Source organism: Neobacillus sp. K501, assembly GCF_053749995.1.
The window spans coordinates 115344-230686 of sequence record NZ_JBSLYA010000008.1 but is presented as its reverse complement, the minus strand read 5'-3'; the positions used below and the strand labels follow the sequence as shown (position 1 = coordinate 230686).

118 protein-coding genes and 2 riboswitches (1 of these 120 only partly in view) are annotated in these 115343 nt (G+C 38.1%); of the genes, 28 read left to right on the top strand and 90 right to left on the bottom strand.

Translation table 11 applies throughout. The annotated features are described in order from the left end of the window. The 4 genes from ACWM35_RS18480 to ACWM35_RS18465 form a co-directional block, all read right to left on the bottom strand. Positions 1 to 835, bottom strand: partial view of a ring-cleaving dioxygenase gene (locus tag ACWM35_RS18480; protein WP_454820320.1) — the 5' portion only. It extends 104 nt beyond the left edge of the window; only the first 835 of its 939 coding nucleotides appear in the window; it begins with the start codon at positions 833 to 835; the stop codon falls past the left edge of the window. A gap of 222 nt (positions 836 to 1057) precedes the next feature. Next, the gene (locus ACWM35_RS18475) at positions 1058 to 1489 is read right to left on the bottom strand and encodes a MarR family winged helix-turn-helix transcriptional regulator (protein ID WP_454820319.1); all 432 of its coding nucleotides are present in this window, start codon (positions 1487 to 1489) and stop codon (positions 1058 to 1060) included. A 144-nt stretch (positions 1490 to 1633) separates the two neighbouring features. Next, positions 1634 to 2017 (bottom strand): VOC family protein, encoded by a 384-nt coding sequence (locus tag ACWM35_RS18470; RefSeq protein WP_454820318.1) that lies wholly within the window; start codon positions 2015 to 2017, stop codon positions 1634 to 1636. A 95-nt stretch (positions 2018 to 2112) separates the two neighbouring features. Further along, positions 2113 to 2388, bottom strand: coding sequence for an ArsR/SmtB family transcription factor (locus tag ACWM35_RS18465; protein ID WP_454820375.1), 276 nt, complete (start codon positions 2386 to 2388; stop codon positions 2113 to 2115). A gap of 272 nt (positions 2389 to 2660) precedes the next feature. Between ACWM35_RS18465 and ACWM35_RS18460 the strand changes: the two genes are divergently transcribed. Further along, on the top strand, positions 2661 to 3911 hold the full coding sequence (locus ACWM35_RS18460) for an erythromycin esterase family protein (RefSeq protein WP_454820317.1): 1251 nt from the start codon (positions 2661 to 2663) through the stop codon (positions 3909 to 3911). 185 nt (positions 3912 to 4096) lie between these two features. On the opposite strand, the gene ACWM35_RS18455 is transcribed toward ACWM35_RS18460, so the two are convergent. From ACWM35_RS18455 to ACWM35_RS18425, 7 genes are all read right to left on the bottom strand, one after another. Further along, the gene (locus tag ACWM35_RS18455; RefSeq protein ID WP_454820374.1) at positions 4097 to 4672 is read right to left on the bottom strand and encodes a hypothetical protein; all 576 of its coding nucleotides are present in this window, start codon (positions 4670 to 4672) and stop codon (positions 4097 to 4099) included. 330 nt (positions 4673 to 5002) lie between these two features. Then, positions 5003 to 5635 carry an FMN-binding negative transcriptional regulator gene (locus ACWM35_RS18450; protein WP_454820316.1) on the bottom strand — a complete coding sequence of 211 codons (633 nt, stop codon included), beginning with the start codon at positions 5633 to 5635 and terminating at the stop codon, positions 5003 to 5005. Positions 5636 to 5656: 21 nt separating this feature from the next. Next, complete coding sequence (locus ACWM35_RS18445) at positions 5657 to 6175, bottom strand: GNAT family N-acetyltransferase (RefSeq protein ID WP_454820315.1); 519 nt, start codon at positions 6173 to 6175, stop codon at positions 5657 to 5659. A 27-nt stretch (positions 6176 to 6202) separates the two neighbouring features. Beyond that, positions 6203 to 6655, bottom strand: coding sequence for a MarR family winged helix-turn-helix transcriptional regulator (locus ACWM35_RS18440; protein WP_454820314.1), 453 nt, complete (start codon positions 6653 to 6655; stop codon positions 6203 to 6205). Between the two features lie 160 nt (positions 6656 to 6815). After that, positions 6816 to 7460 (bottom strand): response regulator transcription factor, encoded by a 645-nt coding sequence (locus tag ACWM35_RS18435; RefSeq protein WP_454820313.1) that lies wholly within the window; start codon positions 7458 to 7460, stop codon positions 6816 to 6818. A gap of 10 nt (positions 7461 to 7470) precedes the next feature. Beyond that, positions 7471 to 9624 (bottom strand): sensor histidine kinase, encoded by a 2154-nt coding sequence (locus tag ACWM35_RS18430; RefSeq protein ID WP_454820312.1) that lies wholly within the window; start codon positions 9622 to 9624, stop codon positions 7471 to 7473. A gap of 52 nt (positions 9625 to 9676) precedes the next feature. Further along, positions 9677 to 10237 carry a hypothetical protein gene (locus tag ACWM35_RS18425; RefSeq protein WP_454820311.1) on the bottom strand — a complete coding sequence of 187 codons (561 nt, stop codon included), beginning with the start codon at positions 10235 to 10237 and terminating at the stop codon, positions 9677 to 9679. A gap of 451 nt (positions 10238 to 10688) precedes the next feature. On the opposite strand from ACWM35_RS18425, the gene ACWM35_RS18420 reads away from it, so the two are divergent. Beyond that, a complete protein-coding gene (locus tag ACWM35_RS18420; RefSeq protein ID WP_454820310.1) occupies positions 10689 to 11507 on the top strand; it encodes a mechanosensitive ion channel family protein in 819 nt (272 codons plus the stop codon). A gap of 194 nt (positions 11508 to 11701) precedes the next feature. Here the strand turns inward: ACWM35_RS18420 and ACWM35_RS18415 are convergent, their stop codons facing one another. After that, positions 11702 to 12823: a DUF418 domain-containing protein gene (locus ACWM35_RS18415; RefSeq protein WP_454820309.1), complete on the bottom strand. Its 1122-nt coding sequence runs from the start codon at positions 12821 to 12823 to the stop codon at positions 11702 to 11704. Positions 12824 to 12986: 163 nt separating this feature from the next. Between ACWM35_RS18415 and ACWM35_RS18410 the strand changes: the two genes are divergently transcribed. Next, complete coding sequence (locus tag ACWM35_RS18410; protein ID WP_454820308.1) at positions 12987 to 13976, top strand: DUF3231 family protein; 990 nt, start codon at positions 12987 to 12989, stop codon at positions 13974 to 13976. Positions 13977 to 14163: 187 nt separating this feature from the next. On the opposite strand, the gene ACWM35_RS18405 is transcribed toward ACWM35_RS18410, so the two are convergent. The 3 genes from ACWM35_RS18405 to norA all read right to left on the bottom strand — a co-directional run bounded on the left by ACWM35_RS18405 (position 14164) and on the right by norA (position 16731). Beyond that, entirely contained in the window at positions 14164 to 14667 is a 504-nt protein-coding gene (locus tag ACWM35_RS18405; RefSeq protein ID WP_454820307.1) for a hypothetical protein, read from the bottom strand. Next, a complete protein-coding gene (locus tag ACWM35_RS18400; RefSeq protein WP_454820306.1) occupies positions 14660 to 15097 on the bottom strand; it encodes a hypothetical protein in 438 nt (145 codons plus the stop codon). The genes ACWM35_RS18405 and ACWM35_RS18400 overlap by 8 nt, the downstream gene beginning before the upstream one ends. Positions 15098 to 15540: 443 nt before the next feature. Further along, positions 15541 to 16731: a multidrug efflux MFS transporter NorA gene (gene norA / locus ACWM35_RS18395; protein WP_454820305.1), complete on the bottom strand. Its 1191-nt coding sequence runs from the start codon at positions 16729 to 16731 to the stop codon at positions 15541 to 15543. Positions 16732 to 16850: 119 nt separating this feature from the next. On the opposite strand from norA, the gene ACWM35_RS18390 reads away from it, so the two are divergent. The 3 genes from ACWM35_RS18390 to ACWM35_RS18380 all read left to right on the top strand — a co-directional run bounded on the left by ACWM35_RS18390 (position 16851) and on the right by ACWM35_RS18380 (position 19469). Then, on the top strand, positions 16851 to 17684 hold the full coding sequence (locus ACWM35_RS18390) for a MerR family transcriptional regulator (RefSeq protein WP_454820304.1): 834 nt from the start codon (positions 16851 to 16853) through the stop codon (positions 17682 to 17684). Between the two features lie 278 nt (positions 17685 to 17962). After that, positions 17963 to 18823 carry a sulfite exporter TauE/SafE family protein gene (locus ACWM35_RS18385; protein WP_454820303.1) on the top strand — a complete coding sequence of 287 codons (861 nt, stop codon included), beginning with the start codon at positions 17963 to 17965 and terminating at the stop codon, positions 18821 to 18823. Positions 18824 to 19070: 247 nt separating this feature from the next. Next, positions 19071 to 19469, top strand: coding sequence for a cytidine deaminase (locus ACWM35_RS18380; RefSeq protein ID WP_454820302.1), 399 nt, complete (start codon positions 19071 to 19073; stop codon positions 19467 to 19469). Between the two features lie 98 nt (positions 19470 to 19567). Here ACWM35_RS18380 and ACWM35_RS18375 read toward each other — a convergent pair whose 3' ends face one another. From ACWM35_RS18375 to ACWM35_RS18365, 3 genes are all read right to left on the bottom strand, one after another. Beyond that, positions 19568 to 20602, bottom strand: coding sequence for a DUF3231 family protein (locus tag ACWM35_RS18375; protein WP_454820301.1), 1035 nt, complete (start codon positions 20600 to 20602; stop codon positions 19568 to 19570). Positions 20603 to 20645: 43 nt separating this feature from the next. Continuing rightward, positions 20646 to 21638: a DUF3231 family protein gene (locus ACWM35_RS18370; protein ID WP_454820300.1), complete on the bottom strand. Its 993-nt coding sequence runs from the start codon at positions 21636 to 21638 to the stop codon at positions 20646 to 20648. A 290-nt stretch (positions 21639 to 21928) separates the two neighbouring features. Continuing rightward, positions 21929 to 22846, bottom strand: coding sequence for a VOC family protein (locus tag ACWM35_RS18365; protein WP_454820299.1), 918 nt, complete (start codon positions 22844 to 22846; stop codon positions 21929 to 21931). 211 nt (positions 22847 to 23057) lie between these two features. Here ACWM35_RS18365 and ACWM35_RS18360 point away from each other — a divergent pair, with 211 nt between their 5' ends. Beyond that, positions 23058 to 23744, top strand: coding sequence for a Dph6-related ATP pyrophosphatase (locus tag ACWM35_RS18360; RefSeq protein ID WP_454820298.1), 687 nt, complete (start codon positions 23058 to 23060; stop codon positions 23742 to 23744). 84 nt (positions 23745 to 23828) lie between these two features. Here ACWM35_RS18360 and ACWM35_RS18355 read toward each other — a convergent pair whose 3' ends face one another. The 26 genes from ACWM35_RS18355 to ACWM35_RS18230 form a co-directional block, all read right to left on the bottom strand. Continuing rightward, a complete protein-coding gene (locus tag ACWM35_RS18355) occupies positions 23829 to 24536 on the bottom strand; it encodes a DNA alkylation repair protein (RefSeq protein ID WP_454820297.1) in 708 nt (235 codons plus the stop codon). Positions 24537 to 24766: 230 nt separating this feature from the next. Then, positions 24767 to 25315 (bottom strand): GbsR/MarR family transcriptional regulator, encoded by a 549-nt coding sequence (locus ACWM35_RS18350; protein ID WP_454820296.1) that lies wholly within the window; start codon positions 25313 to 25315, stop codon positions 24767 to 24769. A gap of 80 nt (positions 25316 to 25395) precedes the next feature. Next, entirely contained in the window at positions 25396 to 26562 is a 1167-nt protein-coding gene (locus tag ACWM35_RS18345; RefSeq protein ID WP_454820373.1) for a M20 family metallopeptidase, read from the bottom strand. 173 nt (positions 26563 to 26735) lie between these two features. Beyond that, the gene (locus ACWM35_RS18340; RefSeq protein ID WP_454820295.1) at positions 26736 to 28349 is read right to left on the bottom strand and encodes an ABC transporter substrate-binding protein; all 1614 of its coding nucleotides are present in this window, start codon (positions 28347 to 28349) and stop codon (positions 26736 to 26738) included. A gap of 72 nt (positions 28350 to 28421) precedes the next feature. Beyond that, the gene (locus tag ACWM35_RS18335; protein WP_454820294.1) at positions 28422 to 29588 is read right to left on the bottom strand and encodes a M24 family metallopeptidase; all 1167 of its coding nucleotides are present in this window, start codon (positions 29586 to 29588) and stop codon (positions 28422 to 28424) included. A gap of 274 nt (positions 29589 to 29862) precedes the next feature. Next, entirely contained in the window at positions 29863 to 31149 is a 1287-nt protein-coding gene (locus tag ACWM35_RS18330) for an MFS transporter (protein ID WP_454820293.1), read from the bottom strand. A 33-nt stretch (positions 31150 to 31182) separates the two neighbouring features. Continuing rightward, positions 31183 to 32358, bottom strand: a complete 1176-nt coding sequence (locus ACWM35_RS18325; protein WP_454820292.1) for a M24 family metallopeptidase — start codon at positions 32356 to 32358, stop codon at positions 31183 to 31185. Between the two features lie 36 nt (positions 32359 to 32394). Beyond that, positions 32395 to 33831 (bottom strand): aldehyde dehydrogenase family protein, encoded by a 1437-nt coding sequence (locus ACWM35_RS18320; protein WP_454820291.1) that lies wholly within the window; start codon positions 33829 to 33831, stop codon positions 32395 to 32397. A gap of 25 nt (positions 33832 to 33856) precedes the next feature. Then, complete coding sequence (locus ACWM35_RS18315) at positions 33857 to 34912, bottom strand: homoserine dehydrogenase (protein ID WP_454820290.1); 1056 nt, start codon at positions 34910 to 34912, stop codon at positions 33857 to 33859. Further along, positions 34909 to 36144 carry a M20 metallopeptidase family protein gene (locus ACWM35_RS18310; protein WP_454820289.1) on the bottom strand — a complete coding sequence of 412 codons (1236 nt, stop codon included), beginning with the start codon at positions 36142 to 36144 and terminating at the stop codon, positions 34909 to 34911. The genes ACWM35_RS18315 and ACWM35_RS18310 overlap by 4 nt, the downstream gene beginning before the upstream one ends. A 32-nt stretch (positions 36145 to 36176) precedes the next feature. Then, on the bottom strand, positions 36177 to 37379 hold the full coding sequence (locus ACWM35_RS18305; protein ID WP_454820288.1) for a cystathionine gamma-synthase family protein: 1203 nt from the start codon (positions 37377 to 37379) through the stop codon (positions 36177 to 36179). A 15-nt stretch (positions 37380 to 37394) separates the two neighbouring features. Next, a complete protein-coding gene (locus ACWM35_RS18300) occupies positions 37395 to 38399 on the bottom strand; it encodes a cyclodeaminase (RefSeq protein ID WP_454820287.1) in 1005 nt (334 codons plus the stop codon). A 23-nt stretch (positions 38400 to 38422) separates the two neighbouring features. Continuing rightward, positions 38423 to 39607, bottom strand: a complete 1185-nt coding sequence (locus ACWM35_RS18295; protein ID WP_454820286.1) for a M24 family metallopeptidase — start codon at positions 39605 to 39607, stop codon at positions 38423 to 38425. Positions 39608 to 39830: 223 nt separating this feature from the next. Beyond that, positions 39831 to 40829 (bottom strand): hydroxyectoine utilization dehydratase EutB, encoded by a 999-nt coding sequence (eutB, locus tag ACWM35_RS18290; RefSeq protein ID WP_454820285.1) that lies wholly within the window; start codon positions 40827 to 40829, stop codon positions 39831 to 39833. Between the two features lie 155 nt (positions 40830 to 40984). Continuing rightward, positions 40985 to 42676 carry a PucR family transcriptional regulator gene (locus ACWM35_RS18285; protein WP_454820284.1) on the bottom strand — a complete coding sequence of 564 codons (1692 nt, stop codon included), beginning with the start codon at positions 42674 to 42676 and terminating at the stop codon, positions 40985 to 40987. A gap of 295 nt (positions 42677 to 42971) precedes the next feature. Beyond that, positions 42972 to 43808: a KPN_02809 family neutral zinc metallopeptidase gene (gene ypfJ / locus ACWM35_RS18280; RefSeq protein ID WP_454820283.1), complete on the bottom strand. Its 837-nt coding sequence runs from the start codon at positions 43806 to 43808 to the stop codon at positions 42972 to 42974. A 155-nt stretch (positions 43809 to 43963) separates the two neighbouring features. After that, positions 43964 to 44293, bottom strand: a complete 330-nt coding sequence (locus ACWM35_RS18275) for a hypothetical protein (protein WP_454820282.1) — start codon at positions 44291 to 44293, stop codon at positions 43964 to 43966. A gap of 127 nt (positions 44294 to 44420) precedes the next feature. After that, complete coding sequence (locus tag ACWM35_RS18270; RefSeq protein WP_454820281.1) at positions 44421 to 45428, bottom strand: DUF3231 family protein; 1008 nt, start codon at positions 45426 to 45428, stop codon at positions 44421 to 44423. Positions 45429 to 45900: 472 nt separating this feature from the next. Then, positions 45901 to 46860, bottom strand: coding sequence for an NAD(P)-dependent alcohol dehydrogenase (locus ACWM35_RS18265; RefSeq protein WP_454820280.1), 960 nt, complete (start codon positions 46858 to 46860; stop codon positions 45901 to 45903). A 47-nt stretch (positions 46861 to 46907) separates the two neighbouring features. Continuing rightward, entirely contained in the window at positions 46908 to 47597 is a 690-nt protein-coding gene (locus ACWM35_RS18260; RefSeq protein ID WP_454820279.1) for a DUF4386 domain-containing protein, read from the bottom strand. A 40-nt stretch (positions 47598 to 47637) separates the two neighbouring features. Continuing rightward, complete coding sequence (locus ACWM35_RS18255) at positions 47638 to 47859, bottom strand: helix-turn-helix transcriptional regulator (protein ID WP_454820278.1); 222 nt, start codon at positions 47857 to 47859, stop codon at positions 47638 to 47640. 2 nt (positions 47860 to 47861) lie between these two features. Next, a complete protein-coding gene (locus ACWM35_RS18250) occupies positions 47862 to 48308 on the bottom strand; it encodes a hypothetical protein (RefSeq protein WP_454820277.1) in 447 nt (148 codons plus the stop codon). A 265-nt stretch (positions 48309 to 48573) separates the two neighbouring features. Continuing rightward, positions 48574 to 49149 carry a DUF4256 domain-containing protein gene (locus ACWM35_RS18245; RefSeq protein ID WP_454820276.1) on the bottom strand — a complete coding sequence of 192 codons (576 nt, stop codon included), beginning with the start codon at positions 49147 to 49149 and terminating at the stop codon, positions 48574 to 48576. Between the two features lie 169 nt (positions 49150 to 49318). After that, on the bottom strand, positions 49319 to 49471 hold the full coding sequence (locus ACWM35_RS18240; RefSeq protein WP_454820275.1) for a DUF3934 domain-containing protein: 153 nt from the start codon (positions 49469 to 49471) through the stop codon (positions 49319 to 49321). A 96-nt stretch (positions 49472 to 49567) separates the two neighbouring features. After that, positions 49568 to 49858 carry a hypothetical protein gene (locus ACWM35_RS18235; RefSeq protein WP_454820372.1) on the bottom strand — a complete coding sequence of 97 codons (291 nt, stop codon included), beginning with the start codon at positions 49856 to 49858 and terminating at the stop codon, positions 49568 to 49570. 94 nt (positions 49859 to 49952) lie between these two features. Further along, positions 49953 to 50552, bottom strand: coding sequence for a YitT family protein (locus ACWM35_RS18230; RefSeq protein ID WP_454820274.1), 600 nt, complete (start codon positions 50550 to 50552; stop codon positions 49953 to 49955). Positions 50553 to 50882: 330 nt separating this feature from the next. Between ACWM35_RS18230 and ACWM35_RS18225 the strand changes: the two genes are divergently transcribed. Together ACWM35_RS18225 and ACWM35_RS18220 are read left to right on the top strand one after the other, a co-directional pair. Beyond that, positions 50883 to 52268 (top strand): S8 family peptidase, encoded by a 1386-nt coding sequence (locus tag ACWM35_RS18225; RefSeq protein WP_454820273.1) that lies wholly within the window; start codon positions 50883 to 50885, stop codon positions 52266 to 52268. A 321-nt stretch (positions 52269 to 52589) separates the two neighbouring features. Next, entirely contained in the window at positions 52590 to 53348 is a 759-nt protein-coding gene (locus ACWM35_RS18220) for an AAA family ATPase (RefSeq protein ID WP_454820272.1), read from the top strand. 85 nt (positions 53349 to 53433) lie between these two features. On the opposite strand, the gene ACWM35_RS18215 is transcribed toward ACWM35_RS18220, so the two are convergent. The 4 genes from ACWM35_RS18215 to ACWM35_RS18200 form a co-directional block, all read right to left on the bottom strand. Further along, the gene (locus ACWM35_RS18215; protein WP_454820271.1) at positions 53434 to 54666 is read right to left on the bottom strand and encodes an MFS transporter; all 1233 of its coding nucleotides are present in this window, start codon (positions 54664 to 54666) and stop codon (positions 53434 to 53436) included. Between the two features lie 102 nt (positions 54667 to 54768). Next, positions 54769 to 55149, bottom strand: coding sequence for a VOC family protein (locus ACWM35_RS18210; protein WP_454820270.1), 381 nt, complete (start codon positions 55147 to 55149; stop codon positions 54769 to 54771). A 40-nt stretch (positions 55150 to 55189) separates the two neighbouring features. After that, positions 55190 to 56185, bottom strand: coding sequence for an ROK family protein (locus ACWM35_RS18205; RefSeq protein WP_454820371.1), 996 nt, complete (start codon positions 56183 to 56185; stop codon positions 55190 to 55192). Positions 56186 to 56349: 164 nt separating this feature from the next. Continuing rightward, positions 56350 to 57786 (bottom strand): aminotransferase-like domain-containing protein, encoded by a 1437-nt coding sequence (locus ACWM35_RS18200; RefSeq protein WP_454820269.1) that lies wholly within the window; start codon positions 57784 to 57786, stop codon positions 56350 to 56352. A 100-nt stretch (positions 57787 to 57886) separates the two neighbouring features. Between ACWM35_RS18200 and ACWM35_RS18195 the strand changes: the two genes are divergently transcribed. Beyond that, positions 57887 to 58489 (top strand): LysE/ArgO family amino acid transporter, encoded by a 603-nt coding sequence (locus tag ACWM35_RS18195; protein WP_454820268.1) that lies wholly within the window; start codon positions 57887 to 57889, stop codon positions 58487 to 58489. A gap of 124 nt (positions 58490 to 58613) precedes the next feature. Here the strand turns inward: ACWM35_RS18195 and ACWM35_RS18190 are convergent, their stop codons facing one another. After that, a complete protein-coding gene (locus ACWM35_RS18190) occupies positions 58614 to 59603 on the bottom strand; it encodes an NADPH:quinone oxidoreductase family protein (protein WP_454820267.1) in 990 nt (329 codons plus the stop codon). Between the two features lie 104 nt (positions 59604 to 59707). After that, on the bottom strand, positions 59708 to 59905 hold the full coding sequence (locus ACWM35_RS18185) for a hypothetical protein (protein ID WP_454820266.1): 198 nt from the start codon (positions 59903 to 59905) through the stop codon (positions 59708 to 59710). Positions 59906 to 60080: 175 nt separating this feature from the next. Between ACWM35_RS18185 and ACWM35_RS18180 the strand changes: the two genes are divergently transcribed. Then, on the top strand, positions 60081 to 60659 hold the full coding sequence (locus ACWM35_RS18180; RefSeq protein ID WP_454820265.1) for a hypothetical protein: 579 nt from the start codon (positions 60081 to 60083) through the stop codon (positions 60657 to 60659). A gap of 51 nt (positions 60660 to 60710) precedes the next feature. After that, positions 60711 to 61265: a GNAT family N-acetyltransferase gene (locus ACWM35_RS18175; RefSeq protein WP_454820264.1), complete on the top strand. Its 555-nt coding sequence runs from the start codon at positions 60711 to 60713 to the stop codon at positions 61263 to 61265. 100 nt (positions 61266 to 61365) lie between these two features. On the opposite strand, the gene ACWM35_RS18170 is transcribed toward ACWM35_RS18175, so the two are convergent. The 8 genes from ACWM35_RS18170 to ACWM35_RS18135 all read right to left on the bottom strand — a co-directional run bounded on the left by ACWM35_RS18170 (position 61366) and on the right by ACWM35_RS18135 (position 70852). After that, the gene (locus ACWM35_RS18170; protein WP_454820263.1) at positions 61366 to 63015 is read right to left on the bottom strand and encodes a DUF4127 family protein; all 1650 of its coding nucleotides are present in this window, start codon (positions 63013 to 63015) and stop codon (positions 61366 to 61368) included. A 46-nt stretch (positions 63016 to 63061) separates the two neighbouring features. After that, a complete protein-coding gene (locus ACWM35_RS18165; RefSeq protein WP_454820262.1) occupies positions 63062 to 64402 on the bottom strand; it encodes an FAD-dependent oxidoreductase in 1341 nt (446 codons plus the stop codon). Between the two features lie 27 nt (positions 64403 to 64429). Continuing rightward, positions 64430 to 65266 carry a carbohydrate ABC transporter permease gene (locus tag ACWM35_RS18160; protein WP_454820261.1) on the bottom strand — a complete coding sequence of 279 codons (837 nt, stop codon included), beginning with the start codon at positions 65264 to 65266 and terminating at the stop codon, positions 64430 to 64432. After that, positions 65256 to 66191, bottom strand: a complete 936-nt coding sequence (locus ACWM35_RS18155) for a carbohydrate ABC transporter permease (RefSeq protein ID WP_454820260.1) — start codon at positions 66189 to 66191, stop codon at positions 65256 to 65258. The genes ACWM35_RS18160 and ACWM35_RS18155 overlap by 11 nt, the downstream gene beginning before the upstream one ends. A 14-nt stretch (positions 66192 to 66205) precedes the next feature. Next, positions 66206 to 66898 carry a hypothetical protein gene (locus ACWM35_RS18150; RefSeq protein WP_454820259.1) on the bottom strand — a complete coding sequence of 231 codons (693 nt, stop codon included), beginning with the start codon at positions 66896 to 66898 and terminating at the stop codon, positions 66206 to 66208. Between the two features lie 61 nt (positions 66899 to 66959). Further along, positions 66960 to 68246, bottom strand: a complete 1287-nt coding sequence (locus ACWM35_RS18145; RefSeq protein WP_454820258.1) for an ABC transporter substrate-binding protein — start codon at positions 68244 to 68246, stop codon at positions 66960 to 66962. 100 nt (positions 68247 to 68346) lie between these two features. Continuing rightward, the gene (locus ACWM35_RS18140) at positions 68347 to 69048 is read right to left on the bottom strand and encodes a response regulator transcription factor (protein ID WP_454820257.1); all 702 of its coding nucleotides are present in this window, start codon (positions 69046 to 69048) and stop codon (positions 68347 to 68349) included. Further along, the gene (locus tag ACWM35_RS18135) at positions 69020 to 70852 is read right to left on the bottom strand and encodes a sensor histidine kinase (RefSeq protein ID WP_454820256.1); all 1833 of its coding nucleotides are present in this window, start codon (positions 70850 to 70852) and stop codon (positions 69020 to 69022) included. Before ACWM35_RS18135 ends, ACWM35_RS18140 begins: the two co-directional genes overlap by 29 nt. 231 nt (positions 70853 to 71083) lie before the next feature. On the opposite strand from ACWM35_RS18135, the gene ACWM35_RS18130 reads away from it, so the two are divergent. The 8 genes from ACWM35_RS18130 to ACWM35_RS18095 all read left to right on the top strand — a co-directional run bounded on the left by ACWM35_RS18130 (position 71084) and on the right by ACWM35_RS18095 (position 77866). Further along, complete coding sequence (locus tag ACWM35_RS18130; RefSeq protein WP_454820370.1) at positions 71084 to 72430, top strand: MFS transporter; 1347 nt, start codon at positions 71084 to 71086, stop codon at positions 72428 to 72430. Between the two features lie 66 nt (positions 72431 to 72496). Further along, positions 72497 to 72605: riboswitch (TPP riboswitch) on the top strand. Between the two features lie 111 nt (positions 72606 to 72716). Continuing rightward, positions 72717 to 73361, top strand: a complete 645-nt coding sequence (locus tag ACWM35_RS18125; RefSeq protein WP_454820255.1) for a thiamine phosphate synthase — start codon at positions 72717 to 72719, stop codon at positions 73359 to 73361. Then, on the top strand, positions 73345 to 74475 hold the full coding sequence (thiO, locus tag ACWM35_RS18120) for a glycine oxidase ThiO (RefSeq protein WP_454820254.1): 1131 nt from the start codon (positions 73345 to 73347) through the stop codon (positions 74473 to 74475). Before ACWM35_RS18125 ends, thiO begins: the two co-directional genes overlap by 17 nt. A gap of 11 nt (positions 74476 to 74486) precedes the next feature. Further along, positions 74487 to 74690: a sulfur carrier protein ThiS gene (gene thiS / locus ACWM35_RS18115; protein WP_454820253.1), complete on the top strand. Its 204-nt coding sequence runs from the start codon at positions 74487 to 74489 to the stop codon at positions 74688 to 74690. A gap of 1 nt (position 74691) precedes the next feature. Next, complete coding sequence (locus ACWM35_RS18110; RefSeq protein ID WP_454820252.1) at positions 74692 to 75459, top strand: thiazole synthase; 768 nt, start codon at positions 74692 to 74694, stop codon at positions 75457 to 75459. After that, a complete protein-coding gene (locus tag ACWM35_RS18105) occupies positions 75456 to 76475 on the top strand; it encodes a thiazole biosynthesis adenylyltransferase ThiF (RefSeq protein WP_454820251.1) in 1020 nt (339 codons plus the stop codon). Before ACWM35_RS18110 ends, ACWM35_RS18105 begins: the two co-directional genes overlap by 4 nt. Before the next feature lie 610 nt (positions 76476 to 77085). Further along, a complete protein-coding gene (locus tag ACWM35_RS18100) occupies positions 77086 to 77223 on the top strand; it encodes a YvrJ family protein (RefSeq protein WP_454820250.1) in 138 nt (45 codons plus the stop codon). Positions 77224 to 77440: 217 nt separating this feature from the next. Next, complete coding sequence (locus tag ACWM35_RS18095) at positions 77441 to 77866, top strand: SRPBCC family protein (protein WP_454820249.1); 426 nt, start codon at positions 77441 to 77443, stop codon at positions 77864 to 77866. A gap of 170 nt (positions 77867 to 78036) precedes the next feature. Here ACWM35_RS18095 and ACWM35_RS18090 read toward each other — a convergent pair whose 3' ends face one another. Further along, the gene (locus ACWM35_RS18090) at positions 78037 to 78480 is read right to left on the bottom strand and encodes a cell wall hydrolase (RefSeq protein ID WP_454820248.1); all 444 of its coding nucleotides are present in this window, start codon (positions 78478 to 78480) and stop codon (positions 78037 to 78039) included. Positions 78481 to 78796: 316 nt separating this feature from the next. Between ACWM35_RS18090 and ACWM35_RS18085 the strand changes: the two genes are divergently transcribed. Then, on the top strand, positions 78797 to 79690 hold the full coding sequence (locus ACWM35_RS18085) for a DMT family transporter (protein WP_454820247.1): 894 nt from the start codon (positions 78797 to 78799) through the stop codon (positions 79688 to 79690). A 62-nt stretch (positions 79691 to 79752) separates the two neighbouring features. Here the strand turns inward: ACWM35_RS18085 and fosM are convergent, their stop codons facing one another. Further along, positions 79753 to 80175 carry a FosM family fosfomycin resistance protein gene (gene fosM, locus ACWM35_RS18080; protein ID WP_454820246.1) on the bottom strand — a complete coding sequence of 141 codons (423 nt, stop codon included), beginning with the start codon at positions 80173 to 80175 and terminating at the stop codon, positions 79753 to 79755. Positions 80176 to 80416: 241 nt separating this feature from the next. Here fosM and ACWM35_RS18075 point away from each other — a divergent pair, with 241 nt between their 5' ends. Beyond that, on the top strand, positions 80417 to 80758 hold the full coding sequence (locus tag ACWM35_RS18075) for a YqzG/YhdC family protein (RefSeq protein ID WP_454820245.1): 342 nt from the start codon (positions 80417 to 80419) through the stop codon (positions 80756 to 80758). Positions 80759 to 80839: 81 nt separating this feature from the next. Here ACWM35_RS18075 and ACWM35_RS18070 read toward each other — a convergent pair whose 3' ends face one another. The 6 genes from ACWM35_RS18070 to ACWM35_RS18045 form a co-directional block, all read right to left on the bottom strand. Continuing rightward, positions 80840 to 81133, bottom strand: coding sequence for an RNA polymerase alpha subunit C-terminal domain-containing protein (locus tag ACWM35_RS18070; RefSeq protein ID WP_454820244.1), 294 nt, complete (start codon positions 81131 to 81133; stop codon positions 80840 to 80842). Between the two features lie 25 nt (positions 81134 to 81158). After that, on the bottom strand, positions 81159 to 81605 hold the full coding sequence (locus ACWM35_RS18065) for an SgcJ/EcaC family oxidoreductase (RefSeq protein ID WP_454820243.1): 447 nt from the start codon (positions 81603 to 81605) through the stop codon (positions 81159 to 81161). 43 nt (positions 81606 to 81648) lie between these two features. Further along, the gene (locus ACWM35_RS18060) at positions 81649 to 82899 is read right to left on the bottom strand and encodes an ATP-binding protein (RefSeq protein WP_454820242.1); all 1251 of its coding nucleotides are present in this window, start codon (positions 82897 to 82899) and stop codon (positions 81649 to 81651) included. Positions 82900 to 83110: 211 nt separating this feature from the next. Then, a complete protein-coding gene (locus ACWM35_RS18055; RefSeq protein WP_454820241.1) occupies positions 83111 to 83368 on the bottom strand; it encodes a hypothetical protein in 258 nt (85 codons plus the stop codon). A 98-nt stretch (positions 83369 to 83466) separates the two neighbouring features. Next, the gene (locus tag ACWM35_RS18050; protein ID WP_454820240.1) at positions 83467 to 84711 is read right to left on the bottom strand and encodes an aminopeptidase; all 1245 of its coding nucleotides are present in this window, start codon (positions 84709 to 84711) and stop codon (positions 83467 to 83469) included. A gap of 222 nt (positions 84712 to 84933) precedes the next feature. Beyond that, positions 84934 to 85809, bottom strand: coding sequence for a DUF1259 domain-containing protein (locus tag ACWM35_RS18045; RefSeq protein WP_454820239.1), 876 nt, complete (start codon positions 85807 to 85809; stop codon positions 84934 to 84936). A 261-nt stretch (positions 85810 to 86070) separates the two neighbouring features. On the opposite strand from ACWM35_RS18045, the gene ACWM35_RS18040 reads away from it, so the two are divergent. Both ACWM35_RS18040 and ACWM35_RS18035 read left to right on the top strand, forming a co-directional pair. Further along, positions 86071 to 86277: a hypothetical protein gene (locus ACWM35_RS18040; RefSeq protein WP_454820238.1), complete on the top strand. Its 207-nt coding sequence runs from the start codon at positions 86071 to 86073 to the stop codon at positions 86275 to 86277. A 143-nt stretch (positions 86278 to 86420) separates the two neighbouring features. Then, the gene (locus ACWM35_RS18035) at positions 86421 to 86561 is read left to right on the top strand and encodes a hypothetical protein (protein ID WP_454820237.1); all 141 of its coding nucleotides are present in this window, start codon (positions 86421 to 86423) and stop codon (positions 86559 to 86561) included. Between the two features lie 210 nt (positions 86562 to 86771). On the opposite strand, the gene ACWM35_RS18030 is transcribed toward ACWM35_RS18035, so the two are convergent. After that, complete coding sequence (locus ACWM35_RS18030) at positions 86772 to 87437, bottom strand: HAD hydrolase-like protein (protein WP_454820236.1); 666 nt, start codon at positions 87435 to 87437, stop codon at positions 86772 to 86774. A gap of 195 nt (positions 87438 to 87632) precedes the next feature. On the opposite strand from ACWM35_RS18030, the gene ACWM35_RS18025 reads away from it, so the two are divergent. Beyond that, positions 87633 to 87752, top strand: coding sequence for a YjcZ family sporulation protein (locus ACWM35_RS18025; protein WP_454820235.1), 120 nt, complete (start codon positions 87633 to 87635; stop codon positions 87750 to 87752). Positions 87753 to 87829: 77 nt separating this feature from the next. Here ACWM35_RS18025 and helD read toward each other — a convergent pair whose 3' ends face one another. The 8 genes from helD to ACWM35_RS17985 all read right to left on the bottom strand — a co-directional run bounded on the left by helD (position 87830) and on the right by ACWM35_RS17985 (position 96286). Then, positions 87830 to 90139: an RNA polymerase recycling motor HelD gene (gene helD / locus ACWM35_RS18020; RefSeq protein WP_454820234.1), complete on the bottom strand. Its 2310-nt coding sequence runs from the start codon at positions 90137 to 90139 to the stop codon at positions 87830 to 87832. Between the two features lie 129 nt (positions 90140 to 90268). After that, positions 90269 to 90967, bottom strand: a complete 699-nt coding sequence (locus tag ACWM35_RS18015) for a YwaF family protein (RefSeq protein WP_454820233.1) — start codon at positions 90965 to 90967, stop codon at positions 90269 to 90271. 202 nt (positions 90968 to 91169) lie between these two features. Next, positions 91170 to 92657, bottom strand: coding sequence for a carboxylesterase/lipase family protein (locus ACWM35_RS18010; protein ID WP_454820232.1), 1488 nt, complete (start codon positions 92655 to 92657; stop codon positions 91170 to 91172). 167 nt (positions 92658 to 92824) lie between these two features. Next, a complete protein-coding gene (locus tag ACWM35_RS18005) occupies positions 92825 to 93571 on the bottom strand; it encodes an MBL fold metallo-hydrolase (RefSeq protein WP_454820231.1) in 747 nt (248 codons plus the stop codon). Between the two features lie 17 nt (positions 93572 to 93588). After that, on the bottom strand, positions 93589 to 94137 hold the full coding sequence (locus ACWM35_RS18000) for a DUF4865 family protein (RefSeq protein ID WP_454820230.1): 549 nt from the start codon (positions 94135 to 94137) through the stop codon (positions 93589 to 93591). 64 nt (positions 94138 to 94201) lie between these two features. Next, entirely contained in the window at positions 94202 to 94972 is a 771-nt protein-coding gene (locus ACWM35_RS17995; protein ID WP_454820229.1) for an MBL fold metallo-hydrolase, read from the bottom strand. Between the two features lie 154 nt (positions 94973 to 95126). Next, positions 95127 to 95672, bottom strand: coding sequence for a cysteine hydrolase family protein (locus ACWM35_RS17990; RefSeq protein WP_454820369.1), 546 nt, complete (start codon positions 95670 to 95672; stop codon positions 95127 to 95129). A 20-nt stretch (positions 95673 to 95692) separates the two neighbouring features. After that, the gene (locus tag ACWM35_RS17985) at positions 95693 to 96286 is read right to left on the bottom strand and encodes a DJ-1/PfpI family protein (RefSeq protein WP_454820228.1); all 594 of its coding nucleotides are present in this window, start codon (positions 96284 to 96286) and stop codon (positions 95693 to 95695) included. Between the two features lie 112 nt (positions 96287 to 96398). Between ACWM35_RS17985 and ACWM35_RS17980 the strand changes: the two genes are divergently transcribed. Then, the gene (locus ACWM35_RS17980; RefSeq protein WP_454820227.1) at positions 96399 to 97277 is read left to right on the top strand and encodes a LysR family transcriptional regulator; all 879 of its coding nucleotides are present in this window, start codon (positions 96399 to 96401) and stop codon (positions 97275 to 97277) included. Positions 97278 to 97318: 41 nt separating this feature from the next. Then, positions 97319 to 97744 (top strand): winged helix-turn-helix transcriptional regulator, encoded by a 426-nt coding sequence (locus tag ACWM35_RS17975; RefSeq protein WP_454820226.1) that lies wholly within the window; start codon positions 97319 to 97321, stop codon positions 97742 to 97744. A gap of 66 nt (positions 97745 to 97810) precedes the next feature. Here ACWM35_RS17975 and ACWM35_RS17970 read toward each other — a convergent pair whose 3' ends face one another. Both ACWM35_RS17970 and ACWM35_RS17965 read right to left on the bottom strand, forming a co-directional pair. Next, complete coding sequence (locus tag ACWM35_RS17970; protein ID WP_454820225.1) at positions 97811 to 98113, bottom strand: MTH1187 family thiamine-binding protein; 303 nt, start codon at positions 98111 to 98113, stop codon at positions 97811 to 97813. 82 nt (positions 98114 to 98195) lie between these two features. Beyond that, positions 98196 to 98663, bottom strand: coding sequence for a hypothetical protein (locus tag ACWM35_RS17965; protein ID WP_454820224.1), 468 nt, complete (start codon positions 98661 to 98663; stop codon positions 98196 to 98198). A 194-nt stretch (positions 98664 to 98857) separates the two neighbouring features. On the opposite strand from ACWM35_RS17965, the gene ACWM35_RS17960 reads away from it, so the two are divergent. Then, positions 98858 to 99775, top strand: a complete 918-nt coding sequence (locus ACWM35_RS17960) for an LCP family protein (RefSeq protein ID WP_454820223.1) — start codon at positions 98858 to 98860, stop codon at positions 99773 to 99775. Positions 99776 to 99878: 103 nt separating this feature from the next. Here ACWM35_RS17960 and ACWM35_RS17955 read toward each other — a convergent pair whose 3' ends face one another. The 13 genes from ACWM35_RS17955 to ACWM35_RS17895 all read right to left on the bottom strand — a co-directional run bounded on the left by ACWM35_RS17955 (position 99879) and on the right by ACWM35_RS17895 (position 115159). Continuing rightward, positions 99879 to 100058, bottom strand: a complete 180-nt coding sequence (locus tag ACWM35_RS17955; protein WP_454820222.1) for a hypothetical protein — start codon at positions 100056 to 100058, stop codon at positions 99879 to 99881. A 221-nt stretch (positions 100059 to 100279) separates the two neighbouring features. After that, the gene (locus ACWM35_RS17950) at positions 100280 to 101389 is read right to left on the bottom strand and encodes a Ger(x)C family spore germination protein (protein WP_454820221.1); all 1110 of its coding nucleotides are present in this window, start codon (positions 101387 to 101389) and stop codon (positions 100280 to 100282) included. Beyond that, on the bottom strand, positions 101386 to 102486 hold the full coding sequence (locus tag ACWM35_RS17945) for a GerAB/ArcD/ProY family transporter (protein WP_454820220.1): 1101 nt from the start codon (positions 102484 to 102486) through the stop codon (positions 101386 to 101388). The genes ACWM35_RS17950 and ACWM35_RS17945 overlap by 4 nt, the downstream gene beginning before the upstream one ends. After that, positions 102483 to 104012 (bottom strand): spore germination protein, encoded by a 1530-nt coding sequence (locus ACWM35_RS17940; protein ID WP_454820219.1) that lies wholly within the window; start codon positions 104010 to 104012, stop codon positions 102483 to 102485. Before ACWM35_RS17940 ends, ACWM35_RS17945 begins: the two co-directional genes overlap by 4 nt. Before the next feature lie 181 nt (positions 104013 to 104193). Then, positions 104194 to 104646 carry a flavodoxin domain-containing protein gene (locus tag ACWM35_RS17935; RefSeq protein WP_454820218.1) on the bottom strand — a complete coding sequence of 151 codons (453 nt, stop codon included), beginning with the start codon at positions 104644 to 104646 and terminating at the stop codon, positions 104194 to 104196. 1 nt (position 104647) lies between these two features. Beyond that, on the bottom strand, positions 104648 to 105706 hold the full coding sequence (locus ACWM35_RS17930) for a ribonucleotide-diphosphate reductase subunit beta (RefSeq protein WP_454820217.1): 1059 nt from the start codon (positions 105704 to 105706) through the stop codon (positions 104648 to 104650). Positions 105707 to 105715: 9 nt separating this feature from the next. Then, positions 105716 to 108007: a ribonucleoside-diphosphate reductase subunit alpha gene (locus ACWM35_RS17925; RefSeq protein ID WP_454820216.1), complete on the bottom strand. Its 2292-nt coding sequence runs from the start codon at positions 108005 to 108007 to the stop codon at positions 105716 to 105718. 152 nt (positions 108008 to 108159) lie between these two features. Further along, positions 108160 to 108337: riboswitch (cobalamin riboswitch) on the bottom strand. 105 nt (positions 108338 to 108442) lie between these two features. Next, positions 108443 to 109471, bottom strand: coding sequence for a multifunctional transcriptional regulator/nicotinamide-nucleotide adenylyltransferase/ribosylnicotinamide kinase NadR (gene nadR, locus ACWM35_RS17920; protein WP_454820215.1), 1029 nt, complete (start codon positions 109469 to 109471; stop codon positions 108443 to 108445). Positions 109472 to 109483: 12 nt separating this feature from the next. Next, positions 109484 to 110167: a nicotinamide riboside transporter PnuC gene (gene pnuC, locus ACWM35_RS17915; RefSeq protein WP_454820214.1), complete on the bottom strand. Its 684-nt coding sequence runs from the start codon at positions 110165 to 110167 to the stop codon at positions 109484 to 109486. A gap of 29 nt (positions 110168 to 110196) precedes the next feature. Then, on the bottom strand, positions 110197 to 110967 hold the full coding sequence (locus ACWM35_RS17910) for an NUDIX domain-containing protein (protein ID WP_454820213.1): 771 nt from the start codon (positions 110965 to 110967) through the stop codon (positions 110197 to 110199). Positions 110968 to 111150: 183 nt separating this feature from the next. Next, the gene (locus tag ACWM35_RS17905; RefSeq protein ID WP_454820212.1) at positions 111151 to 113271 is read right to left on the bottom strand and encodes a histidine kinase dimerization/phospho-acceptor domain-containing protein; all 2121 of its coding nucleotides are present in this window, start codon (positions 113269 to 113271) and stop codon (positions 111151 to 111153) included. Then, on the bottom strand, positions 113246 to 113941 hold the full coding sequence (locus ACWM35_RS17900) for a response regulator transcription factor (protein ID WP_454820211.1): 696 nt from the start codon (positions 113939 to 113941) through the stop codon (positions 113246 to 113248). Before ACWM35_RS17900 ends, ACWM35_RS17905 begins: the two co-directional genes overlap by 26 nt. A gap of 243 nt (positions 113942 to 114184) precedes the next feature. Then, the gene (locus ACWM35_RS17895) at positions 114185 to 115159 is read right to left on the bottom strand and encodes an NAD(P)H-dependent flavin oxidoreductase (RefSeq protein WP_454820210.1); all 975 of its coding nucleotides are present in this window, start codon (positions 115157 to 115159) and stop codon (positions 114185 to 114187) included. Between the last annotated feature and the right edge of the window lie 184 nt (positions 115160 to 115343).

The following is a 115343-nucleotide window of genomic DNA, read 5'->3' as shown; positions in this document are numbered from 1 at the left end:
GTGATTCATCATGTGCGAATCCTGGAGGATCCGTTGCAATTTCAAACAATATTTCTCCATGTTCTCTGAAGTAAATAGCATTAAAGTAGTTTCTATCCCGTACAGAAGTAACTCCATATCCTTTGGTTGACACGAATTTTTGCCAATCCAACTGATCTTGATCATCAATCGCCCGCCAAGCAATGTGGTGAACGGTACCAACGCCCATTTGTCCTCGTCCAATTGAAGTTAATTTTAAATCGATGATATTGCCAATATCAGCAGTAGAACGATAGCGAGCGAAATCTCCTTCTTTCCCCACTAATTCAAGACCCATGACTTTTTCTAATAAGTCAGCCGTTTTATTTGGCTGGCTAGAGAATAGAGTGGCTCCGCCAAAACCTTTAATCGCCACTTCTGGTGTTACCTCTCCGAAAGTCCACGTATTGATTTCGCCTTCCTCTCTTTCTACTATTTCCAAGTGAAGACCATGTGGATCATCAAATGCTAAATATGGCTCTCCAAACCGTTCCATGCTTGTAAAGGGGATATTGAACTTTTCTAATCTGTTTTTCCAAAATACCATAGCCCCTTTTGGAACAACATAAGACGTGACTCCTACTTGCCCGTCACCAATGATTCCCTGACGAGCCCCAGCCCATGGGAAGAAGGTGATAATGGTTCCTGGTTTTCCACCATCATTACCAAAATAATGATGATAAGTACCTGGAGCATCGAAATTAACTGTTTGCTTGACTAATCGCAAACCCAAAACTCCTGCGTAAAAATCTACATTCTCCTGTGGATGACCGACAATTGCTGTAATATGATGGATCCCTAATGTTTTTTTACTCACTTTGAACTCCCCTTTTAAATGACATTTAAATTACAGTTACAAACTTGTTAATGGGATTACATTAGCCACTTTGTCTTCTACTTGCTACTTTTTCTTTGCCAATTATAATCATTTCGTTATACCTTATATTGCCCATTTGCTCTTCCTTAATTTGTCTTTCATTACACATATTGAGCAAGACTTTTTATCTCGAACTCGAGATATATACAAAAAAATAAATGTTTAAACGTTCATCCTTATTTTTTGCAAAAGTCTCACTAGTGTCTCTGCCTCATCAGAATTTAATGAATCAAATATATGATCAATCATTACATCATACGGTGGCATAATTTGATTCATTAATTCATTTCCCGTATTGGTTAAGGTAACATGAATGACTCGGCGATCGTCGGGACAGTCATTTCGTCTTAATAAACCTTTTTGTTCTAACTTATCTATTACATAGGTCATAGAACCACTTGAGATTAATATACGATTTCCTATTTGTTGAATCGTTTGTTTTCCTTTTTGATATAGTACCTCTAGAACTGAAAACTCTGTTATATTTAACTTGTTTTTTGTCATTTCTTCCTTTATTCTCTCATGAATTGCTTTAGATGTTTGCATTAACATTAGAAAGGGGAATTTCTTGCATTTTCTCTCCAATTCCTTCACCCTCCTTTTATTTATCTCGAATTTATTTATCTTGAATATGAGATAATATTAAATGTTATTCATTCTTTTGTCAATATTCTTCATTAAAGAAAAAAAATCTTCCGCCTAGGAAGATTTTTTTCATGTAGGGAGCTTAGTCCGAAGTTAGTTTTGCATGATCTGAATAAGGTTACCGCATGTGTCGTCGAAGACAGCGATTGTTAATTCTCCCATTTTTGTCGGTACCATCGTAAACTTAACGCCTTTTTCTATTAATCGATTGTACTCTGCCTGAATATCTGCTACCCCAAACATGGTTACTGGGATGCCTTCAGCAAACAATTTTGTTTGATAGTCTTTTGCGGCTGGATGGTTATTAGGTTCAAGTAAAAGCTCGGTACCCTTTTCATCCTCGGGAGAAACCAACGTTATCCACCTATATTCCCCTGTGGGTACGTCATGCTTTTTTATAAATCCCAGTGCTTCTGAATAAAATTCTAGTGCCTTATCTTGGTCTTCAACGAAAATACTGGTAACAATGATTTTCAACGTTATTGCCTCCTTTGATAGGTTGAGAGGTATGGCACTCTGTTAACAATCTGGCATTAAACAGAAAAAACCATACATTCTCAGAAATTATTTTACTAAATCCATCCTTTCAGCAAATTTTTAAGTGGTTCGTTATTGAATATCAGTACTCGATATTTTCCATTTCGTTTTGATGTTACGAGCCCTGCATCTTCCAATGCTGAAAGATGTTTAGCGATCGCCTGTCGCGAAATAGAAAGTTCATGCTTGGTAATAAGCCGTACCGTAAGTTCATATAACGTTTGCTCATTCCGATCGGATAATTCATCTAAAATAATCCTCCGAGTCGAGTCCCCAAGTGCTTTGAATATAGCGTCTTTGTCCCAATTCATAATTACATTATAAGCAACTATGTGGTTGCATGTCAACCATAAGCAACTCTATGATTGCATGATTAAGAAACCGCATCATGCAGATATATTCGAAGCTACTTATTAGCTAAAATAACTTCAATCTACCATCTCATTCGTTTTAAGAATTTTTTTCATGTCTCTTAAAAGTCATTCTTTATTCTTTACAAGTGAACTTCACCTAAATAGTGATTTATTAGTTACGATAAATGTTAGGTCTATCCTCAGTTCATACTAGTATTGAGGTGAAGAACATGATCAGAATGGAAGTATTAATCGACCAAATCAAACAATACGCTGTCCCATTTTCAACTGCAGCCGAGCTTGCTCCCTTGGTCAAAGAGGCTAGCAAGGCAAAATTTGTACTCCTTGGCGAAGCAAGCCATGGAACCAGTGAATTTTATACTATCCGCCGGGAAATCACAAAGCAATTGATTAAAAATCATCAGTCTTCTTTTGTTGCTATAGAGGGAGACTGGCCTGCATGCTATGAGGTAAACCGATATATTAAAGGGATGGCACCGGAGTATTCAAGTGCAGAAGAGGTTTTAAAGAGCTCCTTTCACAGGTGGCCAAGCTGGATGTGGGCCAATGAAGAAATGATCGATTTAATTGAATGGCTATATGTATATAACCAAACTCAAACTGATAAGAAAATCGGCTTCTACGGACTCGATGTCTATAGCTTATGGGAATCGATGGAGGCCATTGTCGACCATTTAAAAAAAATCAATTCGCCTGATTTGCAAAAAGCTCTAGAGGCCATTGCCTGCTTTGAGCCCTTTCACCCTAAGCCGGAACAATACGGGATTTCTGCGGCTTTTTATGGTGAAAATTGTATGAAGGAAGTCATGGACCTTTTGCTTATGATAAAAGATAAAAGAAAAATCGACCAGAATGATCCTGAATCTGCCCTTAACATGAAAATTAACGCCATAGTCGCCAAAAACGCTGAGTACTATTACCACACCATGGTCACCAACGACACTGAATCGTGGAATATCCGGGACAGCCATATGGTGGAGGCCCTTGATAATATTGGGGATTTTTATGGTCCGGACGCAAAAGGAATTGTGTGGGAGCATAACACCCATATTGGTGACGCACGGGCTACCGATATGGCAAGGGAAGGAATGGTAAATGTCGGGCAACTGACGCGTGAACGATATGGAGAAGATCAAATCTACAGTGTGGGTTTTGGAACGTACCAAGGCACCGTGATTGCTGCAGAGAAATGGGGAGTGAAACACGAGGTAATGCCAGTTCCTCCAGGAGCAGCAGGCAGCTGGGAAGAAGCGCTTCATTCCGCAAGAGAATGTAACCAATATGTAATGTTTACAAAAGAAAATAAAAATATTTTTAACGGAGAAATCGGTCATCGTGCCATCGGTGTAGTTTACCATCCCTTCTATGAGAAATTCGGCAACTACGTCCCCACCCGCCCATCTGAACGTTACGATGCGTTCATCCATATAGACAGAACAAAGGCATTGAAGCCTTTGTGATATTTATTCGCTATTCAATTTATGTCGGTTATTATGAAGAGTTGGAACATTTGAGGAAGGAATCTCCTGATTTCTTTCTCAAATGGTCAAACCACGTAAGAAAGCTTTGATTATTTTCTTTTATTTTTTAATTTTAAAATCTGAAAGTTCAAAGCATGGGATGTATCTGTTTTCACACCGGTATCTTAAGAATGTTCTTTGAGCAATTTGATTAGCTCAATGATTTTTTTATCATTACCTGTATCAACGTACACTTGTTTCTTATTTTCAATAATTTCTATGTAGAATTTTTCCCCTGCAGGATAACTGCCATCCCAACGTAAAGGAACGTTGTATACATTAATCGTACCATCCCCGTTACCACTATAGGTTACAGATCCATCTACTAATCGAGAACCTGCTAACTGGATGACATCCTCTGGATAATTAGCACTGGTGTCATCATCTGGATTAATTGGTGTACCAGCGGGGATTTGTCGAACATTCAGTTCATCTAACTCTTGATTTGGTCCAAGCTGCAACCAAACTCGAGCGTATTCAATTTGTTCACTAGAATATTGAGAAAGTATTTCTTTATCTTCCTTAACACCTTCAGTTAAAATACCATTTTCTGATGAGGTATTATCCGACTTTATATCAGCGGAATCTCCTGAGGTGGAATTACTTTCATTTAGATTAACTTCCTCTTCATTTGTAACCTGGGTGCTTTTTGATTTCTGAACACTTTCACTTGTAGAATTAGAACAAGCTCCCAGAATCATCAAAATTACGGTTAACAAAACAAAAATATATAACTTTTTCAACTATTACACTTCCTTATATGTATATTATTCTTTGTAAATTAAAGATTTGCGGCTGATTCATTATTGTTTATCTTTTGTATTCGTATTCTTGCTGCTCCGATGATCAATTCCTAAAAACGAACGCCTATACTAACTGTTTTATTTTAATACGAATTATTCAAGTAATTGTTTCATTAATTACCAGATATAAATTAATAATTACCAAATGATAATGAAACAAAAAAGCTGCATTTACATTTGCAGCCAGTCATTAGAAAATACCAATCTTGAAAAGACATTAACAAGATATTAGGAATTTCCTTCAATACTTTTTATCCTGTTTTCCATCACTTTTGCCATCTTGTTCGAATTTGGATCTTCTTCATTTTTCAATTTATCAATAATGTTATGGTAATCCGATTCATTTCGATTCTGACTTAATTTATAGGCGGCCTGAATTTCCTCCACTTTAATTTTAAATCCAACAATTGCCTTTAGTTGAGTTTCCAATAGATTAGGAGACAGTTTATCCCATAAAACAGGATTTTCACGATTTTGTTCATATTTTTCCAACATTTCTGTTAATCCCTCTACTAACTCATCTTTCTCTAAAGTACTGGCTTTTCCATACATATGGACAGCCTGATAATTCCAAGTCGGAACATTTTCGTGAGAATACCAGGAAGAGGAAACATAGGCATGCGGTCCCTGAAACATAACGAGTACATCTTCACAGGTTTCAAATGTTTTCCACTGAGGATTTCCATAAGCGATATGCCCTGTAATATAGTAGTTATCCCCTTTTTTACTTACCCCTAATGGCAAGTGAGTGGCAATTGGTTTCCCTTGCTCTGTTGTAATCATCGTGCCAAAGGAGTTTGCTTGAACGAAATCCCAAATTTCATCCATGTTCGTGACCTTAAACATTTTTGGAATATACATAAAAAACCACCTTCAAAAAAGTTATTTAAGTATTTTGACCATGATTAAATCCGTTTGTTCTTCATCGCCCATATAAAAAGAGTGGGCTCCCGTTTGAACAAACCCCATCTTCTTATAGAATGCAATCGCATTTTCATTTTTTTCCCATACGCCAAGCCAAATACTTTCTTTTCTCTGCTCCATCGCCATTTCAATCGCTGCATTTAACAGATATTTACCAAGCCCATGTTTTTGAAATGTATTCTTTATATAAATCCTCTCGATCTCAAGTGATTCATCACCCATTTCCTCTGACTGAGCATCATCCATATTGACCTTTAAATAACCAGCCACTTCATCATTAACATATACAAAAAAGAAATGAGAACAAACATTGGATAATTCTTTTTCTAATTGTATTAAGTTAAATGCCCTTTCCAAATAAGCATTCATATTTTCAGGTGAATTCTGATCCTTAAATGTTTCATTAAAAGTTTCATAACTAATTTCTTGAAGTTTGTGAACTTCTTCTCGGGTACAATTTTTTATTTTTATCGTCATTATATGAATGCCTCTCCTTTAAAATAATTAATAATTTCTCTTGTTTCCCTTTTTTACGTATTCCCAGTCTTTTTCTACATTTTTTCTAACTCTTTGAAGGAGATTGAAGATGGTTTCCCCTTCTTTTTCGGAAAATCCCTTTAATGCAACGTTATTGGAATAATCATTCTCTCTTTTGATAAAAGGATAAACCTTTTCCCCTTTCACAGTTGGAAAGAGCTTCTTTATTTTTCTGTTCTGTTGATCGTCTTTCTTTTCAATAAAGCCATTCATTTCGAGTTTTTTAATTGCCCGTGCTGCAGTTGTGCGGTCAACTTTTATCATCTCAGCTAACTTTTCCTGAATAATCCCTGGGTTTTCACAGATGCGCACAAGGTACAAATACTGTCCTTTTGTAAGTTCATATTCCTTGAATTCAATATTGCTTATTGAATCTAACGCCCTGGCAATCATACCAATTTCACGAAGAATTTCCTTCATCATTTACTCCTTATATTTGTTGTACTTTTGTATAACATAAATTTAATCTATTTTTGTTGTATTTGCAATAAAATTTTACGAAAAAGAGGTTCAGTTTCTATTTATTTATAGGAACTATATTTCTGAGTAAAAAAAGAGGCAGGAGCGTTGTATGAAACCATTACAACCTCCTCGCCTCTCTAGCCAATCGAATCGCTTCCTCGCGATCCTGAACCTGTAGCTTATTCATGATCACGGTTATATAATTTGCTACGGTCTTTTTACTTAAGTTTAAACTCTCGGCAATCGTCGCATTATTGGCCCCATCCGCAATCATATACAATACTTCACGCTCTCTGGCAGACAACTCGGGAAAGGCTTCGACACTTGTTGCGGGTTTAGCGGTTGAAAAATACTCAATCAGTCTTGAGGCGATTTCAGGGCTAAAAATCGCTTCTCCTTCCCCAACTGCTCGAATCGCTCTTAAGATTTCCTCACGATCGGCATCCTTTAAAATATATCCCCTGGCACCTACTCTCATCGCCGTAAAGACAGAAGCATCGTCTTCAAACATGGTGACGATTAAAACTTTTATGTTCTGTGATAAACTCGTAATCTGACGAGTAGCCTCAATCCCATTTAGTCCTGGCATTCGGATGTCCATTAACACCACATCCGGTTGAAGTATTTTCGCAAGTTCAACTGCTTCTTCCCCATTTGTCGCCAAGCCTACTACCTCAAAACCTTGTTTGCTTTCAAGTAATGTTTTGACACCGTGACTGAACAACGGGTGATCATCGACAATTAATATCCTTAAGTTTTTCATCTCTCACCATCTATCCTCCATAATCCGCCATTGGTAATGAGGCACATACCCGTGTCCCATTCTCTATTCTTTCGATTCTCCATTCTCCTCCTAGTTCATGGGCTCGTTCCTTCATGGAATGTAAGCTAATTCCCTTTTTTAAAAGGTCAGAAGAAAGGGGTATCCCTATGCCATTATCTGTTATCACTAGTTCAAGTGTTTGTTTTGGTATATTCTTATATAAACTGATTTGGCACTTCGTCCCTTGGGAATGTTTCACAACATTCACGAGTGCCTCAGTAACAATTCGAAAGGCAGCGACTTCGACTGCAGCCGGCAAGTTCGGCAGCTCATCAGAAGTAAACTCAAACTTGATTCTATGTTCATGTGCGATATTCCTTGGTTTGAAATCATTAATCCGTTCCTTAATGGCCCCTACTATCCCAAGCTCGTCTAATGCTGGTGGTCGAAGATCATGAACCAAACGCCGGATATCAGAAACGGATTTACGTATGACATTTCTTACATCTGCAATCATTTCCTCCGCTTTTTCAGGATTCTCCTTAATCAAGTCTTCCGCCGTCCCTGCATTCAGGGCAAGGGCCGCGAGTCTTGGCGCTAAATCGTCATGGAGGTTTCGCCGTAATCTGCGCCTTTCTTCCTCTCTTGCTATGACGAGTCGTTCACGTGATTCTTGCAAACGCTCATTCAGCAATCGTACTTCTAGATCATGCTTCAAGCTTTTGATAATAACAGCTGCTTGACGGATTAGAAGCTGAAGAAGATTTTGATCCGCCTTGGAGAAGATTTCTTGTGCATACCTAGGCGAAATGACTAATTCAGCTAACTCTTCACTCTTATAGTTAACAGGATATGTTCGCTTCTCGCCTTGCTCTACTCCGGTTTCCGTTGTAAAAACTTCGCCATTTTGATGATGAACCGTAATGGATACAAAAGGCAGCCGCATTGAATCTTTTATTGTTTGAGCAAGCATTTTCATGACTTCATTTGATTCGAATGTTTGTTCGTAATGTTTAACTAATTGTTCTAGTGCCCTATAGGGACTTTCTATTTCTCCAAATAATGATCGGTTAGCCATCTTTTGAAGCTTTTCTTTTATCGGCCCAAAAGATACAGCCACAATCGCCGTTGCAATGAGGGATAATAGAAGACTTCCTTGCTGCCGGAAAAAGAGTCCTAAGTACCATACGACTAAGATATATAGTGTGACAATAAATAAAGATAAAACACCATAAATAAAAGTCTTTTTTAATATGAGGTCTATATCCCATAATCGATTTCGTAAAATAGCAATCGTGATGGTGATTGGCAGCAGCATAAAAACGGCATGAATTCCTAAATTCATGAAAGCAAATTTGATCGGTCCACCTTCCGTAATATAGCGTTCGTCTATGAAAATGGGGATTACACCAATGGATAGGAACCCAATCGCCATTACCCCAAATCCATATACCACCCATTTGGTCTGTTGGCGTTCTGCAGGACTGGATATGTTACGAAAGCGATAAATTTGCGAGATAAGCTGGGTAATCAACCAAACCAATAGCCATAACCCAATCGTCCAAATGCTATCATTCAGGGACCAACCTAAGGATGGGATCATAAACTCTATGCATCTACTAATCACTAACACCGCAACAATCCAACCAGACCATTTCGGAACAAACCTGCCATTTGGAAAAAGAAAAAAGAACATGACAATGCCAATTACACTTGCCACATAGCTTATGTTAATGAACAAATCCAATACCACATGCTTTCCTTCGAGAACACTTGTTGTTGCTGGGAAAGAAACCCCAAAGGTACAAAGTGTCAGAATGGCAAACAAGCTCATACGATTATTCGGCTTTTTGATCCATAATAGAATTGCTGCTCCGATAAAAACCAATGCAAACAAACTATATATTCCCGTGTAAAAGGCTGCATACGTGGTATTGTTCCAGCCAATCGCTTCTAATTGTGTAATTCCAGGGGGAACGGCACCTACCTCCTGACAACGCTCTTCAATGCATTTCGTTTGAATCGTATCAAAGAGAGGAGGAATACTCAGGACGAACAAACATATGGTAATCAAACAGATTGATAAAATACTATATTTATAAACAAGGAAACGAGGGGTTAGCAGATGTTTACTATTCCCCTCCAATTGAGTGTTAATTGTCATCGCCACCTCCCCTTTCCTATCTTATTTATGAAACGGATACTTTATTATCAATCTAATTCTCTACTTTTTTTATTAAGCCAAAGTAAACAAGGCTGCCGCTCATCAATAGTGATAATACACCGCCAACATAGCCCCAGCTACCTGGAAGGTCTGGGATGGAGAAGGATAGGATTGCCAGATAAAGATAAGATAAGCTTGCCAATAAATTTAAGACTTTCGCTCCCCCTTTTCCGAGTGCAGCTCCATATCCGGCCATCAGTAAGACGACATACATCACGGCCATTTCACCCCAACGGAATTCCCCGCCTACTTGATTCCATTGCTGAGATAAACCATGCCAAATTTGTGGAAGCAGGATGAGTGTTGCTGCAATTGTAAGGTAAAGCAATGGCTTATTTATGGTTTCTGCTTTATGAAGCATAAATAGTTGTTTTGGCCGAATATAGGTAAGAATTAAAATAAGATTTACCACTGAAAACATAATCAATACAAATGGCATAGTTAACATTTGATCGTACGTAATCAGCCCAACTACAATAAAAATAATATGGCCAACGGTGTAAAATTGCATGGCAAGGGGCTTTACTTCTGCTTTCCTCGAAACTTCCGCCAAATAAAATCCCCACTAATACCCCATGTGCCCCATAATGCCAAAGCATCGATGGCTGGAACCACTCTTCTTCCAGATATCGATCGTGGAACCATGGAATTAACCCTTCATCCACACTTTGTAAAGCGACAAGGCTTCCAAGTGCAAATAAAACGGCGAAAAAAGGAAATACATAATTTCTCCAACTTTTTTTATTCGATATTTCCATAAAAAACTCCTCCTTGGTTTTTGCTGTTTCCATCAGCTAAATGTTGTTTACACATTTATCATAGCAAGGAGGGTATTCCCAACAGATAGAGGATAACTGTTCCTTTTTTTAGGAAGTTGTTTGGGAAGAAAAGACCGTAGTCTAAATAACATATCACTTCGTCACCTATTGATATCAATGGAATAACTGTGGATTATTTCCTTATCCTACTTCCTTTGATATAGTAGAAAAATGGAGGCTGATAAGATGTTTTTCTTAGAATTGTTCCAGAAGTTGCCCGTAAAAATTTTAGCGGTGGCACTGCTGATTATACTTACGGTTTATCTGATCCGTAAATCCATCAAGCTTTTCTTTGACAAAACAAGCTTCTTGGATGAAAAACGTGAAGAAACGTTGATGCATTTTGCTAACCAGGTGACAAAAGTATTGGGTCTGGTTTCCTTCCTTATTTATATTGCTAGCCATTTCTTCGATCTGGCTAAGTTTGTCACTGGATCGGTGGTGGTGGCTGGTGCGTTGGCAGTGATCTTCCAGCATATTATCCGTGATTACATTATGGGGCTGACTTACTTGTTTGAGCGCCAAATCCATCACGGGGATTATGTGATCATCAACGGAAACCGTCAGGGGAAAATTGAGGAAATCAGCATGCGTCACCTGAAGATCCGCCAATATGACGGATACCTCTATACCGTCTCCTATAGCAACATCACGGAACTTCAGAATGGCACCCGGGGAAGACGCCGGGTGAATGAAAGCCTTGTTCTCAACTTTAAGCAAAATCCGGACGATGCTTTTAAAGTGATGGAGGAAGTGGCACAAACATGTAACGAGAAATATTGGGAATACCTGTTGAAGGATGAGGACGGCCTGCCCGTGGAGAGTTTCAAATTCAACCAAATCACAGAACTGAACGTGGATTTTATGGGGCACAGATATTCCTTATCAGGTCTAGTAAAGGAAGAAGATTTCGTGGAAGCTGGTAAAAAGATGAGGTATGAACTAGCGTTGGCTGCCTACAAATACGAATTGAAGATGGCAGAGAGTCTCACCACAAACGTTTAATCATCATAAAAAAGAGGTTGTCATTCGTGACAGCCTCTTTTTGTCATACATTTTAATAATACGAGTAATTATTTCAAACAGTATCTTTCATTTCTCTGAAGTAAATGCCATCAAAGTAGCCCATATATTTGCTATATGAACAGAAGCATCATTTTCGTTGGTTAAACTATTTTGGCCGATCCATTTTTAGTTAATTAAATTGCCGATTTTTTTCTTAAGAATGTCTCAAAAGGTCCTCTTATTGATCTTTGTTGCATAAAGTTAGCAACTAACACTGAAATTAACCAAACCAAGGACGCAATCAAATCACTTCCCAATTGACTTATTTGTCCACCAAGACCCCCAGCATAAGGTGCTAAAATAAGAACAAACAGAATCGACTGAAATAAATAAAAAGTCAATGAACGTTGTCCGAGTGCTGCAATCGCTTTTATAATGAGTCCATCTTTTCCTTCCAGCTTAATGACCAGTAACCCAATCAGCGCTGTCCATCCCACCCCACCTGCATAACCCGTGATCGTATGAAGTGATTTCGCGGTAACTTCCCATACATCATTGTAACTAGTCCAAAATAATGAAGACATTAGCGCCATTGGGATTCCACCAGCTGTCGATATAAATAGTCCAAATATAGCAGCCATGTAGAGGAATTTTTTATGGCTCTTAGGGCGATCGATTATCTGAAAACGTGCCACTAAAATACCAATTAGCACCCCGGGTATTACTTGGTAACTCAGTACGGGTGTGTAGAACATCCAATCAAACATTCGAGTCATTGCTGCCTCAATTGGGTCTTCAATCGTAGCCGAATTCGTGACTGTATCATTTAATGAATCAAAACCTCTAGGCATTTCCGGAGCCAATACTCCCACCAAAATTAGAAAAAGCACTGTTACTATGATCATATTTCGATTGGATAGGCGAAGAAATATACCTGCAAAAAGGAGAGCGATAAATCCATACACCCCGATAATATCCGCGAGAAAAAAAGTTGCATGGAAAAAGCCTATCACTAACATCCAAGCTCCTCTACGTCTAAAATTTTTTTTAGTATCCTTCCAGCTGTTCCCTTTTCTCTCTTGCCCTTTCGATACTTGATGGAGTCCATATCCAAAAAGGATTGCAAATAAAGGAAAGGCGCGTCCGTCAATGAATACTTGCCGAATAAATACGGCCAGCTGGTCGGTATAAGTAATTTCTCGTTCAGTTGCAAATATAAATAAATGACCATGTGCCAAAGCAATAAACAACAACATAAAGCCTCGGGCTAAATCTGGAGTTAAATTTCTTTTATTGTCAATTGAGATATTATTCATAAATTATTCCTTATAAAGTAATTTTTTGATTTATTTTTTTCCAACAAAAATAAAAGGTAGGGGATGTTTCAAATTTCTTGAAGTTCCAAGCGATAATAACCTCCGTATAGTTTATTAGCAATCCCATAAAATAATATCAAAAAAAGAAATGGAGGTATCTATCTTGGGGATTTTTAGTAGTAAAAAATCAAACCCCTTAACGGCAGCAGAAGTTTCTGCCCTGTGGTTACAGTATCTGGGTGATAGTATGGCAATTTGTGTTTATAAATATTTTCTAAATATTGTTGAAAACAAGGAGATAAAACCCATTTTAAAGTTCGCTTTACAGTTGGCCGAGACCCATATTACAAAAATTAGCGAATTCCTAAAAAGTGCTAATTTCCAAATCCCAATAGGATTTACAGAAAATGACGTGAATGTTAATGCTCCTCGACTGTTTTCTGATCAATTCCTACTTTTTTATTCTTATATTATGACAATACATGGGCTAACCGCTTACAGCTTAGCTTTTTCCAATTCAGAGAGACAAGACATACAAAACTATTTTTTTGAATGTCTTACCTCTTCTAAGGAATTGTTTCAAAAAATAGTAGAATTGGCAAAAAATCAGCCTAAATATAGAAGTGTCCCCTCCATTCCTTCACCTCATGGTGCAAAGTTTATGGAATCTCCTGGATTCATATCTAATCTAATTGGGGACAAAAGACCACTAAACAGTTCGGAAATCAGCACCCTCTTCTTTAATTCAACTAAGACAGGATTTATTAAGACGTTAAGTTTGGCGTTTAGTCAGGTGGCGGTACGGGAGGACGTACGCAATTTTATGTTAAAAAACGTTAAATTAGCAGGGAAAGATGCTGAAAGCTTCGATGAAATTTTACGCGAGGATCAATTGCCAATACCCGAAAAATGGGATAATGAGATTACCGATTCTACTATAAGTCCATTTTCAGACAAATTAATCATGTTCCACGGCGGATTTTTAGTAAATGCTGCACTTACTTATTATGGTGCCTCACTAGGTTCCAGTTATAGATCGGATATCATTTTAAACTATAGTAAAGTATTTACCCATGCCATGGAGGCCGGTGCATTTTCTTTCAACATTTTGGTTAAAAATGGATGGTTAGAAAAACAACCTGAAGCTGATTAACGGGAATAAAAAAGATATCACAACTTATTGATATGTGAAGCTTTTTGTTTTGGAGAAGCCACGAGAAGAAAATAACCATTCGTTTCATCATAATATCTAATTTTTAAATAAAAGCACCCGAAATGGATGCTTTTGTTTCATTTTATAACTACTTTTAGAAAGTATTCAAAATGTCTCCACTTTGCATCTAAAATTGTTTTTCCCCATATGTCTTTATAACCCTATAAAAGAGCACCCAAATACTTAAGACTAATAAATAAATGACGAAAGAATAATAGGTGTTATATCCGTATTGATAGTGAAAGATCCCAATGAACTCACAAAATCGCTCTATCCCGACACTCAAAAGTGACCAAACTAAGATGTACAACAGGGAATAACGTGGAATGATGCTAAAGTAATCAAATAGATAAAAGAAAAGATAGCTGTATGGTGCGTACATTACATGAGATAAAAAATCCATCAATTCAAAGGAGGATCTGTCATTAATAACATAATAACTAACTGGTAGCACACTTAAGGTGTGGTCGAATATGAAACCAAAAAATACACCACACATGAGGAAAACACAAGTGTTTTTTTCTGAAAACCTCCTCGGCAGCAAGAACACTACTAAGGCACCAACGAAGAGTGAAATGACGATAAACCACTCGTTCGCATTAAAATGATGATCATAACGAATTTCATTCATGTTTTTTGAATCCTCCCCCGCCTAGACCAACAAACCAACGGGCTACCCAACAGACTAAAACCATAAATGCCCCATACATAAGGGCCGAATAGAATTCATTCCATCTGCGGAACGTAATGAGACCTGCCCACAAATAAATCCGATCTTCCAGGCAAAGGAACAAAAGAATGGTCGCCGATAATACCCAGCGCCATTTCGCTTTCAAATGCGAAATGATTACAATTACAGATAAGAGTATTAGAAAAGGTATCACGATCAATCGACTTATATACATAGCAAAAGATCCTTCTACCTCTCGAGTGAGTGGAACCCATTGCAAATTGACATCAAGTATGGTGAATAAGGTAATCGTGAATATGACGATAACGAAGTACAAAAAGACGATTTCCGTAAGGGTTACTCTTTTGGGAACAATAGCGAAAACAATCAACACAAACCATGCTAGCATGGGCTTGAATAGCAAGGGACATCGTGATCATCCTTAGTAGAAGAATTGGCAGATACAGGTATTATTCCCAAACCCTCGTCAATATTCATCAAAGAAGGAACTGTTTTTACAGTTCCCCAAAGTCTTTCAGATATAGCTCTTTTAATAATACTTCACTCCTGGTGTCTCCATTCATGGAAGGAAGTGATCATTTTTTCATGACCGTGTACCCTGATTCTATTGCATAATCGGGTTATGAATTCCATTTTGATGACCCCAAATCCCGGTTTTGTTCCTGGTTCGGGTCATGAACCGCCTTTCCATGACCCCGAACCCTGGTTCTGTAGCTGGTTCAGGTCATGAATTCCCTTTCGATGACCCCGAAGCACAGCTGCTTCAGGTCAGGAATTGTAAAAGCAGCACAAATTTTCGTTGTTCTTTCAATTTTATTCGTTTGCTACACGAGCCTTTACTCCGCTCGAAGAATCCTTCTTCTTCCAGAACAAGGTAATTACAATACCAAAACCTGTAATCACTGTTGCAAAGTAATACGGATAATTAATATTTATATCAAATAATATCCCCCCAATGATCGGGCCACTTATGTTTGCCAAACTAGTAAACATAGAGTTCATCCCACCCACGAAACCTTGTTCATTCCCTGCGATGTTGGAAAGGTAAGAAGTAATCGCTGGCCGGAATAGATCAAATCCTACAAAAACAAGGAACGTAACAAGTAAAATAGCGAAATAGGAATGGACTACCGTCATTAAAAAGACAAGTATCCCAGATAAAATTAAACTATAACGAATCAGTTTAATTTCACCCCAAATACGGGTAAGCCTATCAAATAAAATGACTTGTGAAACCGCCCCAAAGATTGCTCCACCTGTAATAACAATGGCAATATCAGATGGTTTAAATTGAAATTTATGATCCACAAATAGGCTAAAGAACGATTCAAATGCTGCCAAACCAAATGAAGCAATAAAAATTAAAATAAACGCAAGAAAATATTCAGGAGCAAGCAAACGTTTGAAGCCAGTCTTACCGCCTGGGGCATGTTCATGATGTTCTTCATTGCGTTTTGGTTCCGTTAATAAAATTATCGATAGAATCGCAGCAAGAGTACCAAGTCCTCCTGCAAAAAAGAAAGGTACACGCGTTCCTAATTCCGCTAAGAATCCACCAATACCTGGTCCGATAATAAAACCTGTACTAATAGCAGCTGACATATACCCCAGTGCTTTCGGGCGCGTATCTATGGTGGTAATATCCGCAATAAAAGCTGTAACAGCTGGCATAATGAACGCAGCACTTATTCCACCAAAAATACGAGATATAAATAGCATCTCGATTTCTTTCCCTATCCCAAATAAAAATTCGGAGAGACCAAAAATGAATAAACCGATGACCATAATTAATTTCCTGCCGAATTTATCTACCGCTTTTCCAGCAAATGGTGAAACAATCAATTGGGCGATCGCAAAGGCTGCTGTTAAATAACCAATCGTTGCTCCCGTAATCCCTAATTCATTCATTAGCGTAGGTAAGACTGGAATGACCAGACCTATCCCTAAAAAGGCAATGAACAAATTCATTAACACTAATCCTAACATGACTTTAGATGTCTTCATGCTATACATCCCCTTTTAACAAAACCGATTAACGCATACTCTCTCGTATGTTTTGATTTGTTTACAATTTCCATCCTAGTGTATATAGTTACTATATAGTCAAGGACGGAGCTGTAAAAATGAATAAAAAAAATGGAAAATATTTAACGACTGGGGAATTCGCGAAGCTTTGCAAAGTAAACAAACAAACCCTCTTCTTTTACGATCAAATTGGGCTTTTGTCTCCGGTATTTAAAAATGAAAAAGGTTACCGTTATTATTCAATTCGCCAAATAGACTTATTCTTTGTGATCGATTTATTAAAGGAACTTGGAATGTCGCTAAACGATATTCAACAATATACCCAAAATAAATCACCCGAGAGTTTTTTGTCATTAATGTATCAAAAGAAAGAAGAGATTGTGAAAAAGCGTCAGGAGATTGAAATGAAGGAAAAAATGATTGAAACGAAGATATCCTTAATGGAGGAAGCTACACACCTTGATTTTCAGCAAATTACGCTTGAAACATTACCAGAAGTAACCCTTTATTTAAGCAGGAACATTGAAAATCTAACCGATGAAGAATATCTCGAGGTCTTTTCCGATTTTATTAATGAATTGAACCTTTCACACCTTGACACAGGATATCCCATTGGGGTTATCAGAAAGCGAGAGCATGTATTAAAGGGAGAATTCACAAATTATAGCTATTTATATATTGAACAGCCGTATCCCAAAGAAGGATATCCGTATTTTAAAAGTGTGAAAGGTGATTTTCTGATTGGTTATCATATTGGCGTTGAAAAAACGATACATCAAACCTATCAACGACTTTTTTCAGAAATGGATCGTCTAAATTTGACCTTAGGTGAACATGTCTTTGAAGAATATATATATGATACTGTGGTCGTGAACCATAAGGAACAATACGTCACCAAAATTATGATTCAGGTCGATCGAATGGAATGGTAAGCTAATTCAATAGAAGAGCTTGGGCGAAGAATATCCCAAGCTTTTTTTCATTACCTCAATTCAACGATATTCCCCTGCGAAAATCCATTCGAATTCCTCCATCATTTCAGGTATCCGCCTAATTTTAATTAAGGAAAGAACCCATTTATCTAGAATCTCATAATTTAGGTTAGAAACTTGATTTGATTCGTCATCAATTTACTCGAAATCTATAACAACAAGTATATTTACCCATCAATCTAGTCTATTCGGTAACTTTGAAAAAGGTGGAGGTTCTTTTGAGAAGGTTAATTATCCTTGCATTAATTGGTTTGGCTGCACAGCTTGTGGATGGTTCTTTAGGTATGGCCTATGGGGTTACGTCCAGTTCGCTTTTGTTGATGTTCGGTATTGCACCAGCGATCGCATCCGCTTCTGTTCACATGGCTGAAGTCGTTACGACTGCTGCATCTGGTGTTTCACATATTCGATTTGGAAATGTGGATAAACAGGTTGTCTATAAATTAATTATCCCGGGGTCCATCGGAGCCTTTATTGGTGCCTGTTTTCTAGGTAGTATTCCAGGTGATATTGTTAAACCTTATGTTTCATTTTTTCTCTTAATCCTGGGTATTTACGTGATATATCGGTTCTTATTTAAATGGAATTCTTCCAAACAATTTACAAAAAATAAACTGACTAAGAAACAATTATTGCCACTAGGTTTTATTGCTGGTTTTTTTGATGCTACTGGAGGTGGAGGATGGGGTCCGATTGCAACCCCAGTCCTTTTAACAAGCAGTAAAATGGAACCGAGAAAAGTAATCGGCTCGGTCGACACAAGTGAATTTGCCATTGCCGTAGCCTCAACTTTAGGCTTTCTCCTAACTTTAGGATGGTCACAGATAAATTTACAATGGGTATTAGCCTTAATGATAGGCGGGATCATTGCAGCTCCGATTGCAGCTTGGTTAGTCAAGAAATTACCAACTAATCTATTAGGAACGTTAGTAGGAGGCATCATCATTTTAACCAATTTGAGGACTTTACTAGGAACCTTTGATGCATCCCCTACAACAAGTTTATTTATTTACCTGACCCTTATCATCCTTTGGGGTATTGCGGTTACCCATGTATCTTTAAAACTAAAAAAAGCTTAAACATTTTAATACGGAAAACAACACAAAAAGTCTATTTCTGTGCTTTTGTGTTGTTTTTCTTTAAGAACATCCATTGTTCTTCTTTATTTACTACATTTTTTTAGATTTGTTTTTAGATTGTCATTTATTTCACTTAAAAATATTGACAAATAATTCGTTTAACGGTAATAATAGAAGTCCTGCCAAACAAACGTTGGCGCAAAGGGAACTGTGAAAGTTCATTCTTCTTTGTAAAGGATGGGTATTTATGAATAAAGAGCAATTAGTAGAAAGTGCACGTATGGTGAAGGAAAGAGCCTATGTACCATATTCCAAATTTCCTGTTGGTGCTGCTCTACTACTAAAAGATGGTACTGTTATTAACGGAGTAAACGTGGAAAATGTTTCATTTGGTGCAACCAATTGTGCGGAGAGAACGGCTATATTCACCGCCATTGCAAACGGATACAAAAAAGGTGATTTTCAGGCTATAGCTGTATCAGGTGATACAGTAGACTTTCTACCCCCATGCAGTATTTGCAGACAGGTTTTAGTAGAATTATGTTCACCTGAAATGCCCGTTTATTTAACCAATCAGAAAAAAGAAATTAAAGAATTGACCTTAAGGGAACTACTACCTTATGCATTCACAGATTTAGATATGTAATTCTGTATAGTAAAAAGCCCCATTCTTATTTAATTGGATGGGGCTTCAATTGTTTCACCCCCCCTTTTTTATGCTAGTGCATTTTGGTCTAATTAACACTATTCTGAAGATAACTTTTTTCGATCTGCTGCTTTGGGTGGTTGTTCAAACCAACCTTTCTCAATCATTATTTTTGCCGCCTCTTCAACGAATAGTGAAATCTTCATTAACGATTTTGAATAAAGAATACCGATATCGTGCCTCCCGTTTACAGCCACTGAATTTCCAAAAGCTCTTATTTTCATGGTAAACATATCCATCTTATGAAAAAGCATAATTTTATCCGAAAATGGTGAAAAAGTAGACGTTGTTACTAAGTCATCTAATGAAGCTGGTGATGGCAAATGTTCATCATACAGCATTTGTCTATACCGTTCAATATTAGTAGATGTAAGGTCTCTCCCTTTTTCAAATAATTTCCGAATTTTTTCATCCTTGACTACTTGGGCAAATGCCATGATTAAGGCTTTACTTGTCACATTATTTTCAATATTGTCATAAAAATGGGCAATTTCAAGTGCATGCATAGGTCTAACATGGCCAAGGAAACCATTTAAAAAATCCTGATGAACAAATTCCACCTTTTCAGGAATGGGAATGATTGGAGGCTTAATAATTAGTCCTTTATTCATTAATATTTCTTTAATTTGTTCCATTAACTCTAGTGTACAATCCATACAATATTTAAAGAAATCTTGTACGTCGCTTCTAAACACTAGTGGTATCCCCACACTATAAATACTCAGTCCCGCTTTAGCCGTATATTTTAAATAATGAACATAGAATTCATCTTGGAATAAACGAGGCGCTCCTAAATTGACATCTTCTTCTGAAAACCCTTTAGGTATTGGAAACTTTTCTTTGTTAAAGATTTCTGTTATTTTTTCCAAGAAGTCTTTACTTAAATGAAGTGCATTTTCTAATAAAATCTTAATATCTTTATCCTCAACATGCTGAAGATAATAGCTTAAAATACATTTTGCCATACTATTTCCCATATAGGTAGCCCAAAGCTTACCCATTTCTGCTGATGTTAAATTTACTGTCGTGTTTGTTTTCGTTGATCCTAATTTTATTGGTTTAATCGTTTTCATGTAAATTCCTTCATTTCATTTTTATTTTATTAATTCAGTTCTTTTAACTTTTCACCCTTTGACGGTCGTCTGATACTGGCGGCTCTTCCTGCCAATTATTTTTAATCAATAGATGCATAAATTGAGCCAAAATTTTAAAATCCCTTGAAATAGCCGTTTCACAGTGGACAATTAAATCTGCCCGCATACTCGTAACAGCAGCATAACTATAATAGGACACAGCCATATTAAACAATATTCCTGCATGAAACAGCATAAGCTTTTCTGAAAAAGGGGCAATTTCTGAATCCGTAATTTCTGCTTCCAATGATTGAGGAGTTCGAAGATTGTTTTCTTTTAAGATAGATGAACATAATCCTATATGTTTGTTGGTTACTTGCATCCCTTTTTCCAAAAACTTACGGATCTCTTTTGATTTGGAAACTTTACTGAAACCTAACATTAGTCCCTTCTGTAAGTTCGTTTTTTTGAGATTAAAGAAGATATTGCCACTCTCAATTGTATTTAAAGGCCTTTGTGTTCCAAAAACATCTGTGGCATAGCTTAAATTTGTTATGTATCCAACTTTTTCTGGGGTCGTGAAATAGGGTGATTTTTCATATATACCTTTCGAAATAAGAACGTCAATTGACGTATTATAAAGGTCCATAGAATCATTCATGCATTGGTAATAAAAATCTCGTATATCTCTTCTAGATGAACTGTTAAATGCCAGACTATATAATGAACACCCATGCATGGACATACCGTAAATATAGATCAACCAAAATTTATCCGTAAATAATGGCGGAGCCTTTAAATTAACATCCTTATCGGTAAATCCGATAGGTATTGGAAACTTTTCTTTGGTAAAGATGTTTTTTAAAGTATCAATATGTCCGTTTGACAATTTTAATGCTAATTGAAAGGTAGATGTTATTTCCGTATCGTTTACACATTTTAATACATATTTGCTTACACAAACGGCCATTGTTTCCCGAATATAATGAATCCATAAGTTCGTAATTTCTGCAGAAGTTAATCTATCTTTATCCAATATTTAAAAATCCTTTCATTTCCTTATTTGTTGTTTAGTTTCTTCCGCCTGAAAAAATTCTATTCTGATTATAATAATAAACCATTAGCCATAACCGCTTTATAAGCAACATCATATCCCATATCTTCCCCGAAATTTGATCAGACAGAGGCCAATTATCTTGCATAAAGAAAAAAATCCGGCCATTATGCCGGATTTTAAACTCTAACACCTTATATGTAAAACATCCCTCTGTTTCACTTTAACAATTTCTCAGAAGCTCCCATCCAACACTTGCCTAGACAGTTTTCTTATTCTCCTCTATATGCTTCCTTTAATTTCACAAGATCAAACTTCTTCATTTTAAGAAATGCTTGAGTTAGGCGCGAAATTTGCTCTGGTGTCCCCTTACTCATCATTTCGTCCATCTCAGTCGGCACAATTTGCCACGATAAGCCAAACTTATCTTTCAGCCAACCGCATTGCTCGGCTTCAGGTACGGCCGAGAGTCTTTCCCAGTAATAATTAATTTCTTCTTGTGTGTCACAGTACACCATAAATGAGAATGCCTCGTTAAAACGGAAGTTATGCTCATGCGCACTGTCCATTGCGGCGAACCACTGATTTTCAAGCATGAAATCAGTGAACATAATCGTTCCTTCTTTGTCAGGTTCCATCCCTTTTGGATAGCGGGCGATATGTCCTTGCTTGGCATTCTTAAAAATGGATGTATAAAATTGTATCGCCTCTTCGGTGTTACCGCAATTGTCACCGACAAACAAAAGTGACGGCAATAATGGATGCCGATCTTCACCATCTGGATTGGTAAGCATTAATTGCCAGGACAAACCATACTTATCCTGAATCCAGCCATACTTTTCACTGAAAGGATACTTATCAAGGGGCATTAACGCTGTGCCACCTTCGGATAATTTGTTCCAAACCGCATTTAATTTTTCGCTCGCGTCTTTTTCTTGTGATGGATCAAAATTAACGATGAAAGAAATTGAGGGATTGAGCTTGAAATAAGGCCCTGCACTGATGGCCATGAACTTCTGTCCCCAAAGCTCAAAAGAGACGATATCTGAATCCCCTGATGGCGTATCATTGATTGTTGTTACATTTGTAATTTTTGAATTTGGGAAAATGGAAGTGTAAAACTCTGCTGCTTCTTTGGCCTCCTTGTCATACCATAGGTGCGGAACGATTTTTTGATTTAATGCTGACATCTTTATTCCTCCTTCTTTTTGATATATAAAGCCGATCTACTAACAATCTTCTCATCTTTTATTACCAATTTTCAAGATTTTCAATCTTAGACCCGTATTTTTACATCTGTTATAATCAAACAAATAAGGTTTTGAATTTACATATAAAAGTATCAAATTTTTCAAAATGGCCTTCTTAAAAAAGTATTAAGAATAAAGGGGAATGATAAGGATGTCTGAATTAGTAGATTGGAAAAAGGGTGCAAACGGGCATAAATTTATCACTTCTTTTAGCGGTGGTAAGGATAGTGTTCTAGCTTTATATAAAGCCATGCAGGTCGGCGAAGCAGTTGGACTTATCGTCATGATGGAAGAAGAAGGGAAACGTTCCAGATCTCACGGAATGTCTTCTGAGCTCATACGTGCCCAGGCAGAATCAATAGGTTTGCCCTTCTATACTGGGGTTGCTAGTTGGGCAGATTACGAAAAAGTATTTACGGATCTTTTAAAAATGGCTAAAATTCAAGGTGCAGAAGTATTAGTAACGGGTGACTTAGATATGCCTGAACATGGCTGTTGGCATGACAAGGTTACAAAGAATGCTGGATTAAAGCTTGGAATGCCATTATGGGAAATGAATCACCGTGAAGCGGTCGAGGAATTTATTAATTTGGAATTTGTCACAATGATTGTAACTGTTAATCTTTCATTAGGAATGCGAGAAGAAGATTTAGGGCGAACGTTGACCCATGAATTTGTGAAGGAGCTTGAAGCTCGTGGGATTGACCCATGCGGAGAAGGAGGAGAATTCCATACAACTGTGGTAGATGGGCCTATTTTTAAACACCCTATTCCGGTTCGAAAATGTAGGATTATAAAGAACGGAGAATATGCTTTTTTACCGTTGGAACTTGATTAAATAAATAGTAAGTGGAAAAAGAAAAAAGTCGCTGCAGCGACTTTTTTTCATGCATCTTTTCGTAGAGTAAATAAATAACAAGGCCTAACACCTAACATATTTGCGCTTGAACCCAAGTTTTCCTCTATCCAGTTCCTTTTGAATATTTACAGACGCTTGCAAAATAGTGCTCTTTTTCTTCTCTCTTTTCATTTCAACTGGGCCTACAGCTTTTGCCGTTTCAACCGCCTTATCATGAAGAGGTAAATAAGAAATTCCGACTGTGTAGATAAAATTATTCATCGCGGATTTGGTCCGTTCAGGAGCGTCATGAATCGAAGTTTCCACCAAATCAAGCATTCTTGTAATCTTGTCTGCACTAAAATCAGTGTCCGGGCGATTTCCCAAAAGCCAGCAATAACAGCTCCAACCGGCCGACATTTTCAGTTCTTCACCACTTGCAATCCATTTATCAGCAACAGCTTGCGCAATATCCGTTTCAGACAAAGTAACCGCAACCACATAATCGGACAGCATGTAAAAATAAGCTGCATCAATCCAACGCTCAAAATCCTCCTCTGTCATCGCCATTGGGTCAGCAATGACACCTGCAAAATACATCGCATCGTAATTGCCAGTGGCGTAAAGCTGTTCGGCTAAAGGCTGATTTTTCTTGATTTTTTTGGATAGCGGCTTCATGGCGCCAGTTGCCACACCAAATAAAGGCTCATGTGCACCATTGCTTATGTATGTCTTTTTGATTCGTTCCTTGCCGAGCGCTTCCAGTTCCTGCATAACTATTTCAAGATCCATCTTTGCACTTCCTTCCTATAATTTTTCCACATTGTAACCATAACGCTTATTTTTTTACCAAGCAAGATTTTAATTTGAAGGAGTCCTATCTGATATTATGCTAATCTTCCCCAATTCAATAATAAAGCAAATAAGCAATGCGGCTTTTGAACTGCACCCCAAAAGTTAGAGTGAAATCTAACTTTTTGGGGTCACATCATTCACGCGCACTGCTTTAACTTATGCAAACATTATTTTATCATGATCTCTTCCGCAGTTATTTTCGGAATAAAATCAAAAATCTCATGAGATTCAAGCGCTTGGATGAGACGGCTCAGCCAATCAAGATATTCCAAACCGGAGTATAGCTTCTTCAAGTCTTTTTCCAGTAATTTTAGCGATTCCTCATCTAGGCCTTCCTTTTCTTTAATCTCCTGTAATTCATAGATGAATTTTTTCAAAGCATTTATTTTAGAAACGGCTGATTTCCGCCAGTGGTAACAGAAGAATTTAATAAAACTATCATAGTTATCTTCTTCCACTTGGTAGATATCCTTCCGTTCACCCTTTTTCCAAATCTTTTTCACTAATCCCATTTCATCGAGTTCTCTGACAGCAATACTCATGCTCGCCTTACTCATGCCCAACAACTCAGTCATATCATCTAATGTCATTGGTTTTTCATAATAATACATCACGGACATTAAACGTTTAAGAGTATTGGGCATGGAGAATAATGTTTGATGATCGGAGTTAAAATCAATGATTTGATCTCTCACCCTCTTAAAGTCAGCATTCAATCCACTTCACCATCTTTTTCAATAATTTAACCTCGAACTCCTTACTATTAATTTATACTATATTTTCCAAAAAATATAGATTAGTTATTTAATACAGCAGAAATAAAAACTTTTCCGGTATAAATCATTGATTTTTCATCGACATCAAACTTTGGATGGTGATGGGGGTAAACTGCATTCAGGTCTGGATTCCCTCCGCCGACCCAGAAAAACGTTCCTGGTACTGCATCTACGTAATAGGCAAAATCTTCCCCGCCCATATCGGCCGGCTTAAGCACGACATTTTCTTCTCCAAATATTTCAGAGGAAAGCTGTTTGATATATTCTGTTTCTTTCGGATGATTATACAAGGCAATATACCCTTTTGTGTACTTCACATCTATTTTGGCACCATGCTTTTCTGCTGTTTGCTGGGCAATTAAGTTGATCTCTTTTTCTACTTGAAGCCTTACCTCTTTATCATAGGTTCTCACAGTTCCTTTTAAATAGGCTTTATCGGGAATGACATTATGTGCATGGCCGCTATTGAAGGCTCCCACAGTCACCACTGCCGGATGCAGCGGGTCAATTCGTCGACTGACAATGTTTTGGAAATCGACCACAAGATGGCTGCCAATCACAACCGGATCAATACAACGATGAGGTTCTGCACCGTGTCCTCCCTTTCCAAAAATCGTGATATCAAAGGCATCCGATGCCGCATGGACATAGCCATCATTTACAGCGATCGTTCCGATGGGAAAATTCACTTCCACATGGGCACCGTATACTTCATCCACTCCCTCTAAACATCCGTCCGCAATCATGCCAACTGCACCACCTGGACTTAATTCCTCAGCATGCTGATGAAGGAAGACAACGGTTCCTTTGATTTCATCTTTCACCTTACTCAAAGTTTTCGCCACCCCCAGTAAGGCAGCTGTATGAATATCATGTCCGCATGCATGCATGACACCAGGTACTTTCGATTTATATGAGACTTCTTTTTCATCTTCAATAGGCAGGGCATCGAAATCGGCTCTTAACGCGATTGTCTTTCCAGGCTTACCTCCCTTTAAATAACCAACAACGCCATTGCCGCCCACACCGGTTTTAACATCCAATCCAAGTTCTTTTAAGTAGTTTGCGATGAAGGCTGGAGTCCTTTTTTCTTGAAATGAAAGCTCCGGATGCATATGCAGATCTCTCCGGATCACGACTAATTCTGAATAGATACTTTCTAAGTAATCAAATGATTTTTGCATCAAAGTCATTACACTCTGTTGAGTCAATGTAAAAACTCCTTTCTTTTTCCCGGTATTCCAGTAAGCTATTTTTCAATAGGGACTAGGAGTTTCAATAAACAGGCTCCGTCCATGATCATACCCTTTAAACTTTGATAGAAGGCAGGATAGGGCTTTCGCCTACCTGCCTTCTTCTATTATTTATAGTCTACTTTAGTTGTAATGACTCTTCCAGTTGGATGTGGATCAAATCCGATGATATCCGTTCTTGCAGCCATTGCAGGTGTTGTGTGTACTAACGGCAGAATCGGTGCATCATCATGCATGATTTCTTGAACGTTTTGATACAACTCCGCACGCTTGGCTTCATCAGTAATTGTTCTCGCCTCCGTTAATAACTGGTTCACTTGCTCATTTGAGTATTGCGTTGAATTTAAGCTTCCAATATTGTCCTTATGCCATAATGAATAAATGAAGTCATCCGCATCTCCATTGGCCCCTGTCCATCCTAGTAGGAATGCATCTGCTTCCCCAGCCTTTACTTTATCTAAGTATGTCGCCCATTCATAAGTGACGATTTTTACATTGACGCCGATTTTCGCAAAGCTTGATTGCAGGAATTCAGACACTCTATTGGCATCCGGCATATATGGCCGCGAAACAGGCATCGCCCAAACTTCCATATCAAATCCATCCGCGTAGCCTGCTTCCGCTAACAGGTCTTTCGCTTTTTTCACATCGTAAGGATAGGCATCAATAGAGTCGTTGTATCCTTCAACTGATGGAGGAATTGGATTTATTGCTGGGGCAGCCTGACCTCCAAAGAACGCTTTAATCATTTCCTCTTTATTCACCGCGTGATTTAGTGCTTGACGAACAAGTTTATTATCAAACGGCTCTCTCGTTACGGTAAAACCTAAATATCCAATGTTAAGGGATGGTCTAGAAATCAGTTGAAAGTTCTTATCTGCTTCAATTTGTTGAATCGTTCCTGGGTCGACGCCATCCATCATATCAATTTCTCCAGTCATTAAAGCGTTTAGGCGGGCTGAATTATCGACAATCGTCCGGAAAATAACTTGGTCCAATTTTGGATAGCCTTCTAACCAATAATCTTTATTTTTCGTTAAGATAATCCGATCGTTTCTTTTCCACTCTTCAAAAACAAAGGGACCTGTACCAACGGGGTTACTGCTGTATTCTTTTCCGTACTTTTTAATCGCTGCTGGACTGGAAATTGAAAACGGTGTTAATGCCAGACTCTTTAAGAAGGTCGGCATGACATGCTTTAAAGTAAATTTCACGGTGTAAGGATCAACCGCTTCTATCGATTGAAGATTATGAGTTTCATCTCCCTTAAATCCACCAAAAACAGAGGCATAAACAGGAAAGGTCGTATTGTCTTTTCCGTTCATCCAGCGTTCAAAATTAAACACTACCGCTTCTGCATTAAAATCCGTTCCATCTTGGAATTTAACCCCTTCACGTAGTTTAAAGGTATATGTTAACCCATTATCGGTTTCCTCCCATTCCGTTGCCAATAACGGTTCGATCTTGGTTTTTCCTTCGGCAAAAGTGACTAATGTCTCTAAGATACTTTGGGAAACATTTTCTGACTCACTGTCAGTCACCTCAGATGGATCCAGTGAAACGGCATCTCCGCCGCGGGCAAAGACAAATGATTTATCGCCAGACGATTGTGATGATTTTCCATGATTACTTTGTCCCGTTTGCTCATTGGAACATGCAGCTAACGCAAAAACTAGTAAGAACACACTTAGAAGAGTAGTAAAAAGTCGACTTTTTTTCATATTCTAACCCCTCTCAAACTCTTTAATTTAGCGTTTCTCTTCATGATAAAAATAGATAAGTAACATAATACCTTATTTCAGAACCAGATTTTGTGATAGATTCGTCAGGAGCTCACAGCCTTCTTCTGTTACACGAATGGATTCACTTACGACAAATCCTGTGTCAGCTTGAAAAAGGGCTGGTAGTAGATGCAAAGCCATATTGGATTGTAGGATGCTGTTATCACCGGGGCGGATGCTGATTGTTTGTTCTCCCCAATCAGGTGGATAGCCGATTCCAATGGGATAACCAACTCGGGAGTCTTTTGTAATCGCAGATTTTGCCAATACCTTGTTCCAGCTTGCGGCCACTTCATCACAGGTGATACCTGCTTTTATGACATGAAGCATTTCATGCAGTCCTTCCAGGACCGTATTGACGGTGTTGAGATATTTTTGTGTCGGAGTACCTATGTAAACGGTTCTAGCTAATGGCGCGTGGTAGCGGTGAACACAGCCAGATAGTTCAAGGGTGACAATATCATTTTTTTTATAATCATTCTTCGACCATGACAAGTGTGGTGCTGCAATTTTTTCACCAGAGGACATTAGAGGGATAATCGCTGGATAATCTCCAGTCTGTTCTTCCGTCCCTTTGATTAGGGACTGATATATCTGTGCTGCGACTTCAGATTCTTCCACTCCTTCATGGATTGAATCGAAAGCCGTTTGCATCGCATGAGATGTGATCTTGCCTGCTAATTTCATATAGTGGATTTCTCTATCAGACTTTATCATTCTCACATGATTGATTAAATAGGAAGCGTCCTTCCATTGGCAATCGGGTAGCTTTTTTTGCAATTCATTAAAGGAAGTGACACTAAGAGAATCCTGAGCCATTTCAAGCCCTATCCTATTGTTCCTCACTCCCTTTTCTCTTAAAACATCGGCAAAAAAGTGCATCGGGTGTTTCGTGTTTGATTGAACGTAATCATCTTCATACCCGATGATATTTTCTGGTGCAAGCCATGTGGAAAATTCAGCTCCTGGAACATCCATTTTCCTACCAATCCAAATCGGTTCTGGTTCGGCCAACAGGACGATAACCCCTTGAATGATATAGAATGAATAGCCATCGTAACCAGATAGATAATTCATGTTCGCTGGATTTGAAGTGATTAAAATATCAATCTCTCTTTTTTCCATAGCCTTTTTTGTGTTATCTAATCGCTTTAAAAACTCTGTCTTTTCAAATATCATATACGACCCTCCTCTTTTTTAAATAAATTTAATACGTTTAAAATTTTCTAAACATTTAGACAAAAAGTAATGGAATCTATTTGTTTGATTACTATTTTACCAGATAATTATAATTTTTAAAACATTTAATATTTTCTAAATATTAAGAATAATATTTTCGTTATCTATCTATTACCATCCTTTTTCTTTGCTACTTTTTAAAATACTCGTAAAGGAAATCTTAAACAGATTTTAAAAAAGTCCTTTACTCAGTAAGTAAAGGACCCTACGCTATCTAAATAACATTTTTAATTTCTGTATTGTTATTGTTTGCATTGGCCCCTTTGACAGTTTTCGGCAGGAAGAACATTGCGACGATGGCCATTAAAGCAGTTGCGATTAAATAAAACGCCGGCATGAGTTTATTACCTGATGCGTTTTGCAAGGAGGTGATGATAAATGGCGCCCCGCCTCCAAATATTGCCGTCGATACATTATAAGAAATTCCATAAGCACTATTTCTTACTCGGTTCGGAAATAGCAATGGGAGTGTCGAAGGAAATACGCCAATAAAGATGGCAACGATCACACCTAGAGCAAAGAAGCCGATAAGCGGACCCGATGGAGAACCACCCGAAACAAAGGCGATGATTGGAATTGCCGTAAAAATAGCAAGTAAAGCAGATAATAGCAGGAACTTAACTCGTCCATAGCGATCTGCTAGCATCCCAAATATCGGAAACAGGATCATCATTAACACCATTCCACTGGTTGTAACCACGAGAGATTCAATCGTCGTTAATCCCACTTGCGTTTCAAAGTACGAGGGTAAATATGTTAGTAACGTATAATAAGCACCATTCGCGAACGCGACCACTAGAAATGAAATCGCCAGTGGTTTTCTTGCTGTGACAAACATCTCTTTCAAAGGAGCTTTGGCTAAATTGTTCTCTTCTTTCATTTTTATAAACGTAGGTGTATCATTAATTTTCGTTCTAACATACATCCCCACTAATGCTAATGGCAAAGAACAAATAAATGGAATCCGCCAGCCCCAATCCGCCATTTGCTCGGAGCTTAATGTAGTCGTCAAAATCGCCACAAACAAGGAACCAATAATATATCCAAGTATGGAACCTGATTCAAGTAAACTTGTAAATAAACCTCTGCGGGAATTTGGTGCTGACTCATTCATGAACACGGAGGCACCTGTGTATTCTCCCCCTGCTGCTAACCCTTGAACCATCCGCATGACAATTAATAAAAGTGGCGCCATGACTCCGATCGTTTGATAATTTGGGATGATCCCAATGAGGGCAGTCGCAAATGACATCATCAGAATAGTGACAACTAGAATCTTCTTTCGTCCCAATCGGTCACCGATAGAGCCAAATATAATACCCCCAAGCGGTCTAAAGAAGAACGAAATTGCAAACACCGCAAAACCATACAATAAAGCTACAGAACTACTCTCTTCTGGAAAAAACTGAGCTCCGATGATTGCAGCAGTATAACTATAGATACCGTATTCATACCATTCGACTAGATTTCCTATTGCAGTAGCCATTGTAGCTTTCTTCATTTATGCATCATCCCCTTTTATTTTCAAACGATTTTATACAAATTCTTTCAAAACTAGGTTCCTTGGCATTTTGGCAAAGGTTTCACAACCGGTTTCTGTGATTCGGATGGATTCGCTCACTTCAAACCCATAGTTGTCAAGCCACAATCCTGGAATCAGATGGAAGGTCATATTCGGCTGCAAGATTGTTTTGTCGCCTTTTCGAATACTTACCGTGTGCTCTCCCCAATCAGGAGGGTAATTTAATCCCATGGAATAGCCGAGCCGTGATTCCTTAACAAAACCACTTTTTTCAATCGATTTTCTCCATGTTTCTTCGATCTCTTCACAAGCGATGCCTGGACGAATCATCTCTAGGCAGGCGTTAATTCCTTCTACCGCCACCGATGAAAGGGTTTTCAAGTTATCGTTCGGCTTGCCAATTTGGACGGTTCTGGCTAAAGGTGAATGGTATCGTTTATAGCAGCCTCCTAATTCAATAATGACGGCATCTCCGTCCTTGTATCGATCGTCTGTCCATGTAAGATGTGGTGTGGAAGTTTTTTCACCAGATGGCAACAGCGGTACAATCGAAGGGTAATCTCCGCCAAATTCCTTAGTACCTGTGATTTGCGTGTGAAAAATCTTAGCCGCAACATCACATTCCCTGACACCTTCTTGGATTAATTCAATCCCCGCCTTCATCGCTCTTTCCGCAATGACACCAGCACGTTTCATATACTCGATTTCGGCATCCGATTTGATCAGCCGTACCCAGTTCACCAATAAGGTGGCATCGTGAAAGGACGCGTTCGGTAATCCTTTTTTCAGCTGTTCATAGCTCTTAGCTGTGAAATAATAGTTTTCCATCTCCACCCCAATGGATCGGTTATTTTGGCCAATTTCCTTTAAGATCCCAGCGATGAAGTCCATTGGATGTTTAACATCCGAATGAATATAATTATCTGGATAAGGAATGATGTTGTCACGATATAGCCATGTGGTGACCTTCGCCGCATTGGCATCCATCTCTCTACCGATCCACATCGGCTGGTCTTCGTCAATAATCACGACTAACATTTGATGCACGTAAAACGACCAGCCATCGTATCCGGAAAGATAATTGATATTTGCCGGATCGGTAATCAAGAGAACATCGATTCCTTTTTCCAACATTCGTTCTTTTGTTTTAAGAATTCTCTCTTTGTACTCATACGTCGCAAATGACATGCCAGGTTCCCTCCTACATCTATAGTTTCGATTCGTTTAATGAAGTTTAAAGCATACCACTTTTGGTTCGGTCATTTCTTGGAGTGCAAATTTAATACCTTCTCGGCCTAGTCCAGATTTCTTCACCCCGCCAAACGGCATTGCATCAATCCGATAGTCACTGCTGTCATTGATCATGATGCCGCCAACATCCAATTGTGCAATCGCCTTATGTGCTTTTTCGATGTTTTTTGTAAAAATACCAGCCTGCAACCCATAATCGACACTATTTGATTTTTGAATCGCCTCATCCAAATCGGCAATCGGGTAAAGTAAAACTACTGGTCCAAAAATTTCTTCCTTTGCGATTGTACAATTCTCGGGAACATTGGTTAGAACTGTCGGGGAGTAAAACGCTCCATTGCGCTGTCCTCCGGTCAGTAATCTTGCTCCTTTTTCAAGCGATTCCTCCACCATTCGTTCCACACGGATCGCTTCTTTTTCCGTAATCAGCGGTCCCATATCGGTTAGTAGCGACTGTTTATCGCCTACTTTATATTGCTTTGTTCGTGATACAAAGGCTTTTTGAAATTCGGCCATAATGCTTTCTTGAATATAGACGCGCTGAACCCCTAGGCAATTTTGACCTGCCGCCCAAAAGGCTCCCGAAACGGTTGATTCCACCGCATCCGTAAGATCTGCATCCTCTAGGACAATCACCGGTGAATTGGAGCCCAGCTCCATCCCAATTTTCTTCAATCCTGCCTTACGAACGATCTCTTCGCCAGCAGATAATCCTCCGGTAAAACTAATCATTCGAATCGCAGGATGGGTGACAAGTGTATCTCCGATTTCGCTTCCATGACCAGTGATCACGGATAATACCTTTGGAGGGAGTCCAGCATGCAAAAATGCTTCTGCCAGTAATAAAGCACTTAAAGGAGTCACTGTTGCCGGTTTTACAATAATCGCATTCCCTGCTGCAATCGCTGGTCCCACCTTGTGAGCAACCAAATTTAACGGATCATTAAACGGGGTAATCGCGGCAATAATCCCAATCGGAAAACGAAAGTAATAACCGATACGATTTTCACTACCAGGCATCTGGTCAAACGGAATTGTCTCCCCGTTGATTCTTCTAGCCTCTTCTGCACTTATTCGCAGTGTTTGAATGCAACGTGCCGCTTCTTTTCGTGCTTCCCTGATGGTTTTACTTCCTTCTTTGCTGATCGTCAACGCGTATTTTTCTTGATGTTCTTCGATATAATCGGCCGCTGCATTAATCACTCGAATTCTTTCGTGCACAGGCATGGCAGCACTAATCTTGGCACCTTCCTTTGCCTCTTCAATACAGTGAAGCATATTCTCTTTTGTAGCAGCCGGAACCGTATCTATTAAACTATTATCCTGAGGATCGCGAACCTCAATGTTTTGCTCGCTATCTTTCCATTTCCCGCCAATTAGCATCTTCTGGCCTCTGATTTGAACTGTCATCCTCTTCACGCCCTTCTTTTAAGAATTAAACGATAACAGGTTTTCGTGCACGGTTGATATGAATCAAGTCGATAAGAAGAGAAAAGCCTGTTTCTGTTTTCCCTGCTCCCGCTCCGCTTAAGGTGACAGGGCCGAGCAAATCGCATTCATAGGTGATGGCATTAATCGCACCGTTAATGGATGCTAACGAATCGGTCATTTCTACCTTTTCCGGTGCAATCGAAGCCGTTACTTTGCCGTGCTCCTGTTTTACCTTTCCTAGTAGTTTCCAGCGTTTTCCTTCCGCTTTTGCTTCTTCAATATCCTGTAAAGATATCTCGGTGATGCCTTTGCATGAAACGTCTTCCACGTTCAAAGGCACACCCATCACATAATTTGCTAGAATCACAATCTTATATCTGGCATCATATCCTTCTACATCAGCCGTAGGATCGGCTTCCGCGTAGCCAAGCTCCTGGGCTTCTTTTAACGCAGCTTCATAGCTAACGCCTTCCTGTTCCATTTTCGTTAAAATGTAATTTGTCGTTCCATTTAAGATTCCGCGGATTTCTTTAATCTCATTTCCTGCCAACGTCGCAATCGGCAATCTTAAACTTGGCGTCCCACTCATCACCGTGCCTTCAAATCCCCATGAAACACCATGCTTTTGTGCGATTTCAGACAGCTCCTTATAAGCAAGGGCCACTGGACCTTTATTGGTCATCACGACATTTTTTCCACTTTCAAATGCAGCTTTACAGTGGTCAATTGCTGGCTGACCTGTTTTCACATCCGTATAAGAGACCTCAATGATCGTGTCAGCATTCGTATTGACGATGGTTTTGAAACTATCCCATCCTTTGATTAATCCAGGAGTTGATGGATAATTTTCTAATTTCCCCGTTTCCTTTAGGGTCTTTAACACTATTGCTAAATCAAGGCCGTTTGGATTGTAAATCGAGCCTTTGATAAAATCGGAGATGGCTACAACCTTTGCTTCAAAACCTTCATTTTGTTTTAGGTCCTCTTTTTTGTCCAGCAAAATTTCAGCTAAACCTTGACCCACCACACCGAATCCAATAAATGCTAATTTATGTGTCATGTTCCTAAAACCTCCTTTTCTTTGCCCTGTGATAAATGGGCGTTATCCTTTAAAAAATGGACTGCCGTTTGTGTAAGAATGGCTGCACCTTTTACAAGACTGCTCTCATCAAGATCAAAGATAGGGGTATGCAAATCCCGGGCAATACCATCCTTTGTTCCACTTCCTAAGAAAAATAAAGCACCTGGCCATTTTTCTGTTACATAGCCAAAATCTTCTCCACCCATGCCGAATGGTTGCTTGAGAATCTGAAAATCGGGATACAGCTCTTTGATTGATTTTATAAAGAGACGATTAATACCAGGATCATTCTTTAAGGCCGGTTCTCCTCTTTCCACATCGAGCGAATAGGTTCCGCCCATTGGTTCCACAATCGAGAGTGCCTTCTTTAATTCTGCACTCAATAACTCTCTTGCTTCAGGGTTATAACTGCGAATCGTTCCTTGAATCAAGACCTCGCTCGGAATAATATTGCTTGCCGTTCCTGCATGAATCTGTCCGATACTTAAGACCCCAGCCTCTAAAGCTGGCAGTTTTCGAGCAACGATGCCATGTATGGCCTGCATCACCACTCCAAGCATCCATATCGGATCGGTGCCAAGCTCAGGATAGGCTCCGTGACCACCTGTTCCAAAAATTTTAGCAGTGAACACATCAACATTTGCCATGCTGTAGCCATCATTTACTTGTGCGGATCCAACTGGAAGCCATGGACACATATGTAGGGCAATTGCTGCATTGACATCATCATAGGCACCAGCTTGCACCATGTATGGGGAGCCCGATAGTCCATGTTCATCAGTACTCTCTTCTGCTGGTTGGAAGATCAATTTGACGGTTCCCTTCAGCTCTTCTTTTTCAAATTTGTCCGCAAGAAGATGGGCTGCCCCGAGTAGAATCGCCGTATGGGCATCATGACCACAGGCATGCATAATCCCTTCATTTTGCGATTTATAGTCAAATGTATTTTCTTCTGTAATTGGCAGTGCGTCCATATCAGCACGGATAGCGATCACTGGTCCTTCACCGGAGGTTAGGGTTGCGACTACACTGGTTTCAACACCAATTCCTGTTTCAACATGTGTACCCTTTATGTTTTTAAGCACGTCAGCAACGAATCGAGACGTCCCGAACTCTTGAAAACTGAGTTCGGGATGTTGATGAAAATGACGTCTCCATTCGATCAGTTGCTCAGATAATGCATTTGCCTGAATGACGTTTGGATGATTCATCTGTTCATTTCCCCTTGCGACTGGAATGGAAATTATTTCACTTTTACAAGACTTTCCACATGATTGAATGCTTGTTCAAAATCAGCAATAATATCTTCGATTTCTTCGATCCCACAAGAGATACGAATCAGTCCTTCTGGAATACCAACTGCCGCACGCTCTTCTGGTGTACATTCCACATGGCTTGTTGTACGAGCAGGCCCGACCGTTGTTTCTACCGCCCCTAAGTTTGCTGCACGGTTGGCATACTGCAATTTCGGCAATAGATCACGTACAGTATCGACACCGCCCTTTACCGCAAAGCTCAGCATACCACCAAAATCTTTCATTTGTTTTTTAGCAATGTCATGGTGTGGGTGGGTTTCAAGACCTGGATAATAGACCGCTTCTACCATATCTTTTGTTAGTAAGTATTTTGCTAATTTCATTGCATTCTCGCATTGCTGGCGGACACGCAAATGAAGCGTTTTCATTCCGCGTAAAATTAAGTAGGCCGCCATTGGATCCATCGTTGCCCCATTGATTTCACGGAAATGATAAATTTTTTCCACTAGTTCTTCTGAGCCGCAGACTACACCGCCTAGAGCATCCGCATGGCCGCCTAAGAACTTTGTAGCACTATGGATGACTAAATCTACTCCCAATGCAAGTGGGTTTTGATTCATTGGGGTTGCAAACGTATTATCAACAATAACCAATGCACCAGCCGCTTTCCCTGCTTTTGCCATCCGTTCAATATCCGTGATTTTTACTGTTGGGTTGGTAGGTGTTTCTAAATATAAAATTTTGCAGCCTTTGGCAACTTCACGTTCGATTTGTTCGTGATTTCCTGTTTCGCATAGCGCTACTTCAATTTCCTGACGTGGTAGGAATTCCGTAAAGATTTTATTCGTTCCACCGTACGTATCTTTAATGGAAACAATTCGATCTCCTGGTACTAAGAAAGTAGATAGCGTGTTGCTGATCGCAGCCATCCCGGTTGAAAAGCTTGTTGCCGCTTCTGCCCCTTCCAAGATTTTGATTTTATCTTCAAAAGCTTGAACCGTTGGGTTTGTGTTTCGCCCATAAATATGGCCCTTCTTCTTTCCAATTGCTACATCATACCACTCATCCATATCGTCATAGCCGTAAGCAACACTTAGCACAACAGGAACTTGTGTAGCCCCATGTACTAAATAATCTTTTTCTCCTGCCCAAACTGCCTTTGTTCCCATCTTTGCATTTGTGTTAGTCATCAAAACCACTCCTCATCAGTTTTTTTGTAGGATTTTAGAATTGTCGATTTTAAAACCTTTATTTCTATTAATCAATTCTTGATAGGCAAAAAGGGCAATGGCTGTATCCTGTACACCCGTACCTGTTAAATCACAAACGGTTATTTGCTGAGCGTTTATTCGGCCGGCAGCTTTCTTTGAAGTCAGTTCACCTATTTCGATGATGTCTGATTGCTCTGTCAGTACGCCTTTTGTGAGTGCATGATGCAGTTCGCCTAATCGAGCGCATTGTGCTTTTGTGTCACAGACAAGAATGTCAGCCCTTGCTAATACTTCCGGCTCCAATTCCTGCTTATGCTCCGCATCTGACCCCATTGCTGTAATATGAAGACCTGGATGCAACCATTCTGCTTTGATTAGAGGATCATTGGAAGGTGTTGTGGTAATCATGGTATCACTGTTTTTCACCACCACTTCTGCACTTTCGACGGCGACGACTTCCACCCCTAGTTCATCTGCCATATCTTTAGCAAATTTCTGAGCCCGTTCTTGAGACCTGGCATAAACTAGCACTCTATTAAACTTCCTTACTAGATTTAATGCCTTAAGTTGTAACCTAGCCTGGCTTCCTGCTCCTATAACACCCGCTGTTTCAATCGTATTTTTAGAAAGATAGGCAGCAGCCACAGCCCCTGCAGCAGCCGTGCGGACATCTGTTAAGTAACCATTATCCAAAAGAAGTGCTTCGGGAATTCCGGTTTGTGTGCTGATGAGAATCATCATCCCATTTCCAGATGGGAGGCCCAGCTGATAATTATTGAAAAAACCGGAAGAAATTTTAATCGCAAACATTTCTTTACCTTGGATATAAGCCGTTTTAACGTCGACTTCCCCATTTTGATCCTCAATGTCGACTCTCATAATCGGCGGCATGACTGCTTCCTTGTTAGCTAGTTTGCTAAAGGCATCTTCGACCACTTTCACAGCGACATCATTCAATTTTACAAATTGCTTTATTTCCTGTTCTGTAAAAATCAGCATGATTCATCACCTCCTAAATCGATTTACAGTGGAATGCCTTCATCTTTTACCGTTAAATTTCTCGGTAGGTTCGAAAAGGTTTCACAGCCACTTTCCGTTATCCGAATGGACTCACTTACTTCAAATCCATAATCGTCTAACCACAATCCTGGTATGAGGTGGTAGGTCATATTCGGCAGGAGAATCGTTTTATCTCCATTTCGAATACTTACAGTGTGCTCACCCCAATCCGGGGGATAATTGCTTCCCATCGAATAACCAAGTCGAGATTCTTTGATGAAACCACTCTTTTCTATTGTCTTTCTCCACATTTTTTCAATTTCTTCGCAGGCGATACCAGGACGAATCATCTCCAAGCAGGCATTAATGCCTTCTACCGCCACTTCTGAAAGTGTTTTCATTTTTTCATCCGGCTTTCCAATCTGAACCGTTCTCGCTAGCGGTGAATGGTACCTTTTATAGCACCCAGCCAACTCAATAATCACCGCGTCGCCTGTTTTGTAACGATCATCTGTCCAGGTTAAATGTGGTGTGGATGTTTTCTCACCAGATGGCAGGAGTGGAACGATGGCCGGATAATCACCGCCAAAATTCTCTGTTCCTGTAATTTGGGTATAGAATATTTTTGCTGCGACATCACATTCCCTGACACCTTCATGTATTAACTCAATCCCTGCCTGCATTGCGTTTTCAGCAATGATGGCTGCTCGCTTCATATAGCTGATTTCCGTTTCTGATTTTATCAGGCGGATCCAATTAACAAGTAAAGTTGCATCTGAAAAATTACTATTTGGTAAGCCAATTTTCAGCTGTTCGAAGCTCTTTGCGGTGAAATAGTAGTTTTCCATTTCTACCCCAATTGAGCATTTACCTCTTCCCCATTCCGTTAACCGATCCGCGATAAAATCCATTGGATGTTTGATATCAGAGTGCACATAATCATCTGGATAAGAGATAATATTTTCATGTGACATCCAGGTCGTTCTCTTTGCCCCATTGGCATCCTGACCTCGGCCTATCCATTTTGGCTGTTCTTCATCAAGCAACAACACAAGGATTTGATGTACATAAAATGACCAGCCATCATAACCAGAAAGGTAATTCATATTCGCGGGATCTGTAATCAGCAATACTTCGATTCCTTTTTGAACCATTCGTTCTTTTGTTTTACGAATTCGTTCTTTATACTCCGTAATTAAGAAAGCCATCTTTCCTTCCACTCCTGCTTGTAGCTTAATTTATTTAATTTTTAGAATTTTCCTTCTTGTTTAGTATTATAGAAAAAGTGGATAATATTTTTCATCTTTCATTTTGTATGAAAGATTTTAAAGATTTTCAGTCAGTTTTTTTAAATTTTTGCAGAGCTCAGTATTGAAACAGGAAAAAACCATCAAGCTCCTCCTCGTTATAAGGACGACCTTGATGGTTTTGTTAGTTTTTAAACATATAATCTTGGATTTGGCTCTGCAAAACAGAAAGATCGACATTCTGACCACTAATGATGATGGCAATATCCCCTTCTTTAGCTGTTAGTTTTTTTCCTAAAACTGCCGCGATTCCTGTTGCCGCAGCACCTTCCATAATCATGCGGTGTTTATCCATCATAAAGGCCATGCTATATCCAATTTCATTTTCTGGAATCAGAATGACATGATCCATGAAGGTTTGAACCATAGGAAAAGTATATTGGTTATCAAGTCCAATTCCACCTAGTAAACTATCAGCCAACGTCTCACTTTCTTCCAACCTGACGGGCTTGCCCACTTTTAAACTCTCATACATTACTGCAGATTTTTCCATTGAGACACCCGTTATATGGATGCCCTGAACTGTTGATTTCAATGCCAGGCCAATCCCAGAAAGCAGTCCACCCCCTGATAGCGGGACAATTACATCTGTTAGTTTTGGGAGGTCCTCGAGCAATTCTAAGCCAATCGTTCCTTGACCCGAAATGATATGTGGATCATCAAAGGGCTCAATTACCGTTAATCCCTTTTCTTTTTCAAGTTGATAACAGCGCACTCCAGCGGCATCCTGGCTTTTCCCAACAATCTCTATTTCGGCTCCGAGCCTTTTTAAGGAATCGACTTTTGCTTTTGGTACCCGATTGGAAATACAGACAACCGCCTTGATTCCAAGCTTATTTGCCACATACGCTACGGCCATTCCATGGTTCCCGGTTGAATAAGTGGCAACACCTCGATTTTTTTCCTCTTCACTTAAGCTAAGGATTTTATTGGCCGCTCCTCTTACTTTAAAGGATCCCACTTCATGAACATTCTCTAGTTTGAGATAGACATTACGTCCGATGATTTCTGAGAGGATGGAAGATTGAATTGTTGGTGTTTTGGTTATTAATTGGCTGATTCTTTTTCTAGCAGCCCAAACATCCCGGATCGATAATTCTTTTATCAGATTAGAAGAACTCAAAGGCTTATCCCTCCTTCGCACATGATTTTCACATTCATACTAAATCGATTTTAAAACGATATCAATTGGCAAAAATGACGATATCAAGTCATATTTTTCATACATTTTTATATAAAAAAACTAAGAGAACGTTTAGATCTCTTAGCTTAGCATTACTAGGTACAGCCCATTTTCCAGGTTTTGATACTTAGGTCTAATAAGAACAAATCATCTGGATCGACAAGGGAAAGACCGGTTAATTCTTCGATTTTCCGTAAGCGGTATAGTAAGGATTGGCGGTGCAGAAACAAGGCTTTCGCCGTTTTACTTACATTTCCTTGATAATGATTATATGTACTAATCGTATCGATTAAATCAAGATTACGCTGTTTATTATATTCTATCAACGGTTCAACCGTAGACAAAATAATTTCTTTCATTTCTCGGTTTTGGGTGAGATTTAATAACACCCGGTCAATCCGAGTATTCTCATACAATACTCGATTTCCAATCCCTTTTTTGCTCCTGCAGATGTTCAGGGCAATCTTGGCATTTTGATAGCTTTCCATAAAGCCTGAAATATCCTCGTTATAATTTCCAATACCCCATGAAATGACTACATTCGGTAATAAACTTCCTAAACGACGGTCAACTAGGTCTAAAAAGTCATTAACTCCTTCTTTCTTATTTTCTAGCGAAATTTCTAGAAAAACCAATAACTGTTCTTCTTGATAGGTAATCATCACTTCTTTATTCAATGACTGTGCTGCATAATAGATTTCTTCTTTGATATAATGAACCATGCTCTCAGACCATAGCCGGTAGGAGCCTTCATTTAATTTTCTTTTTTGAAAAAGTGTTTTCAGATTTTCAGGTGCGCCGATGATGCAAATATATGGAAGCTTTAGATTATAACCGACAATTTCCGCTCTTGAATCCGCCTGCTCTAATGACGTAAACTCCCCATTAATCAGCTCTTTTATGAATGAGGCGTACATCAACAATTTTGCCTCTTCAACGGCATTCTTCCTTGAAAACCATAAAGCAATGGTGGTCACCGCATGTTCTAACACATTGACGGTGAACGTGTTTAAGAACTGATCAAGCGAAATATCACCTGGAAGGATGACAAATAAAAAGTCTTGTGTATTTCCAGAAACCTGAAGAACAGGGAGCTGCAAAATGCAGTAATCTTCTATTTCTATCGTTTGGATTTTTTGAATCATTGGGTCATGTGAAGCTAATGAAATTTGTTTTCTAGCTGGAATGATTCCTTTAACCGCATATTCCCGCCAATTCTCAAGAATATGAGGAATCTCTTCACTTTGTGCTTGAATGGTCCCAATTTGGTCAGCAATCAATACAGGATATCCGACTTGCTGGTATAAATAGTAGGCAATACATGTAAGCTCAGTTTCTTTTAAGATTAAATTGATCAGTTCCTGCTGAACCTTCTCGGATCTACGACTCTCCCTATAATTGATATCATTCAATTCGAGCATTACTGCTTCGGTAATTTCCGAAAAGCGTACTTCCCACGGAAGTTCAATCAAAATAAATTGATACTGATTCGCAAGATCTATGACTTCATTTGGAATCTCAAATATATGCCGACCAAGAGCTACCCCTAACGCCGTAGCTTCTGAATCAATCACATCCTGAACAAATTTCATAAATTCCTCTAGATTTTGACCGCAGCCAATCGCCGTCGTTAACACAAACTCGTTCTTCCGGACAAAGCTCTCCACAGGGATTTCCATTGCTGAAACCCATTGCACCTCTTTGTTCTTTACTAAATCTTTACCTGCTACAATTTTCGCATTCTTTAATAATTCTAGATTTAAAATATCATATACGGTTAAACACATAGAACCCCCTAACTGCTAGATTCATTTCCCAATAATATTGCTAGCCATGTTGTTTCAATGAAAAGTTTTCTAGATAAAAGTTAATAAGGAGTACATCGCTCAGTAATAGAATTTTCTTGGTTCCTGATGCTTTAAGAATTTTAATATGTACCAAGATAAGCTTGCATTATTTAATACTATTTCATTCTAACAAATTCTTATTATTCAGTAAAATAGCAATTATGTAAGTTAAACTTTATACATTCACTACTAAAAGCCGGACAAAGTTGTCCGGCTCTTTCTACATCCTACCAATTTAAAGATTATCTGCTTCAAAGGTATTTCCACCTTCGATGTTGCCATTTTCAAAGCCTTTCATAAACCATCGTTTCCGCTGCTCCGAAGTTCCATGGGTAAAGCTATCAGGAACGACATAGCCCTGAGCCTTCTTCTGAATCGTATCATCCCCCACCGCATGTGCAGCATTCATGGCCTCATCAAGGTCGCCTTTTTCGAGGTAGCCCTTCCCCTGTGCGTGATTCGCCCAAACACCGGCCAAATAGTCTGCTTGCAATTCAAATCGGACAGAGAATTCATTCGTTCGGCTTTCCTGTGGTGACACTTTTCCCCCGGTATTCAATAGTGTCTGAACGTGGTGGCCGACCTCATGGGCAATGACATACGCCATTGCAAAATCACCAGGGGCTTGGAATCGTTGCTTGAGATCCCCATAAAAACTTAAGTCAATATAAAGCTTATGGTCACCAGGGCAATAGAACGGACCAACTGCAGAACTTGCTGCACCACAGGCTGATTGGACGCTGTCAGTAAACAAAACGAGCTTCGGTTCTTCATAATCCAGTCCCTTCTTCTCGAATTCTGCCGACCAGACATCTTCTGTATCTGCCAGTACAACGGAAACAAAATCCGCAAGTTCTTCCTCTTGTTGAGAAACATTCATTGGCGGGGGTGGATTGGCCCCATTATTCGTTGGCATGTTCCCAGTTAAATCTCCCGGGTTCCCACCGAGTAAGGCAAAGAGAAGAATGACTATCACACTGCCAATCCCGCCGCCAATGACGGTTTTGCCACCCCTCCCCATTCCTCTTCGGTCCTCAACATTCGCACTTTGCCGTCTTCCTTTCCATTTCATTCTTTTACCTCCCAATACGAATAGTTCCATTTTGTTATTCCCCCAATTAGGTGTAAAAATGTAGATTATGGAAAGAAGAATTGTACAGAGAGTCCTACTAAATCCCTTTAAACAAAAAAGGACATCTTAAAATATAAGAGGCCCTTCCTTTACATTTAGTTTGTCGTCTGTCGTTCTCTAATTTGTTCATGAATGGATTCAAGTTCTTTTAATGACAATATCCCTAAAGAAGCTTTTATATCTTTCTCTATTTGTTTACGGCTCCTTTCACGGTATCGATCCCACCATTCGCGAAGTCCCTCGGTATCATCTAAAAGAAATTCAATATCGATTTCTTCTAAATCCTCATCCGAAAGATATTCCAACACGGCGGCCAACATACGGGTTAGATTTTCGATTTCATTATCGCTTCTATAAATATTCGGTGATGGTTCATCTACTTCTGTTTCTGAAACTTCGTTATTTATTGACGATTTCCGAGCCATTGATACCATTCCCTACTATTTGCATTTATTAAAAAGAAATTAAAGATATCCGCCTCTATTTGTTTCCGGCTGCTTTCACGTTGATCTATTTTTAAAAAATGTAAGGGGAATTGTATGATCAACCGTTTTATTTATTTTGATTTCTAAGTGATTCTCTATCTAATGATTGGGGCGGTTTTTCAAACCATCCATGATCAATTAAGAGTTTTGCACCTTCCTCCGCATAGGTCCCTACTCTAAGAATATATCCTTCATAATTGACCGTTAAGTCTTTTCTAAGTGATGCTGCAATGGCAAGTCCAAAATCTCCAATACCAATAGCACTTTGTGCATTCGTATGAAATAACATTAATTTATCGGAAAATGGTGGGTCAAGGCTATTCGTAATCGTAGAATCCCATGTAGATGGATAAGAATTATCGTCTTCTTTTAGTTTTATCATAAAATCTTCAACCATTTTCTTTCCTAATTCATATCCATCTTTAAAGTAGTCACTAAGTTTTTTTGACTGAGCCACTTGACTAAATCCTAAAAGCATAGTTTTGGCTACATTTGCCACTTCTATATTAACCCCTAAATGGGCAATTTCTACTCCTAGGAGCGGTCTGCGATGACCCACTAGACCACCAAGGAATTTTCTCTCTGTTACATACTCTACTTTATCAGGATATGAAATATAAGGAGCACGAATAAAGATCCCTTTTTCCTGCATTAGTTCTACATTACGGTCATACAACGTTTCAGCTTGATTTGAAAACTGCTTGAATAGGTTACGGACATCTTTACGGGCAGAAACTGACTTAGCCAAACTGTATGAATTCAATCCCGTTCTACCCATATGATGCAAGTATCGCATGTACGTTACATCCGAAAAAAGTTTCTTTGCTTGCAAATTCACATCCTGGTCTCCAAATCCATTTGGGAGAGGAATACCTTCTTTTGTAAATAAATCCGATATTTGAGCGACATGGTCGCAGGAATAACTAAGGGCGAGTTTAATAATAGGTTTTACATCTTGATCTTCGCAAGTTTGTAAAAAATGTTTTAGAACACAAATAGACATGGTGTCACCAATATAGGTACTCCATAACATCGAAATTTCTGCAGATGTTATTTTAGGTAAGTGTTCTACCATATAAATTTTCAACCCCACTACATATTTTCTTTCATTATTCCCTATATATGGCAGAGAATACAAAAAAGTGAGAAGAAGTTTTCTCAATTCCATAACAAAGAAAATTAAAACATTATCAATATAAATGGAAAAACTGTAATGGATTGAATATTATGCCAACATATTTATTTTGGAGGACTTATATACTTCGCAATATTGTATTTCTTAGTTGATGCTACACCTTTGTTGATTACTAATGAATCATTCCTATTGCAATTTAATATAAAAATTGTATAATTATAGAAACTTTTCTACTTTTTGAGAGGTTACTACATACATCGGGACTCCCTTTCTTAGAGGAGTCCTTTTGTATTTTCTTTTATCCAAGCTCATTGATCATTCATTTTGTTTCACATTGCGAACAAACTAGGTTCACAATTTCCGTATTCGTACCTACTACCCTATCAATATAATGTCACCTAAGGTATATATTTCAGCACTCAACTAAAGTTAGCACGACATTTCCTCTTTTGTGCCCCTTTTCCACATAGCGGTGAGCATCGGCTACCTGTTCCAATGGATATCGCCGGTCGATGACCGCTTTGATCTTTACTGCTTCATAAAGCTCATTTAGGAAGTTTAAATTTGAAGGGTTCTGCATAAGTCCCGCCGTCGTAAAAATGGCCTTCTTTTTCCTAAAGATCGAAGTCTTCAACATGTCAAATATAATAGACATTGAAGGGACCGTGGACAGATAGATGCCTCTTTGAGTGAGCGCTCCTTTACATTCTACAAAGGAACGCTTACCCACCGCATCGAAAATAACATCATAGGTCTTACCGTTTTTAGTAAAATCCTCCCTGGTATAGTCAATAACCTTATCGACACCGTGCGATTTTATCAATTCTACATTTGCTGTACTGCATACTCCTGTGACTTCGGCCCCCAAGTATTTAGCAATCTGGACCGCATATATCCCCACCGCTCCAGATGCACCATTAATTAGAACTTTTTGTCCGGGCTGAAGCTTTGCTTTGTCACGAAGGAACGTCAATGCCGTTGGCGCACCATCACAGACAGCGACAGCTTCTTCATAGGTCATCGAAGCCGATTTGATCGCGAGCGGAGTGTCTTCGTGCAGACATTTGTATTCCGCATATGCTCCGAACGTTTTCGCACTTAGGCCAAATACTTTGTCGCCTACTTGATATCGTGTTACTTTTTTTCCCACAGCATCAATTATGCCGGACAACTCCGTACCAAATATCGGGTTTTTCGGCCTTTTCAGACCGTATACAAGCTTCACAATAGGAGATCCTTTTCGAAAAGTACAATCTGCTGGTCCGACAGAGGCAGCGTGTATTTTGATACGGACTTCATGATCATTGGGGATTGGCGTATCTACCCCCTGGAGTTGGAAAACATCCGGTGATCCATACTTAGTGCATACCATTGCTTTCATATGGCTATCTCCTTAATAAAATATTTTATTTTCTATACTTAAATGGATACAATCCCTTTTTCATTAAATCCTTTAACGATGAGCCATACGGCTAAAATCATTTCATTCGCTGCTACCGGCACCGCCAGAATACCTCCCCAAAAAGATATTTGAGGAAACACACCAAACATGACAAACAAGGAACAAACGAATACACAAGCTGCCCCTGTCATACCAAGGATTGATATGAATCTGGGTACAAGCCTGGTTCTATAAAATATATAACTATACATCATCGTATTTATACCGAGCATGAAAAGAGGACCAAGCATAAAAGTCCAGTCATGGATTGCTTTTAGAATGATACCGGATGAATGAAAAGACGAGGGTTCTGGGGCTCCTGCTGCTACAAATTGGTGGCTTAAGGTTAAGAGGGACAACACACTGATGATACCAACCGTAATAATAATCGCTTCAAGAAATCTGAAACAAACATGCCAAAGGGCAATGGTTTCATTATATTGTCTTAACAATGGAAACATAGTAGTGGCAGTTCCAATTGCGGAAATAACCAGAAGTAATTCCATTAATACTCCCACTTTCACTTGGTTGGCGTTCTCGGAACCCTTCATTAGGTAATCGGGATCTTTTAAGATAGGATCATATAAATTTAACCCTATCACCGCCGTAACAGCAGCAAGTATAAACAACACTCCAATTATTTTCGCAGCTTTCTGATTTGAATTCATCATTAATCCCCTCACTTTATAAATTCAAAAACGGTTAAGCTTACTGCTTTTCGTCCCCATAAAAGAATACTTCTTCCAATGGCAAGTTAAAGGCATGAGCAATTCGAAAAGCCAGTTCTAGAGATGGGGAGTAGTTTCCCTTTTCGAGAGACACAATGGTTTGTCTTGTTACTCCCACCTTGTCAGCCAACTGCTGCTGCGTCATTTCATCATGGTTGAATCGTAATTTACGGATGTGATTGCCGACAAGATTTTTACCCATTTTTACACTCCTCTCCGATAGTGATAAAGTTTTGTAACCGAACCGGTCACATCTGATATGAAACCTGCAAAAATCAGGATAATGAACATTAACTGTGATGGCTCATAGACGACCAGCGATCCCATTGCAAGTAGAAAGCCAATGATAAACACAAAAAAAGAATTTCTATGCGCTTTTAAATCAATTAACTTATCCAGTTCATCTGCAAATGACGGTTCTTTTTCTTTGGTTGTGATTCTAAAAAGGATGTTAAAAATAATGCTGATAATGATATGTGCGATGATGGAAAACAAAGTCAAGAATAGGACGAAAGAACCCCAATAACGAAATGTTTCAATTGACTCTAGTCCTCCTCCTGGATACCGCGGGTACATGTACAAACAATATAAGCTGATAATAAGGATAGAACTAATTACCGATACGATACTTTTCTTTTCTTGATAGGTCATGTTTAGCACCTCCTTGTATGGTTATTTTTACAAAAAGTAAAACTTGTTATACTAAATGTAAAGCAAACTATACATAAAGTCAAGAAAAATTTACAAAAAAAGGATGGCTTCAGCCTTCCTCACTAGTGCATCCTTTAGGGAATATATCTAATAAAAAAGGTGCATGATCCCTGTTAGATCAATGCACCTGTGAATTGAAGAATGAAATTATTTTCTTCTCAAAGAAACCCAGCCTCAATTTCAATTAAGGATGACTGTACAAAATTTAGACCCTTAGTGCGCCACGAAAACCCCTAGCAGCGTAGTAGGAGTCTGCTCCATTGTGGTAAACGAAGACGTGCCCGTAACGCCAATCGCAAAAAAGGGCACCGCCCAGCTTTCTAATATCAGAAGGAGTTTGCACCCAACTCGACGTCTTCTTATCGAAATTTTCCAATTTTTGCAATGATCGATATTGTTCCTCCGTTAAAAGCTCAATGCCCATGGATACTGCCACATCGATAACACTATTTTCTGGTTTATGTTTTTTTCTAGCATCCAATGCTTCACGGTCGTAGCATAGACTTCTACGCCCTGCAGGACTTTCTGTGGAACAATCATAGAATATGTACTCGTCCTTCTCAGCATCATAACCAACCACATCTGGTTCGCCGCCGGTTTTTTCCATTTCCATAAGCGACCACAGTTTTTCGCTATTCGCTTCCAGCTTTGCTAGGACCTTAGTCCATTCAAGGCCTTGATGGCGGTGCATATTTTTCTCAAAACGGGCTTTCAATATACTGAGTAATTCTTCTGGCTGTTCGAGTGACAGCTCCTTAATCACTTTAATTCCTTCTGTCATTTTTGTTTCCCCCTTGTTTATTGATCATTTATACCACTTTTAATGACATCTAATACTTACTCCCGGAGGCTACAAACCGTTTTGTTTATGTCAACCTTAATAATACATAAATCTCTAGCAGTATTCAGCTATAATGACAATTGCTATCAATCAGGCATCATTTTCAGTGTTACTCATTTTCTTTTGTGCTAACGGAATGTTTGACACCTTTACTTTTGTAGGGTTTGGCACTCTTTGCTTTATTTGCACTGGCTTGCCAACGATTCCAACCCTTCTTCCCTGTTCCTCTGCCTGTCCCGCTTTTACCCTTAGCTTTACTCATAGAATCAACCCACTTTTCTTAGTCGTCGTTATGATAGTCATTTCCATTTTTTCCATGGTAAAAACCAAGTAATGGAATGGAACCAAATTTCACCTATTAATCATAACGTTTTGAATCGATACCATCCATAATTTCTTCTAATTCAGTAAGAAAATTAAGTTGTACAGGTTCAGGAATTTGCTCCATCCACTTTTTTATTTCAGGCAACTCTTCAGCCTCTTCGATTTTCGTTGGTTTCGGTTGAAGCGTTTCCCACCATTTCTTTAAATCATTGATAAATTCATAAAAGTAGCGTTCAAATCTTTCTGCCCATTCTGCTCCTTCATCACCAGAAGTCTGTTGCATCATATCCCAGGCTTCCATCGCTGTTTTGAAATTCTCATCCATTCTCTTCAAGTTGAACACCTCTCTTCAATCTGTTATATTCTCTCATTGTATCAGTTGTTCAAAACTTTTACCGAGCAATACGTATTTTTTTAAGTCATCCAATTCTCCCGCTACCTTTCATCCCTTCCACCCAAAAAGTAGTTAAACCAACCACGGTAATCGCCACACATGAGTATAGGAATCGATCTACATCGAGTACCGTGAAGCCTGCTATCACAATGAGACCATCTACCAATATAATCACTAGAGCCAGATTTAAAGAATACTTTCTTGAAATCATTTTAGCGAGTAAGTCCGTTCCTCCTGTGCTTGACTTATAACGCAGCATTAAACCAACCCCAGTGCCAATGATCACTCCACCGATTAAGGCACTGCCCAGCACTGGTACGAAGAATTCATTTCTTAATGGTGAAAGAAGGTCAATAAACAAAGAAGAGGTTAATAGACCTTGTAAACTGCTAAAAAAATAACCTCTTTCATTCATCAAGGCAAATAGACAGATTGGCACGCTTAACGCCACCATGGTCATTCCTGTTTGAAAATGAAAGAAATAATGCAGGATTAGTGCAATTCCAAGGATTCCCCCATCAATTAAATGATGGGGTACAAGAAACCCATTAACCCCTATTCCTAAAAGCAAACTGCCAATTAGTGTCGCCGAGAATTTTTGAAAAATATCTATCACCTTGTCCATTCGTTTTTCTATATAAATATGCCTTTGGTTAGTTAGTTATTATCAACCAAAAATGTTTTCATTTTGATAAATAACCTCTATTCACTTAATAATTTCTTATAGGAAAATAGAATCGTTTTTTCTTGGTCTTTTGTCAAATGAATATGTAAAAATCCCTTATCAAAATAGTACTATCACACTACCCTTTGGTATAAACTGGGGTTATTTGAATTTATAGTTAATTCCCCATGATTGTTTTTTCCTATTTTTAGTATGAGATGATGTCGAATTCATTATATTGCGAAAGAAATATTTTTGAATATAATGAATATTATAAAAAGGAGGGGTCGTATGTCTATTAGAAAAAAACTTTATTCAGGAACCTTAGCAGTACTATTAGGTTCTGCCACCTTATTTAATATCGGAGCAAGCTCAGGTGAAGCTGAATCAACCGGATCTAAGTACATAGTTATCTTTAAGGATGAACAGGGTCTACCAAGTGGCTATGCAGATGCCATTGAGAAAGCAGGCGGGCAAGTGAAAGATAAATTGGACAAGATTGGCGCTGTTGAGGTTTACTCAGAGAATACTAATTTCTTAGCGAATGTAAAGAAATCATCTCTAGTATTGGAGGCAGGCGTTGAGAATATCGTTTATCCCGAAAAGCCTATTGGAGTTGAAGCATTATCTGCTGATGATTTCAAGACAAGTGCAGACATCTATCAAAATTATCAGTGGGATATTAAACAAGTAACAAGTAATGGAGCTGCGTGGAATCTGCAAGGTGGTACAGGTGAAACTGCAACAGGAGAAGATATTGTCGTTGGTGTCATTGATACTGGTATTGACTACAATCATCCGGATTTAAAAGGGAATTATGCGTATGGTAAATCATTTGTACCTGGCTACAGTGATCCAATCGACCAAGATGGACATGGCACCCATGTAGCTGGATCCATTGCAGCCAAAGGTAGAGCACTTGGGGTGGGTCCTGATTTAAAGGTAGCTGCCTATCGAGTATTTGGACCAACAGGGGGAGCAGAAACTGCTCATATTGCGGAGGCCTTGATGACTGCAGCCGATGATAACGTGGATGTTGTCAATATGTCCTTGGGTGGATATGATTGGTACCAAAATCCGGAATACGCAACGAAAGACATTGTAGCAGATGTCCATCTCTTCAATCGAGCCATACAGTATGCGATTAAAAAAGGTGTTACGGTTGTCGGCTCTGCTGGAAACAATGGTGTTGATTTAAAGAGTCCTGGTCAATTATCAGGAAGTGATAAAGGCTCTGTCCATAGAAGTCCTAGCAGCCAAACGATGATCAGAGTGTCTGCTGGAGGAGCATTGAAGAATCTTGCTTTCTATTCAAACTATGGGGTCGGCAAAATTGACGTTATGGCTCCTGGTGGAGACCTTGGACCTAACTATGATCCTGCAACTGGTACTGGAAGAGACAATGCCTATCTTGCTTATAGTACGGTGCCTGTTTTGGATGCCAATAATAATGTTGTTGGTCACAGTTACGCAGGTTATGGCGGGACTTCGATGGCAGCGCCAAAAACAGCTGCTCTTGCTGGTGTCATCATCGCCAAGCATGGTAAAGATCAACTATCACCATCACAAGTAAAATCAATCATTCAACAATCAGCAGAAGATGTGTTCAAACCTGGTTATGATGGGGAATCGGGCTTTGGATTAATTAATGCCGTAAATGCACTCAACCTAAAATAATGAACTTAAAGCCGGACAAGATATTCCTTGTCTGGCTTTTTAGCTAGCATTCAACCTGTTGTGACCGTACCGCTCCTCTTCCTCAAGTTTGGGGCACTCCACACCCTCTGCTGTGACCGAACCGCTCCTCCTCTTCAAGTTTGGGGCACTCCAGACCCCCTGCTGTGACCGGACCGCTCCTCCTCTTCAAGTTTGGGGTACTCCACACCCTCTGCTGTGACCGTACCGCTCCTCTTTTTATATTCTTAACAGATAAACATTTCCGTTTTTCACTTCATTTGGTAGTATAATACAAAAAGCAAATGTTATTGAGGTATCATTATGGAGTCATTCACTAACACCTATATTAAAAGCATTAAATTAATCAAAGAATCTGTTCCTACTTTTAACAAATATCCTTTTACTATTCCTAGCATCAGGCTACTAAACGAACTTTCCTTTCACCCTAGAGTTACTTTCATTGTGGGTGAAAACGGAATGGGGAAATCAACCTTATTAGAAGCCATTGCCATTTCACTTGGCTTTAATCCTGAAGGTGGGTCGTTAAACTTTAATTTTTCTACATTCGATTCCTATTCCGACCTAAGCGATCATCTAAAATTAATTAGAGGAATAGATAAACCAAAAGATGGTTTTTTTTTGCGTGCGGAAAGCTTTTATAACTTAGCTTCTAACATTGAAGAATTAGATAAGGAACCAGGAGGCGGACCTCGTGTTATTGATTCTTTTGGTGGCGTTTCACTACATAACCAATCACACGGTGAAGCATTTTTTTCTACCTTTATGAACAGATTCGGAGGAAATGGCCTCTATATTTTGGACGAACCAGAGGCAGCACTATCTCCACTCAGGCAATTATCAATGTTATCCAGAATACATGAATTAACAAATCAAAATTCACAATTTATAATTGCAACACATTCGCCTCTCTTAATGGCATATCCATCCTCGAAAATCTTAGAATTAACAGATAACGGAATGAAGGAATCCACTTTAGAGGAAACTGACCATTATAAAATAATGAAACAGTTTTATGATGATAAAGACAGATTAATCCATCATTTATTGAATGAAAAATAATGTATTTTTCTGATATTCCATAAAAAAGAAGGCTGTCCTTGTACAGCCTTCTCATATTGGTGTGCGTCAGTGAACCTCAACATCATTAAACAGCTGTTGAACTAGAATCTTTCCTCTTAAATAGAACTTTCTTTTTCAGTAAACTATTCAATTTCTCTGAACTTAAAAGCATGGCCGCAACAAAAATAATGATACAAGTTGGGAAGATTCCGATCGTTGAACGGGATGCAATGAAACCAAGTAGTGGCGGCATAAAGGTACTGCCTGTATAAGCAACCGCCATTTGATATCCCATAATCGTCTGGGAATGCTTCTTCCCAAAACGTGTTGGAGTTTCGTGTAACATACAAGGAAAGATCGGTGCTAATCCTAATCCAATCATAATAAAACCTACAAGTGAGAAAATGGTCGGCAATGGCAGGAATAAAAGTGCAGAACCGACTAACGCGATGATTTGCCCCATCCGAATGAGAGTAAGATTACTAACCTTAAAGGTAATAAAACCTGTTATCAATCTACCAATTGTGATACCTCCATAATAAAATGAAACCCACTGGGCAGCAATCGCTACAGGTACCTCCTTCACGTTTACCAAAAAGCTACTCCCCCATAGCCCCACTGTGGACTCAACTCCACAATAAAAAAGGAAAGAGGCCAGCGCCAGTTTAACTCCTTTAATTTGTAAAGGTTTTACATCCATTGCTTCTTCATCAAAAGCGGCACCATCTATATCTTCTAGATTTTCGTTTAAGGAAATCGTCCTGTTTTTTGTTACTCTATTCCATAAGGGCAACGTCAAGAAAAGGATTATCACTAACGCAAATTGAATTCCAGAAATCGTGAAATATCCATTTCTCCACGCACTTTGTCCTGAAATAAACTGGGCCATAATAATCGGACCTAGGGTAGCACCAACTCCCCAAAAACAATGTAACCAACTCATATGATGTGCCTTATAATGGGTAGCCACATAATCGTTTAATCCTGCATCAACTGCCCCTGCTCCTAATCCTAAGGGAATAGCACATACAACCAACCAAACAACCGATGGAGCAAAATGAAATCCTAGCAAAGCACCAGCGGTCATTAAAACACTAACAAATGTGACCTTTCCCGTCCCGAACCTTTTAAGAACCTTACCGCTAACTAAACTTGAGATAATGGTTCCACCTGCAATTGTCATAAAAAGGAATCCAGCCGTGTCAAGTGCTGCCCCCAAATCCAATTGCATGACAGGCCATGCTACCCCCAATAAAGAATCCGGTAAACCCAAGCTGATAAAAGCCAAATAAATGATGATTAAGAGGAATGTTGTCATTTTAAAACCTCGCTGTTAATATTTAAAAAGTACCAAGATAAAAACTTATTAAAACTCTTTAATAAGTGTAGCTGCAAAAAAATTTCAGGGATTACCAATTTACTAAACAGTCAACTCTAGCAAATTTCCTTCAGGATCTTCTATCACACTCTCATAATACCCGTCACCTGTGACACGGGGACCGCTAATTATAGGGAAACCATCCTTATTTAATCTGGCTGTTAATTGATTAACAGATTCCTTGCTTCCCAAAGAGATTGCAATATGTGCCCACCCCATTTGATCACCCTGGATTTGCTGATCCATACCTGCCTTACGCATAATTTCTAATCTAGCACCAGACTCAAATGTAAGAAAATAAGATTCAAACTTCTTTTCAATATTGTGGTATTTCCGATTTGACTTACAATGAAAGTAAGTTTCGTAAAAATTCCTCATCCGTTCCAAATCACTGACCCAGATTGCTACATGTTCGATTCTCAATCCTGATTCACTCCTTCAATTATATAAATTTCCTCAGACATTATTCATTAATAATTAGATCAAGTCCAAGACGTTGTAAACCATATAAATAATCTTGTTTCCAATCACTCATTGTAAGATCTGGGAGATGCTTAGACGGAATATATTTTGAACTCTGGAAGGTAATTTTCTCTAATTTACCTTTTTCAACTTCATCTTTAGAAAAAATGATGGTATGGGGATTAATGATTGCTACAAAAGTGGATATTAATCGGCTAATCGCATCAATTTGATTTTCTTCACAGATTGTCATCTGATTAGTTCCACAATCACCTTGCAAAGCTTGCCCAAAATTTCGGTCATCATATTGAGGGACGAATGAAACTTCTCCTGAGAAAAAAGTACTTCCCCGCACCAAATTTCCGTTAATCATTATCCCTGCACCTGGACCATTTTGACCAAAATACAAATAGATGAGTGATTGCTGGTCTTTCATACCCCTATTATTGTGATATCCGAGAACAGCAGCGTTCATATCGTTCTCTACCACTACAGGAATAGTAAAATGTTCCTCATAATATTCTTTTAAATCAAAATTTTGAAACTGTTCATATCCTGGTATATAAAAAATTCGGCCCCTATCCACCGAACCAGGTACACCAATTGCAATTGAACTGATTTTTGGAAATTTGTTTCGTAAGTTTTCCATGCACCTTGTTAATGAATTTAATCCATCCTCTTTTAGTAAAAGTGGTACTTTACCTTGTTCCTTTACTTCTCCCATACAATTAAAGATTTTATAATTTGTCTCTGATTCCTCTAAAAAGATGGCCAGACCTAACTTATGCTCAGGATTGTACGCATACCTTTTGGCTCTTCTCCCCCCACTAGATTCATCTAAACCGACAGAAAAAATTTCTCCATCCTTCTCCATAAGTGCTAGGAACTTACTAATTGTGGGGAAACTAATTTCAATTTTTTCACTGAGCTCAACTTTTGTTGCACTTCCTAGTTCTAAAAGAGACTTACGAATACTAGAATGGATTACCTTCCCCATCGACTTTGGAGTAGTACTCAATAATGTCACCACCTTTTAACCGCACTTATTAAAGAACTTTAATAAGTTTTAATGAAGTTAATATAACATATAAAATTTTCAATAACAATTACCTCTCTTCAAACTAAACTGTCGACTGACAAAATGATTAACTCCCATCTTTTTCAAGAAGGGAGATTTTTGTCTCTACATATTTCTAACAATTTATGTAAGCCTTTTTCTAATTCTTCTAATGTCGCGTAGGCATAGGAAAGCCGGATATGGTGTAAATCGCTTGGATCATAGATATAACCCGGGTTGATTAAAACATTTTGTTTCAGCAGGTCTAGAAAGAGTGATTTATTGACAATCGGTTTATTAAACCTTAACCAAATATAGAAGCCGCCTTCTGATTCTTTCCAAGTCGCTATCCTGTTAAATTGTTGTGCTAATATAATTTCAACGAAAGCAGCCCTTTTCCTCAATTGTTCCCTTAGGAAATCTAAGTGTTTTTCGTATAAACCAGTAGAAATCCAGTGTGCGACAATCTCTTGAGAAAAGGCACTTGAACCATAATCTGTTTGCATTTTAATATCAGCTAATCTCTCTATCACAGGAGAAGGCGCAACCACCCAACCAATTCGTAACCCTGGACTTAGTGTTTTAGAGACGCTCCCAATATAAAGTACTTGCCCAGACGTATCAAATGACTTTATCGCAGCTGAAGAAGGTTCAAATAACAATTCGTGGTATACATCATCTTCAATGATTGGTATTTGCAATTCCTTGCACGTCTGATACAAATTTTCCTTTTCGATTGCTGACCAATTATATCCTGTTGGATTATTTAATGTCGGGACGCAGTAGAATAATGATTGTCTTTTTCTTTTGAAGGCTCTCAAGTTTTTAGCTAAATTGGCATTCCTTGTAACTGAAATCATCTTCATTCCAGCAGATTGAAATGAATTCACCGAACTTAAATAGGATGGTTGTTCGTGAAAAACCACTGATCCTTCTTCTAGTAATCCAATGGCAATTAACTGGAGTGCTTGGAGCGCACCGGAAACAATAAGGATGTTGTTTGGTACCGTTTGAATACCTCGTTTTTTTAAATACTTACATAAAATTTTTCTAAGCCTCTCATTTCCTTGTGGAGCTGAATAGCCAATCGACTTTGCATCAAGGGTTATTGCTCTTAAAGACTGCTCCATTTGTTTTGTCGGCAATAATTCCGGTGATAATTCACCTGTTCCAAGACGGATGATATGTTCATATTGCTCATATTCATTGATGAGTTGAATCGTGTGATAGTTTGGTTTATGTATACTAGATTCTATATGCTGCTTCCAGTTCGGTTGAGACCGGTTCAAAAGTATATTCCACGAATGATTCGCCACAAATACTCCCGCTCCCATTTTTGATTCGAGTAAACCATCCGCCTTTAATTCATCAAGTGCAAGTTGGACGGTGCTTCGATTCACACTAAATTGCGTTGCGAGTTGGCGCTGTGTGGGTATCTTTGTGCCAACAGTCCAATCCCCACTTTCTATATGTGATTTTATCCAATCAACAATTTGCTCTTGAATGGTCAAATGAGAAAGTCGGTTCGGTTTCCATTTCAAAATAATCCCCTCTTAAATTGGATGGATATAAAACCACCCAATTGGTTGTTTTCTTTTAGTTTTATCATAGTAAGATAGGAATTGAAAAGGAGTTGACTTTATGGAACCCATTTTACATGGAATCATCCTAGCCTTTGGTCTTATTTTACCTCTAGGAGTGCAGAATGTTTTTGTCTTTTCGCAAGGAGCAACCCAGCCAAAATTACATCGAGCACTTCCGGCCACCATTACAGCTGCTATGTGCGATACACTTTTGATTCTGTTAGCTGTATATGGTTTATCCGTGATCGTCCTACAATTTGAGTGGCTGCGAATGACCCTAATGATTGCTGGCATTTTGTTTTTATTATACATGGGTTATGTCATTTGGCGGTCTGAACCGACAACAAATGAAACAAATAATGCCTTACCGATTCAAAAACAAATCATCTTCGCTTTATCTGTTTCCTTATTAAATCCACATGCCATCTTAGATATAGTCGGTGTGATTGGGACAAGTGCATTAAAATATGTCGGAACCGAACAAATATTATTTATCCTTGCTTGTATTTTAGTTTCATGGATTTGGTTCTTTGGATTAACGTTAGCCGGTGCCGTCATAAAGAATTTAGATGGAACAGGAAGTTTAATGAAAATATTCAACAAATGCTCTGCCCTATTTATCTGGGGAACCGCCCTTTATATTTCCATTGGTTTAGTGTGATTTTGAGGATTTATTAGGCTAGGTTGAACACATTCTGGGTCGGAATTGTTCTTCAACCAATAAACATGGAATATAAGAAGTCTAACAAAAAGGGACGAGATTTATATTATCTCGTCCCACTTTTTCATAATTTCACGAGAGTTCTTCCTCTTGCCTCACCTTTAAGAAGACTTGGTAAAACAACTGGAAGTTGCTGGAGTGTTACTTCTTGTTGAATGAAATCTTCTAGATTTGCTGGTTTGAAATCTGTTGCTAAGCGGTTCCATACTTTCAATCGTGTTTCCATCGGACAATATACAGAATCAATTCCTAATAAATTTACTCCTCGTAAAATAAAAGGGAATACATTGGTCGGGAGATTTGTCCCAGCAGTTAACCCGCTTGCTGCGACTGAACCACCGTATTGAATTTGACTTAATAAAGAAGCCAGTGGTTCGCCACCAACAGGATCAACAGCAGCAGCCCATTTCTGTTTACCTAAAGCTCTGACTTTCCCATCAAAAACCTCATCTCGTGCAACAATTGAAGCCGCCCCAAGCTTCTTCAAATACCCTTCTTCGGTTTCCTTGCCAGTACTTGCTTCAACTTGATAACCAAGAGCCGAGAAAATAGAGACAGCAAAGCTGCCAACCCCACCCGTTGCACCTGTGACCAGAACCTTACCTTTTTCCGGCGTTAGACTATTTTCTTCAAGTCTTTGGATGGACAATGCCGCCGTAAAACCCGCTGTTCCGATAATCATAGATTCTTTTAACGTAAGACCTTTTGGAAGTGGAACAATCCACTTAGCAGGAATACGAGCATACTCACTATAACCACCGTAATGGGAAACACCGATCTCATAGCTTGTTGCAATCACTTCGTCGCCTTCTTGAAAGCGAGGATCTTCAGATGAAACTACCACTCCCGCTAAATCAATTCCTGGTACAAAGGGAAAGGTCTTGACAATGTTACCATTTGGAATCGTTGCGAGACTATCCTTATAGTTCACACCAGAATAATGGACGCGAATAAAGACTTCTCCTTCAGGTAAATCTTGAGGTGTGAGTTTTTCGGGTTTTACCGAAAATTGGTCTTCTTGTTTATCTATAACTAAGGCGTTAAATGTATGCATACAGCCTTTACTCCTTCCGATTTGAAAAGAATTTATAAATTTATTATAAAAGAATGGAACCTAAATCTACAAAAAAATACCTTTAGAAATTTATTTCCTGCTGATTAATTAATAGAATAGATCTCCTTTATAAAAATAAAATTCTTAAGAAGTTCACTTTCATTAATCGAAATTGTATTCTTTAAATCTTTTGTCCTCATAACAAACTCTTTAATCCCAATAAATTCTGATTCTGTAATCATGTAAAACTGTGTTCCTTTTTTATATCCATTAAATTTCCTTTTAAGTGTATATACCTTCATCATTGAACCTCAATTAATATAATAAATAATTTATTAATTATACCATTAAAAATGGACGTAGAAAGGAAACTTTCACTTACTGATTTTAAGAATTTCTTAAGAATTCTATTAAGTAATTCTTAGGTTTTTGTAAGTATACTGTAGACAGCAATAGTCTGCTAATGAGGAGGTAACAATGGTGGAAAAAAAGGTATATATTCTTCTAACAAATACAGGCTCATTTTTAACAAAATTGATCAAACTATATACGAAAAAACGATATAATCATGCATCGATCGCCTTTGATTCCCATTTATCAGAAGTATATAGTTTTGGAAGGAAAACAGCACGTAACCCTTTCATTGGAGGATTTGTTAGAGAAAATGTGAGGACGGGCTTGTTCAAAGATGCGGAGTGCGCCATCTATTCATTCACAGCAACAGAACTTCAAATCAAAAAAATGAAATACTATTTACAAGAAATCGAGGAACATAAGGAGCAATATCATTATAATTTTATAGGATTATTCGGCTTTATCCTTAATAAGCCAATTAAACGCAAAAAGGCTTTCTTTTGTTCTCAATTTGTTGCCTCTGTATTAATAGAATCCAATATGTTTCATTTTGATAAACCGATTTCACTTATATCACCAGCTGATTTGCAAAACGTTCCTACATTTCAAATAATGTATGAAGGAAAGTTAGAAGGTTATCTTCATAATGATAAAACTGAACATGTGCACGTTCCCAGTCATTTTACCCCTATAGAAATGTGATTTCTTTCAACTATCTTTTACTTTTATACTAGACTATAGGAGGCTTGAGCCTTGGATTTTATCACAACTGAACAATGGGATGAAGCCACTTGGGATAAAGCCAAGAGCATCTATCAAGATGCATTTGCTGATCATGGCGGAAAGCCGGAGAAAATCATAAGAAATATGTTTAAAAATCAGCTTTGCTCTCTTCATGTTGCAATGAAGGGTTGTGATGTAACAGCGATGGCTCTGACTGGTTCCATAAAAGACTCCCGAATATTACTGATTGATTATCTTGCTGTCCGTAAGATTTACCGAGGGTATGGGATCGGCAGGAAATTGGTTAAATATATTGAAAAGTGGGGGCTTTTAAAGGCTGAATATGATTCCATACTGCTTGAAGCTGAATGTGAAAATACCCCTAAAAACCTTGACCGTATCCTATTCTGGGAAAAGTGCGGATTCAATCTGATAGATGATTATGTCCATCATTATATTTGGGTACCAGAACCCTATATGGCAATGGTACGTGAACTGCACGACGAAATCAGAATTCTGGAGTCTGGAAAAACCTTATTCAAATATATCGAAAAATTCCACAAGAAATCATTCCGATTGAAGTAACTCTGTTAGAGATTTGTCACATCTACACACTAAAAAGACGTTCAATAATTAGTGAACGTCTCAGTGATTTAATCATTATTTTATTAACATGGATCATTAGTTATTGTAATTCTAAACCTGGTTCTAACTCTGCCTCAAATATTCTTGGCCAAGGTAGTTTAATATGAACACTATCCAATGATGATATGGTTTTGTAAAAATCTTTATTTCCTCTAGAGCCAATGTAAACTTTCTTTTGGTCAAAATGTTGGTACCATTTTTCTGTTTCAATCGTTAATCGTTCTTTTACAAAGTTGTTGACCAGCTCGTATTTATTTCCAAGATCCCACTCACTGGCGCCGATTTGTTGAATGTATGTTCTTGCTGCAGGATGAACAACATTTTTATACCCTTGGTCTTTAGAAAATCGATGGAGTAAAAATTCATAATGTGATTCAGCTGCTTCTTCATATAATGGCACACCGAATCCCGATTTTTGCTCTAAAAATGCTTCTCGTGCGGCTGCATGCCCGACTGTTATCCCTAACGCATTCCCTGCCGTGTTCCATCCGCTATAGGCCAAGATTTTTGTTAAATCAACGGAAGCAGCGAGCTCGGTAACAAAAGCTTCATCCGCTTTGTTGACGACTAGAACATCACCAATCGCGACTTGTTTTCCACTTGAAATCAGATCTTTCGTTCTCTTCACTAGCTTCGTAATATCTTCTGCTCGTGGTTTCCCGTTTTCAGAAGGTGTGTTTAAAAGAAGATGAATGTCAGCGTTCGCATCGTCTCCAGTAATTGCTCCTCCAGTGGCCTCGATGTGTTTTTTTACATTATAATCGAAGGTCGTATCTTCAAACGGGGCAATCCAATCCTTTCCATGGATTCCACCGTATTCAATAAAGAAGCTTGGCGATGTGTTGAATAATTCATTGATAAAACGAGAGACCAATACCACTCCGACTTCATCGGCACCGGGGAAAACAGCAACTTGGTCATTTACACCAAGCACATTTACTTTTTCAATTAATCGCTCTCTTTCCGCACGATGCAGTCCATGTGGAGCAGCATCATCTTGGGCTAAAATTAAATAATCAATATACCCTTGATCCACCCAGTCAATCATCAGGTTGTTAACAGAATGATTCCTTGCTCTTGCCTTCTTATAATCTTCAAGTACGGCTTTAGGAATGAGCCTTTCCAATTCATCCAAGTGCTCTTTTCCTGGCAATCCTAAGTTGACAACCTTGTCATATAACACTGCCCACTCACTAATCAGTGAATAGTATTTTAAATATTCATCGCTAATTGCGGTTACCGCTAATCGTTGAATCGTATCAAAGACATACACAGGTTTACCAGGATATCTCTGTTTTAATTGTTTAATTATTTGAATATCTGCTGTTGCCTCTTCAAGTGATTTGACACCGGTACGGGATGCAATTAATCCGCCATAGGCAAGCATACTGGTAGAAATAACAAACCCATCCGCTTGCTCGCCATTTTCTAACAGCCATTTACTGATATCTGCGCCATTCCCTGGTTCGGTAAATTTTCCGATTAACTCCGTTGGAGGGGTTATTACTTCTATCCCTGCTGAAGCACCAACCTGCTCAGGAAAGTATACATTGGCAGGGCGATCATCTAATGGAACCAATATAATTTTTGCCAATGCCTTCTTGTTCTCCTTAGCATGGATGATACCCGCTGAACTAAACAATAATAGTGTAGCAAGAAAAACCAAAAAGATACTCTTCAACCGGTTCATACGTCTCCTCCTTAGAAATATTTAAGTTTCCGAAATCTGTTCACCCTTAAATAACGACACCATTATCTTTTAAAATCTCTTGAAGTTTTTTAACATCTAGATCTTTTGGTGATACATGTTCTTTTATTGAAAGTGCTGCAGCTGTTCCTGCTGCCTGTCCCGTTGCCATGGCACTTGGCGTGAGTCTTGTTGTCGCTAATGCTTCGTGGGTTGTGGAAATACACCTGCCCGCTACCAATAAATTCTCTATTCTTTTAGGTACGAGACATCGGTATGGAATCCCATAACTTCCGTCCCCTTCGATGTCGTTTGCTTGGACGCCCCTACCTGTCGGGTCATGGATATCAATCGGATAGCCGCTAAGTGCTATCGTATCGTCAAATTTCTTTCCAGCAATGACATCCTCAATTGTAAGGGCATACATCCCATCAATACGTCTTGTTTCGCGAATACCAATTTGAGTTCCAACCGCTGAAATCGATGCCCTTTCGAAGCCTGGTATCTTCTGCTGTAAAAATTCAGCCATCATGAGTACTTGCTTTCTGCCCTCTTTTTCCGCTTTTGTTAAATCAAATACATCCGTTCCATCCAACCCTTGGACACGCGTACAATTAACCAAAACTTCATCGTCTTCCGGACCTGCAAAGAACAACACCTGATCGCGGTTGATTGGAACTCCTGATTCATTCCATTCTTTATAAAACCCCTGTACTCCGGTAATCGGAATATCATTCAATTCATCAATCGGGGTTTTTTTATAAAAATTACCGGGATTTGCTTTCATTACTTCCTTTACTTTTTTAAGGTCAACGCCTCGCATCCGAAACTTCATGGTCATCGGCTGTGTTTTTTGATCATGGTTCCTCCCTTTTAAACAAGGAGCCCCCGATAAGTAAGCAAGATCGGCATCCCCTGTTGCATCTACAAATCGTTTTGCCTTTACTTGTATCGGTCCGGATTTAGTTGTTAGACTAATAGAGGTTATCTGATTCGCTTCCACTTGGACCTGATCAACGAAGCTATGCACGAGTAATTCTACTCCTGCTTCTTCCAACATCTCTATAGCTAATAGCTTATATTTTTCAGGATGATAGGGTGTCAGTGTGTTGGTGAACCCAACTGTATCTCGTAAATGACCGGGTGAACCTCCTTGCTCCATTAATCGTTCTACAATCTCTTGGGCAATGCCTTTAATAACTTGTTTCCCTGAATCGGTGTGGAAAGTCATCCACGGATAAACAAGTGAAACCGTGGACATTCCACCTAAGAAACCATATCGTTCAATTAAAATTGTTTTTGCTCCTGATCTACCAGAAGCTACCGCAGCATTGATGCCAGCAGGACCTCCCCCTGCAACGACAACATCAAATTCTAGTTCTCTGTACAAATTAAACACATCCTTTTTATCTGTGTTTTACTTTCCACCGGTCATCGTAACACCTTCAATAAACTGCTTTTGAGCAAAAAAGAATATAATCAATAAAGGGACGGTTGCCATTACAGAGGCACTCATTAGCAGCTCCCATTTTGTTCCTACCTCATCCGTAAATAGCGCCAATGCTAGTGGCAACGTCATCAGTTCTTTCGAGTTAATATAAATAAGTGGTTCATAGAATTCATTCCAGCTTGTTAAAAAGGTGAAAATTGTAAGGGTGGCGATAGCTGGTTTTGCTAAAGGGAGCATGATGTTCCAATAAATTCGGAAATACGAGCAGCCATCTAATTTAGCCGCCTCCTCCAGTTCCTTTGGCACCAGTAAAAAAAACTGTCGCATTACAAAAACTCCAAATACCCCTGCTGGCCCTAAAATCGGAATCGCAATTAATGGGACATGGGTATTGATTAACCCTAAATCTCTCATAAATAGGAATAAAGGGATCGTGATCACCTCGACTGGAATCATCATCGTGCTCAATAAACAGAGAAAAAGGATAGAATTCCCCTTAAATTTCAGCTTGGCAAATGCATATCCTGCTAATGAACCGAGAAATATAGTACCCACGGTTACTAAAATAGCAATATAGAAGCTATTAAAATAAAAAAGGTGAAATGGTGTGGATTCTAATACCTGTAGATAGTTCTCCCACCTAAACGGCTTTGGAATGAACTGGAAAATGAATATTTTTGTAGAATCCTTAAATGATGTATTGATCATCCATAAAAACGGGACAATCATGATAAGTGATATAAGCGCCAATACCCCGTAAAAAGATATTTTTGTCAAGATCCCGGTTTTCTTCTTATTCTTCATGGAACACCCACCTTTTTCTTGCAGACCATTGAATGATCGTAAAGACCAAGATAATGATAAATAAAACGAGTGCAATTGCTGATGCATATCCAAAATCAAATAATTTAAAAGCATTTTCCCAAATATAGTAAACTAAAACCTTTGTATGATTCCCTGGACCTCCATTTGTCATCACATAAATTTGTCCGAATACCTTCATCGAGCCAATAATGGTTAAGATTAAGGTTAAAAAAACCGTCGGGGTAATCATCGGAAGTGTCACATGACGAAATTGTTTGATTTTGTTTGCTCCATCTAAATGTGAAGCTTCATATAGATTTCGATCAACTTGCTGCAGAGCTGCTAGGAATAGAACCATGTTTAAACCAACATTTTTCAAAGCACTAACGGCAATAACGGCTCCCATTGCCAAATCTGGATCATAAAGCCAGGCAGGACCATCTATGCCGAAGACAGCTAGTATTTGGTTAATAAATCCCTCTTCTGTTCCAAACATATACTTCCAAATAATTGACCAAACCACAATCGAGGTCATAACCGGAATAAATATCGCCGTTCGAAATAGGCCTATCCCAGGCAGATTCCGTTGCAGTAATAAAGCCAAAAGCAGGGCCAGAATAATATTTGTCGGCACCAGTCCAGCTGAAAAAATTAAGGTGTTTTTGAGTACTTCCCAAAATTCTGGATCATTCACTAATCGTTGGTAGTTTTCTGTTCCAATGAAGTTTGGATTACCTAGAAGCTGCCAATCAGTTAAACTCATATAAAATGAATAAATGAGTGGAAATAACATAATGACGAGGAAACCTAGAACCATTGGACTGACAAAAAGATAACCATAAAACGCTTCACTTCCGAAAAATTTCTTCCTCCGCTTAAACCCTTTCAAGGGCAGTTGTTTCGTTGTTTCGATGTTTGCCCCCATCCTTCTACCCCCCTTTACAATGAATCGATTTCCTGTCTAAACGATTGAATTGCTATTTGAATACTCTCCTCCGTATATCCCGTTACGATTGCCCCTAGCATAATAGCTCTAACCCCCGCAGTTGCCAATAGGGGAATATCTGAAGGCACAAGTTTTCTTTGCGAAGGAACAAGTACCGGAATATCGACGTTTGTGACTAGGGAATGATAAGCAAGTACATCCTTAAAGGTCAGCGGCGATCCATATTCTTCCCCAGGAATTATCGAAGCTTCTAAAGCTGAAATACCTAAAGGTTTAACACTTTTGATGATGTCAAAGTTATAGTCACTTGAAATCGCAAACGTTTTTTCAATATGGTTGAGACCGAGCATCCAACTTGGTAGATGATGGGCATATATGGAATAAAAAGTAAAACCAAGTTCAATTAACTTCTCCATTTCTTGTTGTTTTATATCTTCAAACGACCCGCCAGGAACAATTCCAAGGGGTCCAGCAAATTCATCCCTAATACTGCGAAATACTTCTTCATACGATTCTACTGAACCAAAGTGATTCCCGGATGCCCGATGGTCTACATTAACATGGAGCTTAACCGCATCTACTCCTGCTTGGATCGCAGCCTTCGCTAAATCCAAACGATTTTCTGGCAAACTCACGATTAAAGTCATTTTCTTTTCTTTCAACATTTGCGATAAAGACACAGCCACAGATTTTCACCCCTGTAAAAGGTATGCGGTTAAGCCTTTTACAGGTTAACCGCATCTTTTCTTATTTTAATATTGGATTAATTTTTTCTTCCATACCTTTTAAGATCTCTTCTGGTTTTTTCAACTGACCAAATAATTCATCGAATCCGAATTGAATTGCAGTATCAATTTTTTGCCATTCGACATGTCCAGCTTGAAGACGTGCATTATCCATTTCATCAAGAACCGCATTTTTAATGCTTTCCGCTGGTGGATTATTTGGCTGATTGATGAATTCATCAGAGCTTAAAACGGATTCACGCGGTGGTACGAAGAATGTGGATGTCGCTGTGATACCCTCTTGACTTGTAAAGAATTTCAGTAATTCTTTTGCTTCTTCAGGATGTTTTGATCCTTTAAATAAACCATATCCAGCCTGACCCAACATTGGGAAACGTCCTTCCGTTCCTTCCGGAAGTGGTGCAATATCCCAGGCAAAATCTTTTACATTACGGGCTGCTGATACATAGCTATATACATCAAAGAACATTCCAATTTTTCCAGAATCAAAGGCTACTTGTTCACCGGCTTTAGGATGGGAAGAATCCTTAAACATCATCCGCTCAAGCATTTTTAGTGTTTCGACACCTTCGGTACTATTCCAAGTGAATTTACTTTGATCTTTGTTAAACAAATCGCCTCCATTACTCCACGTATGAGAAAGTAAGGCAATCCACGTATTCCAATCACGGAAGAAGTTCGCACCATATACACCATCAGATGAAATCGCTTTTGCAGACTTTTCGAACTGTTCCCAGTTCCATGTTCCTGCTGCGACATGTTCATTTGGAGTTTTTTCACCCGCTTTTACAAATAGGTCTTTGTTATAGAACATAACCATAGGTGGTGTTGAAAAAGGAATTCCGTATAATTTGTTTTCTTTTTCGAATAAATCAAGCGTCGATGGGAAAAAGTCATCCATATTGTACTCTTTATCCTCTTTAAAGGAAGAAACATCTTCTAGCAATCCATTTTCCATAAACTGAGGAACCATCCTCTCAGCCACCCAGCCTACATCTGGCAGTTCCCTACCAGCTGCTAATACGGTTATTTTTTGCTGATAGTCTGGAAATGGTACACTCTCCATCTTTACCTTGATATTCGGATGTGTTTCATTAAATTTCGCAATCAGTTTGTTGTACACTTCTTGATGAGTTTCATTTCCCCACATCATAAAGGTTAATTCTACTGGATCATCTTTTGATTCTTTGGAGCCATTATTCTTTGTTTCAGTGCCTGCATCTTTGCTACATGCCACAGAAAACGCTATCAATAGCATCGTTAAAAAAATGATTCCAAGCTTTTTCATTATTCCTACCCCCTTTGATTCTTATTTTAAGTAAGAAATCTAAGTGAAAATATCCCCTCAAAACGAGAAATAGTTCGTAAATCCTAGAAGTTTTATAATATTATGACATTTTTCTGTATTGAACAGGAGTGATGCCAACCTCCTGTTTGAAGATGGTCATAAAGTGCTTTGGGCTTCTATATCCTGATAGGTGAGCAACTTCGTACACTTTTAAACTAGTATTCTTTAATAATTGCTTTGCTCGTTTCAAGCGTTCTTCGGTGATATACTCTGTATAGGTTTTGTTTAGTTCTGACTTAAATAGTTGGCCCACATACTGAGGATTCAAGTATACATGTGCAGCAATATTTTTTAAGGTAATCTCTTTACTTAAATGATCATCAATGTATTGCAGAATATTATTAAATTGTTTGGAAGTATCGATTACCTCCCTGTTTTCCTGCTTGAAAATTTTAGATATCGTCTCGGATAGCTCCACTCGATTAATCGGTTTTAATAGATAGTCCGTAATTTTATATCGCATAGCGGTACGTGCATATTCGAATTCGCTATGACCGCTTAAAATAATGACTGGAATATCATTGGATATCTGTCTCACTTTTGAAATGAACGTAAGACCATCAATCCCTCCCATTCTGATATCCGTAATTACCAAATGGGGGATTCTTTGATGTAGGAGGGATAAACCTTCTTCCCCACTATTTGCTTCTGTTACATGAAACCCCCCTATCACCTGTTCTAGTAAAATCTTTAATCCTTGTCTTATAATCGCCTCATCCTCGACTATTAAAATCTCTTTCATTCTTTTGTTCTCCTTTTCTTTGCATAGGTACTACCAATGTGACTGAAAATCCCTTATGTTCTTCACCATCGATTGTAACTCCATATTCCTTTCCATATAACAACTGCAAACGTTCATGGACATTTGATAGTGCGATCCCATTATGTGTCTCTGAAGATGAAATAGTGTGAGTTTCTATCAAACTCTTAAGCTTGGTTAATTGTTCGCTGCTAATCCCTTGTCCATTATCACGAATGGAAATGGACAGCTGTTGTTTCTCAGCATGTGCATTCACCCAAATATGACCATTTTCTTTCAATTTCCCATGAACAATGGCATTTTCAACAAGTGGCTGTAATACCAGTTTTGGAAGTAGTACATATTGTAAACCTGATTCAATGTTTTCGCTATATTCGAGTTGTTGACCAATTCTGACCTTTTGAATTGAAACGTAAGAGCGAATAAACGATAACTCTTGTTCCAACGTAACAATTTTCGATGAATTATCGATTGTATACCTAAGTAATTTACCTAATGATGTAACCATATCTGATACGTCAAAATTCCCTTTTGTAATCGCTAGCATATTGATGGATTCTAACGTGTTATAGAGAAAGTGCGGATTCATTTGACTTTGCAGCGCTCTAATTTCTGCCTCCTTTTCCCGTAAACTAGTCTTGTAAACCTCAGTTACAAGGCGATCAATTTCATTGATCATATGGTTAAATCCTTTACCAAGTTCTCCAATTTCATCATTTGAAATAACGGGAACCCTCTGTGAGAAATTCCCTTTTTCCGCCATCACCATTGCCTCCTTTAGTTTGTGAATCGACCCTACCAGCGGTTTTGAAAGTAAAAATCCTAATAAAGACGAGATAAGGATTCCAATCAAAACAACGATTATCATCACTTGGCGTAAATGATTTACTTCACTAAATACACTTTTCCGGGGAGTAAGCATAATGGTTTTAACACCAGAGTAATCGGATTGTTTATACACCATCATGTAGTCCGTTCCATCAATAGGAATACTTGAATAGTTACGTACCTTGATCCTTTCAATGTCTGTTAGAAAGGAAGATTCAATCATTTTTTCTTTCTTGTTTGGGTAGATAAATTGATTATTCCTATCCAGGAGAAAAATCTTCCTCTTCTCATCTGGATTACTTACAATCTCTTTAATTAATTCCTGTTTTAAATCAATTTTAATAATTCCCAGCGGTTCGTATGTAGAGGGATCTCGAATAAGTCTTGCTACTGAAAAGACAGAAGTATCTTTATTTAAATAATAATTTGGTTGGTGAAGAGCGAGGAGAACCCACTCCCCATCGGCCTTCTTAATCTGTTTTATCCATTCGTTATCTGTTTCGAACACCTTTAGCAGGACAGTATTCGAATCTAAATTGCTGAAAATGGTTCCATCATTAGCCATAATATGAATTCCTCTAATTTCATTCCTCATATGAATGAGACTTGAAATATATCTCCACATTGGTACTCTTTCAGCTGCCGGTGGAAAGGAAGTGTGTTCCTGTTTTATACGGTGAGATTTTAAAATATCCAGTACCTCTTGGTCATATAGTGGAGACAATGAAATAATTTGCATTTCTTTTAGATAGCGATTTAAATTTTGATTGATTTGATCAGCCAATTGTACTTGATAGTTCTCAGTTCTGTCCTGGCTCGATTTTGAAAATTGAATGTAAGTGATACTTCCCAAAATTGTTGCTGTTAGGACAATAAGTAATGAAAAAACAAGTATTAATTTTACTCGATATGGAAGGGAAAGCAGGTACTCTTTAAATGAATGATATAGCTTTCTCATATCTTTTAGATTTCCCCTTACGTTATTAGGATAACTAACACTTTCTACATATTTATACAAATTCCTTTGTAATCATTGAGATCACCATAGCGTAAACAACACAACAATCTTTACAGAAATAGGTCCATAGCTGATAATATGGTAATACACTTTTATTTCCATTTTTAAGAAAATTACGAAGATAACAAGGTATTACAAATCACCTTCAAGGGGGGCTTAGAATTGGCACAAATAGCAAATGAAGTGAACAGTGTTCCATCATGGGTAGAGAGTTATATTGATGACCCCAAAAAGCAACAGCAATTATATAAACGTACTTTACTTATTGTAGTCCTCTCGCAAATTTTCGGAGGAGCCGGACTGGCATCCGGTGTGACTGTGGGAGCACTCCTTGCACAGGAGATGCTGGGTACTGATGCTTATGCAGGGATTCCCACTGCTCTGTTCACTTTTGGTTCCGCAGGTGCAGCCTATCTTGTGGGGCGCCTTTCGCAGAGATTTGGACGCCGTACAGGACTTGCAGCAGGTTTCCTCGTTGGAGGAATCGGTGCTCTCGGAGTTGTTTTATCAGCCATCACGAGTAACATCTTTTTATTTTTTGCAACACTATTAATCTATGGTGCTGGGTCCGCAACCAACCTGCAAGCGCGTTATGCAGGTACAGATCTAGCCAATTCGAAGCAAAGGGCAACAGCGATTAGTATCGCACTGGTCTCTACTACATTGGGTGCCGTTGCAGGTCCCAATTTAGTTGGCGTAATGGGGCAATTTGCAACTGCGATCCATATTCCAGCATTAGCTGGTCCCTTTTTATTAGCGGCTGCAGCTTATATCCTAGCGGGTGTCTTCCTTGTCATTTTTATGCGTCCAGACCCTCTTTTGGTTGCAGCTGCCATTACAGCTAAGAATTTATCAGACAAAAATCAATCGATTCATACGGATCAAACAAATAGCACTAACAATCGAGGAATCCTGGTGGGTGCCACTGTAATGGTTTTAACCCAAATTGTGATGGTTGCCATTATGACAATGACTCCCTTACACATGAAGCATCATGGACATGGGTTAAATGAGGTTGGGATGGTCATTGCGATACATATCGGGGCCATGTATCTCCCCTCGCTCGTGACAGGAGTGCTAGTTGATAGAATTGGCAGAAATGCCATGTCCATTGCTTCTGGCTTTACATTGCTTGCTGCTGGAATTTTAGCCGCAATTGCTCCAGGTGATTCCATGCTTGTTCTCACCCTTGCTCTCGCACTACTTGGACTTGGTTGGAACCTTGGCTTAATAAGTGGTACGACTCTCATTGTCGATGCGACCACACCGTCCACTCGCGCAAAGACTCAAGGATCTATCGATGTCTTGATTGCATTATCGGGGGCTGCTGGTGGAGTCCTTTCAGGGGTAGTTGTCGCTGGATCCAGTTATGCCACCCTCACACTTTCCGGAGGTATACTTGCACTACTGCTCTTTCCTGTTGTTATTTGGTATGTAAAGAGTAACAAGGGTGGACTTACATTAGAGAAAACATCTGATCCCCCCCCTTCCCTATCGAATAGGAAACCCGAAAAATAATTTGACAATTCTATCAATCGTGTTATATTATACACGCAGGTAAAAATTACAATTTTATATGGAAATTCTATCCGCTAGAGGTGCCTTTTTAAAGGGCTGAGATTGAAGTGTAACTTCGGGACTCTATGAACCTGATCTGGATTATACCAGCGTAGGGAAGTGGAAAACATGATATTTGAAACTCCAAGGGGATAATTTTTCAAATTTTCAACCACTTTCTTATCTAACGGAAAGTGGTTTTTTGTTTTCATCTCATTTATAAGAAAGCGGATACTTCCAGTAGGAGGTGATTTACATTTTCACAAGTTTAAAAGAGTTGCATATTATCTCCAATGGAAAAATGTCGATGGCACAATTGTGTGAGATTTTAGTCGAAATCCACCCTTTTGTCACGGCGGTCCACTTACGTGAAAAGCAAAAAACAGCACGGGAGCTTTTTCAAGCGGTAGAGCTTTTCTCAAAATCCGACATCCCCTTATCAAAGATCATTATCAATGATCGGGTGGATGTTGCATGCGTATCGAGGTCTGCAGGAGTCCAATTAGCCTTTCATAGTTTAGAAGCTGCTATTGTAAAAAGCGCCTTTCCTCAGCTTAGGATAGGCAGTTCTATCCACTCCTATGATGAAGGACAAAAAGCCCTCGAGGAAGGAGCTGATTATGTACTATATGGTCATGTCTTTCCTTCCCCATCAAAACAAGGAATGGTGCCAAAAGGATTAGAGGAATTAAGGAAAATCTCACAACTACCTATCCCAGTCATTGCGATTGGCGGTATAAAACCAGAGAATACCCATCAGGTCCTTCAAGCTGGAGCAATAGGAATTGCAGTCATGTCTGGTGTTTTGGACGCTTGCGATCCATTATCTGCCGTAAAAGCTTACGTAAAAGCATTAAAAATTGGAGATGGAAATCGTGAAAAAATCATTTGATGTTGTCATTGTCGGAGGAGGAGTGACTGGCTGCTCTATTGCCTATCAGCTAGTCAAAATGGGAAAAAAAGTTCTAATTTTAGAAAAAGAGCGTTTGGCTTGTCAAGCATCGAGTGCGGCTGCTGGCATGCTGGCTGCTCAAGCTGAATTGGAACAAAACGGCCCCCTCTTCCAACTGGCTTTAAAAAGTCAGGCGATGTTTTCTTCGCTATCACGTGAGTTATTCGAATGTACCGGAATCGATATTGAGTTTGTCCAAAAAGGGATGTTGAAGATTGCCGAAACGGAAGAAATGGCCATTGATTTAAAAACACAGGTTGATTTTCAACGAAATTGGGACCCTGCTATTCAATGGCTCAAATCTACCGAAATACGAGAAATGGAACCAGCTCTATCCCCCAGTGTGGCTGGAGGAATGTATCTTCCCAATGACGGTCATGTTCAACCTGCAAAATTAACGCAAGCATTCGCCAAGGGAGCTATTCATTTTGGAGCAGAAATTCGTGAAAACACCGCCGTCCTCTCTTTTATCTATGATCATGGCAACGTGATTGGAGTGAAAACATCGTGTGGGGAGGTTTATTGTGACCAGGTAGTAATCGCTACTGGTGCATGGGCGGCCAACTTAATGAAAACTACCGGGGTGGATATTCCAGTGTATCCGGTAAAAGGTGAATGCTTTTCAGTGAAAACCGACAAGCCGATTCTTCACACCACCCTCTTTTCAGATAAACGTTGTTATTTCGTTCCAAAACGAAATGGCGAAATTTATATTGGGGCCACGATGGTCGAACATACTTTTGATCAAACTGTCACACCTGGAGGAATTGCTGGATTAATAGAAAGAGCGGTTCACCTTGTACCTCAGATCAAGGATCTGGCTTTGGAACGACTATGGGCTGGCATTCGGCCACAAACCGGTGATGGTAATCCTTATATCGGAGAACATCCTGAATGGAAAGGAATGTTTGTGGCTGCCGGGCATTATCGAAACGGGATCCTTTTAAGCCCAGTTACCGGAAAGCTTGTGGCAGATTTGCTTGATGGCAGAAGTTCCGATGATACCCTGCTCACTGCTTTTCGTATTGAAAGAACACTAGAAATAATGCATTAGGGGGGTTAAAAATGAAAGTCCTATTAAATGGTCAAACAGTTGAATTACCTGAAGAGATTGTTCATGTGTCCGATTTACTTACACATTATGACGTTCATCAAAAGAGCGTTGTTGTCGAAGTCAACGGAGAAATTTTAACCAAACTGGAGCACCAAAGTAAGAGATTATCAGATAAAGATCGAATTGAAATTGTTCATTTTGTAGGAGGCGGTTAATTTGTTAAAAATAGGCTCATTATCCTTTCAATCACGTTTATTACTTGGAACAGGAAAGTATCCCAGCTATGAAATTCAAAAAGAAGCGGTAGAAATTTCTCAAGCAGAAATTTTAACGTTTGCCGTTAGACGCATGAATATTTTTAAACCAAGTCAGCCCAATTTTTTAGAGCAGCTCGATACCACAAAATATACTCTCTTGCCAAATACAGCAGGAGCAAAAACGGCAGAAGAAGCGGTCCGAATCGCTAAATTAGCGAAAGCTTCCGGTCTTTGCGATATGATTAAAGTCGAAGTAATTGGCTGTGATCAAACATTACTTCCAGATCCTGTTGAAACCCTTAAGGCGTCAGAAGAATTAGTGAAAGAAGGATTTATTGTCCTCCCTTATACTTCAGACGATGTCGTTTTAGCGAGGAAACTTCAAGAGGTTGGATGTCACGCCGTTATGCCCGGAGCTTCCCCAATTGGGTCTGGTCAAGGGATTATCAATCCAATCAACCTTGGTTTTATTATCGAACAAGCCACTGTGCCGGTGATTGTCGATGCTGGAATTGGCTCCCCTGCAGATGCTGCTTTGGCCATGGAATTAGGAGCTGATGGTGTTTTATTAAATACGGCTGTTTCAGCGGCAAAAAATCCGGTAAAAATGGCAAAAGCGATGCGTTTCGCGATTGAAGCGGGACGATTAGGATTTGAAGCGGGGCGAATGGAGAAAAAGAGATATGCAACCGCCAGCAGTCCAAAGGAAGGAATGAGTATCGGGTGAATCATCGATACTCTCGCCAAGAATTATTCTCACCAATTGGAAAAGACGGGCAAGAAAAGATTTCCTCCAAACATGTCCTCGTTATAGGAGCTGGCGCCCTTGGTTCAGGATGCGCGGAAGGACTTGTACGTGCAGGCGTCGGTCAATTAACACTCGTCGATCGCGATTATGTCGAATGGTCCAATTTACAGCGGCAGCAGCTGTATTCAGAAGAAGATGCCAAAAACCGCCTCCCAAAGGTCATTGCCGCTAAAAAACGGTTAGAAGCCATGAACTCTTCTGTTGTAATCGAAGCGATCATTGCCGATGCCTCTGCGATCGAACTTGAAGATTGGGCTAAAAATGTGGATCTCATCATCGATGCCACGGATAATTTTGAAACTAGAATGATGATCAATGATGCTTCGCAAAAATATAACGTTCCTTGGATTTATGGGGCTTGCGTAGGTAGCTACGGAATATCCTATACGATAATTCCTGAAAGAACACCTTGTTTCGCATGTCTACTAGATAGTGTTCCCATTGGAGGGTTAACCTGTGATACAGCTGGAATCATTAGTCCGGCTGTTACCATGGTTAATGCCTATCAAATAAGTGAAGCATTAAAAATTCTGGTGAGTGACTTGGATTCCTTACGAAATAAACTTGTTTCATTTGATCTATGGAAAAATCAACATAGTGCAATCAACGTCGATTCATTAAAAAAAGAGGATTGTCCCTCTTGTGGTAGAAAACGCACCCACCCATATTTGTCTTATGAAAATCAAACGAAAACAGCGGTACTATGTGGAAGAGATTCTGTACAGATCCGTCCCCCCTTCCATACCGTTCGTGATTTGGAAGCGTTAGAAAATGTATTAGCAAATCAAGGGGGAATAATTGAACGAAATCCTTACCTTTTATCTTATATCGTTCATCCTCACCGACTCGTCTTTTTTAAAGATGGCAGAGTATTAATTCACGGTACAAAGGATATTTCCCAAGCAAAAGCCCTGTATCATAGATACATAGGTTAAAAATATGATAATGTGCGACTTTCTTCTTATTCAGGTGTCAAGCACCCATAAGGAGGCTGGCAACTCCACCTTTGATGATTGACATATTCATCGATATGAAGCTTATTCAAGTCCTCACATTTCTTTACCAATCGGCTATCACACCCATTATGTAGAAATAAGAACGACAGTTAGAGGCTTTCCTGATCCTTCAAAAAACTAAATTGAAATCCAATTCGGTCGTGACGTATAAAAGTCACGGCCTTTCTCTTGTCGTTTCGCTGATTAAAATAGAGAGTCTTATTTTATAGAGTTATTCCGTAAAAAAACGGTTATATTCTCATATTGGTTAATTATTTCCTCTAAAGCTATATTCTTTTAAAAAATCCTCCCTCCCTCTTTGACCCTGTCCTTTTTCCCTGTTTTTTTCTATATAGTAGGTGAAAGGAGGTGTTGGACGAGTGTTGACTCTGGAGTCTTTTCTCTCCAAATTGAAAACTAACTTCTGCCCAGGGAGCCTGCATGATCGAACGCATGTAACAGACTATGAAATTATCTAATCGTGGAAGAGGCTGGATTCATTTTGGTTGAAGCTGGCCAATTTTACCAAATAGGAAAGGAGTGAGTCCTCGTGGATCAGTTGATTCCCTTCATCAGTGAGGTGGGATTCCCGATCATTGTAACGCTATATCTGCTATACCGCATTGAGTCTAAGCTTGATATGGTTGTCCAGTCGATACAGAATCTACCCGAACGAATGAAGGCATAAAGGTAGGAAAAAAATTCTTCAAACCACCTTATGTATGCTGGGTGGTTTTCTTGTTTTTTAATCTAAACTTTAATCAAAGGAATATTACTTTTTATAAAAAAACATAATTATCTGAATACTAAAGTAGCTTATCGAAACTAAATCATTTACAATAATAACTAGCACATATGATAGACAGATTGGTTAATATTAATTTTATTTGAGAGGCGTGAAATGCATGGAAACATCTAAAAAAATCAAGGTACAAACAACCGTTCAAGCACCAGTAGAAACAGTATGGGAATATTGGACAGAACCAACTCATATTAAAAAATGGAACAACGCTTCAGATGACTGGCACACACCCATTGCTGAGAATGATTTAAGAGTTGGTGGAAAATTTCTTTCAAGAATGGAAGCCAAGGATGGCAGTTTTGGTTTCGATTTTGGCGGAATTTATGATGAAGTAAAATTACATGAGGTTATTGCTTATACGATGGAAGATGGAAGACAAGTGAATATTACTTTTAAAGGGAATAACAACGAAACCGAAGTAATTGAAACTTTCGATGCTGAAACATCGAATCCTATTGAATTCCAACAACAAGGATGGCAGGCAATCCTAGATAATTTCAAAAAATACGCTGAGCAAACAACTCTTTAATAAAGTGATGCTCTAATAATCATTTTTCATGATTAATAAGTGGCGTGTGTCTGTGGTTAGGATAATACACTAACCATGGATACTGCCCCTTTTTTATTTAGGTCTTTCTTTTATGCACAACTATCCATAGATGACGCATGGATATAAAAGAGCTTACCCATCGAGTAAGCTCAACTTCCGGTATAAATACTGTCACATACTCCTGCTTTAGGTTCATAATAACAATGCTGTTTAAATTGCCCAGATTGAGGTTGACCATACCATGTTGGAGGGCATGGAGCATATGGATTAAAATACCACAGGGAATATTTTGATGGGTGGTCCCTCCAATAATCCAAATTTTGTTTTGCTAATCTTTTCTCTGCTGTTCTCGCTCTTTGATAAAAAACATTCCCTTTTTGAACAGCTTCAAAAGAATAATTTCCACCTTGTACTTGATATATGACCTGTGGAATTGTTCTTAAACCTTTAAAGTCTGAACAATTTGCTTTTAGCCGATTAACAATTACATTTCCAACCATCAACATTCCTAATTTTCCTTCACCTTCGGCCTCTGCTCTCATCATTCTTGCCATCAAGTCAACGTCCGAATCACGATAATTTACTCTTGGCATATTCTCACCCCAAAATATAGTATGAAAAACAGCCAAAATTAATGTCTTTGTTTAGAAAAAAGAATGCCTAGTTTTAAAGCTCTTTACATAAATACATCTATTTGTATTGTATAATTTTAAAAAATACCATTTAAATAAGGGGAAATTATGATGCTATTATCGAACAAAAATATTTATCATTTGAAGCCATTTTCAACATCACCGCCACCACCGTTTACTCAATCTGCCAAGTCAGCAGTGAATGAGCTTAAACTAAGTACAGATTAAGAATCTGAACAATAATATTAACTGTTGCTCAGATTCAAAGGAGTAGACAATGAAATCAAAAATTCAGTTCCTCTTATCTATGATCATCTTTGGTACTATTGGCGTATTTGTCCGATTTATTGATTTAACTTCGAGTGAAATCGCCCTTCTACGTGGTTTCATTGGCAGTTTATTTTTAATGGGATTCATGTTTATCGCCAAGAAAAAAATTTCATGGAGGAGCGTTAAAGTAAATGCTCTTTTTCTTTTGTTTTCAGGTATGGCATTGGCTGGAAATTGGATTTTCTTTTTCCAAGCTTACAAGCATACGACCATTTCAAACGCAGCTTTAAGTTATTATTTCGCACCTGTGTTTGTCCTGATCCTTTCCCCTCTTGTACTAAAGGAAAAATTATCGACAAAGAAAATAATTTGTATTGTTGCAGCCATGATAGGTATGGTCCTAATTGTTGGTAATGGTGGTTTAAATACGACTGGATTAGGTGATTTAATTGGGATTGGTTATGGATTAATGGCAGCAGCATTCTACGCAGCATTAATGCTATTAAATAAATTTATCCATAACATGGATGGACTAGAAAGCACCATCATTCAGCTTGGAACTGCAACAATAATTCTCATGCCCTATGTTTTCGTTACTGAAGGATTCGGTATTTTCCAAGTTTCAAGTTCTTCAATCCCCTTTATTTTCATCTTAGGAATTGTCCACACAGGAATTGGATTCTTGTTATTCTTCTCAGGAATGCAAAAAATAAAGGCTCAGAGCAGCGCTGCATTAAGTTATGCAGACCCAATCACGTCATTATTGATTTCTGAACTTATTTTGCAAGAACAAATGACGTTAGTTCAACTACTTGGTGGTGTATTCGTTTTAGGGTCAACGTTTGTTAGCGAGAATCAATCTATCAAATTTCCAAAACCTATACTGAAAAAAACGAGCTAAATGTGAAAAAATCAGTGGGAAGCAATTTGTTCCCTCTGATTTTTTGCTTTATAATGCACGATTTAATCGTAAAACTCCATATGAGGCTTTTCCCTTTTATAATATTCCAGCCTATCTCGTAACGTACCAGTATGAAATTCAAACTTGTGACCATCGGGGTCTGTAAAATATATAGACTTTTTATCTTCGATATCTCTTGGCCTTCCTGGGAGAATATTTACATTCATTTCCTTTAGTTTTTTGTAATTATGGTCAAATTCAGTTTCATTAATTGAAAAAGCAATATGAGTGTATGATTGGTTAATTTCATTACGTGGAATACCTTTTTCTTCATTAAGAGCAAGCCAGATTCCTTGTAAGTCAAAATAGGCCGTGCTCCTTCCTTTCACTAGCAACTTGCCATCAAACACTTTCTTATAAAATTCAATCGAATTCTCTAAATCTGACACTGAAAATAAAAAATGATTAAGACCCTTTATGGACATAGTACCACCTCAAAAGTTTTCTTTTTTCCATTATCATCTCTTCTTTCTTACTAAACAATGTTGCAAATATACTAGACTTTTATAATCTCATTCTGACTTTTTACCTATCAACGTTTCATCCAAATATACGGTATGATAAAAAAACACCTTTCCTCCCTCTAAAATTGAAAATATAACTATCAAAGCACATATTTTTTCTAAATAACGTAAAAATAATAGAAAATAACTATGAGGTGTATTCATGAAAAAGTTGCTTTTTTGTTTAATTATTACGATAATTTTCAACTCAACGAATATCATTCCCCATCAAATTACCAATACAATATTCGCTCAACAGAAACCGATCCCTCCCTATGCTAAATGGGGCACTTTAGCAATGAAGGAAACGAAAGAGAAATATCCAAATGCAGAAATAGTTGACTATCTTCATATTGGAAGAGAAAGTGGGCCTCAAACCTCAATTGAAAAATTTAAATTATGGTTAAAAGGGCAACAAAAAGAATTTGGTGTTTTTGTGGATATAGAATTTAACAACAAAACCGAACAGGTAATTAAAATAACCTTTCAGGAAACCGATCGTTAGTATCATAAAATTTAACTTTTGCTTATCACTGGATTAATAAAAATACGCTTCTACTAGTTGTAGAAACGCATGGTATTTGGTTCATTCATTTTTAAATGATAACCCGTTTTCTACTAATGAAGCTCTAAGGATGGGTAGGGATGCTGGCCCGATGCCGTGAAGTTTCAAAATTTCTTTTTCACTGAACGAGGAAAGTTGTTGTATTGTGGTGATTCCTTGGTGTGTTAATGCTCTTCTTGCCGGTGATGAGAGTTTAGAAAGAAATCCACTTTCTGGCTTCCTCTCTTGCTCACACATTGGACAAGTGGGACAATCTGAACTTTTATAATATTTGTGACCTTTACTGCAAATACGCAACTCTTTAGACCCTTTCATTTATCGCACCACACGTTCCGTAATGTTAATCTTTTATTAATTCACTAAGTTCTTCTGTCATTTTCGCTACTAATTCAGGTCTTCCATGAAACTGAGCTGGAGTATTTTGAAACAGTTTAATACTCCATTTCCCTTCCACTTTCACTACCACAAGAGTGTGATGTGTGTTAGCATTTGGATTAATTTCTGTTTTTTGAGGCGGTACCATTCCAGCAATAGCACGTAACAAAGCAATGTCAGGGCTTAGAAAGTGTACTTCCTTAACTTTTTTAATAAACCTCGCCGTTGGATGATCTTCAAAGATTGGGTGAAGATGTCTAAAAATATCTTCCTTACCAATAGATTGACTCCCATCAAAACCTATGCTTTCTCCATCCTCTGTAAACACTTCAGCCATATCACGAGCATTGCGATTATTCCATGCCTCTATAAGTTGGTGATAAACGGCTTGTACTTCAAGCAATTGATCCATCCTGTTTCATTCCTTTATGTCGAAATTAGATATACCCTTAATATTAGTTTACCTGAGGTAAACGAATAATAAACTCCGTCCCCTTACCCTCTTCACTGTGTACTTGTATTTCACCTTTGAAGGAACGAACAATTTGGAACGTCACCATCATTCCAAGTCCTGTCCCACTTTCCTTTAAGGTATAATACGGAGACCCAAGTCTATCCATTTGTGTTTTGGTCATACCAATCCCTTGGTCTTTAAAGTTAATCTCTATAAAACCATTATTGGTTTGAGTGCACGTAATCCAAACCGTACCACCATTTGGCATAGACTCGATTGCATTTTTCAAAATATTAATAAATGACTGGTTCAATTTTTGGGGATTAGCGTAAATCCAACAGTTAGCCAGAATTTCGGTCTTTATTTCAACATGATGATTTAATGCATAACTTTGAATGATATTTACCACTCGTTGTAATTGATAACCTACATTCATTCTTTCATTATTATTAATAGCGGGTTTTCCAACTGCTAAAAAGTCATTAATGATCGCATTAGCACGATCTATTTCCTCAATAGATAATTGGATATATTCTTTCTTTTTATCAGGTAAATCAGGATCATCAAGTAGCTGTAAAAAACCTCGAGTCACTTGCATCGGATTTCGAATTTCATGGGCAAATACACTGGTTAACTCACTAATAACTCGAAATTTTTCCGTATTTTGCATCTCTATGCGCATCTGATGGATCTCTCTGATTGTTTCAATTAATAGCGTAAAGGACCAAGTAATGACCAATACAAACACTAGATGTATCAATTGAACTTTTAAAGATTCTAGGTTAAATCCTCTTAGAATACCAAACAAAACAATACCGGTCACACAGTAGTAAAATGCTAGTCCGACAGCAATTTTAACTCGTATTTCTTTTTTCGACTGCGCAAATGATTTTTGAAAAAATAGGATAACAGGGAGCGATAATAATAGGACGAAAAAGGTATTATAGAATCCAATACTGATTCCATTAGAAATTCGATAAAAAATAATTAAGGCAGATAAGAAAATGCCTGGCCAATATCCACCATATAGCGTTCCTAATAATAGTGGTATTATTCTTAGCTCCAAACGTGCATTTTGACCGAAGCTTACTGGAAAAGACATGCAAAATATTATGGATATCCCCCATAATAAGGACATGATTATATTTCGATGTTTATCGCTCCTAATCCTTTCGGTGATAAACGTAAAGTAAATAAATATCGGAATTACCATACTCGTTAACTGCAGCAAAAAATCCTTGATTATATTCATCGTCTTAACCTTTTCTGTTGTTCATCAGAAATCAGTATTATAAGAACAATAATGTTCACTATGATGTTTACTGGTTCCAACCAAACCACATTTACATATTAAAAATATTAGATATTTTATTTAAAAGTAAACCTTATTTAGCGAATATTCAAGTTTAATACAACTAAAATAAAAGAAAATGAACTCATTGTCTAATAAGTGGCATTGGTTTTTATGATTTCGCCCTTTTTCTTTTCAATATATAAAAAATGATCGCAACGATAATTTGAAGGAAAGGAATGAATCTTGCCCAAGGAAATGGTGGATAACCACTGAAAAACCAAGCAGCAGGATATAGTAAAAGGGCACTTAACAGCATCCATCCCCAAGAACGCTTAATCAAGGCATAGATAAAAGTAATGACAGATACTATTAGTAAAGGATAGAACAAACCTAATGAACCTAACAATAGACCCATAAATTCTTCCAATACGTATCCACTCCCAATTAAATGATTTTTTGTATTTTGAAATAGTACGTATGAAAAAAAGCCCAAGAGAAAGCTTTTTCCTGGACCCCTTCAAATTCTTATATCGCCCAATCACCTTTTCGGAAAATCGGAACAACTGTACCATCTTGTTTGATGCCATCAATATCCATTTCTTTTGAGCCAATCATGAAATCCACGTGAACCGTTGATACATTTAAACCATGTCTTTCTAGTTCCTCTTCCGTCATTTTTGTTCCGCCTTCAAGATTTGTTGGATAAGCAGAACCGATTGCCAGGTGATTTGATGCATTTTCATCAAATAGGGTATTAAAGAACGTAATACCTGATTGTGAAATGGGTGATGGATCTGGTACTAACGCAACCTCCCCAAGACCTGTTCCACCCTCATTATCAAATACAAGCTTCTTCATAATCTCATCCCCCGTTTTTGCAGAGATGTCGACAATTTTTCCATCTTTAAAATGAACTTCAATTCCTTCAATCAATGTACCCGCGTAGCTTAATGGCTTTGTACTGCGAACAACGCCATCCATACGGCGTGTGTCTGGAGCTGTATAAACCTCTTCAGTTGGCATGTTCGCCATAAACTTTTCACCTTTAGGATTAAGACTCCCTGCACTATCCCAAATATGATACTTTGGCAAACCAAGCTTGAAGTCTGTTCCAGGGGCGATAAAGTGAAGGGAATCAAACTGAAGTTCATTTAATTTAGCTGCCTTCTCATTCAATTTTTTTGTATGTTCATCCCAGGCTGCAATTGGATCATCCTCATACACTCGGCATGTTTTAAAAATTTGATCCCAAAGTGCATCCACCTGCTCCTCAGCAGTAGCAAGATTTGAGAAAACTTTTGCGGCCCAACCTGCCCCCGCCGCAGCGGCAACCGTCCATTTCAAATCATTGTTTTGAGTGGCGATTCGCTGTACTTTAAAAGCTTTACCAGCTTTATTCTGATATGCTGAGATTTTACCAGAATCCACCCCACTTAATAAGCCTGGATCACTAGAGACAATGGATAGACGGCAAACCTTATGATGTAACACATGGTCGTCAGATTCTAGAATTTCATACTCCGGGATATCCGTTAATACTTCTTCAGGCTGGTGTAAATAGTGCTGTTTGGTAATTTCATCGTCAGACCATTTAACAATGACCTTTTCAGCACCTAATGCATATGCCTCTTTTGTTACAAGTCGTGCAAGTGGAGCCTGATCAACCGTAATCGTCATTTTTACCCAATCTCCTGGTTGTACATTAAGCCCCTTTGCAACCAAAAGCGTCGCATATTTCTGTAAATTCGCCTCAAAATTAGGAAGAACCATTTTATTACCTCCAATAAATTATGTATATTTTCATTCTATCAATAATTCAGGAAAAGTACTAATGCACAATTTTTAGTATTGATATACTATTTCCTTCAAGCACGTGAACCCTATTATTTTTCCACTTGTTAACGCTGTTTTTCAATTTAAACAAACAATGTAATTAAGAAAAAGACATTGAACAAATGTCTTTTTCTTAATTACATTAGATCTTAAGCTTTATTATGAAGGGCGTACCTCTTTATTTGTGAGAACTTGTAATGCCTTTCTTACATCCGAGGCAAACCGAATTGGATTGTCAATTTTTTCAAAATGAATATACATTAATCTAGGATTATCAAATAACCAATGGTTATGAAAAGCTGTCACAATAATATTATGTTCACGGAGCCTGCTAATAAATGGATTGAGTTCTTCCTCCAAAATGACTGTTTCTCCACTACAAAGCGCTCGACCATCTGAGGCTAAAGATTCAAAGGCAAACATTTGAGGAATTGACAGAAACGATCTTCCAGTTCTTCCTAAAACACGGGGCTTAATATTTGTCCGAGATTTCATGACAATACAGGCTCCATTTTCAAAAGAATGCATCTCGCCATCTAGAATTTGGTTGAATTTCTCACAAAGTTCTTCTGCTTGTCTATTTCCACGATTACGCCCATTTTGAGTACCCCCCACATTTCTGGTGGTCAATACAGCTAAGGCTTCCCTTACTTTTCTTGCAAAATTTAACGGCTTATCAATGGATTCAAAATGAATATACATCAAACGCGGGTCATCAAACAACCAATGATTATGAAGAGCTGTAACAATAATCCTATTTTCACGCAAAATAGTGATAAATGGATTTATCTCTTCTTGAAGAATAACTGTTTCTCCAAGACATAAAGCTCCTCCTTCCCTATCTAGTTCTTCAAAAGAAAATGCCTGTGGAACAAACATAAATGATTCAGCTCTTCGACCTAAAACCCTAGGATGAAGGTTTGTCCGAGATCGAGTCGCAGTACAAACACCGTTAATGACTGCTGGTGTAGCATTTAATATGCGGGCAAATTCCTGACACAGTTGACTTGGCTGCATATCGTTCATATCACGCATAGATAATCATCTCCTGACCATTAAAATCTTTCGTAATATAATATTTATAAATTCGAAATTAGACAGGGCTTCTCAGGTATTTATTAAAAAAGGACACTTAAGGTCTTTATATCGTTCAATTATCATGAAAAAATGAGACACTTGTCCATTTCATAATTTTTAAATTACCATATAATTTTCTAATCTTATAAAAACTCACTTGATCAATTTGATAGATTATTATTTTAGACTAATTTATTTGTCAGTAAGGAGGAATATGGAATGGCAGATGGTATCACAGATAGTCATAATCAAGACTCTTCAGAACTTGAAGTCCCTATGACAAGTACCAATGAGTTAGAAACGAACATCATTAATCGTGATAATAATTTAATAGAAGAAATAGCTTCACTTACGGCAATCCTTGATAATAACAATAAAGAAATAGAAGAGTTTCAAAAGCAAATATTTGAGATGAGAAAAAAATAGAAAGCGACGAAACATTAATTGAAGAGTTAAGCAGCCTGATAGCGAAGCAAGAGAAACAGCTTATTAAGCTGAAAGAAGAACTAGCCGATAAACAACAAGTCATCAACTCATTTGCTGTAATTCTAGAAATTAGCAAGAAAGATATGGAATTCCTTCAAAAACAAATAGATGAATTAAAAGCTAAACCTATTAATGAAAATGAAGAAACATTGATTGTAGATTCCAGTGAAAAAATTGCTATGGTAACAGAGGAAGTTTCTATATTTACCAACAATCAAGACTAAAGAGGAAAAAGCGTTGCAGAAAGCAGAGCGGAAAGCTAAAAAAGAGGCTAAAACGATTGCTGAAGGAGAACCCAACAGCGAATGAGGAAAAATTAGCGATACTATTAGGGATAGACAGTTCAAAACTAAACGAATTTCGAAAAGAATTAGATATTTAATATAAAGAAGCGATACTCTGCTTCATTATTTATTAGCATTATTAAAGGGCTACTAAGAGCCCTTTTTATTATTTATTAAAAAAGTCTGTAACTCCATTAAATCATCGATAACCATATCAGCCTGAGAAAGTTCCTCTTCTCGGGCAAAATCAAAATTACAGCCAATGGAAACTAAACCGTTTTCCTTTGCAGCGTTGATATCGGATAATCGATCACCTACAACAGCTCCATTGGTAATATTGTATTTTTTAATAATAGAATGTACTAAATCCGATTTATTAAGTGTTTCGATTTGTTGGATACTAAAGGTTTCTGTAACCCACTGATTTAAATGATAGTAACTCACAATAGCATTTAAGTAGTCAGATAATCCATTACTAGCTATGTAAATCGAGTAATTATTCTCTTTTAAATAGGTGAATATTTCCTTTACATTCGGATACAAAGCCCCTTTACCATTTTTAATATTTTCTATTAATCTTTTTAGAAAATATGCATCCATTTGTTGTCTTACTTCATTGGAATGATTCGGTAACAAAGTCTCCCAAACTTTTGGCAGGGGTACACCCATAATTTCACGATATTTTTCAATAGGTGTATCCATATCCCATTTATTTTGTATTCGTAAAAAATTAAAAGCATCTTCAAGTGATATTTCTAAAATCTTGTCTGTTTGAAAAAGTGTGCCATCCATATCAAAGATTATTGATTGAGACATTCTCCTACTCCTTTCAATCGACTTCCTTAAGAAGGAATGAGTACCTCTTCTCGTTACCCTTAGAATCTATTGGTTTCTATTCCGCAAAATATAATTATTACATATATAGTAATACTCAGTAAATATTAATCCCTTATTTTAATTTTCAGATAAAAATAGCCACATCTGTGTCAATTTGTGGGCGAATATCATAAAATGTATTCTTCCCAGATAAAAGGAGGTATTCGCATGAGTTCAGGACATAATGTTGGTCTAGGTTTTACGATTATTATCATATTGTTCATCCTCTTAATCATTGTTGGATGCTTGTTGTAAAGATTAAAGATGTTTGGAAGCTTTTCTAAAAAGTGACTTTTATGAAAAAAATGCCAGGAAATCACTTCCTGGCATTTTTACTTCATTTCGAAATGATCCGCTCCAACTTTATTCAATAAAAAATCGGATTCCGTTTTCGCATATAGATACAGCCTATGCATCGGTCTCGTCATAGCCACATACAACAATTTAATATCTAACTCTTCTTCTGAGTATGCTTCTTCCAAGGTAAGGATCAGGACGGCATCAAATTCCAATCCCTTTGAAAGATGCGATGGTAAAATGACAACACTGCCCTTTTTCATATCTTCTTTTTCTTCTAAGAGTTGGATTGGGAGATTGCTATTTTTGAGCATATTGTATATCCTCAGGCACTCTTTATCCGTTCTTCCAATAATTGCAATCGAGTTCAGGTCTTCCTTTTTGAGTAATTGAATATCATCCTCAAGAATCTCTCTTACCTGCAATAAATTGTTCGAGTCAATTTTTGTAAAACGCGGTTTGTTTCCATGGCGAATGACAGGCTCTACTATTGGCAAGTCCTTGTCCATAATTGAAAGGATGTCATTGGCTAACTGCATAATCTCAACCGTCGTTCGATAACTCTTCTGCAAAGCCTGATAATTCGCATTCGGAAAAATTTCCTTCACCAATGGTTCCCAACTATTTAGACCACGATAAGAATGAATCCCTTGGGCTAAATCACCCACAATCGTAAATAAATCAGTTTCAAAACCTTCTTTGAGTGCAGCAAATTGGAAATAACTATAATCCTGGGCCTCATCTATAAAGATGCTTTTCATTTTATATGGTTCTTCGATTCCCTCCAGCTTTGCCTTCATATAAAATAACGGAGCGAGATCCTCTAGTTCCAACACATTTTTCGCAAACATCTTTTTACAATAGTTACTTAACTTCCTGCATTCAATCTCAGACAAAGTATTAGAGTATTTTTGTAATAGCTCCGTTGAAGACATCAATTCCCTATAGAGAGTAAAAATATCTCTTTTCTCAAAAGAATCCATATACTTTTTTACCGCAACCTTGGACTCCTGCTCCACTGTCTTGATTCTATTTTCTTTTGTTTCCATGACGTAGACGACTTTTTCCCGTCTTTTTTCATCATTCAACCTTGTGCTATAAAGAGCCTTCTCTAAGGCCTCGTCATATTTCTTATTGAGTTTAGAAAGAATGATGTTCTTTTTTAGTCGTAGATCATTAGCTAGTAAATTTTTTATTTTATCCAGCCGTTTATATAGAGGTAAATATTGAAATTCTTTTAAAAATAGTCGGTTGATATTTTTCCCCTTCATTAGACGGGATTTTTCGATAATAAAATCCTCGGATGGGGCTAAGCTTAATTCAATATCTTTCAGATAGTTATCTATTAATGCTTTGAATTCCAGGGAACCTTTATAACTAGAAACCCATTGAATCCAATTTGCTTTTTCGTGTCCTTTTATGAGAGCCATTAATTTTGAATTCGAAGATAATAGTTTTATTTTCTTGCTTAAACAGCTTCTCATGAATTCAACATAGGTGGTTTGTTTGATTTTGTTAACACCTAAATCTGGGAGAACCGCGGATATATAATCGATAAACAATCGGTTAGGCGCAAGAATCATTAATTTTTCTGGAGGAAAGCGATATCCAGACGAATATAGGAAATAAGAAATTCGATGGAGCGCGATCGTGGTTTTCCCACTTCCAGCTGCTCCTTGAACGATGATGGGGTGTTTCAGAGAGGCTCGAATTACTTCGTTTTGCTCATTTTGGATGGTCGCGACAATTTCCGTTAAGCGATTGTCAGCTTTACCAGCTAAGGATTTCTGAAGAAGTTCATCATGTGTGGTCAAATCAATATCGCGAATATCTTTAAGAAATCCATCCTCAATTTCATACTGTCTTTTCAAGGATAAGTATCCACTTTGCGTTTCACCATAGGCTTCGTAGGTTACATCACCTAAACGGCCATCATAATAAACATTTGCAATCGGCGAACGCCAATCAACAATTATTGGAATCTGATTGACTCGGTCAAACAGCGAAGCCTTCCCAATATATAGGATTTCTTCTTCCGTATCACCAGTGCTAGTAAAGTTTATCCTCGAAAAGTAAGGTTTGCCGATGACGCTTGCTAACCTTTCCAATTCTGATTCGGCCAATTCCAAATATTGAGCATTGGTCAATAGGGTCATATAGCTTAAACTACTTTCTGACGTATCTAGATCAGCAAAAGCTTCCTTTAAATTTTCAACAAACTGCTCTTTATTCCCTTTCGCCATTTCTAAAACACTTTTAATATATTCCTTCGTAAACTCTAAACGCTCCACTTCTTCTTGGGAATCTTTATGATCAAGAACGGACTTTTCTTTTTTCTGACCCATAGTTTCAACCGTCACCTCCAAAATGAATTTCGTAATTATGTACATGCAACACACAAAAAGAAACATCTACAACACTTTGCAGATGCCTTCTTTACAATGGAGCTATATTTTACCATTTGACAATCATAATTACAACTTCCTATTTTGTAAAAATCCTATTGGAAGATAGGTGACGATAAATACTATAAATGCAGCCATCTCAAGATTAATGTAGTACATCACCCCGCTGCCGAAAAACGATAATATTGTTGTTGATTCGGAAGGATTTGCTAAAAAGAAAAAATTTGTGTCTAACCAGATATTTATGAGAAAAACTGGAACGGCAATCATGTTCACAGTAATGAAGCTTCTGAAAACCGCTTTCCGGGGAATCCTGTAACCTTCAAAAAGGATAAAATACAAGACTGCTAAGGGAATGGCGGAATGATGCAGAAAGTATTTCAGGAAACGAAAATGAGGAAATTGGTAGACGATATCAGGTGTAACCATACTCAATATCGGCGGAAGGAGTCCAATGAAATATAATAAATGAAATACTCTTGGACTTTTTTTCAAGAATAAGAACAAGGAAAGGAACGTGCTGAGGGAACAAAGCTGCAATGGGAGATCATCTACTTCCCATTGATGGGTTAGGATTAACCACATATGGAAAGAAATTTCACAAACAAGCAAAGTAATGAATAATGTCCATTTTATGAAAGGCTGGTAGGGTTTAAGATTGTTTCTGAAATACACCATTATAAAAAATGCAGCTATGAAAAGTATGAAGGCAATTATGTGCGGCATCGATAAAAAGCTGAAATCCTGCATTCCATTAACAGAAAACATGATGTCAACACCTCTTTTCATGGATGTTTTCAGACCTTTCCGTTAGCAAATACGTTACATTAAGGTTGTCGAAATCAGTTCATGAAAGTTAGAGTGTAATGATACTATGTATATATGATTTTTCGATAAAAACAATGTGTTTTATTTAAAAAGAGGTTTAGCCGATTTTTCTCGAGGCTATACCTCTTTTTCCTAATTTATACTACCCTTTCATCACCATGGATAATTGTTCCCATTTTAATCGATCTTCACTATTTGGATCATTAATTATTTTACTTTCAGTATCAAAAATCATGGTGGTACGTTTAGTTAGTTCATAACCAGGCCATTCTGGAAGGCTATCTGAATTGGGATGACCATTGCGGGCAAAGTTGATCCATCTCTGGTGCATTTGATCTGCTATCTGTTGGCGCTCTGGAGAAGATCCCGTAAAGTTTTCTGTATTAGGCGTTCTTAAGGTGTTAAAAACAAATGGAATCTCTAACGCGTGCGTCGATTTTAATGCCCCACCAAACACTTGTGTCTCCCAATCAAAGCGGTACATCCAAACAGGCGTACCCTGATTCACCTGCAACTCAGCCAGTTTTTGTGCAGGATTCGTAAAGATTGTATCTGTAAGCAATTTATTAAAAAGGTCTTGATTAAGCCCCCCAGGGATAAACTTTGAAATAACCTGCACAAAAGGTCCAAATGTTTTTTCAAATAACACTGTAACCTTTGCCTCATCTGCATTCTTCCATTCAGGGTCAAACACACTGAAAATATTGTATTCATCTTTGTTTGTTCCAATTAGAATGGAGACATCCTTAGCTGATCCAGCTGCGATCGCATCTTGTGGATGCTTCGGCAGTGATACTCCATCGATAACAGGTCCTAAGCTCATTGGTGGAACAAGATCCGCCACTTGAATTAACTGCTCCACTGGCAATTCCGCTAATTTGGATAGATTAGTAGGTTCGACTTGTAAAGCAGCTAATAGATGTCCGGTAACTTTAGTAGCGGTTTCCGAAGAATGAACATTAGCTGCCGCACCACTTTGTAAAATAGCTTTATGGAAAAGGCCCTGTGCAGATGGAAATCCTAGCAAGACTCCAATGCTCATTGCACCTGCTGATTCTCCAAAGACCGTTACATTGTTCGGATCACCACCAAACGCAGCAATATTTTCCTGCACCCATTGCAAAGCAGCTACCTGATCAAGAATACCGCAGTTACCAGAAGTGGCATATTCTTCTCCACCGATTTCACCAAGGTGCAAAAAGCCTAATATCCCGAGGCGGTAATTAATCGTTACTACAACAACATCACCTTGTGCAGCAAAGGACGCTCCGTCATACCAACTGCTCGAACCTGATCCAGATACAAAGGCGCCGCCGTGAATCCAAACCATAACAGGACGTTTTTTTCCATCAGTTGCAGGTGACCAGACATTCAAGTACAGACAATCCTCATTCATATTCGAGATATCATTTCCAAAAAACTCCATGATTTCTTTTTGTGTTTGTGGGGCTACAGGAGAAAAAGAAGTTGCCTGTCGAACACCTTTCCATGAATCTGGCCGCTCTGGAGCACGGAATCGAAGTGCCCCAACTGGTGGCTTCGCATATGGAATCCCTTTCCATGAAAAGACACCATCGACTTGTTCTCCCTGCAATTTACCGTAAACGCTTTCAACAATCGTTTTTGACATTAAGATCCCTCTCAATCTATAAATATACTTTCATAAAAGTAAGTCTATGTAGCTATTTAATTGTATTCGAGAAGACCACAGCGTTTTCCTGTTTTTTACAAGGTGGGAATCATCAAACATTTCAAAGAAATCTGTTTTTCCCCTTTAAACTGAAGATAACTAGAACACTAGATTTCTAGCTTTTCCATAGGTTTGAGCAGATGAAAACCAATATTTACTTCCATGGCAGTTGTTATTAACCGCTGTTCTACATTCTCCGTTTCAAAATAAATGGGAGGGTTATGAAAAGAACCATAGTGTATGGGAATTAAATGTTTTGCCTCTAAAATACATGCAGCTGAAACTGCCTGTTCAGGGGTCATGCAAATGGGCTGTTTACTATGAATCATGCCTGGTTCATTTACTACAGCACCATTTATAGGGAGAAACGCCGCATCAATGGGACCATATTTTTCTTTCATCTCCCACCAATATCCATGCCATAATGTGTCTCCACAATGGATGATTTTATGAACATGATCCTTTACAATCCAAGACACCTGATTATCACCTAATCCGTCTACTGAATGGGTGGCAGTAACTGATATTTCACCGAGATGATAAACTTCATCAACTGACATTCCCTTAACGTTTGTTAATCCCCGATCCTTAACAATCTTTTCTACTCCTTTAGGCACTAGTACAGGAATATCCGAGCCGAAATTTCTAATGATATAGTCAGAATCAAAATGATCTGAATGCAGGTGTGTAATCAAAATGGTGTCAGCTGTACCTATCTCTTCCATAGGTGATAAGGGATGGATTGACATTCCAAAGAAGTTTACATCCGGGCTCTTATATACGGGATCAATTAGAATACAATTATTAGTGGTTTCAACCCGAACTCCTGCCCAATTTAATCGCTGTAAGATCAATTTAACCTCTCCTCACTTTAGTGTTCCTCTTGTGAAATATGGAGAATCTGATAAATGACTCCATCCATCTCTTTTATAAGGCTTGGGTCGTTCAAAAAGTAAAACACTTCATACTGCCATTTTTCTGGATTATATAGGACGAGATATTCTGTACCCTCCATCATTGGAAGGTCTTTTTCTATTTTCTCCGATAAATTATTAAGACTTTCTTGTGGTACAATCTCCCGTGCTATTCGGAATAGATAGTTATATTCTTTTATAGGAAATGTGGTGGAGTTGATTAGCTGGATACCAATATTTACTCGTTGCCACCCAAAGGAATTTAAAATATTGTCATAAAACCCTTTAAAGAGGAACTTATTCAGTCCATTAGTGTCTTTCCAAAGATATAAAGGAGAATAACTATTTTGTAGATTACGGTTAATTCCTTTTTCTGTAATCAGATATAATTTAAATTTAAGGTCATCAAATCCATCTGTCTTAAAACCATTATTTCTTACTCTTTCTCTGATAATATTCATATCATAATCATTTGGTAATGTAATCTTGTATTGGGTAGCAATCATATTCTGATCTCCTCCTTAAGGTTTTTCAAAAAATTAAAATCATCTCCCCTATTCCAAAGAATTTCTACTTTAGTAACAAATTTTCATTTGCTTGCAGGAATTTAATCGTAACACCAAGCTCCTCTGCTCTTATTTGTAGTCTCTCCTCTACATCCTTTGCTTCACAATAATAGGGAGGATTATCAAAGGTTCCGTAATGAATAGGCACTAAAAATTCTGCATTTAAAAGGTATGCGGCTTCTACTGCTTCCTCTGGGGTCAAGCATGCTGGCAAACTACTCTGTCTCTTTAAACCATTAACATCCAGAATCGGCCCGTTTACGGGTAAGCACGCTGCATGTATCGGTCCATATTGTTGTTCCATTTTCCACCAATATCCATGCCATTGAGTATCTCCGCAGTGTACGACTGTATGGTCTCCATCACTGATAATCCATGAAACTTGTGGACTACCATAGCCATCGACTGAAAAGGAGGCGTAAATCTTTAGATTGTTGATGATAAACTCTTCGTTTGGACTCACGCCCACCACGTTCTTAAACCCTAGTTTTTTAGCAAAATCTGTATTTTCCACAGGAATGTAAATGGGAATAAGATCACCAAAATTGTCTAAAATAGATTGATAGTCAAAATGATCAGGATGGAAATGAGTGACCAATACAGCATGAGGAAGTTTAATGGTACTCAAGGAAGCCAATGGTTCCAAAGGTTCCCCTAATCTTGCAGCAAGTGCTCGGTCCTGACCTTTTATTGGACCTGCTAAAGGATCGACCAGTATAGACGATTCTTTTGCTTCAATGTACACTGTAGCCCAGGACAATTTCTTTACTTTCATGAGAAAACCCCCAATATAAATTCTTCAATAAAATTACCAATATTTCCAATTAGTAACATCTTACTCCATTAAGTATTTTTTTGCAACTTACTTTTAAAAAAATACTTAATGTCAAAAAAAGTCCCTCTCCTAGGAAAGAGACGATGTTATATAACTATTCTTTGATTAATTCTAAAACACTTTCTGTATTCACTACAGTTGCAAATTCATCACTTAAACTCACCAATGCCAATTGATGAATTTCCTCTGCTTTATATAATTCGCCATCAAAACTAATTCGATCAAAAGTCGCGGTGGCATCCGAAACAATGAATGGATCAAATCCTAGATTTTTTGCCATTCTGGTCGTTGTTGATACACAATGATCAGTCGTTAATCCAACAATAACAAGTGTTTTAATCTCAGATTCTCTTAAAAACGACTCAAGGTTCGTCCCAATAAAGGCACTATTTACATTTTTTATAAAAACTGGTTCTCCAGGAAGTGGTGCAACAATCTCTTTAAATTCCCTTCCAGGATGGTTGGCAATGGAAGGATTGCTGATGTGCTTAATGTGAATAACTGGCCGATTTGACTTTCTCCACATACCTAGCAGTTTTCCCATCTTCTCCTCTGCGTCAGGATTATTTCTTCTTCCTTGCGCAGGATCATCAAAATATTTTTGAACATCGATAATGAGTAACGCCGTATTAGCTGTTATTTTCATATTACACCTTTCCTTTATTCATTTTGAAACCCCATTAGTTTTTTCACATGGGAAGCAATTTCTTTGCTAGTCACTGCTTCGAGGAGAGTAAAAGCTACATCAAATGAAGTGGATGGGTTAAAGGATGTGATGATGTTATGATCCATAACAATCGGTTGATCAGGTATAACATTCGCCCCCATTTCAGCTAATTGTGCCTGCCGCTTTCCACTCCCCAAATTATAGGTAGTGGCATTCCTCCCTTGTAAAACACCACTCTTAGCAATCACTAATGCACCAACACAAATGGCGGCGATATTCTTCCCTTTTCTATCAAACTCTCGAATAAACTCGAGAACGTCAGCACGATAGGCATCTTCATAAAATCCAGCTTTCTCAAACCCTCCTGGTAATGCTAAAGCATCAAATTCATCTGCCGTTACTTCTTCGAGTAATTTTTCCGGTTTAACTGTCAAATTCCAGGTGCAGGTTAATTGTTCTCGTGTTCCAACCGTAATCAGCTCCGTTGACCCATCTCCTTCATCCTTGTTCCAGCTAAACACATCAGTAAAAACGCTCGCTTCCACTGCCTCAAAACCATTTGGTAAAAGTAAACATATTTTTTTCATTTCCATCATCTCCTTTAACTGGATTGTATGTTATAATTATCCATTAGTAAAATTGAAATAACTAAATATATTCTTCAGAAAAACTGATAGCAAAAGGATGGAGGTATCAGAAATGGAAATCCGTCAATTACAAACCTTTAAAACGGTCGCTGACTTGAATAGCTTTACCAAAGCTGCCCAGTCCCTACAATACTCACAAGCTTCAATCACTTCTCATATACAACAGTTGGAAGATACCATTGGTCTTCCCTTATTTGACCGGTTAGGAAAGCAAATCCACTTAACGATGGCAGGCCAGGAACTCTATCAATATACTGTCGAATTACTCGGAGTCTATTCAAAAATCCAACATATTTCCTCCAATGATTCGACGCTGAGAGGTGAAATCCGTATCGGTGCAGCCGAATCCATCACTGTTTACAAACTGGGAACCGTTCTTTCGGAATATAAAAAGAAGTATCCTGAGGTTACTTTTTCACTCATTAACGATGATTGTCTACCACTTCGCGAAAGACTCCATTCAGGAGAAATTGATATTGCGATAACTTTGGAACCGAAGGTAAACGATCCAAATTTAATCACCGAAGTGTGGTCAGAAGAACCATTAGTCTTTATTGGGGAGAGAAACCATTCGATTCAGACAGTTGAGGAAGTCAACGGGGAATGTATCATTTTTAGTCCAAAAACTTGTGCCTTAAGGCAATTTTTTGAAGCATATCTGATTCGAAATGGAATTAGTACCTATAATCACTTAGAATTTACAAGTATGGAAGCCATTAAACAGTGTGTAATAAGCGGTCTAGGAATTAGCTTAATACCCCATCTTAGTGTGGAAACACTTCTACAAGAGAAAAAAATGAAAATTATTCAATCAGGTACGGAAAAGCCGACGTTCTATGCGCAAATCTCCTATCATAAAAACAAATGGTTGTCGAAAGCACATAAGAGGTTTATCGAAATGCTGTTACCTGATAAAGTTGATATCAAATAACTACTTAGTATAAAATAATCAAAAAATGGTGAGGTTAGCGCATGAAGAAAAAGCAGTATCAATTACCGTGTAATATCGCCAAGACCCTTGACATCATAGGTGACCGTTGGACATTGTTAATCGTCAGGGATATCATGCAAGGAATTACGAAATTTAATGAGTTAAAGACTTCGTTAGTTGGAATTGCACCCAATATACTATCCGATCGCTTACAAATATTAGAAGCAGAAGGAATCATCGTTTCGAAACGTTATAGTGACCATCCTCCCCGCTACGAATATGAACTTACCAAGGCTGGCTGGAAACTGAAAGATGTACTTTTTGCTTTGGCCATTTGGGGAAATAATCATTTCGAGGAAAAATACAATCTTGTAATCGACCCAGACTGTGGGCATGAAGTACAAATCGCTTACTTTTGCCCTCAATGTGAGAGTTATACAAAAAAACCAAAACTAAAATCAAACTAGCAACAAAGAAAGACTTAACTCTGTTTAGAGTGAAGTCTTTCTGTTTGTTTACATAATATTATTATGTTACATTTTTGCCTGAACAGCCTGTAATTTTCGTTCCATTGTATTGTCCTTATCACGACGGTCATCAATTCGGATATTGGTACACACTCTTTGTAATCCCTTCTGAAACGGAACTTCATGAACTTCTTGGACAATCTCCAATAATAATTTTAAATCCCCTTCGATTAATGTACTCATTGGAGTTAACTGATACTTCACCATACCATCATATTTCTGAAGAACTTTATGTATTTCTGCTACATAATCGCTAACACTTGGTGTACCTGTCCCCACCGGAATAACCGTAATATCAATAATCGCCATACTAATCCCTCCTGCTTTCTTCCTGCTATATTAGAATATCATGAAAATAAAAGGGATCAAAACACTTTGACGTGAATGGGTTTCAAGCCATCCTTCTTATTTTTTCATACAAATACTGGACTCCATATAATAAATAAGCTTTGTAGTGTAAATAGATAAAAAATTGAAAATGATTTAACCGATTTAGCCCAACGATTTTAAATTTTTCAAGTATATCAATGAACAAAAAAGCAAAGAGTCCATCCGCAATCACATTAAGGAGAGTAAACAGTTTAAAATTTCCATAAGAGAATTTAAGTATCCACATCGAAAGTGGCATATAAGGACCTACACTAAAAGGAAGCTCGTCCTTAAAAAATGATTTTCGTTTATCGTAAAACTTCCACCATTTCCGCTTATGACCGTACATATGATTAAGGATCTCAAAAGCAACGATAAAAACACCAGCTAATGAATATCGCTTTATATTTCGTCTACCTAAGAATAACAACGATAACCATGGAATTAAAATGACCAATAGATTAAATACTTTATGCCTTCTTGTTGCCATAAGAGAGAACACCTCCACGACTTCTTCATCTATTTAACTTATCCAAAAATGCTAAAAAAATCCTCCCAAACCAAGTTTTATTAATCTGTAATCTAAATTTTAGACAAATGTAACCATATTTATAAAAGGGTGAAAACAAGTTATGGGATAATCACTACTTCAAGGTTTAATAAGATTACCTAGGTGGTGAAAGTTTGAACAGGAAAAAAGTAAGATGGGGAAGAATTTTTGGAGCTTTGCTATTCATGAGTATTTTTACCGTAGGCTTATATACATCTATTCAGTACATCGAAGGATCGATAAAAACGCTCAAGCAGCCACTTAAAAAAGCAGAAGGAAAACGTACATTTCAAGGAAATGAAAAACAGTTAGATAGCCCGGTAAATGTTCTTTTATTGGGTAGTGATTCCCGCGGTGAAGAACAAGCACGAACGGATACAATCATGGTTGCGCATTACAACCCAAAAACTCATAAAATAAAAATGATTTCTCTGATGCGGGATATGCTGGTAGCTGTCCCTGGGCATGGCCAACAAAAACTAAATGCCGCCTATACATATGGAGGACCTGAATTACTGAGAGAAACAATTAAAAATCATTTCGGCCTGGATCTTCATTATTATGCGATTATAGATTTTGAAGGCTTTGAAAAAGCGGTCGATCTCCTCGTCCCCAATGGGCTTGAAATTGATGTAGCCCAAGAAATGTCTCACGGGATTGGCATGACGATAGAACAAGGAAAACAACAGCTCCATGGGAAAGAATTATTAGGCTATGTCCGATTTCGCCATGATCGATTGAGTGATTTTGGTAGGGTTCAACGACAGCAAGAAGTGATGACAAAATTAAAAGACGAAGCATTAGGACTGCAAAGTGTGGTCAAACTTCCTGAACTTCTAGATCTTTTACATACATATATAGATACTAATATCGATAGTCCAACTCTATTGTCGATCGGAACCGACCTATTAACAAAGGAAAGTGAAATCGAAACACTCCGAATACCTGAAGATGGCAGCTTTCAAAATATAAATGATGAAGAGCACGGAGCCGTTTTAGATGTTGACTTTCAAACGAATGAAGAGCTTCTTCATACCTTTTTAGAAAAATAACCAATAATGGTGTTATAACGAAATAGGTTCACTTCCCAAAAAAATTTTTTGGAAAGTGAACCTATTTTTCTGTTATCCCCTGCATTTCCTAGATTAATTTTGCTTATCCTTTGAAATAAAGTAGAACGATCAAAAAAATGATGAGTCCGATTAAGAAAATAGGACCGACACCTGTACTGTAGACGATGTAAATTTTCACATGGAGAATCACATTCACAATCAGAATGATAAGTAAGACAAAGAGTAAGAAAACGACAACCTGTACATTTTTATTTCGGTTCAACGAATCAGCCCTTTATAAAAGCTTGTAGGGGAATACTAGTTGCTTCTTTCTATTATTCTTTTATATAAATATTTTATTTTCAATCGAAATATTCCACCCTACTAAGATTCGTTAGCTATCCCTCTTTGGGAATCTATGCAAATTCACTAAAATATTGTGTTTATTATTATAACTAACCAACCACGAGCTTTTTTGGAGCTCGTAGTTGATTCCATTCTGTACTACATGACAATTCCGTGTTTGATAACCTTAACTTTGACCGCCGTATTAAATTTTATCTTTTGAAAATAATCTCTCTTTTCTTGCATTTTCCATGTTTCGGGGTGAAACGCAATCAGTCTTCTTCCAATTCCTAAAGCATCACAATTCGCCTGCTGTAATTTTTTTAGCACCTTATTCGAATCTTCTGTGAGCTCCTTTGATAAAACCTTGTTTAGTTTTTCGATTTCCTTTGGAACATCCCCCTTTGGGAATTCGTCTACATTGATGTTTAAGTCTAAATTTAGCTGAACATAAACTTCACCATCTTTTACTTGAACTATTAATGTTCTCTCTGAATTCTGAACATTAAATGATATATACCGATTTAATATGTTCTCGTTATCATGATTGACTTTTTTTGTAAAACGTGCATATTTTCCTTTTTTTTCATTCATTAAGAGAAGGAGCGTTGATTCTTGTGGTGTTAAACTTCCTGCGTATTTTTTTTCATTCATCAGAGCTAATCCGATTACGACTGCGCTTTTATGATCATTAAGTGTCAGATATGGAAGGACAATATCTTCTCCCGGATCTAGCATTTCTGAAGCAAGTGTCTGGATGGTTTGGGTGGGAATGATTGAGTTTTCTTCTGCACTGGTTAGCGCATCTTGTATATATTCGCTCACATTAGTTTCGTGTTTTGGTTTAATCTTAAGAATATTTACTGCTTCACCTTCTACAACCCCTAGCGTTGCCCCAAGTGAATTTCTCGGATCTCTCCAAATGACATCTAATGATTGATATATACCGGCACTTGCCATCCGTTCACCGAACAGCACCAACTTATTTTTAGAAGAATCTAACATTCCAGATATTTCTCTATCGATTTTCAGTCGGCTATCCCTCGGTGTATGACCACTAGCAGAAAATGTTTCACTTTTTACCGCCACTTGCGGTCCTCCGGAGGACTCCATGATAATTGGGATAGAAACCCCTAATAAAATTTCATTTTTTGGAGTCAAATCAAAACTTAGAGCCTGTACCAATACCGCATTTTTCATCAGGTGCTGGTCCCAGCATCCCCCAAGTATAAAACATAGAAGAACCAAAATAATTTGTTTGACGTTCATGCCTTATACACCACTTCTTTTCTCTTCAAAACCAACGAAAGAATGAAAAGAATTACAAGTATTATTACAATAAAAATATAGTGGGTTGGCCCAAGTAAGTGGTTGAAATTTTCAAAATCTCTTCCTTGGTCTGGGAGAAGCGCCAAAACTAAATAGAAACCTGCTACCAATGGTAAAAAGCCTGCATAGTGTTTTTTCCTAAAAAGGCTCGCCAATCCCATTGATGATAATAATAGCCAGTTCCCAATTGAAGTGGCTACAATCATGAGCCAGAGTGATAAGAAAAACAAATCCGTTCTTTCAAGAACCTGAAACGAATAGGCTTTAATCATATACAATATTGGCTCTGGAGTCAGTGCGATATCCGCACTGGTTTCAAAATAGACAACGCTCGCAAAAACCAAAAAGGTATAGAAGAGTGTTACAAAAATATTTGAGGTTGTAATGGCTTTCAACTTCCCTTTTTCAGATGATTGTACAAAAGGATGGATAAAGAGATAGACTTCAAAACCTAACATCGAGAAGGATGCTTCTTTAGAACCTTTCAATATAGTTTGAAAGCCATTTTCCCCTATTGGAAAAATATATAGGAAGTTAGCATCCTTCATCGTATACGAAATCAACACTATTAATAAAATTAGAATCGGAGAAACCAAAACATAAAATCTTGCTATGCTCGTTAAGCCTTCATAGACGATGTAAATGCAAATGATCAGGATTAAAACCATGGTAATCCAATTAGGGGTACGCGGTAATATCCATTTGTCTAAGATGTCACTATATCTTGCTAAAACTAAACTACCAGTTACCATAAAATACAGTGCATAGCTGAAGATGATGACCTTTCCAAGAACTTTTCCTAGTAATTCCGATAGTATTTGGTACAGAGTTAATGTAGGGAATCTTCGGCAAAGGCCCCATAAGATAAAAATAATCACTTGTGAGAAGACTCCTGCTATTAGAGTGGATATCCAGCTATCCTGCTTGGCTATTAAAGCCACATCATGTGGTAAAGATAAAATCCCTACCCCTATTTGCGCCTGGATAATAAAAAAAACAAGCTGTTTATTCGAGACATTATTCGTTTTGGGTTTCAATTCCGCTTCCACCCCCTTGCCAAAGATTGCTTTTTCATGAGTAATGGTTTTGAATCGAGCGGGCGGGTATTAAATTTCGATACTGGTAATCGAATGAATGTATCCTTTATATCTTTTAATCGAAAGGGTGCCCAAGGTTCAAAGTAAGGTGTTCCAAATGATTCTAATCTGCATAAATGAGCTAAAATAAGCATTGTTCCAAAGATAATCCCAACAAATCCAAATGTTGAAGCAAGAAGCATAAGGGGAAAACGTAAAAATCGAACCGCATCACTCATTTCTGTTGTAGGGATACTGTAGGCAGCAATGGCTGTAATCGCCACAACGACAATCATGGTATTCGAAATGAGACCTGCACTGACAACCGCATCACCAATCACAAGCCCTCCAACAATACCAATGGTTTGGCCAATTCTTGATGGAAGACGAACCCCTGCTTCACGAATCAATTCAATGGTTAATTCCATAATAAGTGCTTCCACTAACGGGGGAAATGGAATATTTCGAATTGAACTTACAACGGGAAGAACTAAATCATCTGGCAAAACTTCAAAATGAAATCCAATGATTGCAATATAAAGAGCAGGTAAGTTCACAGCTATGGCAATGCTCATAAGTCGCAAGAAACGGATAAACGTTCCGATCATCCAGCGTGAATTATAATCATCTGGTGAATGGAAGAAAGCAAAGAAAGTGACAGGTATAATTAAACATGATGGATTCCCCTCGATAAAAACTGCCACTCTCCCCTCGTTCAGATGACCTACCACACGGTCAACTCGCTCTGTTGTTAATATCTGTGGAAAAGGTGACCAGGTGGAATCCTCTATCAATTCCTGCAGAATCCCCATGCTGGGGATATGGTCCATGGAAATATGATGAATCCGCCGTTTAAATTCCGTTAATAATTCTTGATTTGCAAGGTCATTTAAATAAACCATGGTTATTTGGGATTCAATATAGTCACCTACTGAAAAATGCTCCATCGTCAGGTCCGTCGTTTTTATTGTTTTCCGAATTAAATGGAGATTGGTCATAAGGTTTTCGATAAAACCCTCATGAGATCCCTGAATCACTTGTTCATTACTGGGTTCCGTGACTGTACGGTCTTTAGAAATAGCTACATCCAACATGTAGAATTCTGGAAGACCATCAAAAATCAAGATACATGATCCATTTAATAGTGCTTTTTCAGCTTTGATTAAATTATCTGATTTTTGAAAAGTAGATTGAAGGACATTTTCGAAACTGACTCCATCCGCTTCCATAACCGGTTTTAAAATATTATTTTGAATCTTATCTTTATCTGCCATCGTATCTAAGAAAATAACCGTTCCCCGTCTATTTCTTATATATATTTCCTTTATTATTAAATCATCTGAACTAGAAAAAGTTTGTTTAAAATAAGAAATATTTTCATCTAAAGAATGCAATACTTCTTTAAATAATTTAGCATCCTGATGTAAAGGGTCCTGTTTTAGATTCCTATTCATCAACCTTTTGAATATAAAGGAAATGAGTTTCATTATTTTTACTCCAATAGACAAGTTTTTCTATACTTTCTCCATAATTCGGTATTTGTATGTACCATGCTACTTCCAGATGAAAGTGAAAAAACTCCTAACGATTACCGTCAGGAGTTACTCTTTTATTTCGAAATTAACTCAAAAAATTATTAATCTTTCATAATGATTTCGTCCTTTGTAATCAATAACATTCTTCAGTCATGATCGAACACTTTATCATCGATTCCACAAACATTTGACAACGATAAACATCTTTGTTTTGTGGAGTTAGCTCCACTTTCAATGTTGCAGCTAACCTCGTATGAACATATAGCATGTCTCGAAACTGATCAACGGCTCCACAATACTGGGGATAGAAACTATCACCCGTTCCAAATACAGCTGTAATCAGCTCTTTTTTTTCAAGTATTTCAATGGCTTGATACAACTTATACATTTCCTTTGGGATTTCACCATTTCCCCATGTGTAAGTGCCAATCACAATCGCATCGTATTGACTTAATTTTGAAAACTGAAACTCTTCTATTCTATCCATCGATACTTCCACGGATTTTGTTTGAAAGATTCGAAAGAGTTCTTCCGCCACTGCCTCTGTGTTTCCAGTTATTGAGGTATAAATAATTGCAACGTTCATTTTACAATTCATCAAATCCATTAGAATGAGAGACTTTCGTATAGGTTCTTGATTTTTGTTCAAAGAAATCAGACTTTGTTTCATTCATCATTTCATCGCTAAAAACTTGAATCCAAGGCATCGGGTTGGATCTTTCTTCATAAAGATTTTTCAGCCCAAGTTGCCTTAATCGTTTATTGGCCAAATACTCGACATAGTCACTAAACTCGACTAAATCGATCCCCTTAATATCAGATAAAATATAGTCTGCCCATTCTTTTTCCAATTCGACAGCCTCCCCGATCGTTTTGTAAATATACGCGATATTCTCATCGCTATTCAAAGTGGGGTTTTCTGTTAAAAGAATCCGAATAAATTGGGCAATAAAGTAGGCATGCTGCATCTCATCTCGTTGAATATAACTGATCATCGTACTCGTTTTCAGCATTTTTTGCTGGTGGGCCAGATGATAGAAAAATGCAAAACCTGCGTAAAAATAGATTCCTTCCAGATTAATCGAGTTCACTGCCAATTGAAATAATGATTGTGCAGTTGGAGCTTCTCTGAAATTCTCGTAAGCTTCTAATATAAGATTATTCCGTTTCCTAACAATCTGATCCGTTTTTGCCTGATCAAATCGATGATTTTGTTCATCAATAGGAACTAGTGAGCTAAGGATATATGAATACGATTCATTATGAACGGCTTCTTGCTGTGAAATAACCGCAAAGATGGCTTTAAAGCTAGAGTCTGTCACATAATCCATCACTTGAAACATCGTCGGTGTCTGAAGACTATCTAGAGATGCAAGCTGGGTATTTATTCGCAGGAATACATCCTTTTCGGTAATACTAAGCTGTTCCCATTGTTTAATATCATCCTGCATATTAATTTCTTGTGCTTTCCAAAAGTTTGCTAATAATGTTTGATACAAATCATACATCTTTGGATAGGCGATATCATTCCAGTTCAAAATGCCTGAAGACTTTCCATTAATAATTCCAGTAGATTTATTTGGGAGTTCCGGGTTTAACAGTTTAATTTTTGATAATGGTGCATGGTTCACCTGAGTCCACCTCATCTATTTTTTTTAGCTATGGCATGATTCGCATTCTTCTATTTCCGTTTGGGAAGTACTTCGGATATAGTAGGTTGTTTTTAAACCTTGTCTCCACGCTTCCATATGGAGTTGTAGCAAGTCTTTTGCTTTAATATCATGACGAACATAGAGGTTAAAACTGATTGATTGATCTATGTGACGCTGGCGTGCTGCATTTTGTCGGATACTCCAAGTTTGATCCAACACGTTGCGGGTACGACGATAATAATTGTACGTATTATGATTCAAATCCGGGGCGGTGACCTTAAATTTAAAATTTTTCTTCTCTTCTGCATATTCAACTGCATACAAAGGATCAATTCCATCCGTAGAACCACCAATTTTGGCCGTTGAAGAGTTGGGTGCAATCGCCATCATCCAGCCATTTCGCACTCCATATAGAGAGATCTCTTTTTTCAATTGATTCCAGCGCGAAGTATGATAATTTCTTTGCTCAAAATATTTGCCTGTCTGCCATTCTGACCCTTTAAACTGACTATAACACCCTTTTTCCTTTGCCAATTCCATCGAGGAACGAATCGTATAATAAGCAATCTCTTCATACAGTTGATCAGCATATTCTACAGCCGACTCAGATTCCCAGTGAATCCCCTCTAACGCAAGTAAATGATGCCAGCCAAAGGTTCCTAAACCAACGGCCCGATATTTTTTATTTGTCACTTCCGCTTGTCCAACCATGATAGTATTCAAATCAATGACGTTATCCAACATCCTCATCTGGATTGGAATCAACTTGGCTAAAACCTGATCTTTGACGGCTTTTGGCAGATTAATAGAAGAAAGATTACAAACAACAAAATCACCTGGCTTCCGAACGATGACCAAATTTCCTTCTTCATCTGTATATTCTTTAACAATCGTAGTTGCCGACATGTTTTGCGTAATCTCAGTACACAAATTGCTGCAAAAAATCGATGTTCGGCCGCTTCCATTGATATGTTTGTTTGGATTTTGCCGATTAACTTCATCTCGATAGAATATATATGGCGTACCCGTTTCTAATTGAGAAATCATGATTCTCGCCATAATATCCATCGCCCGATACGTTTTTCGAGGCAGAAGCGGATGGCTGACGGCTGCTTGATACTTTTCTGTAAAGTGTTTTTCATCCGCTTCATCATAAAAATCTTCTAAACCCAGGAGTGTACCGTTTGCATCCTTCCAGCCCATGATTTGTTTGACTTGATGGGGACAAAAGGTATGCCATTCTCCGATGCTTCTTCCGGTTTCGTCAACTTCTTGTAATTTTTCCATAAACAAATCAGGGATTGAAACTCCAGTAAAAATATCATGTGCCTTTCGTCTTTCATCACCGTTGTTCGTTTTTAGGTCTAGAAATCCATTCATAATGTCCTTATGAAAAACATCTAGATAAACAGCAATAGCACCCTGTCGTTGCCCAAGCTGATCCACACTTACCGCTGTACCGTTAATTAGCCTGATCCAAGGAACAACACCAGAGGAGTTTCCTTTAAATTTCTTGATATCGGAACCTAAGGCACGGACTTTTCCTAGATAAATCCCAACTCCCCCGCCATCTTTACTCAATCTAGCCGTGTCCCAGTTGTTTAAGTAAATACCATCTAAAGAATCGTCAACCGTATCGATAAAACAAGAAGAGAGCTGACCAAAGCTTTTTCCGGCATTCGCTAATGTCGGGGTCGCAACCGTCATATAGAGGTTACTCAATGCCCAGTAGGCTTCTTTTACAAAATTTAAACGTTTCTCCTTTGGCTCGTTCATCATTAAAGACATTGCGATGATCATAAACCGCTCCTGTGGAAGCTCGTAGACTTTTCCCTCGTAATCCTTCGCTAGATAGCGATCCGCTAATAAAAATATTCCTATGTAATGAAATAACTCATCCCTTTCAGGATTTATTTCTCTAGCTAATATGTCAATTTCTTCTTTTGTATAAGTTAGTAAAAGCTGATCCGAATAAATTCCTAGACTTGTTAAATAGGTAATCAGCGAGTAAAAATCCCCGTACTTGCTGTCATGGTAGAAGCCCCTATTATCTGCTGCTTGTTGATATAGTTTATGCAAATATACATTTGCGGCAAGGAAAGTCCAATTTGGGTCATCCATGGAAATTTGATTTAATGCATACACCAGCGATGATTCGTATTGTTCTGATTCGTCTAGTCCAGATACTTGTTCAACCATTCCCACTGTATTCAATTGATACTTTTCAGAAGCACTTTTGATAATTTCAAGAACCGAATTCTTTTGTGAGGTTCTACTAGATACTTTTTCTACCATTCTTATTCCTCATTTCTTTCTATGATCTTCTGGAACACAAAAAACCCATCAACGAAAGATGGGTTTAGTAAACGTGGATTAATCTAGTAAAACAGTATCATTCACTGCATCATTAAGAGTACCCTCGTTTACCTTCCCAACTCCCGAAGAAGATAACACGTATAAAAATGGCAGGTCTCCTGACTCATGCTTTCCCCTACTCTAAGCCCTTCCCATCCAAAGACAGTGGATCTGCTTATTTCGTCAGCATTTACAGTTGCGGGTACAGTTCTGGATTCACACCAGATTCCCTATTAAGTCTTTTCAGACACCATTATTATTGGTTATTATCTATATTTAGTGTGCATTTTTTTAACCACCACTAAATATTGTATGCTCCAACTATAATATACAATATTTACTTTGACAAGCATCTTTTTTCGAGGGGACAACTTACTAACAATTTTCCATCAGGATTTCATCAATATACCCGATAGCGGCTGTAAGTCGATTACAGTAATCCCCGTTCAAGATTTTATAGACAATATTATGTTGATTCAATAATCTTTTTAAATCATGACTGTTCTGGTCCCGGACCGTCTCCTCACCGTGAACTCTTAATCCATCGTTCACCCATTTTACATCTGGTTCAAGGTAGAGCCAAAGATCGTAATCTTGTAACTTAGCTATTTCATCCAATACTGTTTGATGAGCATCATTGTATAGCTTCGAGTAAAATTGTGTCACAATAGCCTCCGTATCAATAAAAACGACTTTTTGGGCCTTTTCAATCGCCTTCCATTCTTCCATTTTGTGACCATAAGCGATTTTGTGATAGTCCTCCTTGACAATAATTCCATCACAGCCGCCTAATTCTTCGCAAACTGTTCTGCCGTATTCTGCAACATAGGTTGTATTGTATATTTTTGCAAGATTTTTAGTAAGGGTTGATTTTCCACAGCTTTCGGTTCCCACTACGACAATCTTCTTTATAAAATAGGGCCTAACCACATCAGGAATGTACTCCCAATTGCTATACACTCCCTCATGGCGGATTTTTGTAGCAGAGATGTTCACATGAGAGCGATTCGGATCAATTACAACATGCTTTGATTCAGGATAAAGTTGCTCAAAAATCTCCCCATATTCTGGTTCAGAACTAAATACGTAGTCTATCTGTTTTCCAATTTCTTTTTTGATTAATTGAGCACCTTCAAACCAATCGTAATCCTCCTTTCCTTGCTCATCTTCCACCGATATCACTTTTACATTAGGCATATCCTTTGTTAGTTGCGATAACCAGCGCAGTCGAATTTGAGCTGGAATAAACCTCATTTTGGTATGATTACACAATTCCTTGTCACGTTTATCACTATGGGATAAAACAACATACAGTTCATCCACAATCGATGAAGCATGAACAATCGCATATACATGGCCAAGATGCAGCGGCAGAAACTTTCCGCCAATAAAACCTACCGTCATTGTCTCCACCTCCTACATTTGTTCTTGATACAATTTTCGCCAGTTGATATAACCGTAGATGCTGTTAACTAAGAACGCTGTCCACATCACTAACATCGAGAAATCATTCCCACCTTGGGCAAGAAGAGCACTCAACCAAAGGCAAATTGAAAGGACGTTGACGGAAATCCATAAAATCCATTGTTCGGTAAATCGTTTTAACATTAATATTTGAGCTGCGATGGAAAGAACATTAGTCGCCGAATCTGTCCAAACATTGTTGCCGCCTAAGTATTTCAAGAAGAACCCATAACCAATCGTCAAAACAAGGACAGAAGCCACGGAATAAACCCAGCCTGTTTTTGAAAGGCGATTAACTTTGACATCTTCACCCTTCACTCCTTTGTCTGTTTTATTCTTATTCCACAGGTAAATCCCGATAAATTGAACAGGAAAGTAAAACAGTGCATTTAACATCGTTTCACCGTAAAGACCGTAACCATAGGCAATGTATGCATAGGTTAACGTTTGGACGATCCCAAAATAATAGTTAGCGATTTTTCCCTTTGCAACTAGAACGACGCAGAGCATTCCACTAATCGATGAAATTAAACCAATGAGTGAGTCTTCCCATGCAAAGAAAAGATAAATATTCACCAGTGTAAAGGTAAGAAGCCAACCCATTTCAAATCGAGTCCAATTTTTAAATATCCCCATGATGATCTCTCCCTTTCCCCTTATGTTTTCTAACCTTGAAGTTTATTTCTATACACGGATACTATAGGCTGAAAATCAGTAAAACGATATAGCTGCGCTGGTGTTTTGGAATAACGGTTCGATTTCTTTGGCTTATCGTTTTCCGATACCGCTTCTATAAATGGCAGTGTTGGTGCTTTTCTAAAAAATGCTGCATCTGTCGAAATTGATGGGTCATCCAAAACCGTTAACAAAACTCCTTGAAGTTCCGAGAGGACAAATTCTTCAGGAAGAAAATGCTTTGCTACAGTAGTCAACGCCATATCTTTTTTAATAAACCAAATCGCATCATCGATGATCGTGCGATGATCAAAAGCTAAATCAAGTCCTAAAGCCTCCTCAATGGAAAATAATTGAATATCCGAGGCATCGTAGGTTGTTTTTCGATTCGTTAAAGCTGCTTCATTGACTATGACATAATGGGCGTTTGAGATGATCCAGCCACGAATATCTCGATTGCGAGAATCATAAACACCAAAATGTTTGATCCGTAATCCATCAACACCAGTTTCTTCCTTAAGCTTTCGTTCTGCTGCTTGAATAGCCGTCTCGTTTGGCTGAACAAAACCACCTGGTAATGCCCACTTTCCTGCTTCGATGTTCGGATTGCCTTCATGATCCTTTTCACTTCGTTTAATCAGCATTATTTTCAACGTTTTAAGTGGTGGCTTATATTCCCCATTGCTCTTTGATGTGATGGTAAAAACAGCAATATCGCTGGTATAACCATCTGGGGTTGTGAATTTATTCTTTATTTTCATTAACCGCACTCCTTTAATTAACAATATGTTAATCGTTAATTAAAATATAATCTACGGTTTGCTGTTAGTCAAGGAAATTTTAGGAATTTTTTTCTCTGCGGGTCAAGATTAATTTGAGGTCCAGCTCTTCTTTATTAAATAAAAAAAGGCCATTCGGTTGTCCGAATCGCCTTTTTAAACTGGTTATTCAGTTGCATTATTTTCGTTTGTTTCGAGTTTTGGTTGCGTCTCCTGCAACTTAGGGAAAGTTATAATCGCCTTAAATAAATCTCCATCTACATAGATGTTAAATTTTCCTTTTTGGACTTCAATGAGGCTTTTAGCAATCGATAAACCTAGACCGCTGCCTTGACTGGATCTAGATTCATCGCCTCTTTTAAATCGCTCCATTAATTCATCGGCAGAAATATTTAACTCATAAGCAGAAATGTTTTTAAATGTAAGCTTGATTTCATTTCCTATATCCTCAATATCGATGTACACTCTTGAACCGTTAAGTGCATATTTAAAGATATTCGATAATAAGTTTTCGATCGATCTCCATAACAATTTTCCATCTGCTGAAATATACACTCTATCATTGGGATGATTCAGCTTGAAGTCCAGATTTGACGCCTCTACCTTATCATTTACTTCTCCGAGACCCTGGGTGATTAAAGAGACAATATCAATTTTCTCAAAATGAACCGCAATATCCCCACTGGAGGCTTTTGCTGCTTCAAACAAATCATCCGTTAATAGTTTTAGTCGTTTTGATTTTTGGTCAAGGATCTCGATATATTCTACGGCTTTCGGTGATACATCTTCATTTTTCAGTAAATCAACATAGGTGATAATCGAAGTTAATGGTGTTCTGATATCGTGCGACACATTCGTAATTAATTCTGTCTTTAATCGCTCGCTTTTCAATTCACTGTCAACTGCTTTTCTCAAACCACCTGTTATGCTGTTAATATTCCTCGAAAGTTTAGAAAACTCTCCTCCCTTTCCTACTTCTATTTGATGATGAAGATTTCCATCCTTAATCTTCTCCACGCCATCCTGAATGAATTGAAAGTGTTTAATCTTTTTGTACGCAAACCAGGCTGCCAGCCCAATCGTTACTGGGAAAATAAAGAAAGTCACCGCGACCAAAAGCGGATAACCAATCACGATTAATACTGTCTTAACCCCTACATTTCCCGTCTCATACACCTTCCTTACAGCAGTAATAAGCTTGCGAATGATGGCATAAATCAAGGTATGTGTTAGGAACGTTTTGTTTTTGCTGTGTTTAACCAAAGAGAAAATTAAGACGAACACCGGTGCTGAAATCAGGATTGTGAAAACGGTGGTCATTCCCTCAATTGTTTCCAACGGCATACTATCCATCCATATAGCCCATAGCGAGATCAATCCTATAACTAAAAAGATATTGATATCATTGTAGATTTTATCTGTTCCATGGAGGTGTACCTGTTGATCCTTGAATGACTTTCTTCCCGTCATGAATGCCAGATAACCAAATGAGAGGATAAACCCTATCAAGAATCCTGCTAAGAAATAAAGATTCTTTGCAACAAGTGCTTTATCTTCTTCCCATTCTTTCATTTTAACGTCTAAAAATTCTTCCGTAAAAGCCACATAAATTACTAAGTTTTCAGGGTTTAATTCGTCTACTTGCTCCGTAATATGGTCTAAGCTTTTATTCTCCTTAATCGTATCAGGATATATTTCTCTTTGATAATCTTCAAAAATTAAATAAGAGGGTTCGGTTTTAAATTGCCGTTTTTCTGTTTTTGTTGTATTTGTATAAACATTGACACCATCACTAACGTAATACAACGGATTTTTGTACTCTTTTAAGTCTTGCATTAGAAAATGAAAATGACGTAGATCCTCCTTGATCAATTTCTCCCTAGCCTGATTGATTTTTTCAGCATACTCTCCTTTAAATTTTTCATAGTTTTCCGCATCACTTAAGTTTGGATTATAGCTCTTAGAATTAATTTGATAATCTGAATATAAGTTCATTTCTTCATTATTCGTCTCTTCATCACTTATCGTTCCGCCAGCTAAGATATGTTCTTCACTCTTATATTCCCTGACAAGTTCCGTTAAATTAACCAAGATCTTTTGATTTTCTCGGACATAAGCCTTACTTAAAAAATAATCATTCTCCATCACAATACTAAAATAGCCATCATTTTCGACTTCAACTGTAATCATTGTTCGAATGACACCCGATAAACAAGTAACTGCCACCATAAAAGCGATTATTTTGGTTGTTATTATATGGCTATATTTTCTCAACTTTATATCCAACTCCCCACACCACCTTTAAATATTTCGGATCTTTCGGATTTATTTCAATTTTTTCTCTGATTTTTCTAATGTGAACGGATACAGTATTTTCTGGACTAAATGCTGTCTCATTCCAAACCTTCTCGTAAATTTCCTCAATCGAAAAGACCCTTCCCGCGTTAGCCGTCAGCAACTTTAGAATTTTATATTGAACGGGTGTAAGATGAACTTCTGACCCATCAACAGTAATCATCTTTGTTTCATCATCAATTGCAAGCCCACCTGAGCGTAATACATGACTCTTCGTTTCAAGTCCTCCCAAACCTCCCAATGAGGTATATCTTCGCAACTGGGATTTAACTCTTGCGATCATCTCTAACGGATTGAACGGCTTCGTAATATAGTCATCCGCTCCTAAATTCAAGCCAATGATTTTGTCTGAATCCTCCGATTTAGCTGAAAGCATAATTAAAGGTATATTATTTTCCTCTCTAATTTTCATCGTCGCTCTCAATCCATCCATTTGCGGCATCATAATATCCATGATTATTAGATGAATTTCATGATCCCTGATAATATCTAAGGCTTCTACTCCGTTGAATGCCTTCAATATTTGATAACCTTCATTCTCTAAATAAATTCCGATTGCATCCACAATTTCTTTATCATCATCACATACTAAAATGTTCATGTTTTTTCACTCCTAACTTAAGCCGTTAACCAATTCTATCACTCCATTATTATCACTTATAAAGGAATGATATCAATCAAATCTTAACAAACAGTTGATGGATTTCTTAAGATTTTCTTATTATTTTAAAAAATTGTTGAATAGGGTTGCTATTAAAATAAATTGCACACGAAAAAGAGCTCCCAAATCAAGGAAGCTCTTTCACTATTGTACTAAATATATACTCATTTACCCAAAAGTAATTTATGCAAATACTTGACTAGTCTTCAATAGGGTTTCTCTGGCAGAGATGTATTCTTGATGCAGCTTTGCGACGTATTCTGCAGCGCTTGTAACCTCATTAATCACACCGATTCCTTGACCGCTTCCCCATATATCCTTCCAAGCCTTTGCTCCCCCTGCTCCACCAAAATTCATTTTGGACGGGTCACTTTCAGGAAGGGCATCTGGATCCAACCCTGCAGCCCGAATCGACGGTGCTAAATAGTTCCCATGAACACCGGTAAATAGATTGCTATATATGATATCATCAGAATTACTTTCGACGATGGCTTTCTTATATTCATCCACAGCCCTTGCTTCGTGTGTCGCAATGAAAGGTGAGCCAATATAGGCAAAATCTGCTCCCATTGCTTGGGCAGCAAGGATAGCGTTTCCATTTGCAATCGAACCAGCCAAGGCCAATGGTCCATCAAACCACTGACGGATTTCTTGAATCAAAGCAAATGGGCTTTTTGCCCCCGCATGACCGCCGGCACCTGCTGCCACTGCGATCAAACCATCTGCTCCTTTTTCAATCGCCTTATGAGCGAACTTATTATTAATAACATCATGGAAGACTACTCCGCCATAACTGTGTGCAGCTACATTGATTTCTTCACGTGCTCCTAGGGAAGTTATAATAATCGGAACTTTGTATTTTACACATAATTCCATATCCTGTTCTAGTCGATCATTAGTCCTATGAACAATTTGGTTAATTGCAAACGGAGCAGCTGGACGATCTGGATTTAAAGCGTTGTAGGCTGCAAGCTCTTCTGTAATTTCCGCAAGCCATTCATCGAGCTGCGCAACAGGTCTAGCATTCAGTGAGGGCATTGAACCAACGATTCCTGCCTTACATTGTTCGATTACTAGCTTTGGATTACTAATGATAAAAAGTGGTGAACCGATGACAGGAATCCTCAAATCCTTAAGGACAGACGGAATATTTCTCATATGTAATCTTTTCCTCCATTCATAGTATCTTAAATAATGAGTTTCATAAAATTATAGTGTCCAAACAATTGGTGCCGTTCATTCTATTTACTTAAAATGAAATTACCATATATTAGAGACCTCAGTCAATCTATTTCAGAAACTTTAGAAGAATAAGATAAATCAAGAGACTACCAGATAATCA

Excerpts from the sequence above, each read along its gene's own strand:
- ACWM35_RS18465 (WP_454820375.1), bottom strand. The coding sequence starts at position 2,388 with ATGAATTGGGACAAAGACGCTATATTCAAAGCACTTGGGGACTCGACT.
- ACWM35_RS18460 (WP_454820317.1), top strand. The coding sequence starts at position 2,661 with ATGATCAGAATGGAAGTATTAATCGACCAAATCAAACAATACGCTGTC.
- ACWM35_RS18455 (WP_454820374.1), bottom strand. The coding sequence starts at position 4,672 with ATGATTCTGGGAGCTTGTTCTAATTCTACAAGTGAAAGTGTTCAGAAA.
- ACWM35_RS18450 (WP_454820316.1), bottom strand. The coding sequence starts at position 5,635 with ATGTATATTCCAAAAATGTTTAAGGTCACGAACATGGATGAAATTTGG.
- ACWM35_RS18445 (WP_454820315.1), bottom strand. The coding sequence starts at position 6,175 with ATGACGATAAAAATAAAAAATTGTACCCGAGAAGAAGTTCACAAACTT.
- ACWM35_RS18440 (WP_454820314.1), bottom strand. The coding sequence starts at position 6,655 with ATGAAGGAAATTCTTCGTGAAATTGGTATGATTGCCAGGGCGTTAGAT.
- ACWM35_RS18435 (WP_454820313.1), bottom strand. The coding sequence starts at position 7,460 with ATGAAAAACTTAAGGATATTAATTGTCGATGATCACCCGTTGTTCAGT.
- ACWM35_RS18430 (WP_454820312.1), bottom strand. The coding sequence starts at position 9,624 with ATGACAATTAACACTCAATTGGAGGGGAATAGTAAACATCTGCTAACC.
- ACWM35_RS18420 (WP_454820310.1), top strand. The coding sequence starts at position 10,689 with ATGTTTTTCTTAGAATTGTTCCAGAAGTTGCCCGTAAAAATTTTAGCG.
- ACWM35_RS18415 (WP_454820309.1), bottom strand. The coding sequence starts at position 12,823 with ATGAATAATATCTCAATTGACAATAAAAGAAATTTAACTCCAGATTTA.
- ACWM35_RS18405 (WP_454820307.1), bottom strand. The coding sequence starts at position 14,667 with ATGAATGAAATTCGTTATGATCATCATTTTAATGCGAACGAGTGGTTT.
- norA (WP_454820305.1), bottom strand. The coding sequence starts at position 16,731 with ATGAAGACATCTAAAGTCATGTTAGGATTAGTGTTAATGAATTTGTTC.
- ACWM35_RS18390 (WP_454820304.1), top strand. The coding sequence starts at position 16,851 with ATGAATAAAAAAAATGGAAAATATTTAACGACTGGGGAATTCGCGAAG.
- ACWM35_RS18380 (WP_454820302.1), top strand. The coding sequence starts at position 19,071 with ATGAATAAAGAGCAATTAGTAGAAAGTGCACGTATGGTGAAGGAAAGA.
- ACWM35_RS18375 (WP_454820301.1), bottom strand. The coding sequence starts at position 20,602 with ATGAAAACGATTAAACCAATAAAATTAGGATCAACGAAAACAAACACG.
- ACWM35_RS18365 (WP_454820299.1), bottom strand. The coding sequence starts at position 22,846 with ATGTCAGCATTAAATCAAAAAATCGTTCCGCACCTATGGTATGACAAG.
- ACWM35_RS18360 (WP_454820298.1), top strand. The coding sequence starts at position 23,058 with ATGTCTGAATTAGTAGATTGGAAAAAGGGTGCAAACGGGCATAAATTT.
- ACWM35_RS18355 (WP_454820297.1), bottom strand. The coding sequence starts at position 24,536 with ATGGATCTTGAAATAGTTATGCAGGAACTGGAAGCGCTCGGCAAGGAA.
- ACWM35_RS18340 (WP_454820295.1), bottom strand. The coding sequence starts at position 28,349 with ATGAAAAAAAGTCGACTTTTTACTACTCTTCTAAGTGTGTTCTTACTA.
- ACWM35_RS18335 (WP_454820294.1), bottom strand. The coding sequence starts at position 29,588 with ATGATATTTGAAAAGACAGAGTTTTTAAAGCGATTAGATAACACAAAA.
- ACWM35_RS18330 (WP_454820293.1), bottom strand. The coding sequence starts at position 31,149 with ATGAAGAAAGCTACAATGGCTACTGCAATAGGAAATCTAGTCGAATGG.
- ACWM35_RS18325 (WP_454820292.1), bottom strand. The coding sequence starts at position 32,358 with ATGTCATTTGCGACGTATGAGTACAAAGAGAGAATTCTTAAAACAAAA.
- ACWM35_RS18320 (WP_454820291.1), bottom strand. The coding sequence starts at position 33,831 with ATGACAGTTCAAATCAGAGGCCAGAAGATGCTAATTGGCGGGAAATGG.
- ACWM35_RS18315 (WP_454820290.1), bottom strand. The coding sequence starts at position 34,912 with ATGACACATAAATTAGCATTTATTGGATTCGGTGTGGTGGGTCAAGGT.
- ACWM35_RS18310 (WP_454820289.1), bottom strand. The coding sequence starts at position 36,144 with ATGAATCATCCAAACGTCATTCAGGCAAATGCATTATCTGAGCAACTG.
- ACWM35_RS18305 (WP_454820288.1), bottom strand. The coding sequence starts at position 37,379 with ATGACTAACACAAATGCAAAGATGGGAACAAAGGCAGTTTGGGCAGGA.
- ACWM35_RS18300 (WP_454820287.1), bottom strand. The coding sequence starts at position 38,399 with ATGCTGATTTTTACAGAACAGGAAATAAAGCAATTTGTAAAATTGAAT.
- ACWM35_RS18295 (WP_454820286.1), bottom strand. The coding sequence starts at position 39,607 with ATGGCTTTCTTAATTACGGAGTATAAAGAACGAATTCGTAAAACAAAA.
- ACWM35_RS18285 (WP_454820284.1), bottom strand. The coding sequence starts at position 42,676 with ATGTGTTTAACCGTATATGATATTTTAAATCTAGAATTATTAAAGAAT.
- ypfJ (WP_454820283.1), bottom strand. The coding sequence starts at position 43,808 with ATGAAATGGAAAGGAAGACGGCAAAGTGCGAATGTTGAGGACCGAAGA.
- ACWM35_RS18275 (WP_454820282.1), bottom strand. The coding sequence starts at position 44,293 with ATGGCTCGGAAATCGTCAATAAATAACGAAGTTTCAGAAACAGAAGTA.
- ACWM35_RS18270 (WP_454820281.1), bottom strand. The coding sequence starts at position 45,428 with ATGGTAGAACACTTACCTAAAATAACATCTGCAGAAATTTCGATGTTA.
- ACWM35_RS18265 (WP_454820280.1), bottom strand. The coding sequence starts at position 46,860 with ATGGTATGCACTAAGTATGGATCACCGGATGTTTTCCAACTCCAGGGG.
- ACWM35_RS18260 (WP_454820279.1), bottom strand. The coding sequence starts at position 47,597 with ATGAATTCAAATCAGAAAGCTGCGAAAATAATTGGAGTGTTGTTTATA.
- ACWM35_RS18255 (WP_454820278.1), bottom strand. The coding sequence starts at position 47,859 with ATGGGTAAAAATCTTGTCGGCAATCACATCCGTAAATTACGATTCAAC.
- ACWM35_RS18250 (WP_454820277.1), bottom strand. The coding sequence starts at position 48,308 with ATGACCTATCAAGAAAAGAAAAGTATCGTATCGGTAATTAGTTCTATC.
- ACWM35_RS18245 (WP_454820276.1), bottom strand. The coding sequence starts at position 49,149 with ATGACAGAAGGAATTAAAGTGATTAAGGAGCTGTCACTCGAACAGCCA.
- ACWM35_RS18240 (WP_454820275.1), bottom strand. The coding sequence starts at position 49,471 with ATGAGTAAAGCTAAGGGTAAAAGCGGGACAGGCAGAGGAACAGGGAAG.
- ACWM35_RS18235 (WP_454820372.1), bottom strand. The coding sequence starts at position 49,858 with ATGGATGAGAATTTCAAAACAGCGATGGAAGCCTGGGATATGATGCAA.
- ACWM35_RS18230 (WP_454820274.1), bottom strand. The coding sequence starts at position 50,552 with ATGGACAAGGTGATAGATATTTTTCAAAAATTCTCGGCGACACTAATT.
- ACWM35_RS18225 (WP_454820273.1), top strand. The coding sequence starts at position 50,883 with ATGTCTATTAGAAAAAAACTTTATTCAGGAACCTTAGCAGTACTATTA.
- ACWM35_RS18220 (WP_454820272.1), top strand. The coding sequence starts at position 52,590 with ATGGAGTCATTCACTAACACCTATATTAAAAGCATTAAATTAATCAAA.
- ACWM35_RS18215 (WP_454820271.1), bottom strand. The coding sequence starts at position 54,666 with ATGACAACATTCCTCTTAATCATCATTTATTTGGCTTTTATCAGCTTG.
- ACWM35_RS18205 (WP_454820371.1), bottom strand. The coding sequence starts at position 56,185 with ATGGGGAAGGTAATCCATTCTAGTATTCGTAAGTCTCTTTTAGAACTA.
- ACWM35_RS18195 (WP_454820268.1), top strand. The coding sequence starts at position 57,887 with ATGGAACCCATTTTACATGGAATCATCCTAGCCTTTGGTCTTATTTTA.
- ACWM35_RS18190 (WP_454820267.1), bottom strand. The coding sequence starts at position 59,603 with ATGCATACATTTAACGCCTTAGTTATAGATAAACAAGAAGACCAATTT.
- ACWM35_RS18185 (WP_454820266.1), bottom strand. The coding sequence starts at position 59,905 with ATGAAGGTATATACACTTAAAAGGAAATTTAATGGATATAAAAAAGGA.
- ACWM35_RS18180 (WP_454820265.1), top strand. The coding sequence starts at position 60,081 with ATGGTGGAAAAAAAGGTATATATTCTTCTAACAAATACAGGCTCATTT.
- ACWM35_RS18170 (WP_454820263.1), bottom strand. The coding sequence starts at position 63,015 with ATGAACCGGTTGAAGAGTATCTTTTTGGTTTTTCTTGCTACACTATTA.
- ACWM35_RS18160 (WP_454820261.1), bottom strand. The coding sequence starts at position 65,266 with ATGAAGAATAAGAAGAAAACCGGGATCTTGACAAAAATATCTTTTTAC.
- ACWM35_RS18155 (WP_454820260.1), bottom strand. The coding sequence starts at position 66,191 with ATGGGGGCAAACATCGAAACAACGAAACAACTGCCCTTGAAAGGGTTT.
- ACWM35_RS18145 (WP_454820258.1), bottom strand. The coding sequence starts at position 68,246 with ATGAAAAAGCTTGGAATCATTTTTTTAACGATGCTATTGATAGCGTTT.
- ACWM35_RS18140 (WP_454820257.1), bottom strand. The coding sequence starts at position 69,048 with ATGAAAGAGATTTTAATAGTCGAGGATGAGGCGATTATAAGACAAGGA.
- ACWM35_RS18135 (WP_454820256.1), bottom strand. The coding sequence starts at position 70,852 with ATGAGAAAGCTATATCATTCATTTAAAGAGTACCTGCTTTCCCTTCCA.
- thiS (WP_454820253.1), top strand. The coding sequence starts at position 74,487 with ATGAAAGTCCTATTAAATGGTCAAACAGTTGAATTACCTGAAGAGATT.
- ACWM35_RS18095 (WP_454820249.1), top strand. The coding sequence starts at position 77,441 with ATGGAAACATCTAAAAAAATCAAGGTACAAACAACCGTTCAAGCACCA.
- ACWM35_RS18090 (WP_454820248.1), bottom strand. The coding sequence starts at position 78,480 with ATGCCAAGAGTAAATTATCGTGATTCGGACGTTGACTTGATGGCAAGA.
- ACWM35_RS18085 (WP_454820247.1), top strand. The coding sequence starts at position 78,797 with ATGAAATCAAAAATTCAGTTCCTCTTATCTATGATCATCTTTGGTACT.
- fosM (WP_454820246.1), bottom strand. The coding sequence starts at position 80,175 with ATGTCCATAAAGGGTCTTAATCATTTTTTATTTTCAGTGTCAGATTTA.
- ACWM35_RS18075 (WP_454820245.1), top strand. The coding sequence starts at position 80,417 with ATGAAAAAGTTGCTTTTTTGTTTAATTATTACGATAATTTTCAACTCA.
- ACWM35_RS18070 (WP_454820244.1), bottom strand. The coding sequence starts at position 81,133 with ATGAAAGGGTCTAAAGAGTTGCGTATTTGCAGTAAAGGTCACAAATAT.
- ACWM35_RS18065 (WP_454820243.1), bottom strand. The coding sequence starts at position 81,605 with ATGGATCAATTGCTTGAAGTACAAGCCGTTTATCACCAACTTATAGAG.
- ACWM35_RS18060 (WP_454820242.1), bottom strand. The coding sequence starts at position 82,899 with ATGAATATAATCAAGGATTTTTTGCTGCAGTTAACGAGTATGGTAATT.
- ACWM35_RS18050 (WP_454820240.1), bottom strand. The coding sequence starts at position 84,711 with ATGGTTCTTCCTAATTTTGAGGCGAATTTACAGAAATATGCGACGCTT.
- ACWM35_RS18045 (WP_454820239.1), bottom strand. The coding sequence starts at position 85,809 with ATGCGTGATATGAACGATATGCAGCCAAGTCAACTGTGTCAGGAATTT.
- ACWM35_RS18040 (WP_454820238.1), top strand. The coding sequence starts at position 86,071 with ATGGCAGATGGTATCACAGATAGTCATAATCAAGACTCTTCAGAACTT.
- ACWM35_RS18035 (WP_454820237.1), top strand. The coding sequence starts at position 86,421 with ATGGAATTCCTTCAAAAACAAATAGATGAATTAAAAGCTAAACCTATT.
- ACWM35_RS18030 (WP_454820236.1), bottom strand. The coding sequence starts at position 87,437 with ATGTCTCAATCAATAATCTTTGATATGGATGGCACACTTTTTCAAACA.
- ACWM35_RS18025 (WP_454820235.1), top strand. The coding sequence starts at position 87,633 with ATGTATTCTTCCCAGATAAAAGGAGGTATTCGCATGAGTTCAGGACAT.
- helD (WP_454820234.1), bottom strand. The coding sequence starts at position 90,139 with ATGGGTCAGAAAAAAGAAAAGTCCGTTCTTGATCATAAAGATTCCCAA.
- ACWM35_RS18015 (WP_454820233.1), bottom strand. The coding sequence starts at position 90,967 with ATGTTTTCTGTTAATGGAATGCAGGATTTCAGCTTTTTATCGATGCCG.
- ACWM35_RS18010 (WP_454820232.1), bottom strand. The coding sequence starts at position 92,657 with ATGTCAAAAACGATTGTTGAAAGCGTTTACGGTAAATTGCAGGGAGAA.
- ACWM35_RS18000 (WP_454820230.1), bottom strand. The coding sequence starts at position 94,137 with ATGATTGCTACCCAATACAAGATTACATTACCAAATGATTATGATATG.
- ACWM35_RS17995 (WP_454820229.1), bottom strand. The coding sequence starts at position 94,972 with ATGAAAGTAAAGAAATTGTCCTGGGCTACAGTGTACATTGAAGCAAAA.
- ACWM35_RS17985 (WP_454820228.1), bottom strand. The coding sequence starts at position 96,286 with ATGAAAAAAATATGTTTACTTTTACCAAATGGTTTTGAGGCAGTGGAA.
- ACWM35_RS17980 (WP_454820227.1), top strand. The coding sequence starts at position 96,399 with ATGGAAATCCGTCAATTACAAACCTTTAAAACGGTCGCTGACTTGAAT.
- ACWM35_RS17975 (WP_454820226.1), top strand. The coding sequence starts at position 97,319 with ATGAAGAAAAAGCAGTATCAATTACCGTGTAATATCGCCAAGACCCTT.
- ACWM35_RS17970 (WP_454820225.1), bottom strand. The coding sequence starts at position 98,113 with ATGGCGATTATTGATATTACGGTTATTCCGGTGGGGACAGGTACACCA.
- ACWM35_RS17965 (WP_454820224.1), bottom strand. The coding sequence starts at position 98,663 with ATGGCAACAAGAAGGCATAAAGTATTTAATCTATTGGTCATTTTAATT.
- ACWM35_RS17950 (WP_454820221.1), bottom strand. The coding sequence starts at position 101,389 with ATGAACGTCAAACAAATTATTTTGGTTCTTCTATGTTTTATACTTGGG.
- ACWM35_RS17940 (WP_454820219.1), bottom strand. The coding sequence starts at position 104,012 with ATGAAACTCATTTCCTTTATATTCAAAAGGTTGATGAATAGGAATCTA.
- ACWM35_RS17935 (WP_454820218.1), bottom strand. The coding sequence starts at position 104,646 with ATGAACGTTGCAATTATTTATACCTCAATAACTGGAAACACAGAGGCA.
- ACWM35_RS17930 (WP_454820217.1), bottom strand. The coding sequence starts at position 105,706 with ATGAGGTGGACTCAGGTGAACCATGCACCATTATCAAAAATTAAACTG.
- ACWM35_RS17925 (WP_454820216.1), bottom strand. The coding sequence starts at position 108,007 with ATGGTAGAAAAAGTATCTAGTAGAACCTCACAAAAGAATTCGGTTCTT.
- nadR (WP_454820215.1), bottom strand. The coding sequence starts at position 109,471 with ATGACGGTAGGTTTTATTGGCGGAAAGTTTCTGCCGCTGCATCTTGGC.
- pnuC (WP_454820214.1), bottom strand. The coding sequence starts at position 110,167 with ATGGGGATATTTAAAAATTGGACTCGATTTGAAATGGGTTGGCTTCTT.
- ACWM35_RS17910 (WP_454820213.1), bottom strand. The coding sequence starts at position 110,967 with ATGAAAATAAAGAATAAATTCACAACCCCAGATGGTTATACCAGCGAT.
- ACWM35_RS17900 (WP_454820211.1), bottom strand. The coding sequence starts at position 113,941 with ATGAACATTTTAGTATGTGATGATGATAAAGAAATTGTGGATGCAATC.
- ACWM35_RS17895 (WP_454820210.1), bottom strand. The coding sequence starts at position 115,159 with ATGAGAAATATTCCGTCTGTCCTTAAGGATTTGAGGATTCCTGTCATC.